This window comes from Paenibacillus sp. NPDC093718, from assembly GCF_050279985.1.
Classification (GTDB): Bacteria; Bacillota; Bacilli; order Paenibacillales; family Paenibacillaceae; genus Paenibacillus_AQ.
In genome coordinates this window covers 230,686-346,028 of sequence record NZ_JBNNUS010000007.1, presented here as the reverse complement: position 1 = coordinate 346,028, position 115,343 = coordinate 230,686, and the positions used below count along the sequence as shown (strand labels likewise).

108 protein-coding genes, 6 pseudogenes and 1 riboswitch (2 of these 115 only partly in view) are annotated in these 115,343 nt (G+C 47.4%); of the genes and pseudogenes, 93 read left to right on the top strand and 21 right to left on the bottom strand.

Annotation, left to right across the window (positions count from 1 at the left end):
* The 9 genes from ACQKPA_RS22280 to ptsP all read left to right on the top strand — a co-directional run.
* Window positions 1-1,653: the 3' portion of a BglG family transcription antiterminator gene (locus ACQKPA_RS22280; protein WP_427494798.1), read on the top strand. Its footprint begins 462 nt before the window's first position; 1,653 of the gene's 2,115 nt are visible here — the last part of the coding sequence; the start codon falls outside the window, past its left edge; its stop codon occupies window positions 1,651-1,653.
* Window positions 1,654-1,688: 35 nt separating this feature from the next.
* Complete coding sequence (locus tag ACQKPA_RS22275; protein WP_427494690.1) at window positions 1,689-2,132, top strand: PTS sugar transporter subunit IIA; 444 nt, start codon at window positions 1,689-1,691, stop codon at window positions 2,130-2,132.
* Window positions 2,129-2,392 (top strand): PTS sugar transporter subunit IIB, encoded by a 264-nt coding sequence (locus ACQKPA_RS22270; protein ID WP_427494689.1) that lies wholly within the window; start codon window positions 2,129-2,131, stop codon window positions 2,390-2,392. The genes ACQKPA_RS22275 and ACQKPA_RS22270 overlap by 4 nt, the downstream gene beginning before the upstream one ends.
* A gap of 23 nt (window positions 2,393-2,415) precedes the next feature.
* Window positions 2,416-3,711 carry a PTS ascorbate transporter subunit IIC gene (locus tag ACQKPA_RS22265; protein WP_427494688.1) on the top strand — a complete coding sequence of 432 codons (1,296 nt, stop codon included), beginning with the start codon at window positions 2,416-2,418 and terminating at the stop codon, window positions 3,709-3,711.
* 95 nt (window positions 3,712-3,806) lie between these two features.
* Entirely contained in the window at window positions 3,807-4,799 is a 993-nt protein-coding gene (locus ACQKPA_RS22260) for a phosphotriesterase family protein (protein ID WP_427494687.1), read from the top strand.
* 13 nt (window positions 4,800-4,812) lie between these two features.
* Entirely contained in the window at window positions 4,813-5,571 is a 759-nt protein-coding gene (locus tag ACQKPA_RS22255; RefSeq protein WP_427494686.1) for a creatininase family protein, read from the top strand.
* 36 nt (window positions 5,572-5,607) lie between these two features.
* Complete coding sequence (locus ACQKPA_RS22250) at window positions 5,608-6,342, top strand: SIS domain-containing protein (protein WP_427494685.1); 735 nt, start codon at window positions 5,608-5,610, stop codon at window positions 6,340-6,342.
* A 190-nt stretch (window positions 6,343-6,532) separates the two neighbouring features.
* Window positions 6,533-6,799: an HPr family phosphocarrier protein gene (locus ACQKPA_RS22245; RefSeq protein ID WP_427494684.1), complete on the top strand. Its 267-nt coding sequence runs from the start codon at window positions 6,533-6,535 to the stop codon at window positions 6,797-6,799.
* The gene (gene ptsP, locus ACQKPA_RS22240; protein ID WP_427494683.1) at window positions 6,799-8,562 is read left to right on the top strand and encodes a phosphoenolpyruvate--protein phosphotransferase; all 1,764 of its coding nucleotides are present in this window, start codon (window positions 6,799-6,801) and stop codon (window positions 8,560-8,562) included. The genes ACQKPA_RS22245 and ptsP overlap by 1 nt, the downstream gene beginning before the upstream one ends.
* Before the next feature lie 243 nt (window positions 8,563-8,805).
* Here ptsP and ACQKPA_RS22235 read toward each other — a convergent pair whose 3' ends face one another.
* Window positions 8,806-9,198: a hypothetical protein gene (locus ACQKPA_RS22235; protein ID WP_427494682.1), complete on the bottom strand. Its 393-nt coding sequence runs from the start codon at window positions 9,196-9,198 to the stop codon at window positions 8,806-8,808.
* Between the two features lie 269 nt (window positions 9,199-9,467).
* Here ACQKPA_RS22235 and ACQKPA_RS22230 point away from each other — a divergent pair, with 269 nt between their 5' ends.
* The 8 genes and pseudogenes from ACQKPA_RS22230 to ACQKPA_RS22195 all read left to right on the top strand — a co-directional run bounded on the left by ACQKPA_RS22230 (window position 9,468) and on the right by ACQKPA_RS22195 (window position 17,284).
* Window positions 9,468-10,145 carry a response regulator transcription factor gene (locus ACQKPA_RS22230; RefSeq protein ID WP_427494681.1) on the top strand — a complete coding sequence of 226 codons (678 nt, stop codon included), beginning with the start codon at window positions 9,468-9,470 and terminating at the stop codon, window positions 10,143-10,145.
* A gap of 17 nt (window positions 10,146-10,162) precedes the next feature.
* Window positions 10,163-11,470 (top strand): histidine kinase dimerization/phospho-acceptor domain-containing protein, encoded by a 1,308-nt coding sequence (locus ACQKPA_RS22225; protein WP_427494680.1) that lies wholly within the window; start codon window positions 10,163-10,165, stop codon window positions 11,468-11,470.
* 245 nt (window positions 11,471-11,715) lie between these two features.
* Window positions 11,716-12,672, top strand: coding sequence for a hypothetical protein (locus ACQKPA_RS22220; protein WP_427494679.1), 957 nt, complete (start codon window positions 11,716-11,718; stop codon window positions 12,670-12,672).
* Between the two features lie 266 nt (window positions 12,673-12,938).
* Complete coding sequence (locus ACQKPA_RS22215) at window positions 12,939-13,415, top strand: YqeG family HAD IIIA-type phosphatase (protein ID WP_427494678.1); 477 nt, start codon at window positions 12,939-12,941, stop codon at window positions 13,413-13,415.
* 51 nt (window positions 13,416-13,466) lie between these two features.
* Window positions 13,467-14,171, top strand: a complete 705-nt coding sequence (locus ACQKPA_RS22210; RefSeq protein ID WP_427494797.1) for a DUF421 domain-containing protein — start codon at window positions 13,467-13,469, stop codon at window positions 14,169-14,171.
* A 172-nt stretch (window positions 14,172-14,343) separates the two neighbouring features.
* Window positions 14,344-15,211 (top strand): annotated as a pseudogene (locus tag ACQKPA_RS22205) (carbohydrate ABC transporter permease).
* 17 nt (window positions 15,212-15,228) lie between these two features.
* Window positions 15,229-15,669: pseudogene (locus tag ACQKPA_RS22200) on the top strand (carbohydrate ABC transporter permease); the annotation flags it as partial.
* A gap of 1,138 nt (window positions 15,670-16,807) precedes the next feature.
* Window positions 16,808-17,284 carry a GNAT family N-acetyltransferase gene (locus tag ACQKPA_RS22195; RefSeq protein ID WP_427494677.1) on the top strand — a complete coding sequence of 159 codons (477 nt, stop codon included), beginning with the start codon at window positions 16,808-16,810 and terminating at the stop codon, window positions 17,282-17,284.
* A gap of 71 nt (window positions 17,285-17,355) precedes the next feature.
* Here ACQKPA_RS22195 and ACQKPA_RS22190 read toward each other — a convergent pair.
* A pseudogene (locus ACQKPA_RS22190) lies at window positions 17,356-17,678 on the bottom strand (winged helix-turn-helix transcriptional regulator).
* Window positions 17,679-17,785: 107 nt separating this feature from the next.
* Between ACQKPA_RS22190 and ACQKPA_RS22185 the strand changes: the two are divergent.
* From ACQKPA_RS22185 to ACQKPA_RS22135, 11 genes are all read left to right on the top strand, one after another.
* Complete coding sequence (locus ACQKPA_RS22185; RefSeq protein WP_427494676.1) at window positions 17,786-18,700, top strand: arginase family protein; 915 nt, start codon at window positions 17,786-17,788, stop codon at window positions 18,698-18,700.
* Between the two features lie 240 nt (window positions 18,701-18,940).
* Complete coding sequence (locus tag ACQKPA_RS22180; protein WP_427494675.1) at window positions 18,941-19,423, top strand: DUF2975 domain-containing protein; 483 nt, start codon at window positions 18,941-18,943, stop codon at window positions 19,421-19,423.
* Between the two features lie 10 nt (window positions 19,424-19,433).
* Entirely contained in the window at window positions 19,434-19,658 is a 225-nt protein-coding gene (locus ACQKPA_RS22175) for a helix-turn-helix domain-containing protein (RefSeq protein WP_071220789.1), read from the top strand.
* A gap of 880 nt (window positions 19,659-20,538) precedes the next feature.
* A complete protein-coding gene (locus ACQKPA_RS22170; protein WP_427494674.1) occupies window positions 20,539-20,832 on the top strand; it encodes a hypothetical protein in 294 nt (97 codons plus the stop codon).
* A gap of 110 nt (window positions 20,833-20,942) precedes the next feature.
* Window positions 20,943-21,503 (top strand): hypothetical protein, encoded by a 561-nt coding sequence (locus ACQKPA_RS22165; RefSeq protein WP_427494673.1) that lies wholly within the window; start codon window positions 20,943-20,945, stop codon window positions 21,501-21,503.
* A gap of 254 nt (window positions 21,504-21,757) precedes the next feature.
* Window positions 21,758-22,285, top strand: coding sequence for a sigma-70 family RNA polymerase sigma factor (locus tag ACQKPA_RS22160; RefSeq protein ID WP_427494672.1), 528 nt, complete (start codon window positions 21,758-21,760; stop codon window positions 22,283-22,285).
* Window positions 22,272-23,744: a DUF4179 domain-containing protein gene (locus ACQKPA_RS22155; RefSeq protein WP_427494671.1), complete on the top strand. Its 1,473-nt coding sequence runs from the start codon at window positions 22,272-22,274 to the stop codon at window positions 23,742-23,744. Before ACQKPA_RS22160 ends, ACQKPA_RS22155 begins: the two co-directional genes overlap by 14 nt.
* 548 nt (window positions 23,745-24,292) lie before the next feature.
* Window positions 24,293-25,015, top strand: coding sequence for a TetR/AcrR family transcriptional regulator (locus tag ACQKPA_RS22150; protein ID WP_427494670.1), 723 nt, complete (start codon window positions 24,293-24,295; stop codon window positions 25,013-25,015).
* Between the two features lie 26 nt (window positions 25,016-25,041).
* Window positions 25,042-25,788 (top strand): type I methionyl aminopeptidase, encoded by a 747-nt coding sequence (map, locus tag ACQKPA_RS22145; protein WP_427494669.1) that lies wholly within the window; start codon window positions 25,042-25,044, stop codon window positions 25,786-25,788.
* Window positions 25,789-26,112: 324 nt separating this feature from the next.
* A complete protein-coding gene (locus ACQKPA_RS22140) occupies window positions 26,113-26,217 on the top strand; it encodes a DUF6254 family protein (RefSeq protein WP_015735743.1) in 105 nt (34 codons plus the stop codon).
* Between the two features lie 152 nt (window positions 26,218-26,369).
* A complete protein-coding gene (locus ACQKPA_RS22135; RefSeq protein ID WP_427494668.1) occupies window positions 26,370-26,777 on the top strand; it encodes a helix-turn-helix domain-containing protein in 408 nt (135 codons plus the stop codon).
* Window positions 26,778-26,822: 45 nt separating this feature from the next.
* Here the strand turns inward: ACQKPA_RS22135 and ACQKPA_RS22130 are convergent, their stop codons facing one another.
* Window positions 26,823-27,461 (bottom strand): NADPH-dependent F420 reductase, encoded by a 639-nt coding sequence (locus ACQKPA_RS22130; protein WP_427494667.1) that lies wholly within the window; start codon window positions 27,459-27,461, stop codon window positions 26,823-26,825.
* Between the two features lie 135 nt (window positions 27,462-27,596).
* Between ACQKPA_RS22130 and ACQKPA_RS22125 the strand changes: the two genes are divergently transcribed.
* The 8 genes from ACQKPA_RS22125 to ACQKPA_RS22090 all read left to right on the top strand — a co-directional run bounded on the left by ACQKPA_RS22125 (window position 27,597) and on the right by ACQKPA_RS22090 (window position 33,258).
* A complete protein-coding gene (locus ACQKPA_RS22125) occupies window positions 27,597-27,941 on the top strand; it encodes a winged helix-turn-helix transcriptional regulator (RefSeq protein WP_427494666.1) in 345 nt (114 codons plus the stop codon).
* 188 nt (window positions 27,942-28,129) lie between these two features.
* Entirely contained in the window at window positions 28,130-28,321 is a 192-nt protein-coding gene (locus ACQKPA_RS22120) for a MerR family transcriptional regulator (protein WP_427494665.1), read from the top strand.
* Window positions 28,230-28,604 carry a MerR family DNA-binding protein gene (locus tag ACQKPA_RS22115; RefSeq protein ID WP_427494664.1) on the top strand — a complete coding sequence of 125 codons (375 nt, stop codon included), beginning with the start codon at window positions 28,230-28,232 and terminating at the stop codon, window positions 28,602-28,604. Before ACQKPA_RS22120 ends, ACQKPA_RS22115 begins: the two co-directional genes overlap by 92 nt.
* Complete coding sequence (locus tag ACQKPA_RS22110; protein ID WP_427494663.1) at window positions 28,588-29,034, top strand: hypothetical protein; 447 nt, start codon at window positions 28,588-28,590, stop codon at window positions 29,032-29,034. The genes ACQKPA_RS22115 and ACQKPA_RS22110 overlap by 17 nt, the downstream gene beginning before the upstream one ends.
* Before the next feature lie 444 nt (window positions 29,035-29,478).
* Window positions 29,479-30,114 carry a glycoside hydrolase family 11 protein gene (locus ACQKPA_RS22105; protein WP_427494662.1) on the top strand — a complete coding sequence of 212 codons (636 nt, stop codon included), beginning with the start codon at window positions 29,479-29,481 and terminating at the stop codon, window positions 30,112-30,114.
* A 224-nt stretch (window positions 30,115-30,338) separates the two neighbouring features.
* Window positions 30,339-31,181: a formylglycine-generating enzyme family protein gene (locus ACQKPA_RS22100; protein WP_427494661.1), complete on the top strand. Its 843-nt coding sequence runs from the start codon at window positions 30,339-30,341 to the stop codon at window positions 31,179-31,181.
* 185 nt (window positions 31,182-31,366) lie between these two features.
* Complete coding sequence (locus ACQKPA_RS22095; protein ID WP_427494660.1) at window positions 31,367-32,005, top strand: TetR/AcrR family transcriptional regulator; 639 nt, start codon at window positions 31,367-31,369, stop codon at window positions 32,003-32,005.
* Window positions 32,002-33,258, top strand: coding sequence for a glycosyltransferase (locus ACQKPA_RS22090; RefSeq protein WP_427494659.1), 1,257 nt, complete (start codon window positions 32,002-32,004; stop codon window positions 33,256-33,258). The genes ACQKPA_RS22095 and ACQKPA_RS22090 overlap by 4 nt, the downstream gene beginning before the upstream one ends.
* A gap of 81 nt (window positions 33,259-33,339) precedes the next feature.
* Here ACQKPA_RS22090 and ACQKPA_RS22085 read toward each other — a convergent pair whose 3' ends face one another.
* A complete protein-coding gene (locus tag ACQKPA_RS22085; RefSeq protein WP_427494796.1) occupies window positions 33,340-34,635 on the bottom strand; it encodes a TrkH family potassium uptake protein in 1,296 nt (431 codons plus the stop codon).
* Window positions 34,636-34,766: 131 nt separating this feature from the next.
* Window positions 34,767-35,450 (bottom strand): universal stress protein, encoded by a 684-nt coding sequence (locus ACQKPA_RS22080; protein WP_427494658.1) that lies wholly within the window; start codon window positions 35,448-35,450, stop codon window positions 34,767-34,769.
* 110 nt (window positions 35,451-35,560) lie between these two features.
* A riboswitch (cyclic di-AMP (ydaO/yuaA leader) is annotated at window positions 35,561-35,708 on the bottom strand.
* Between the two features lie 175 nt (window positions 35,709-35,883).
* Between ACQKPA_RS22080 and ACQKPA_RS22075 the strand changes: the two genes are divergently transcribed.
* Entirely contained in the window at window positions 35,884-37,248 is a 1,365-nt protein-coding gene (locus tag ACQKPA_RS22075; RefSeq protein WP_427494657.1) for a TrkH family potassium uptake protein, read from the top strand.
* Window positions 37,249-37,369: 121 nt separating this feature from the next.
* Here the strand turns inward: ACQKPA_RS22075 and ACQKPA_RS22070 are convergent, their stop codons facing one another.
* On the bottom strand, window positions 37,370-38,614 hold the full coding sequence (locus ACQKPA_RS22070; protein WP_427494656.1) for a cation:proton antiporter: 1,245 nt from the start codon (window positions 38,612-38,614) through the stop codon (window positions 37,370-37,372).
* A gap of 163 nt (window positions 38,615-38,777) precedes the next feature.
* Between ACQKPA_RS22070 and ACQKPA_RS22065 the strand changes: the two genes are divergently transcribed.
* The 10 genes and pseudogenes from ACQKPA_RS22065 (at window position 38,778) to ACQKPA_RS22020 (ending at window position 48,462) form a co-directional block, all read left to right on the top strand.
* Window positions 38,778-39,410: a TetR/AcrR family transcriptional regulator gene (locus ACQKPA_RS22065; RefSeq protein ID WP_427494654.1), complete on the top strand. Its 633-nt coding sequence runs from the start codon at window positions 38,778-38,780 to the stop codon at window positions 39,408-39,410.
* Window positions 39,407-40,261, top strand: a complete 855-nt coding sequence (locus ACQKPA_RS22060) for an ABC transporter ATP-binding protein (RefSeq protein WP_427494653.1) — start codon at window positions 39,407-39,409, stop codon at window positions 40,259-40,261. The genes ACQKPA_RS22065 and ACQKPA_RS22060 overlap by 4 nt, the downstream gene beginning before the upstream one ends.
* Window positions 40,258-40,968, top strand: a complete 711-nt coding sequence (locus ACQKPA_RS22055) for an ABC transporter permease (RefSeq protein WP_427494652.1) — start codon at window positions 40,258-40,260, stop codon at window positions 40,966-40,968. Before ACQKPA_RS22060 ends, ACQKPA_RS22055 begins: the two co-directional genes overlap by 4 nt.
* Window positions 40,968-41,693 (top strand): hypothetical protein, encoded by a 726-nt coding sequence (locus ACQKPA_RS22050; RefSeq protein ID WP_427494650.1) that lies wholly within the window; start codon window positions 40,968-40,970, stop codon window positions 41,691-41,693. The genes ACQKPA_RS22055 and ACQKPA_RS22050 overlap by 1 nt, the downstream gene beginning before the upstream one ends.
* A gap of 522 nt (window positions 41,694-42,215) precedes the next feature.
* Entirely contained in the window at window positions 42,216-43,106 is an 891-nt protein-coding gene (locus tag ACQKPA_RS22045) for a class I SAM-dependent methyltransferase (RefSeq protein ID WP_427494649.1), read from the top strand.
* Between the two features lie 210 nt (window positions 43,107-43,316).
* A complete protein-coding gene (locus ACQKPA_RS22040; RefSeq protein ID WP_427494648.1) occupies window positions 43,317-44,861 on the top strand; it encodes a right-handed parallel beta-helix repeat-containing protein in 1,545 nt (514 codons plus the stop codon).
* A gap of 356 nt (window positions 44,862-45,217) precedes the next feature.
* Window positions 45,218-45,643 (top strand): disulfide oxidoreductase, encoded by a 426-nt coding sequence (locus ACQKPA_RS22035; protein WP_427494647.1) that lies wholly within the window; start codon window positions 45,218-45,220, stop codon window positions 45,641-45,643.
* A gap of 371 nt (window positions 45,644-46,014) precedes the next feature.
* Window positions 46,015-46,878, top strand: a complete 864-nt coding sequence (locus ACQKPA_RS22030; protein ID WP_427494646.1) for an SDR family oxidoreductase — start codon at window positions 46,015-46,017, stop codon at window positions 46,876-46,878.
* A 179-nt stretch (window positions 46,879-47,057) separates the two neighbouring features.
* Window positions 47,058-47,682: pseudogene (locus ACQKPA_RS22025) on the top strand (flavin reductase family protein).
* Between the two features lie 93 nt (window positions 47,683-47,775).
* The gene (locus ACQKPA_RS22020) at window positions 47,776-48,462 is read left to right on the top strand and encodes a sulfite exporter TauE/SafE family protein (protein ID WP_427494645.1); all 687 of its coding nucleotides are present in this window, start codon (window positions 47,776-47,778) and stop codon (window positions 48,460-48,462) included.
* A gap of 6 nt (window positions 48,463-48,468) precedes the next feature.
* On the opposite strand, the gene ACQKPA_RS22015 is transcribed toward ACQKPA_RS22020, so the two are convergent.
* On the bottom strand, window positions 48,469-48,876 hold the full coding sequence (locus tag ACQKPA_RS22015; RefSeq protein ID WP_427494643.1) for a FixH family protein: 408 nt from the start codon (window positions 48,874-48,876) through the stop codon (window positions 48,469-48,471).
* A 557-nt stretch (window positions 48,877-49,433) separates the two neighbouring features.
* Between ACQKPA_RS22015 and ACQKPA_RS22010 the strand changes: the two genes are divergently transcribed.
* From ACQKPA_RS22010 to ACQKPA_RS21980, 7 genes are all read left to right on the top strand, one after another.
* Window positions 49,434-49,805, top strand: coding sequence for an iron chaperone (locus ACQKPA_RS22010; RefSeq protein WP_427494642.1), 372 nt, complete (start codon window positions 49,434-49,436; stop codon window positions 49,803-49,805).
* 260 nt (window positions 49,806-50,065) lie between these two features.
* Window positions 50,066-50,842, top strand: a complete 777-nt coding sequence (locus tag ACQKPA_RS22005; RefSeq protein WP_427494641.1) for a TerC family protein — start codon at window positions 50,066-50,068, stop codon at window positions 50,840-50,842.
* A 333-nt stretch (window positions 50,843-51,175) separates the two neighbouring features.
* Window positions 51,176-53,431, top strand: coding sequence for an ATP-binding cassette domain-containing protein (locus ACQKPA_RS22000; RefSeq protein WP_427494640.1), 2,256 nt, complete (start codon window positions 51,176-51,178; stop codon window positions 53,429-53,431).
* 141 nt (window positions 53,432-53,572) lie between these two features.
* Window positions 53,573-54,070, top strand: a complete 498-nt coding sequence (locus ACQKPA_RS21995; RefSeq protein WP_427494639.1) for a DinB family protein — start codon at window positions 53,573-53,575, stop codon at window positions 54,068-54,070.
* A gap of 231 nt (window positions 54,071-54,301) precedes the next feature.
* Window positions 54,302-54,775 (top strand): SRPBCC family protein, encoded by a 474-nt coding sequence (locus tag ACQKPA_RS21990; protein WP_427494638.1) that lies wholly within the window; start codon window positions 54,302-54,304, stop codon window positions 54,773-54,775.
* A 272-nt stretch (window positions 54,776-55,047) separates the two neighbouring features.
* On the top strand, window positions 55,048-56,298 hold the full coding sequence (locus tag ACQKPA_RS21985; RefSeq protein ID WP_427494637.1) for an MFS transporter: 1,251 nt from the start codon (window positions 55,048-55,050) through the stop codon (window positions 56,296-56,298).
* 281 nt (window positions 56,299-56,579) lie between these two features.
* Window positions 56,580-57,458, top strand: a complete 879-nt coding sequence (locus ACQKPA_RS21980; RefSeq protein ID WP_427494636.1) for an ADP-ribosylglycohydrolase family protein — start codon at window positions 56,580-56,582, stop codon at window positions 57,456-57,458.
* Here the strand turns inward: ACQKPA_RS21980 and ACQKPA_RS21975 are convergent.
* The gene (locus tag ACQKPA_RS21975) at window positions 57,453-57,842 is read right to left on the bottom strand and encodes a hypothetical protein (protein WP_427494635.1); all 390 of its coding nucleotides are present in this window, start codon (window positions 57,840-57,842) and stop codon (window positions 57,453-57,455) included. The genes ACQKPA_RS21980 and ACQKPA_RS21975 overlap by 6 nt on opposite strands.
* A 175-nt stretch (window positions 57,843-58,017) precedes the next feature.
* On the opposite strand from ACQKPA_RS21975, the gene ACQKPA_RS21970 reads away from it, so the two are divergent.
* Window positions 58,018-58,380 (top strand): DUF4181 domain-containing protein, encoded by a 363-nt coding sequence (locus ACQKPA_RS21970; protein ID WP_427494634.1) that lies wholly within the window; start codon window positions 58,018-58,020, stop codon window positions 58,378-58,380.
* A gap of 137 nt (window positions 58,381-58,517) precedes the next feature.
* Here the strand turns inward: ACQKPA_RS21970 and ACQKPA_RS21965 are convergent, their stop codons facing one another.
* The 4 genes from ACQKPA_RS21965 to ACQKPA_RS21950 are packed head-to-tail and all read right to left on the bottom strand — an operon-like array spanning window position 58,518 to window position 63,119.
* Window positions 58,518-58,913: a hypothetical protein gene (locus ACQKPA_RS21965; RefSeq protein WP_427494632.1), complete on the bottom strand. Its 396-nt coding sequence runs from the start codon at window positions 58,911-58,913 to the stop codon at window positions 58,518-58,520.
* On the bottom strand, window positions 58,886-60,304 hold the full coding sequence (locus tag ACQKPA_RS21960; RefSeq protein ID WP_427494630.1) for a sensor histidine kinase: 1,419 nt from the start codon (window positions 60,302-60,304) through the stop codon (window positions 58,886-58,888). The genes ACQKPA_RS21965 and ACQKPA_RS21960 overlap by 28 nt, the downstream gene beginning before the upstream one ends.
* Window positions 60,301-60,972, bottom strand: a complete 672-nt coding sequence (locus ACQKPA_RS21955; protein WP_194543040.1) for a response regulator transcription factor — start codon at window positions 60,970-60,972, stop codon at window positions 60,301-60,303. Before ACQKPA_RS21955 ends, ACQKPA_RS21960 begins: the two co-directional genes overlap by 4 nt.
* Before the next feature lie 23 nt (window positions 60,973-60,995).
* On the bottom strand, window positions 60,996-63,119 hold the full coding sequence (locus tag ACQKPA_RS21950) for an MMPL family transporter (protein ID WP_427494629.1): 2,124 nt from the start codon (window positions 63,117-63,119) through the stop codon (window positions 60,996-60,998).
* 397 nt (window positions 63,120-63,516) lie between these two features.
* Here ACQKPA_RS21950 and ACQKPA_RS21945 point away from each other — a divergent pair, with 397 nt between their 5' ends.
* The 17 genes from ACQKPA_RS21945 (at window position 63,517) to ACQKPA_RS21865 (ending at window position 86,300) form a co-directional block, all read left to right on the top strand.
* On the top strand, window positions 63,517-64,239 hold the full coding sequence (locus ACQKPA_RS21945) for a cache domain-containing protein (RefSeq protein ID WP_427494628.1): 723 nt from the start codon (window positions 63,517-63,519) through the stop codon (window positions 64,237-64,239).
* Between the two features lie 134 nt (window positions 64,240-64,373).
* On the top strand, window positions 64,374-65,339 hold the full coding sequence (locus tag ACQKPA_RS21940) for an ABC transporter permease (protein WP_427494627.1): 966 nt from the start codon (window positions 64,374-64,376) through the stop codon (window positions 65,337-65,339).
* 14 nt (window positions 65,340-65,353) lie between these two features.
* Window positions 65,354-66,253, top strand: coding sequence for a carbohydrate ABC transporter permease (locus ACQKPA_RS21935; RefSeq protein ID WP_071220825.1), 900 nt, complete (start codon window positions 65,354-65,356; stop codon window positions 66,251-66,253).
* Window positions 66,254-66,306: 53 nt separating this feature from the next.
* A complete protein-coding gene (locus tag ACQKPA_RS21930) occupies window positions 66,307-67,950 on the top strand; it encodes an extracellular solute-binding protein (protein ID WP_427494626.1) in 1,644 nt (547 codons plus the stop codon).
* 70 nt (window positions 67,951-68,020) lie between these two features.
* Window positions 68,021-69,100, top strand: coding sequence for a glycoside hydrolase family 88/105 protein (locus tag ACQKPA_RS21925; RefSeq protein ID WP_427494625.1), 1,080 nt, complete (start codon window positions 68,021-68,023; stop codon window positions 69,098-69,100).
* 304 nt (window positions 69,101-69,404) lie between these two features.
* On the top strand, window positions 69,405-70,403 hold the full coding sequence (locus tag ACQKPA_RS21920) for an alpha/beta hydrolase (RefSeq protein ID WP_427494624.1): 999 nt from the start codon (window positions 69,405-69,407) through the stop codon (window positions 70,401-70,403).
* 89 nt (window positions 70,404-70,492) lie between these two features.
* The gene (locus ACQKPA_RS21915; RefSeq protein WP_427494623.1) at window positions 70,493-72,277 is read left to right on the top strand and encodes a sensor histidine kinase; all 1,785 of its coding nucleotides are present in this window, start codon (window positions 70,493-70,495) and stop codon (window positions 72,275-72,277) included.
* Window positions 72,252-73,871, top strand: coding sequence for a response regulator (locus ACQKPA_RS21910; protein WP_427494622.1), 1,620 nt, complete (start codon window positions 72,252-72,254; stop codon window positions 73,869-73,871). Before ACQKPA_RS21915 ends, ACQKPA_RS21910 begins: the two co-directional genes overlap by 26 nt.
* Window positions 73,872-73,966: 95 nt before the next feature.
* A complete protein-coding gene (locus ACQKPA_RS21905; RefSeq protein ID WP_427494621.1) occupies window positions 73,967-75,481 on the top strand; it encodes an ABC transporter substrate-binding protein in 1,515 nt (504 codons plus the stop codon).
* 396 nt (window positions 75,482-75,877) lie between these two features.
* Window positions 75,878-76,747: an ABC transporter permease gene (locus tag ACQKPA_RS21900; RefSeq protein ID WP_427494795.1), complete on the top strand. Its 870-nt coding sequence runs from the start codon at window positions 75,878-75,880 to the stop codon at window positions 76,745-76,747.
* Window positions 76,748-76,759: 12 nt separating this feature from the next.
* On the top strand, window positions 76,760-77,644 hold the full coding sequence (locus tag ACQKPA_RS21895; RefSeq protein WP_427494619.1) for a carbohydrate ABC transporter permease: 885 nt from the start codon (window positions 76,760-76,762) through the stop codon (window positions 77,642-77,644).
* A 56-nt stretch (window positions 77,645-77,700) separates the two neighbouring features.
* The gene (locus tag ACQKPA_RS21890; protein ID WP_427494618.1) at window positions 77,701-80,217 is read left to right on the top strand and encodes a glycoside hydrolase family 3 N-terminal domain-containing protein; all 2,517 of its coding nucleotides are present in this window, start codon (window positions 77,701-77,703) and stop codon (window positions 80,215-80,217) included.
* Between the two features lie 27 nt (window positions 80,218-80,244).
* Window positions 80,245-82,509: a beta-glucosidase family protein gene (locus ACQKPA_RS21885; protein WP_427494617.1), complete on the top strand. Its 2,265-nt coding sequence runs from the start codon at window positions 80,245-80,247 to the stop codon at window positions 82,507-82,509.
* A 100-nt stretch (window positions 82,510-82,609) separates the two neighbouring features.
* Window positions 82,610-84,592 carry a beta-N-acetylhexosaminidase gene (locus tag ACQKPA_RS21880; RefSeq protein ID WP_427494616.1) on the top strand — a complete coding sequence of 661 codons (1,983 nt, stop codon included), beginning with the start codon at window positions 82,610-82,612 and terminating at the stop codon, window positions 84,590-84,592.
* Between the two features lie 221 nt (window positions 84,593-84,813).
* Complete coding sequence (locus ACQKPA_RS21875) at window positions 84,814-85,275, top strand: MarR family winged helix-turn-helix transcriptional regulator (protein WP_427494615.1); 462 nt, start codon at window positions 84,814-84,816, stop codon at window positions 85,273-85,275.
* Between the two features lie 24 nt (window positions 85,276-85,299).
* Window positions 85,300-85,662 (top strand): NAD(P)H-binding protein, encoded by a 363-nt coding sequence (locus ACQKPA_RS21870; RefSeq protein ID WP_427494614.1) that lies wholly within the window; start codon window positions 85,300-85,302, stop codon window positions 85,660-85,662.
* Window positions 85,659-86,300 carry an ATP-binding domain-containing protein gene (locus ACQKPA_RS21865; protein ID WP_427494613.1) on the top strand — a complete coding sequence of 214 codons (642 nt, stop codon included), beginning with the start codon at window positions 85,659-85,661 and terminating at the stop codon, window positions 86,298-86,300. Before ACQKPA_RS21870 ends, ACQKPA_RS21865 begins: the two co-directional genes overlap by 4 nt.
* Window positions 86,301-86,627: 327 nt before the next feature.
* Here the strand turns inward: ACQKPA_RS21865 and ACQKPA_RS21860 are convergent, their stop codons facing one another.
* Both ACQKPA_RS21860 and ACQKPA_RS21855 read right to left on the bottom strand, forming a co-directional pair.
* Window positions 86,628-87,551, bottom strand: a complete 924-nt coding sequence (locus ACQKPA_RS21860; protein WP_427494612.1) for a S66 peptidase family protein — start codon at window positions 87,549-87,551, stop codon at window positions 86,628-86,630.
* 173 nt (window positions 87,552-87,724) lie between these two features.
* Window positions 87,725-88,627, bottom strand: coding sequence for a LysR family transcriptional regulator (locus tag ACQKPA_RS21855; RefSeq protein WP_427494611.1), 903 nt, complete (start codon window positions 88,625-88,627; stop codon window positions 87,725-87,727).
* A gap of 193 nt (window positions 88,628-88,820) precedes the next feature.
* On the opposite strand from ACQKPA_RS21855, the gene ACQKPA_RS21850 reads away from it, so the two are divergent.
* Together ACQKPA_RS21850 and ACQKPA_RS21845 are read left to right on the top strand one after the other, a co-directional pair.
* A complete protein-coding gene (locus ACQKPA_RS21850) occupies window positions 88,821-89,291 on the top strand; it encodes a DinB family protein (RefSeq protein WP_427494610.1) in 471 nt (156 codons plus the stop codon).
* Window positions 89,292-89,337: 46 nt separating this feature from the next.
* Window positions 89,338-89,742: a nuclear transport factor 2 family protein gene (locus ACQKPA_RS21845; protein ID WP_427494609.1), complete on the top strand. Its 405-nt coding sequence runs from the start codon at window positions 89,338-89,340 to the stop codon at window positions 89,740-89,742.
* A gap of 130 nt (window positions 89,743-89,872) precedes the next feature.
* Here the strand turns inward: ACQKPA_RS21845 and ACQKPA_RS21840 are convergent.
* Window positions 89,873-91,326, bottom strand: a pseudogene (locus tag ACQKPA_RS21840) (serine hydrolase domain-containing protein); the annotation flags it as partial.
* A 267-nt stretch (window positions 91,327-91,593) separates the two neighbouring features.
* Between ACQKPA_RS21840 and ACQKPA_RS21835 the strand changes: the two are divergent.
* The 5 genes from ACQKPA_RS21835 to ACQKPA_RS21815 all read left to right on the top strand — a co-directional run bounded on the left by ACQKPA_RS21835 (window position 91,594) and on the right by ACQKPA_RS21815 (window position 95,121).
* On the top strand, window positions 91,594-92,154 hold the full coding sequence (locus ACQKPA_RS21835; RefSeq protein WP_427494608.1) for a pyridoxamine 5'-phosphate oxidase family protein: 561 nt from the start codon (window positions 91,594-91,596) through the stop codon (window positions 92,152-92,154).
* Window positions 92,155-92,217: 63 nt separating this feature from the next.
* Entirely contained in the window at window positions 92,218-93,150 is a 933-nt protein-coding gene (locus ACQKPA_RS21830; RefSeq protein WP_427494607.1) for a hypothetical protein, read from the top strand.
* 218 nt (window positions 93,151-93,368) lie between these two features.
* Window positions 93,369-93,962, top strand: coding sequence for a YdeI/OmpD-associated family protein (locus tag ACQKPA_RS21825; protein ID WP_427494606.1), 594 nt, complete (start codon window positions 93,369-93,371; stop codon window positions 93,960-93,962).
* A 221-nt stretch (window positions 93,963-94,183) separates the two neighbouring features.
* Window positions 94,184-94,684, top strand: coding sequence for a MerR family transcriptional regulator (locus ACQKPA_RS21820; protein WP_427494605.1), 501 nt, complete (start codon window positions 94,184-94,186; stop codon window positions 94,682-94,684).
* A 2-nt stretch (window positions 94,685-94,686) separates the two neighbouring features.
* A complete protein-coding gene (locus ACQKPA_RS21815; protein ID WP_427494604.1) occupies window positions 94,687-95,121 on the top strand; it encodes an SRPBCC family protein in 435 nt (144 codons plus the stop codon).
* Between the two features lie 180 nt (window positions 95,122-95,301).
* Here the strand turns inward: ACQKPA_RS21815 and ACQKPA_RS21810 are convergent, their stop codons facing one another.
* Window positions 95,302-95,475: a hypothetical protein gene (locus ACQKPA_RS21810; RefSeq protein ID WP_202618955.1), complete on the bottom strand. Its 174-nt coding sequence runs from the start codon at window positions 95,473-95,475 to the stop codon at window positions 95,302-95,304.
* A 158-nt stretch (window positions 95,476-95,633) separates the two neighbouring features.
* On the bottom strand, window positions 95,634-96,227 hold the full coding sequence (locus ACQKPA_RS21805; RefSeq protein WP_427494794.1) for a class I SAM-dependent methyltransferase: 594 nt from the start codon (window positions 96,225-96,227) through the stop codon (window positions 95,634-95,636).
* 541 nt (window positions 96,228-96,768) lie between these two features.
* Here ACQKPA_RS21805 and ACQKPA_RS21800 point away from each other — a divergent pair.
* The 4 genes from ACQKPA_RS21800 (at window position 96,769) to ACQKPA_RS21785 (ending at window position 105,459) form a co-directional block, all read left to right on the top strand.
* Window positions 96,769-102,678 carry an S-layer homology domain-containing protein gene (locus ACQKPA_RS21800; protein WP_427494603.1) on the top strand — a complete coding sequence of 1,970 codons (5,910 nt, stop codon included), beginning with the start codon at window positions 96,769-96,771 and terminating at the stop codon, window positions 102,676-102,678.
* 208 nt (window positions 102,679-102,886) lie between these two features.
* Window positions 102,887-103,543, top strand: coding sequence for a signal peptidase I (gene lepB / locus ACQKPA_RS21795; RefSeq protein WP_427494602.1), 657 nt, complete (start codon window positions 102,887-102,889; stop codon window positions 103,541-103,543).
* A gap of 397 nt (window positions 103,544-103,940) precedes the next feature.
* Window positions 103,941-104,735, top strand: a complete 795-nt coding sequence (locus ACQKPA_RS21790) for an SDR family oxidoreductase (RefSeq protein ID WP_427494601.1) — start codon at window positions 103,941-103,943, stop codon at window positions 104,733-104,735.
* A gap of 157 nt (window positions 104,736-104,892) precedes the next feature.
* Complete coding sequence (locus ACQKPA_RS21785) at window positions 104,893-105,459, top strand: dihydrofolate reductase family protein (RefSeq protein WP_427494600.1); 567 nt, start codon at window positions 104,893-104,895, stop codon at window positions 105,457-105,459.
* On the opposite strand, the gene ACQKPA_RS21780 is transcribed toward ACQKPA_RS21785, so the two are convergent.
* Window positions 105,456-105,797 (bottom strand): MmcQ/YjbR family DNA-binding protein, encoded by a 342-nt coding sequence (locus tag ACQKPA_RS21780; protein ID WP_427494599.1) that lies wholly within the window; start codon window positions 105,795-105,797, stop codon window positions 105,456-105,458. The two genes, ACQKPA_RS21785 and ACQKPA_RS21780, sit on opposite strands and share 4 nt — an antisense overlap.
* Window positions 105,798-106,111: 314 nt before the next feature.
* Here ACQKPA_RS21780 and ACQKPA_RS21775 point away from each other — a divergent pair, with 314 nt between their 5' ends.
* The 9 genes from ACQKPA_RS21775 (at window position 106,112) to ACQKPA_RS21735 (ending at window position 112,994) form a co-directional block, all read left to right on the top strand.
* Entirely contained in the window at window positions 106,112-106,801 is a 690-nt protein-coding gene (locus tag ACQKPA_RS21775) for a DUF6273 domain-containing protein (RefSeq protein ID WP_427494598.1), read from the top strand.
* Between the two features lie 116 nt (window positions 106,802-106,917).
* Window positions 106,918-108,111, top strand: coding sequence for an NAD(P)/FAD-dependent oxidoreductase (locus ACQKPA_RS21770; protein WP_427494597.1), 1,194 nt, complete (start codon window positions 106,918-106,920; stop codon window positions 108,109-108,111).
* A 44-nt stretch (window positions 108,112-108,155) separates the two neighbouring features.
* Window positions 108,156-109,007, top strand: a complete 852-nt coding sequence (sigJ, locus tag ACQKPA_RS21765; RefSeq protein WP_427494596.1) for an RNA polymerase sigma factor SigJ — start codon at window positions 108,156-108,158, stop codon at window positions 109,005-109,007.
* Window positions 109,008-109,286: 279 nt separating this feature from the next.
* Window positions 109,287-109,739 carry a MarR family winged helix-turn-helix transcriptional regulator gene (locus ACQKPA_RS21760; RefSeq protein ID WP_427494595.1) on the top strand — a complete coding sequence of 151 codons (453 nt, stop codon included), beginning with the start codon at window positions 109,287-109,289 and terminating at the stop codon, window positions 109,737-109,739.
* 24 nt (window positions 109,740-109,763) lie between these two features.
* Window positions 109,764-110,288: a GNAT family N-acetyltransferase gene (locus ACQKPA_RS21755; protein ID WP_427494594.1), complete on the top strand. Its 525-nt coding sequence runs from the start codon at window positions 109,764-109,766 to the stop codon at window positions 110,286-110,288.
* 47 nt (window positions 110,289-110,335) lie between these two features.
* Entirely contained in the window at window positions 110,336-110,491 is a 156-nt protein-coding gene (locus ACQKPA_RS21750; protein ID WP_427494593.1) for a hypothetical protein, read from the top strand.
* 80 nt (window positions 110,492-110,571) lie between these two features.
* Entirely contained in the window at window positions 110,572-110,757 is a 186-nt protein-coding gene (locus ACQKPA_RS21745) for a hypothetical protein (protein WP_427494592.1), read from the top strand.
* Between the two features lie 18 nt (window positions 110,758-110,775).
* On the top strand, window positions 110,776-111,171 hold the full coding sequence (locus ACQKPA_RS21740; protein WP_427494591.1) for a hypothetical protein: 396 nt from the start codon (window positions 110,776-110,778) through the stop codon (window positions 111,169-111,171).
* Window positions 111,172-111,545: 374 nt separating this feature from the next.
* Complete coding sequence (locus tag ACQKPA_RS21735; protein WP_427494590.1) at window positions 111,546-112,994, top strand: MFS transporter; 1,449 nt, start codon at window positions 111,546-111,548, stop codon at window positions 112,992-112,994.
* Between the two features lie 84 nt (window positions 112,995-113,078).
* Here ACQKPA_RS21735 and ACQKPA_RS21730 read toward each other — a convergent pair.
* The 3 genes and pseudogenes from ACQKPA_RS21730 to ACQKPA_RS21720 all read right to left on the bottom strand — a co-directional run.
* A pseudogene (locus ACQKPA_RS21730) lies at window positions 113,079-113,306 on the bottom strand (glycoside hydrolase family 64 protein); the annotation flags it as partial.
* Window positions 113,307-113,493: 187 nt separating this feature from the next.
* On the bottom strand, window positions 113,494-114,240 hold the full coding sequence (locus tag ACQKPA_RS21725; protein ID WP_427494589.1) for an EcsC family protein: 747 nt from the start codon (window positions 114,238-114,240) through the stop codon (window positions 113,494-113,496).
* A gap of 139 nt (window positions 114,241-114,379) precedes the next feature.
* Window positions 114,380-114,505 (bottom strand): hypothetical protein, encoded by a 126-nt coding sequence (locus tag ACQKPA_RS21720; RefSeq protein ID WP_427494588.1) that lies wholly within the window; start codon window positions 114,503-114,505, stop codon window positions 114,380-114,382.
* A 215-nt stretch (window positions 114,506-114,720) separates the two neighbouring features.
* On the opposite strand from ACQKPA_RS21720, the gene ACQKPA_RS21715 reads away from it, so the two are divergent.
* Window positions 114,721-115,343, top strand: partial view of a phosphotransferase enzyme family protein gene (locus tag ACQKPA_RS21715; protein ID WP_427494587.1) — the 5' portion only. It continues 451 nt past the right edge of the window; the window shows 623 of its 1,074 coding nt (coding positions 1-623); the start codon lies at window positions 114,721-114,723; the stop codon falls past the right edge of the window.

The window sequence follows — 115,343 nt, the reverse complement described above, 5'->3', positions numbered from 1 at the left end:
GAACGTGACAAACGGAAGGCCATGAGCCATTACTTCGGACAGATTTTCGGCCATGCCGGCTGGGAGCAGGTATTTAACCGGAATCCGGAATCGGAAAGTCCGGATCTCGCCCAAAACTTATTTCCCCCTATGAAGTCAGGTCACCTGAAGCGGGTGTATCGCCTGATCTCGGATAGCGAAATAACGCTAGGCGTAGATTTGACGGACGAGATGCTATTTCATTTGACGGCACGGTTCCTGTTGTATGTAAGGCGGATTCAGACCGGGCAGCTTATTTCGATAGATGAAGATGAACGAAACGTGCTGCGGAGGAAACCAGAGTACGAAGTCGCCGCAGCCCTTGCCGAGGGTCTTGGCCAAATGTTCGGCGTCTCCATCCCGGAAGAAGAAATTTGCTACTTTACGATGCATTTACTGGGAGCCAGGGTTAACCGGATGGAACAGATGACCGGATCCGAAGAAGTGCTTAAGCAGCTTCGGCAAGTGACCAGGCAGATGACGGATGATTTTCAGCGTTACGCCTGCGTCTTCCTGCCGAACCGGGAAACGATGGAAGAGAATCTGCTTGTTCATTTGAAGCCCGCGTATTACCGGATCGTATACGGACTCGGTCTTGAAAATCCGCTGCTCGAAAATATCCTATCCAAGTACAGGGAAGTGTTCGAGCTGACCAGCCGATCCGCGGCTCCGTTCGAACAACTGGTTGGACGTCAACTTGACGACAACGAAATCGGGTATCTCGCGATGCATTTCGGCGGCTGGCTGCGCAGAGAGAACACGAAGCCGGCCGTTCGGCGACAGGCAGCCATCGTCTGCGTCAATGGCATTTCCGCTTCGCGAATGCTGAAATCGCAGCTGGAGAACCTCTTCTCGGCAGTGGATATTACGGCGGTGCTCTCCCTGCGGAATTACGAGTCGTTTGATGAAGAACATGTTGATTTTATTTTCTCAACGGTTCCATTGCCGGATAGCAAAGTGCCCGTTCTTTTAGTGAATCCGATTCTCAGCGATAAGGATAAGGAGCACCTGCTGAACCAGGTCAACCTGGTTGCCGGCCGTAATTCTAAGACCCCGGCGTACTCGGTTCAAGCGCTGCTGGACATCGTCCATAAATACGCCGCGGTTAGGGATGAAGCAGGACTTACGGAGGAGCTGAACCATTACTTGTCCGTTGGGAAAACATGGCTGAGTGAAGCACGCAAGCCATCTCTATCGGATCTGCTCACCGGACAGATGATCCAAATGAAAAGAAAAGCGGCCGACTGGCGGAGCGCCATACGCGATGCCTCCGAGCCCCTGCTGAAGGATGGGCGCATCGATGAAGCCTATATCGATGCGATGATCTCCAAAGTCGAGGCGCTCGGCCCTTATATCGTCGTTGCTCCGGGTATCGCGATTGCGCATGGCAAGCCGCAGGATGGTGTCCGGCGTCTGGGCATCAGTCTGATGTGGCTGGAGGAACCTGTCGCCTTCTCAGAAGAAGCAAGGCATCAAGTTCAGATCATTCTGGTACTGGCGGCGATTGACGGCGAATCTCACCTCAAAGCGCTGTCGGAGCTGACCATCCTGCTCAGGGAGAAGGAGAGCCTGATCCGTCTGAAAGAGGCCAAGACGAAAGAACAGATACTGCAGCAATTACACACCGGTCTTTAGCATCGATTAGAATACCGGATTTGGGAGAGATGAGAATGAAATTTTTGGAACCGTCACTAATTGCCTTGGATGTTGAGGCCGAGACGGCCGAAGAAGCCATCCGCTTAGCGGGAGAACTGCTGGCGAAAGCGGGTACGGCGGAAGAACGTTATGCCGACGCCATGGTGAAATCTTATCGTGAAAGAGGCCCGTACTTTGTTCTTGCACCCCATATCGCACTTCCGCATGCCCGCGCGGAGGATGGGGTGAAGGAAGCGTCCGTCTCACTGATTAAATTGAAGAAACCGGTCGTATTCGGCCATGCGGCCAACGACCCGGTACAGCTTGTATTTGCGCTTGGCGGCTCCTCAAGTTCGGAGCATATCGCCATGCTGCGCAAGCTGACCACCTTGCTGAGCAGCCCGGGCAGCATTGAACAATTCATGCATGCAACTGATGTAGAGACAATCCAACAACTCATTAGGGGGAACGAACAATGAAAATTTTATGCGTATGCGGTCTTGGTCAAGGAACGAGTTTGATTCTGAGAATGAATGTGGAGAACGTGCTGAGCGGCATGGGAGTAAGTGCCGACGTGGAGCATACGGACGTGTCAACGGCATCCGGAACCGCAGCCGACTATATCATTACAAGCAACGAGCTGGCCCAAAGCCTTCAAGGGCATGCGGCCAACATTGTGATCGTCAACAACTATTTCGACAATAACGAAATCAAACAGAAGCTGGAAGAAGTGCTGTAAACCATTAGAAAGGGAGAGGGCATATGGACGTACTTTTTTGGATTGCCACCAACATTTTTGGAACGCCCGCCATTCTGCTCGGATTTATCGTTCTGGTCGGCCTTCTGCTTCAGAAGAAATCAACGAGCCAGCTTGTAAGCGGCACCTTTAAAGCGATCATCGGCTTCCTCATCATCGGTGCAGGCTCTGATGTCATCGTGAAAGCCTTGAATGTATTCGAGCCGATGTGGAAGGAAGTCTTCGGATTGGAGAGCGGATCTCTCGGTACCTTCATGGGGCAGGAGGCATTCAATTCCAAATTCGGCAGCGCCGTTACGCTTGCCATGCTCATCGGCTTTCTAATCAACGTTCTGCTGGCACGCTTCACCCGGTTTAAATTTATTTACCTGACCGGGCACATGATGTTCTGGACGTCGACCGTTTTTGCGGGCGTGATCGTTCATGCGGCCAGCGGTATCTCGATCTGGAAGCTGGTGCTGATGCTCGCTGTGGTCCTTGGTGTGTACTGGACGTTCCAGCCGGCTCTGGTTCAGCCGTTCCTGCGTAAAATCACGGGCAACGATAACATTGCGCTTGGTCACACCTCGGCCTCGGTTGCCTTGCTTGCTGCTTTGTTCGGTAAATTGTTCGGCAACAAAAACAACGATTCGGAGAAAATCAAAGTACCAAAAGGCTTCGAGTTTCTTCGCGATTCCAACGTCATCACTGCGCTTAGCATGGGGGTTTTGTTCCTGATCGGGGCCATTATTCTATCAACAAAGGGCACGCCGGCGGCTGCGGAACTGATGAAACAATCGGGTGACCAGAACTTTATTATCTACTCCATTATCCAATCGTTCACATTCGCAGGCGGAATCGCCATCGTTCTGATGGGGGTTCGGATGTTTGTCGGCGAGCTGGTTCCGGCCTTCAACGGGATCGCTACTAAACTGGTACCAGGCGCCAAACCGGCACTGGATGCGCCAGTTGTGTACCCTTACGCACCGAATGCGGTGGTTCTCGGCTTCCTGGGAGCTTTCGCCGGAGCGATTATCTGGCTGCTTGTACTTGGCAACACCGTTTCATACATTTTCGTGCCAACGATGATCGTTTTGTTCTTCCATGGTGCTACGGCGGGGGTGTTCGGGAACTCGACAGGTGGTGTCCGCGGGGCCGTTATTGGCGGCTTCATCACTTCAACCGTTGTAGCTTGGGGACAGTTTCTGATGGTTCGCTTCTTCATCGCCTCGACGGTACCGGATACGGCCATGTGGGCAGCTGATTCCGATATGTTCATCATAGGACCGATTCTGCACTTCCTGGCGAAGCTGTTCTTTTAGAGGTTATTCAAAAAGCAGCTGACTTTTTGAATTTTGAACACGCACTTTTGGAGCCGGCCAGGTTCTAATTTTATAGAGAGTGGAGGAGAAACGATATGAGCTTTATCCGTACTTTACATGGAGATATCAGCAAGGAGAAGCTGGGCTTTACGTATTCCCACGAACATATCGTATGCCGTCCGGCCTTCTGGCAGGAACGGGGAGAGGACGATTTGCTCCTGGACGATAAAGAGAAGTCCAAGCTCGACGTTCTTGACTTCAAACAACATGGCGGACGCTCCATTGTGGACGCTACAGCCATCGATTATGGACGGGATGTTCAGGCGGTACAGGAAATCGCAGTTGAAACCGGCATTCATATTGTAGGAACGGCGGGCTTCAACAAAAGCTTTCTGTGGGACGCCAAAATCAAAGAGGAGCTTAAACCGCTGACCGGCCATTATGAAACCTACGCCCAGTGGATTGAAGCAAAAAGCATCAACGAGCTGGCGGATTTCGTCATCCGGGAGGTGGAAGAAGGGCTGGAGGGCACGCCTTTCAAGGCAGGCCAGGTTAAATTCGGGACAGGCTATAACCGCATTACGCCTCTGGAGGAGAAGACGCTGCGCGCTGTAGCGCGCGCCCATCATGAGACAAAGGCGCCCATTCATTCCCATACCGAGGTTGGCACCATGGCGCTGGAGCAAATCGAGCTCCTGAAGAGCGAAGGTGTGGAGCTGTCTTTTTTGAGCCTGGGGCATATGGACCGCAATCCCGACCCGTACTATCACGAGCAGATCGCCGCAACGGGGGCTTTCATGAGCTTTGACGGTATCGGCAAAATCAAGTATGCACCGGAAAGCACCCGAATCTCGCTTATTCTGGAGCTTGTCCGCAAAGGCTTCGAAAATCAAATTCTCATCAGCGGAGATACCGCCCGGAAAACCTACTACAAGCATTACGATCAGGGTCTCGGTCTGGAGTACATTATTTCCAAATGGGTACCGCGCTTTGTGGACGAGGCGAACCGAAACGGATTTGACGGACCAAAACTGGTGGAGAAATTTTTCGTAAGCAACCCGGCCAACTGCTTTTCATTTAAAAAGTAAGGGGTGCGCCACTATGAAATTCGAACTCGAAAATTCGGTTGAGGTGAAGGATAAAATACGCCAATTCTGCGCTGCCATCCTTCCTATTGGTGCCGTTGAAGCGCATGGTCCGCATCTGCCGCTGGGCACGGATAACCTGCTCGCGACCAGACTCGCGGACAGATTAGCCGAGCGGACGGAAAGCTTCGTTCTGCCGACCCTCCCCTACGGCCAGGTTTGGAGCCTGCGCAATTTCCCGGGGAGCATCAATGTCTCAAACGAAGCGCTGATCCGGCTGCTTGCAGATATCGGCGAAAGCTTATACCAGCAAGGATTCCGCATTTTCGTCATGGTCAACGGCCATCTCGGCAATGCGGTTGCGCTGAAGGAAGCTGCGAGAGTGTTATACGAACGGGTTCCCGAACTGAAGGTATTCTATTTCTTTTATCCTGGCACGAAGGAAGTAACGGCTTTGGTACGAGAAGCTTCGGCTGCACACGCGAGTTATATGCATGCCGATGAAATCGAGACATCCTATATGCTTTATCTCGCGGGCGAATATGTGGACATGAGCAAGGCGATCGATGGTGCCCCGCAGATCCCGATCGAAGCGGATTGCACGCCAACACCGTGGGAGGAAATGACTTCCACGGCCGTACTTGGGGATGCAACGCTGGCAACGAGGGAGAAGGGGGAGAAAATAATCGAGCGCAGCTTGGAAGTGATGACCGGGATGGTTCTCCGAGCCAAAAGTGCTTGGTCAACCGATGATCAACCGGAAGAGAACAGATAGCAATGCAATTACAGGAACAACGAGGTGAAAAAGACGATGATGAATACCTATTTTGATGTGATTGGCGGGTTGTTGAACAAAGTTCGAACCGAGCAGACCAAGTCGATCCGTGAAGCAGCGGAGAAGGTAGCGACCTGTATTCAGCAGGGGGGGATTATTCACTTGTTCGGCTGCGGACATTCACATATATTGACCGAAGAAGTCTTTTACCGAGCAGGCGGACTCGTACCGATTCGTCCGATCCTGGTAGAGAAGCTGATGCTTCATGAAGGCGCGGTCCGGTCGTCAGAGCTGGAAAGACAAAACGACCTTGCGGTCGAGTTTATGGAGAAGCAGGATATTCGCGAAGGCGAGATTGTATTCGTATTGTCCACTTCGGGTCGAAATCCCGTTCCCGTAGATGTCGCTTTAATGGCGAAGGAGAAGGGGGCCTTTACTGTAGGCATTACCTCTCTGGAATATTCCAAAAGCCTGCCGTCCCGACACAGCAGCGGCAAGCATCTGGCGGATGCCGTTGATCTGGTGATCGACAATTTCTCGGTCAAGGGCGATGCCGTATTGAACCACCCGGGCCTTCAGGTACCCTTTACGCCAAGCTCGACGGTGATCGGGGCCCTCATTTTGAATTCCCTGTTCGCCGAATCTATTGAGATTATGATTGAAAAAGGCTTCAACCCCCCTGTATTTCTCAGCGGAAATATCGATGGTTCCGATGAACACAACAAAGCGCTGGTTGAGGCTTATAAAGGACGGATCGCTTTGCTAGCATGATAAGTATAAACAGAGCAAGTTAAGAAAATATACGGGGTTTGCTATAGAGCAGACTTGAACAATAAATAAAGCAGGCCGCCTGGCAAGGATCGAGCAGACGAACGGAAGGGATACGGAAGAGTGGAGCCGTAACTGCGATTTCTGCAAGAGAATTGTCTCGGCAGGCCGTTACAGGATGAGGAGGAAAGACATGTTCGCACAAACCGTAACCATACAGAATGAGCAGGGCTTTCATGTCCGTCCGGCTCAGCTATTCTCGGAAAAAGCAGGACAGTTTGGAGGAGAGGTTCATCTGAAAAGCGAAGGACGCTCCGCGGATTGCAAAAGCATGCTGGAGCTGATGACGCTCGGCATTGAACAAGGGGCTGTCGTGACCATCGAAGCTAATGGAGATGGAGAACAAGAGGTAGTCGAAGCTCTGGTACAGCTAGTCGAAAGCAAGTTTGGTGAAGCCTGATGAGAAGGCTGCAAATTCAAGGAATCGGCGTATCGGAGGGAATCCGGATCGCAAAGGCATACATCTACAAGCCTTCGCAGGGGGCCAGCAGCGACAGCAGCCCCGATGAGAAGGGTATTCCCAATACACCGGCCGCTATCGATGCCGAGCTTATCAAGCTCCGTGAAGCCAAAGCGAGCTGTGCGGAGCAATTGGAGGCGCTGACGGAGAAAGCGAAGGAAGCCGTGGGAGAAGAGCAAGCCGGTATTCTTGCCGGACAGCGGAAGCTTCTGGACGATCCTGCCTTTTATCCGAAGATGGAGGCACGGGTTCGAGAGAAGCTGGAGCCAGCGCCAAAGGCCGTTGGCGAAATTGTGAGCCAGGTCGCTTCCATGTTGGAAAGCATGAACAACGATTATATGAAGGAGCGCGCCGCGGACATCCGCGATATCGGCAGTCGTCTTCTCGCTTGTCTGTCCCCAGGGCAATCGCGCGGCTTTACGGGTATCACCGAACAGGTTATTCTGGTTGCCGACGATTTGGCGCCATCGGATACGGTGCAGCTGGACCCTGACTTGGTGATCGGTTTTATCACGCGCACCGGAGGAGCGACCTCACATACCGCTATTCTCGCACGGTCGCTCGGGATTGCCGCTATTGTCGGCGCTGGGGAGGTCGTCGACGGCATTGAGGATGGCGACACGCTCGTCCTCGACGGATCAGCCGGGCTGTGCGTCGCCCGGCCGGAAGAGACGGAAGCGGAGCAGTATCGGCTCCGCATGCTGCAGGACCTCGAGCGCAGGCAGTCGCTCGAGGCGTACGCGGCGCGTCCGGCAGTGACCGCCGACGGCGCGCGCGTGGAGCTCGCGGCGAACATCGGCAGCGCCGCGGAAGCCGAGACCGCCGTCCTGCAGGGCGCGGACGGCGTAGGGCTGTTCCGCACGGAGTTCCTGTTCATGAACGCCCCGGCCATGCCGGGCGAGGAGGAGCAGTTCCGTGCGTATCAGGAAGCGGCCCGGATGATGGAGGGCCGCCCCGTGATCATCCGCACGATGGACATCGGCGGAGATAAGGAGCTTCCGTATCTGCAGCTGCCCAAGGAAACGAACCCGTTCCTGGGCTATCGTGCGATACGGGTAGGGCTTGTCCGCCAGGAGCTGCTTCGCACGCAGCTGAGGGCGGTGCTGCGGGCCAGCGCCTTCGGTACGGTAAAGGTGATGTTCCCGATGATCTCCGGCCTGCAGGAATGGAGGCAGGCAAGAGCCATCCTGACGGAAGTGCAGGCGGAATTGAGGCAGGACGGCATCCGGTTCGACGAGAAGATGGAAGTTGGCATCATGGTTGAGATTCCCTCAACGGCCGTGTTGGCGGAACGATTCGCGAGCGAAGTCGATTTCTTCAGCATCGGTACGAACGACCTCGTGCAGTACACGGTCGCAGCGGACCGCATGAATGAACACGTTGCGCACCTGTACGATTATTTCCATCCAGCGGTGCTACAGTTAATCCGCACGGTCATTGAGGCTTCCCACACGGCCGGTAAATGGACCGGCATGTGCGGCAGTATGGCTGGCGATCCGCTGGCGGCACCGCTCTTACTCGGACTCGGGCTCGACGAATGGAGCATGGAGGCTAGCGGTCTCAGCCGGATGAAGGAAAGGCTCGCTATACTGGATCGTCAGGAATGCTGCGAGCTGGCGAGGCGCATACTTCGTCTCGATACGCCTCAAGCCGTTCGTCAAGCGCTGGAGGAATTTCATCACGTCAAACAGGCAGTGGTATAGATTACGTATTCACATGACTTGGCCAACATTGCAGGTGTTGGGGTTTCTCAGAAGGGGGATACCCGTATGAGAAATCGCTAGTTGGGTCAAATAGCTGCTGCAAATCAAGAAATGGCGGTGCAGGGGTTCCCCAGCGCCGCCATTTCTTTGGTTCTCGACAATCTATGATTTGGGCGCAGTCATATTCGCTTGATATACCGAGCGGGAATTAAACTAGTGGCAAAGCAGCTCAAATGCACGTGTTTACCCTTTACGACGCAGTATATTGGCAATTACGCCAACGATTAAGCCCCAAACCGCATTTACCGCAAAGACACTTACCATTGCCAGCGGATTCGTTAATGGACCTTGCAATGTTCCATCGATAAGGGGAGAGGCAATCCCGCTTGTAATGATAGCAAATAAGGCATAACTCAAACCCGCAAAAACAAGTATGACAACGGGATAAGCCGTTCTTTTGAATAGAACGAGCATGAGCCAGGCCAAAGAGATGAGAACCGTCATCAGAATGCTGCCGAATGCTTGGCCGATCAGGTCCATGATCCCGGTCATCTTCATGATGGGTCTGACAAGCGCTAAAGCGCCCAGACCGAGAATGAAAAGCAGGTTTTCTTTTACGATATCGATTGTTTTCATATCCAATCTGTTCCTTTCCAATGTATGTGTTAATCTGTCGCCTGATGAAGTCGATAAGACCCAGTCCGATTCATCCTCCAACTAGTAAGAATATTGCCGGTGCCCGCATTGATTTTCCCGGCTGGTGATAACATTAACAAATCCATGTTGTGAACTTATGACGATGCTTGGTGATTTACGTGAAGTTTTTTTCGGTGGATTTTCCGATCTCCTAAACAGCCATAATATGCTAGACTACCTATATATTACTTTTAGGAGTCCATCATACGATGAAGACATTTACCATTTTGTACATTGAAGACGATCAGGAAATCGGTTCCTGGTCCAAGGAGTTTTTAATCAGTCAAGGCTATGAGGTGATATGGAAGAGTTCAGGCTATGATGTGGAAGCAGCAATGGAACGTTGCGATCTAGTCATTTTGGACATTATGCTTCCCGGTCTGGACGGATTCACGGTCGGTCAGCGGCTAAAACGAATTAATTCCGCTGTACCCATCCTGATGCTTACGGCCAGAACCGCAATCGAGGATAAGCTTACCGGCTTGTCTTTTGCCGATGATTATATGACAAAGCCGTTTCATCCGGATGAGTTGGCCGCCCGGATTCAAGTCCTGCTCAGGCGCTCCGTCACTGCGGAACCGGAACAGCTTCTGATCCGGCATCTAATCATCGACCGAACAGGAAGCCGCATATGGAATTCCGAAACCGGGGAAGAGATTGTGCTTACAGGTAAGCAGTTTCATATATTCATGTATTTCCTGGACCATCTGAATCACATATTGACCCAGAAGCAGATTTATGAAGCCGTTTGGGGCGAGCCGCATCTGAACGGAGACAAGACGTTGAATGTGCATATCCGGCATCTGCGAGAGAAGATCGAGCTGGATTCCGGCTCTCCCCAAATTATCGAGACCATCCGCGGCGTAGGATACCGGGTGCGATCATGAGGATCCGCGGCTCGTTAATGAGCAAATATCTGATCCTTATTTTGACCGCCTTACTGCTATGGCCGATCATTCCAGCCCTGTTTTATTTACCTGGTTATATGTTCAGCGATCATCCAGTATATCGTCCGGAAGAGATAACCCGCATGTGGCAGCAGGAGGCAGCCAACCTGGACGGTGCAGAAAGGGATAGGATTATTTCTAGACTGGGAGAGTTGAACGAGGACTATCCGGATGCTGAAATATTTTGGGTGGACCCGTCAGGGAGGACGGATGCAGTCAGCGACCTTTCGGAAGATATACCTGAGCAATGGACTTATGAGGATATTCTCTCGATTCGAGCGCAAGACCGTAATCAAGAAACGCTTGTCTTAACCTCCCTCATCGGAAACGATCCGAAGCAAGGCTTTATGGTGATGCGGCTCCCGGATTCCCATATCCTTGATGCGGAGATGTCGCTATCGGGAAACCTGCCGCTCATCTTTCTGTTTCTAATGATCTGTGTATGCTTCTTTATGCTGTCATGGATGTTCTTCATTAAGCTTCGCAAAAGACTGATCAGGCTCCAATCCGCGATGACCGTAAATGGATTGAAAGAAATTCCGGACGAAGTCACGATTATGAAGGATGACGAGATCGGAGAACTCGAAGGCTCGTTTAATCGGATGGTGAAGGAGCTCAAAGAAAGTCAAAGACGGGAGCGGGAGGAGGAGGAACTGCGCAAGCAATTCATTTCAACGATTTCCCACGATCTTCGAACCCCGTTGACTGTCATCCGGCAGCATGTCCATACCGTTCGCAATAACCCTGCTTCCCCCCAGGGGCAGGTTTCACTTTCTGTCATCGAGCATAAGCTGGATGACATCAGTAATCTGATGGATAATCTTCTGTCATACACGCTGTTATCGGCGGGGAAGTATCCGCTGCACATGCAGCCGATTGATATCGTAGAAGAAGTCCGGAATCGAGTGGCTCAGTGGTATCCAGTCTTCGAGGCTAAGGAATTTGATGTCCTTGTCGAGCTTCCTGATGAGACGTTATTATGGGATGTGGATCCATTGTGGTTTAACCGGATCCTGGACAATGTGTTTCAGAACGTGGTACGCCATGCGGGAGCGGGTCGGTACATTGGCATTCATATGATTGATCGTGAGAAGCAGCTGATGCTGGTTATCAATGACAAGGGCCCTGGCTTATGCAACGAGTCGCCTGAAAAAGGCGCAGGGATCGGTTTATCCATTGTATCGATGATGGCCAGGGAGATGGGTATGCAATGGGAAATGAAATCGGACGCAAACGGAAGTGCGTTTTATATTTGGAAGAGCTAAGTTATTAGAATTTAATATCCGTTTTCTTTCGAAGACCAGGGAAGAAGCTGCGTACAGTCGCTCAGAATGACTTATACGCAGCTTCTTTTTTGAGTGTTGACTTACCTATCAGGATAGAGAGTTTACAGCTTCTCGTAAACGAAATTAACCCAAACTTAAACTTGAGGTCACTTTGCTTTTCGATAAGGGAGGTAGAATGGTGTGTAAAGTGAAAGCAGAGTAATTAAGGAGGTAAGTTAACCAACATGAAGATTGAGCATAAAAAAGTTTCAGCTGAGCTCCAGGCAGCGCGATGGATAAAGATGCGTAGAATATGTGGTTATGGTGCTGCCATAGCGGTGATGCCTTATTTATTGATTAAATTGGCATGGACTCTCGGTTACTTCATACCAACCGAGCAAATGGGAGACGTTAGTTGGCGTGCGATCAACGCAGCTACCGCAGTGCTTGCGGCGATCGGAATTCTACTGGCAATGGCGTTCACCAGGCCGTGGGGTGAACGCCTGCCTGCATGGCTGATTGCCATCCCCGTATGGGTTGGCACGGGTCTGCTCGTTCCCATGCTGGTCTTGGCACCGGTGCTAGGACCGGCAGCTATGAATCGGGATCAGGAAGCGGGGGCAGCCGATGTTTGGGTGTACGAACAATTCTTTGTCATGGTCTCGCTTGTTGGCATCGGCATTTGTCTGCCTCTCGCCTTCGCAGGGTATGCGAAGACACGGTGGCCGGAGGCGTTCGGTGAATCGATTGACTATAGCGAGTTGCCTGGTAATACTTGGAGACTGCAGCATACCTTGTCCAGGCTGGTTGGAGCCGGCTGTATCCTGCTAGGTACCATTAAGGTGTTCTGGGCTGCTGGAGGCACCCTCGGCATTGATCCGGCCAGATTGGACGATCGTGATGTGTGGTGGCATCTGCTGACGTTTAGTACCGGAATATGGTCCATCGCGGGGGCGTGGGGACTGCTGGTGCTAACTTCCCGACGTGGACCGCAGCGATTTTTGTACCCGTTGGCATTGGCTTGGATTTCGTCGGGCATGCTCTTCTCTTATAATCTCTTTTCCGCTATTCGTACCGATTCGCAGTTCTCGCCAGAGTACCCGCTGCTGCGAATGCTGACCACAGAGGCCGGTGTCATCTTGGGTGTAATGATGATTATGATCATTCTGTTCGTTCTGCATGATCGACGTCGGGCCTTGTAGACCAATCGTTGGAACACGTCATGTTTAGTGCGATATCGATTCGGGACAGTATGTTGTTCTGGCTACGGGCATCCTTGCCTGTCGGAAGGAAAAAACAAAACATGCTTATGAAGTCGCGGAAATCGCGGCTTTTTTGTTTAGGCGAAACTAAACATACGGACCATCCAAGTGAAATGATTGTTCAATAGTATGATTTTAGCAGAATGAAGGCAATCTATACACGATTACACGATTGGTCACTTATATCAAGGTAGAGGAGGATAGGTATGTCTATTTTTAAACCATCGAAAATTGCGCGCTCGATTTATGAGATTGACGGAGAAACGCTCCAGCAGGCAGGTATTAAAGGTATCATCCTTGACTGGACCAATACCATAACGACGAAAAATGCTGAATCCATAACAGATTCGATGAAAGATTGGCTGAATAACATGAAGTCCCGATACGGAATTAAGGTGATCATCGTCTCTAACAGCAAACCTCCGATGCGTGGCCACGGACAGATCAATGAGATTCCAGCTTTGTTCGAAGCCGGTAAACCAAAGAAAAAAGCGTTTTTAGCCGCTTTGAATCTACTCGGAACCCGCAGTAACGAGACAGCTGTTATTGGAAACGGCATCATTACCGATTTATGGGGAGGAAACCGTCTGGGGATGTACACGATTTTCATATCTACTTCATGGGTGAAACCTCGGATTTTAGGCGTAGTCAAACGACTATTCGTAAAAGTGCTCCGAGTATAAACATGCGTGCTGCAGATTGAACATAATGATGTGATTTGCGGGGTGAACGGATTGGATTTTTTCGAGAGCAAAGAATCGTTGACAAGCATGGAATGGATCTTAAGAGCTATTGTTAGCTTCGTTTTCTTGCTTCTTGCAGCGAAATTAATGGGGCAGCGTTCCATCTCTCAATTGAGGTTCCTCGATTTCATTATAGCTCTAACGCTCGGTAATATTATTGCTCACCCCCTTTCAGATGAGAAATTGGGATTAAAGGGGTCTATGATCACGACGATCGTTCTAGTCGTTTTATATATCGCAGCAACGTGGTTGAGCCTGAAGTGGCCGTTCTTCAAGCGATATCTAGACCCATCACCCGTTACCCTCGTTAAAAATGGGCTCATCCAGTTCCATAATTTATCCAAAGCCAGAATCTCTATTGATTTTTTATTTTCAGAACTAAGAAAAGAAAAAGTAGAGGACATACAAAAGGTAGCCCTTGCCATATGGGAGCCGGGCGGAACCATATCCGTGTTTATGGACACACCGTATCAACCGGTTACTCCTGCAGATATGAAATTAGAGACGAAGCCGTTTACGATCTCAAGGCCGATCATCGTAGATGGAAAAGTCGATATGTCGCTTCTTCAGGAAATGGGCAAGGATTTGGATTGGCTTCATTCAAAAATAGGACCCGCTCATACGAATATCCACGATGTAATACTCGCAACCGTTGTGAACGAAACCGTGCGAGTTTTTTCTGAACCAAAGAAGTAGGGGCGCCCCGATACGCCCCTATTCTTATGTGTCCGTTCACCACTTTAGATATTTTTAATATTTCCCATATTTTTTCTTAAGTTATCTTCCCTAAACAAAATGCATCGGGGAGAGTAACAAGGATCAGAATGGAAGGACAAACTAAATCGTGAAAGGATGGATCAAGAATATCATGAACAAATGGCTCCGTAAGGATACTTCGGCGGCCATATTCTTTCTCATGCCAAGTGTTATCGGATTTGCACTCTTTTACCTTATTCCATTTGCCATGGGCGTGTACTATTCCTTTATGAGCCAATCGGTAGACGGCCACTTTGTGGGTCTCGATAATTACGTGGAGCTGCTGGGGAGTGCTTCCTTCCGCAAGGCGGCATCTAACACGTTTTACTTCAGCGCGGTCAGTGTTCCGCTTATGGTCATGCTGTCACTCGGGTTATCGATGCTGCTCCATAAAAAATACATATTTTCAAAAATGGCTTCGGACCGCTTATGTCATGCCGCTTGTTGTGCCCGTCGCCTCCATCATCATGATCTGGCAGATGCTATTTGATTGGAACGGCTCCCTGAATGCCTGGCTGAACAGCTTTGGATATGGGCGCGTGGACTGGATGAAGACGGAATCGGCACGTTCGGTCGTGATCATGGTGTATCTATGGAAGAACATCGGTTACAACGTCATTTTATTCTTGGCGGGACTGCAGCAAATTCCGAAGGATTACTACGAAACGGCCCGGATCGAAGGCGCTGGTCGCGTGCGGCAATTTCGAAGTGTTACGCTGGTCTATCTGACTTCTTCCATGTTCTTTGTTGTGATTATGTCCATTATCAACTCATTCAAAGTGTTCCGGGAAACGTATCTGATCGCAGGAAATTATCCCCATGACAGTATTTATATGATGCAGCACTATATGAATAATATGTTCATTTTACTCGACATTCAGAAGCTGACCGCAGCGGCATCCTTGATGTTTGCCTGTATTCTGATGATCGTCCTGGTGCTGTTTGCCATCGAGCGCCGACATCGGCAGTACATGGAATAGGAGGTGGAGCGAAGTCTGTGAGAGTCGTTTATATATTGAAAAAGAGTGTATTAACATTCGTTCTAGGTGTTACTGCGTTGATCTTAATATCACCAATTGTGATTACATTCACAAATTCATTGATGACAGAACTGGAGATCCAGATCAATTACGGTCTCATCGGTCAAATGAATGAAGTGATTCCAGGTAGAGAGGGCTCTTTCGCAAACCTGAAACTGATTCCGGACAAGGTGTCTTTTGCCCAGTATGGGAAAGTGTTCATCGATAACCCGAAGTATCTGACGATGTTCTGGAACTCCGTGTTCATGGTGGTGCCGACCATAGTGGGTCAGACACTCGTAGCAGCACTGGCTGCTTATGCATTCTCCAAGCTGAGATTTCGCGGCCGGGATTCGATGTTTTTGGTATATGTCATGACGATGCTCATGCCGTTCCAAGTCACGCTGGTACCCAACTATCAAGGAAAAACGAAGGGTCCAAGTGGATTCCATTGTCAACGGATATCAATTGGACGGTTCGATGGTGTGTAAGGGAATACCTTGCCATGTTTCCTGACTTCTTTCCGCAATTTGAACCGACGCATGATCCAGATTCTATAATTTCAAAAGCCTCTCCGCTAATACAATGGCTAAGCGGACAGAATGGATAAGTGCGGAGCTATTTGTATTACCGGACATTTACCCGAAGGAGCTGGAAATGACAATTTCAAATTCAATAATGTAAGCGTCGTATAATTGATGGGCAGTGTGATGCTGTGCACGGCTGAATGTGGCGTGCTCTGATTTGTCGGTGTGCACAGCTGTATGTGGTGTGCACTGATGTGTCGGTGTGCACTACAGTATGCGGAGTGCACCTAATGTGTGCGGACATGAGATCCGCTATTTCCCAACAATTGTGCCAAATTCAAGGCTTAGCGGACACAGAATCCGTTATTCTCGGATTTCCCTTGTTTTTTGCTGTGATTTGCCGGCAATAGCGGAACCTGTGTCCGCCTAACCTTATGTTTGGCGCCTTTGCTTACCAATAGCGGAACCACGGTCCATACGGTGTTGGTTTAATAGAGCTTCTTCCTCATGCCCCCCTATGCATGACCCTTATGGGATTCCAACTATGTCTACTTTAAGGGGGCACTAAATTAGAATGTTTCTTCAGCCTTTACCTCTATATATTCCCCGTCAGCAGTATCGCTTTTCCCCGAATCTCTTGCCCTTTACCATTTCCAGAACCTTTCAGGTCATTACCATCCCCAATCCCCAAATAACATGGTTTGCGGCAGTATTGAAGTTTATGGCAATCCCAACGAGTAGCAGAAAGCAGTGGAACAGATGAATAAGCGGCAACGATCAAAATGGGATACCGTTCATCTGGATGATCCAGCAGCAGGAATGCTAAAACGCAGTTTACATGAGCAAAAATATAAAACCGGCACAATAATGTGCCGGTTTATTCATACTCACCTAAAAAAGGCATGGATACATAATAGTCTATAAAAAATTTCAATATAAGTCTATTACTTTTTTTGGATAAATTGTATGTTATATAAGCGACCGCGGCGCAAAAACGATCAACCCGTGATAATGAAGGGAGAAACCTTGCATGATTACACTTAGAAAAATCACGTTAGAAAACCGACGTGCCATATTTAATCTGGAGGTCTCAGAAGATCAAAGGCGCTTCGTAGCGTCCAATTTGTCGAGCGTGGCTTCGTGTTATGTCCTTGCAACCAATGGGGGGCAGCCATTTCCATTTGCCATCTACGCGGATGAGCAGCCGATTGGTTTTGTTATGATTACTTATAGAATCACCGGATACGATCTCCCGACAATCGCAGACGACAGCTATTGCATTCTGCGGTTGATGATTGACAAGCAATACCAGAACAGAGGCTATGGTCGGGAAGCCATGAAAAAAATCCTGGAATTCATCCGTACCTTTCCGGCAGGGCCAGCACAATTCTGCTGGATTTCTTATAAGGCTGATAACGTAGCCGCCAAAAAGCTTTATGAAAGCTACGGCTTCCGTGACAACGGCGAAATCGAAAACGACGAGCTAATAACCGTTTTACGACTCTGATTCACTGCTTCAATGGATCAACCTTTGAAAGCCGCATGTTATGCGGCTTTTTTGCAACTAGAAAATAGGGCTCAATGTTGCTGGTTCTTTACTCCCCACTCACATAATTGTTCCAAAATGGGTAACAGAGTTTCCGCTTTATCTGTAAGACTGTACTCGACTTTTGGCGGAACTTGAGGATATTCTTTGCGTGTCACCAGACCGTCCGCTTCCAGTTTGTTTTGTAAGTGATCGCTCCTATCTGTCTTTTCAGATCATTAAAGCGAACCGGTTGGTTTTCCGCCAAGAGGTACATAATCACCATTTTCCATTTACCACCAATAATCGAAATGGTATAACCAAAAGGTGTGTCTTGGACATTCTTAACTTTACCTTTAAATTCCTCCATACTCATACTGTAACACTATCCTTTCGGGTAGTACCTATCATAAATGTGCGTACTACTTTTTTATTTGTGCTCAGTCTATACTAACCTTACTTTGATGTAAAGGAGAGAAACAAATGACTAAAAAAACAATACGCCTGTTAATGCCACAATGGCAAGGAGGAAATAACCCGAACTACTCTTTTGGAGCCGAGTTGCTTGCTTGGCTAGCTCCGAACAATGATCAGCCCCTTATTCATGTACCTGTTCAAGCTTATGATGGAACTCCGCTCGAAAACGAGAACGGTATGAATGGAAGACAACAGCTGCTTGAACAGCTAAAGGCTGCTCATCATCTTATTGAGGCTCATCAGCCGGATCGGGTTATCATGTTTGGTGGCGATTGCCTAGTTGAACAAGCTCCATTTGCCTATTTAAACGAACGGTACGGTGGGGAATTAGGTTTGGTATGGATTGATGCTCACTCTGATTTGGTCAATTATGTCGGCTATGATAACGGGCACGCATTACCTCTCGGGAATCTTTTGGGAGAAGGAGATGAGGAGTTCGCAAAACATGTAAAAACCCCGCTAAAACCTGGAAATGTCTTTATTGCGGGATTAGCGGCTCCTACCGAAGAAGAAGTTGCTGTAATTTCTGAAGCGTTTCAAAGATTAGGTGTTGCACCTACAGAACCGGACACGGTAATGATTCAAAGGCTTGGTATTCGAACGGCCGGAACGAAGGAGTTAGCGAGCAGCACTGAATCTATTAAAGAATGGATCAAAGAAAGCGGCATTAAGCACCTGGCTATTCACCTTGATTTAGACGTGCTTGATCCAAAGGCTTTTCGTTCGGTATTATTCGCCAACCCGGAAGAACCCTTTAATTTATCTCCTAAGGGAACCATGCAATTGCCTCAACTACTGAGCTTGATTAAAGAATTATCAGAAGAAACCGATGTCGTTGGGTTAGGTATAACTGAGCATTTGCCGTGGGACTCCATCAACCTGAAGAAACTCCTTGGAGAAATACCCATTTTAAATAACTAAAACATGAACTTTTATAGAATAATGAACTGAATAATCATAAAAATACACCCGCGCACTGTAGGGTGTATTTTTTAGATGGCAGCAAGTGTAGTGATTCAGATTGATTTCGTTTAAATAAAGCATTTCTTTGGAGATATCAGTATAACAATATAAATATAAACATAAACATTAATTATTTATTGCAAAACGATAAATAAATTGCTAAAATCAAATTCATAATCATGAAGTGAGGTGCTTTTTATGAAACGAGGGTCCACATTATTTTTAAGGATTGCTGTCATTCTTATTGGAATTCCAGTTCTAGCTCTGTGCATATTTGTGGTACCAGAGATAGCGGAATTTATTGCAGAATTGTATCCAGATCATACTTATTTGAGATATCTTGTTTTCATTGATTTGTATGCAACCGCGATACCGTTTTACTTTGCTTTGTATCAGGCGTATAAGCTTTTAGGCTATATTGACAAGAACAAAGCTTTCTCGGAATTATCCGTACGCGTTCTAAAGAATATAAAAAATTGTGCAGTCATAATTAGCAGCTTGTTTGTGGTAGGCATGCCGCTCTTCTATCTGATAGCGGAGAAAGACGATGCCCCAGGTATTATACTCATTGGAATGGCCCTGATTTTTGCGTCCATGGTGATAGCTGTTTTTGCTGCTGTTCTTCAAAAGCTTTTAAAAGAGGCTATTGATATAAAATCTGAGAATGATTTGACGGTCTGAGGTGATAACTATGGCGATTATTATCAATATTGATGTGATGCTGGCTAAACGAAAAATGAGCGTAACCGAGCTTTCGGAGAGGGTTGGAATAACTATGGCCAATCTGTCTATATTGAAAAACGGAAAGGCCAAAGCCATTAGGCTTTCAACGTTAGAGGCCATTTGCAAAGCGCTGGAATGTCAGCCTGGAGATATTTTAGAATACAAAAGTGACGAGAACACGCAAGAATCATAAAGCAGGGATCTAAAAAGTCGCCATTTCGGCGATTTTTTTGTGTTTCATAAGCAATCTTGATAATTGTCTGAAGTGAAACAGAATCGAATCATAAACGGACCTTTAGGATTAATGTGAAGCAAGTTAGGCTCGCGCTACCTAATATGTGATAAAATGGTTGTCGAGAACCATAGAAGAGGGGCTGGAATTTTGATTCGGGGAGTTATTATCGAAGGGTTGTCAACTGCTGGAAAAACATCATTGTATTCTGCAATCAAGGGAATACAGAGTCAAGCGCACAATGTTGAAAAATCGATAATTGCAATAAGTGAACACTATTCGCAAGTTTTGCATTCATACCAAGGCGTCCTCAGATCTATGGACAAGGATGAACATATTCAGCTGTTAAATCGTCATGTTGATTATCTTGAGCTACAATACAATTGGATTGATTCACTTGGCCATACGAAACCATCAAACGGAATATTCTATCTTTTGGAGAGATTCCATTTAAATCATCGAGCCGCATTTTCAAATTCTTCAGATTGAGGTGTTAGAAAAACGCTTATTAAGACTGAATGCTCATTGTGTGATTCTAACACTGTCTCAAGATGCAGTGGAGTCAAGGTATATTGAAAGTCGTGGCGACGCTTGGAAATCATATGTGATGAACAATCACTCCACGGTAACGGAGGCATGTCAGAAGTTCTTAGAGGACCAAGATCACCTTCGCATGTGTGCGAAACAATCCCTTATTCCCACTCTAGAGATCAATACAGATGAAGCAGACTGGAATTCTTACGCAAAACAGATACTCATGGGATTATGCTAAGAGCAACGATAGTTTAGCAAACAAAGGCTGGAGAGACATCTATTGTGTGTACATGAGGAGGGTAATCGTATGATGGATGATTGCAATAAAGGAAGTAATTCGAAAAATAATGAGACTGAAAATGATCAATGGATCAGCGAAGTAGATCAAATTCTTCACAAGATGATCGACAAGTTAGATGTAGCCTATGGAATCGTTAGAGAAAATAATAACCATGAGGAGCCAACGTCTTGGAGCATTCGTATCGAAGATTCCGAAACCGTACTTACCCCAGTTATTTTAAAGGAATATATGAGCTGGAATATAATCTGGCAGGAAGCGTTGACTGTGTTTCTGTGCGAGCGATTTCCAAACTATACTTAACGAGTGCATCAACGTGTAATGATATTCACCTAACAATCTGGAGAGCGATAGGATAATTCAACGTTGCTACTTATGGAAATTAAGATCGTCCTATAATGAAGGGGGAAAAGATGATTTTACTGTTAAGAACTATAATGGTTGTACTATTCGTATCTTTAATCGGGTGTCAGCAAAATACGACCTCAACAAAGAACCTTACTGCTGAATCAGATCTAGAAGGTTTTGTAGAGCCAGAACCATCGGATTGGGTGAAATATATAACGCCAGTCAGAGAGTATATGTATTATAGAACGCAAGCCGTGGTTAACAAGGATATCAATATTTTATGGGACCATTACCCGGACCTTAAAGAGGATGTTGACCACAAACTTGGAATCAATATAGAGAAAAATGAGGTTGAATCCTTAAATCAACATGTTCATTTGTTGGATGCCAATTATAATATTGAAGATTATGATCGAATAAAAGTGAAAACGATAAGTGACCATGAAGTGGAAGTTCTCATTCATGCAAGTATAGTTTATTTAAGAGATGATTTTGATGAGTTTGGAGGAGAGCATTTAATCAAGCTCTTCTTAGAACATAAGAACAATCATTGGGCCGTCGTAAAAACTGATGAATATACTTTACCGGAATACAAAGAATGGATGAAGGAAAAGGAACAAATCTAATCTATTGCCAAGCTATCCTAAGCGAGCTGGAACGATAGCTGAATAATGCGTTGAAGGCAGCCGACCAGTCTGATCGGCTGCCTTTTAAGGTTAGAAGCTTGCAAAGACAACGGATACTTATATCTGAAAGCGACTTATAGAATACTGCCGCCTTTGTTAAGCACGGCCTTCAACAGGCCGTGCTTTTTTGTGAACCAGATCAAGTCTTCGATGATCTAATTAAAAGAGGGACTTGAGAGGAAGGGTGACTATGCGTGGATTTACCAGAAAAAGCAGAGCTAGCAAGACAAGGGGATAAGGAAGCTTTCGTGTACTTAATAAAAGCTGTTCAACAAAGCCTATTTGTTATCGCTAGATCCATCGTTAAAAACGATGAAGATTGTGCAGATGCTATGCAGGAGACCATTGCCAAAGCTTTTTCTAATGTACATACACTGAAAAAGCCTGCTTATTTTAAAACATGGATCATCCGAATTTTGATCAACGAGTGTAATCGGATTATTAAGAAAAAGAAACGAGTGTACCCCGTCCCTTATGATATGAGAAAGTCATCATATAAGGGGAATTATGAACAAATCGAGATGTTTGAGGTGATTGACAAACTGGATGATCAGCTTCAAACCATCGTAACGCTTTTTTATCTAGAAGATTTGTCGGTCAAGGAAATATCCAAAGTGCTTGAAGTTTCCGAAGGAACAGTAAAATCACGTTTATTCAGGGCCAGACAGCAATTATCCGAGCTCGTCCTAGGGGAAGGAGAAGCCAAATATGAATTATCATGATCCGGTTGACCGCGAGCTTAAACAATTATTACAGTCCAAAGCACAAGACTTGGTCATTCCTGATAATGTACAGCTTGCTGTAGAGAGCACGCTTTCCTCACTTTGTAAGCAAAATATGAAAAAGCGCAAACCTCTTAAACGGTGGAGAGGGGCAGCAGCAGTTATAGCCCTCATTTTTGTCCTAGGTACGGTTTCAATCTTTACAGTGCCGACATTTGCTGAAATGATCAGGTCTTTATTTGCTAAGGACAACTCGGATATTGGACTCCTGCGAGCGCAGGAATTGGGACTAGTGCATGATCCTCATATTAAAGTGAAGGACAAAGGCTATACGCTGGTGATTGATGAAGCTGTTGCGGATCCAACCCAAGTGACGGTGGCTCTGCAGCTTTTTGATAAAAAAGGGAAGCATGATCGCGACAAGCTGCTCCTTGTTGATCCCAACAAGATTACGATCAGAGATGATAAAGGAAACGAAGTAGGCAGCATGTACGATATGGGGCGCACGAATGATTTTTATTATATGGTTGCATTCTTTAGTGAACCTTTGCAAACAGACAAAGTTACAATAGAAGGGAATATTGGGACGCTTGGACAAAGGAAAGAACCATCAATAGAAGGAAATTGGGACTTTAGCTTTTATATAGATATGAAAGAAGCAAACAAGCAGACCAAATTAAAGGAACTGTCTGGAAGCTACACAACGCCGCACGGTATGACAATCACTTTAAAAAGGCTGACGAGAATGGTGCAAGGAGTACGTTTCGAATTGGAGACCGAGCTTGACGATGAAGCATTGGCAAGATCCCCGGGTGATTTATGGGAAAAGCAGATGCTAAGCTTTCATTTTGAAACCATTAGAGGAGAAGAGATTCATTCGATGAATCCGAGAAAATTGGGATACATGGACAGTCTGATGACATCTGATCATAGAGTGATCGCAAACGGGAAAATGCGTTGGAGTTATACGTTCAAGTATCTGCCTGAACATGAACCGTATCGTTTTGTCCTGGATGGATACTCGGTTGTAGAAGAGGACGGAAGCAGGGTTTCCTTTAAGCCTTCGGAGCTGACAGAACCTAAAACTTTTAACATATTGAATGATACTGTGGAGTTAGTTGGGACTTCGCTGGAGGAATCGCAAAGCGGTGACGGAACTTCTGAAACGGTTGTCTTGATTTACGGGGAAATGGAAAATGAAATGAGACATGAGGGATGGAAAGCATACGATTCAGCAGGTAAGCGTTATGATGTAAATATTAGGGGATCGTACTCAAACATAAATACCTTGCCTGATAATTGGAGAGAAGGCTTGATCAGTATAGGAGATCGTAACACGCAGCAGCCTAATGAATTCAGGATTCCGGGATTAGATCAGATTCCGGAGGAACTTATACTGGTAAGGGAAGTGGTGGATAAACGATATATAGACCCTGAATGGTCCGTATTAATAGAATAGTAGAAATAAACGAAAGTTCGATGGTTAAAGATCAAATACTCGGGAGTGTACGAGAGATTGCATCTCAGTTTCCTTTACACGGAGAATTATAATAGTGGCTTGTTAGTTGCTCAATACACGCGGCTGTCGAGATAATTCGACAGCCATTTTTAAATGAGTCGCCAATTATAATCTAAAGTTACTCAACCCATTCGACGAAGATTGCGCGAGCTTTGCTCCAATCTATGCCCAGACTGCCCTGCCAGCCAGCTCAAGGCATCTCCAAGTCGGAACGGTCCTTGGTGTTGTCCAGACAGAGGAGGGGCGTCCAAATAAGTACGTAAACAACTATAAAAAAAGTATCATTCGTTTTTTGGGCCGATTAAACACTATGACAACCGTTAGCGTAGCAATGTTCCAACCGGATCGCTCGTTCGAGGTTAACCCGTTGGTCAAGCACCGATTTCAAGGTTGAGCCTGAAATCCCACACTAATCACTTGTTATTCGCAAGCTGATGTTTTATATTGACATAAGAGCAGGTCAAAAATAAAAGAGGTGATTAGACTAGATGACTCCACGCACGAAGGAACAAAACGAAGAGATCCGGCTGCGACGTCTGGCGCAAATTCGGAAAGCCGCTGCCGATGTGTTTTTGGATAAAGGTCCTTTACTGGAAATCCGCGATGTGGCCGCGCAGGCGGGACTCGGCTATGGCACGGTATACCATTATTACAGCAACAAAGGCGATTTACTCCACGATCTGCTATGGGATGCATTGGAGCGGGACGGTGGATGGCTGAAGGCCCCGCTTGCATCGGCTTCGGGGGAGGTACCATCGGGCGGGCATTTCGGCTTGGCTGCTGCGCCGGACACCGGGAATTCGGCTGCCGCGGATTCCCGTATGAGAAGCCACGAAACGGCCGATGCCGCAGAGCTTGGCCCCGTCGCGGAAGCCGGCGTCCGGCTGCTGCAGCTTTGGGCGGAGGACCATGCCCTGTACCTGCTGCATAAGCTGGCCGGTGAGAGCTTTGCCTCGCTGCCTGAAGCGCGCTCAGCCCCGCTCCTGGCCGCCTTTCGCCGGGAGGTGCTCCCGCCTCTTGCCGCGCTGCTAGAAACCGGGCGCGCGGAGGACGGGGCTGCGGCTTCCGGCGGAAATGCGGCAGAGCCGCTGTATCGGCTACAGCGCGCGGAAATGCTGCTGGCCGCCTTGGTCGGCTGCGCCTCGCTTTCGCTTCGCCGCGGTAAGCTGCACGAAGAGGCCAGGGATATCGTCATGTTTTTAAAATTATAGTATGAATAAGGAGTGAATAAACATAGATGATCATCTTAAAATCATCAAGGGAAATCGAGGAGATGAAGCCGGCGGGCCAAATCGTTGCGGACTGCTACCGTGAGGTTGCCAAACTGATCGAGCCTGGGATCACCACCCGCGAAATCAATGACTTTGTTGCCAGACACATCACCAAACTCGGCGGCAAGCAGTTTACGAAAGGGTATAACGGTTTCCCCGCAGAAACCTGCACTTCGGTCAACGATGTGGTGGCTCACGGCATTCCTTCGAATCGAGCGCTTATGGACGGCGATTTGCTGAAGCTCGACATCGTCGTGGAATACGGCGGTTGGTTCGGCGATTCATGCTGGTGCTATGCGGTGGGCAATATACGGCCGGAGGCGCAAAAATTAATGAAGGTGACAAAGGAATGCTTGGATCTGGGGATCGCCCGGGCACTCCCTGGAGGCCGGCTCGGCGACATAACGTCGGCGATTCAACAGCATGCGGAATCGAACGGGTACTCCGTCGTACGCGATCTGCTGGCGCACGGGATCGGGCGGAGCCTGCACGAGGAGCCGAACTACGAGCATATCGGCGTAGCCGGCAAAGGCATTCGATTAAAGGAAGGTATGGTGTTTACGATTGAACCGATGCTCAACGAAGGTACGTTCCGTATCACGATCGACGACGATCAGTGGACGGCGAGAACGGCTGACGGCAAGCTGTCGGCGCAATATGAGCATACAATCGCAATCACGTCGGACGGACCGCTGATATTAACGGCCCAGTAAGAATAGAGGCGAACGGACGGCAGTGCGGAAATATGTCGCCAACCCGGTAAGCGAGATCACCCAAGCTCTCGCCTCAAGCGTGACTTCGGGTGGTCTGCCGGACGCTTTCTCCAACCGATTAGATTCGAGAAGGTAAGTGGGCTGTTAAGGAAATCATTGGCCACACACCTTCTTCGATCATGACCTGTATAATAGAGAAGCCATCGAGTACATAACTGTGTTTAAAACAATTGACTCTATATGAATTTCATGAATGAACCGAGCTGAGGAATGACAATATAAGTAAGTGGTATACAATTCAGTTTCCAAAGGAGGATATCTGTTATGGCTCACCAGAAGAGAAGGAAAGAAGCTGCCTGGAAGTCACGAAAGCAAGAACAGCATCCCCATGGTAAAATCAAATCGCTTAAGGAATTGTCCAGCGAATAGGATGAATAGTATACTACTTGGAAGAGAGAAAGGCTGTCGGCGTAAAATGCCGGCAGTCTTCTTTCTTGTATCATTCATTAGATATCTCGATTTACTTTCCCCTAGTTATCACTTAACATATGGATAACAAGAGATAAGGGAAGGTGTTTAAAATGAATGCTAAAGAAGCAGCGTTGTTACTTGGGGTTCATTACAAAACGATTCTTAACATGATTAATGATGGGCGTTTAGCCGCTTCGAAAAACGACTCTGGAGATTGGGTAATCAGCGAGAGCGATTTGGCTGCCCGTGAGCAGCGGATTGATGATAAGGAGTTTGTAACGATCTACACGCATATGGCCGTACAAATGATTGAAAAAGCTCATCATCGTGCTATAAACGCAGCAAAAGAAGAACTGATTCACGTGGCACGTGCAATTATAAAGGTCAAAGACAATCGAAACGAGTTGAATCAGCAAGTAAAACGTCTTCAAAATGCATTAGATGCATATAAAGCAGCGGAAGCATTCACACTCACTGTGGATTCAATCAAAAAACAAGCGGAAAGTGAGAATTACTAGTACTTGCTAAGATAAGGTCATAAGTTCAGCCAGCTGAATTAACACTTAATGTCTTAAAAAGGCAAAGGATGACCCTGGTGATTGCAGTTGAATTTCACTAATCACACATGCAAGCATGATCGATTCTTGTAGAAAGCTTTGCCGAATATCACCTAAATCAACGACCGTTGACCAACCGAGATCGTTAAGAAGGACCCTGACCTGATCTTTGGAAGGTGCATGGTTTCCGGATACGAACATGATCGGTGAACCTTCTTTATACTGAGGATGACTCATGATCTTATCGCTAACTGTATTAAGTGTCTTAACCACATGACTCTCCGGTAAAATGGACTGGATGATTTCTCCTGCTGAAGTATTCGTAAGGAGCAAACGCGGTCCATTGTCAAAATGGACGGCATTGCTTACATCAATAACCGTTTTGTCTTTTAGATACACTGGCTCGATGGTCTCAATCACTTCTTTCATACTGGCCCAAGGGAGAGCCGCAATAATAACCTCACCAAACTGAGCTGCTTCAGCAAATGATGCAATGTCTCCGGAATCGCCAACCTCACGTTTCCAAAGATCATGTTTCCCGCTATGGGGTGTTCGGCTGCTGATGAGAATTTGATGACCTGATTTCGCGAGTCCTTTCCCTAAGGACTGACCTACATTTCCCGCTCCGAGAATTCCAATACGCATGGATACATCTCATCTCCTTTCTAAGTGTGATTGTATTCTCAATTAAATATCGATAACAATTAGGCACTTTTTTGTAACCAACCTTTTGGTTAAAGAAAAATGATACACTATGGATAAAAATGGGGGGGCGAACGAATGCCTGTTCAACGAAATGAATGTCCAGTTGAGGTCGTATTTTCCATGTTAAGCGGGAGATGGAAAATTCCAATCTATAGATTTTTGTATAAAAAATCAATACCCGTTCGGTTTAGCGAATTGCTGCGACATTTACCATCCATTTCGAAAAAAATATTGACTGAGCAGCTTCGAGAGCTTGAGCGGGATGGAATTATCGATAGAAAATCGTATCCGGAGCCTCGGCCTAGAGTAGAATATACGCTGACACCGAAGGGACGAACCATGATTGAATTTCTGGATTCGATGAGTGAGTGGGGGAAAAAGCACATCCTATCTGAATGTGAGATATCAGCCCCTAAATAGTTAGCCGTGGACAGGGCAGATGATCTCGTTGACGCAGGCCCCAAAAGGGCAGCAATGGTGAGCGAAACAATCGAGGCTAGCCGGCTGGTTATTATATGCCCTCTTGCCAACGATGACTTGATTGCTCTGATAATGAAATTACAATAATGACTTGACATTGGAGCTTACTCCAATGTTATTTTGAATTTATGGAAAAACTTTATTCTATACAAGAAGTTTCGCAGCTGCTTGGGATTTCAAAGGATACGCTTCGGTACTATGACCGGATAGGAATCGTATCGCCGTCCCGTGAAAACAATCGGTACCGCAGGTATTCGAAGAACGACCTCATCGTTTTTGATGAATATCCAAATCATGCAGTATGCGGACTTCACTCTTGACGAGATCAAGGGAACGTTTGGATTCCACAGGATGGAGAATGTAGACCCAGCTTATTGCCTTGAGGTTGCTTCGTTTCTCGATGCCAAGAATGCAGAAACGCGCAAGAAAATTGCCCATCTGGAAAAGGTCAGTCAGTTGCTCGACGCAGCAGCCGAAACGCTTAGGGACTTTAATCATGAAAGCGACCAACGGCTGGCAGAAATCGTTCGCGAGCTTTACCGCTCTATTCACAAGAAGGAACCGGAAATATCTGAGGAGGGATGTCATGGGGATCAAGGTTAGGAATTTTTATTTTTTGACTGCTGGCCTTCTGGCGATACTTTTTGCCTTCACGCACGCATGGAACGGGCAATCCACTGTGCTGCCGGTGCTCCATGTGAGTGCGATAGCGATGGACACCCAAACAATATTCATGTATGTATGGCACATCATCACGGCGGAAAATTTGATCTTCGGCTTTGTGTTCATTTTCATGTCATTCCAAAGTGAACGATCAAAGATCCACTTCGCCGCCTGGACCATTGTGTCGCTTCTGATCGTCAGGTTGCTGGTCATTCTTGGTATTACGACATTACAAGACATATCGGCACTTACGGATACGTTAATCGATTCGATTGCGATCGTAATCTATGTCACCTTCATCATAGTGGGCATAAGAAGGAAGCCAAAGGCATTCGGAGGTCAGATATCACAATCCGGTCGGGTAGAGTGAAGCAACCAAACCGGGTATGAGCCGTGGATGGAAAAGACTGTGACAATTCATGAAAAGACAATCCATTCATCGGGTGGAACCAGTGAAAAGATAAAGAGTATACGTCTTCTTGAAATAGAAGGGACTGTCGGTATTTTACCGGCAGTCTTTTTTATGATCTTTCTGCCCTCGCTGTATCAAGGAACGCTGCAATGGTCGGTAAATGCCATTTCTCTTTGGCCCTACATTTCTGCTATGTAAATCCGGCATCGTCCATAGTAGGCCAATGATTTCGTCCATGTTCCGTGTTCAGCGGGAAGTCCCTAAAATTGTGAAATAATCTAGATATCATATTTAATTTGCTAAGTGATTTGAAACCGGAAAAAGAAGATATGGAAAAGCGCATGCAAGCACAGCCAAGAAAATCAACGAAAGGCACATTTCAACATTATGAGGAGGTAGATTATGTTTAAGTTTAGTAAGAAAATGATGACGGTTATTCTTGCAGCTACTATGAGTTTGGGTATATTTGCCACAACCTCAAGTGCTGCGACCGACTATTGGCAAAATTGGACCGATGGCGGCGGAACGGTTAAGGCTGTTAACGGCTCTGGCGGTAATTACAGCGTGACATGGCAAAATACCGGGAATTTCGTTGTCGGCAAAGGCTGGAATACCGGATCGCCTAACCGAACGATTAACTACAATGCCGGGGTCTGGTCTCCGTCCGGCAATGGGTATTTGACGCTCTATGGTTGGACGAGAAACGCACTCATCGAGTATTACGTCGTAGATAGCTGGGGTACTTATCGACCTACCGGAACATATAAAGGGACAGTGACAAGTGATGGGGGCACATACGACATCTATACGACCATGCGATACAACGCACCTTCCATTGACGGAACACAAACGTTTGCCCAGTACTGGAGCGTTCGGCAATCGAAAAGAGCGACGGGGGTCAACTCCTCCATCACTTTCAGCAACCACGTGAATGCATGGGCAAGTAAAGGGATGAATCTGGGGAGCAGCTGGTCTTATCAGGTGTTAGCAACAGAGGGTTATCAAAGCAGCGGAAGCTCTAACGTAACGGTATGGTAGCCAATCGCCATCAGTAAACTCAACTAACGGACACGGTGGGGATCGTCACTTAGGAAAGCGGAGTTCGGGCTATCCGATTGACCGTTCCCTTCCTTTATCCCTAAGTCCGGATACGTTGCGGGCCGTTTTTCGCGGAGACGAGCAGCCTTCGACGTAACGGGGAGGCAAGTTGCGGGCAACAACGGGCTATCATTTTTCTTATTAGCTAAAAGGAGATATCATCAATGAGAAAGCCATTAATGTTCTTTTTGATAGCAATAATGGTTGTGATCGGCGCTTGTTCGCAAGATCAGCCTGAAAAGAATGATGATTTAGTATTGGTGAAAGGAGGAACCTTTAAGAACAACCAGTCTAACTACGCTGAAAAAAACGCAGCCCTATCGAACTTTTACATCGGCAAATATGAAGTCACCCAAAAAGAGTGGATGGAAGTTATGGGCAATAATCCATCTGCATTCAAAGGCGACCAATTGCCGGTTGAAATGGTGAGCTGGTATGACGTTGTGGAGTATTGTAATCAAAGAAGTATTAGTGAAGGCTTAAAACCATATTACAACATAGACAAGGGGAAAAAGGATCCGAATAATAGGAACGATAACGATGATATCAAATGGACCGTCACGATCAATGAGGGAGCTAACGGTTACCGGTTGCCTACAGAAGCGGAATGGGAATACGCTGCGGGCGGAGGTCAGAATAGCAAGGGTTACATTTATAGCGGAAGCAACAATGCCGATGAGGTCGCATGGTATTGGAAGAACGCCGGAGACAAATACCTATCTGGGGATTGGAACTGGCCTATCATAGAGAGCAATCAGAATAAAACAAAATCGATCGGTACCCAGAAGCCCAACGAGTTAGGAATTTACGATATGTCTGGAAACGTAAGGGAATGGTGCTGGGACTGGCACGGCGAAATGGGTAGTCCAAGCGGTTCTTTCCGGATAGTGAAGGGCGGCGGTTGGATCGGCGACGTTACCAACAACGAGATATCCTTCCGAGGGAAGTTCGATCCCAATGGCTTTGGCCCTGATCAAGGTTTTCGTGTTGTTCGAGGAGAAATATGACATTTTGTTGTCATGTTTCTTTTTTTATTCCGGATTTAGTTTGTGAAGTTGGTGCTTTTCCGTGAGTTTTACCGCAAGGTGGCCGCTGATTTCCTGGCTTGATGCAAGCAAGTCACCACACTATTGACCGGGTGGTCAATGTGTATTACAATTTGGTCAAATGATTTTGACCAGGTGGTCAATCGGTGGAGGTGGAGTACAAACCAATGGAGCCAGATAAAAAACAAACTATTTTGCAAGCAGCTTTAGTAGAGTTTTATCACAAGGGCTATGAAGGAGCTTCAACCAATCAAATTACCAAAGCAGCTGGCGTATCCAAGGGAATTTTGTTTCATTATTTTTCGGATAAAAGAACGTTGTATTTAACGGTGGTGGATGAATGCTTAAAGCACTACTACCATTCACTGACTTCGTCACCTATGGATCTCTCCGAGGATCTGTTTCAGGCGATAGAGCAATTATCTCAAAAAAAGATGGATGTATTTAAAAGTGACCCCATCAGGTTTGGATTTATGGCTAAAACATTTCTGATTATGCCGGAAGAGCTGAAAGCGGATCTTCTGCTCAAACAACAGCAAATGAACGAGGATTCCATACACCTCCTGGCAAGCAGGATCGATCATAGCCGTTTTAGGGAAGGAATCGATCCCAAGCAAGCTATCGAATTCGTATTGCTCTCCCTTGAATCTCTAATTACGAAGCAAATGACCAAACGGTACGACGTGAATTCTGCAGGAGAAGTCGAGGCAAGTGCGGCTTTTGACACAAAGCCCTATTTGGATATGTTAAGGTACGGCATTTATCGTAAGGAGGGAAATGAGTGAAAATAAAGTTGCTCACCATTGGAACAAGAGGAGATGTGCAGCCGTTCATTGCCCTTGCCCGAGGTCTCCAGAACAACGGACATGATGTGGTTATATGCACAACGCAGGATTTCGAAGGCTTCATTCGCGGGCATGGCGTAGGTTTTGCGCCAATACGGGCAAATATGATGAAACTAGCCCAATCTGCAGAAGGGAAACGCATGCTGGGCAGCAATCCCTTCGAGATTATGAAGCAGATGAAAAAGCTTATATATCCTATGATGCAGCAAATGCTCAATGACCTGTGGACCGCTTCTCAAGATGCGGACGGCCTCATCTACCATCCCAAAGCATTCGCTGGATATGATATTGCACAAAAGCTGAATATTCCCGTATTCGCTGCTCATCCGATTCCGATCATTGCACCGACAGGTGCTTTCACCAATCCCATTTTACCTTTCACCTTCAGGAATCGATGGTTAAATGAAAAAAGCTACCATCTCAACCGTTTCATGCTGTTATCCTTCAAAAAATTGATGAATACATGGAGAAGCGAGACGTTGAATTTACCTCCGCGAAGTCTATTCTCCGATGATCTGTACGTAAACGGACGCGATATTCCAGTGCTTTACGGTTGCAGTCCTTCGATAATGCCATTTGACCCAAAATGGAAGGATCGAGTCTGTATGGAAGGGTTTTGGTTTCTGGAAGATACGGATTGGGACCCGCCAAGGGAGCTGGAGTCTTTTATGGCGTCAGGATCCCCGCCAATCGTTATCAGTTATAGCAGCATGCCTCTAAAGCATCCGGATCATGTGCTCGAGATGACTATGCAGGCTTTACAACAAACGGGGCAACGCGGCATCATTCTGGTTGGCTGGAGTGGAATGCAAGTATCCGGTGGGGCCGAGAACATCCTGTGTATACAGGAAGCACCGCATGCATGGCTGTTTCCGCGAGCTGCAGGCGTTATTCATCATGGTGGAGCAGGGACGACAGCGGCCGTTTTGAGAGCAGGGAAGCCGATGACCATATCCCCGTTCAATGCGGATCAGCCTTTCTGGGCCAAGCGTATGTACGAGTTAGGTGTATCGACCAAGCCGATTCCTGAAAAATCAATGTCTGTGGCCGGTTTGGCTAAGCGAATAGCGGAGCTAACAAGTCATTCAGCATTGAGAGCCAATGCAATGGCACTGTCAGACAAAATTTTAGGGGAGAGAGGTGTTGATCGAACTGTAGAATTTATCGAGAGACGGTTGCATGATCACTTTTGAGAAAATTCCTTATACAAGGGATATGTGAACCAAAAGTTAAGGTATTCATGGACAAGAAAATTCTTGATTGGGAACCCTGAGTTACCCAATCAAGATATGATCTTCCGCGTATCCAATTTTGGATGTGCGCTTTTTCTGAGCCAATGCGTAAGCGAGTGTTAAGGGACCCAGACGACCGGCAAACATCGTTATCGCTACAATGACTTTCCCCACGGGGGACAATTCACTTGTCAATCCCATCGACAATCCAGTGGTGCTAAATGCTGAGGTCGCTTCAAACAACACTTCCAAGAAATGTTCTTCGAGCATTCCTTCAGAGATGGTCAGCAACAGGGAAACTCCCAGCACGACCACCAAAGAACTCATGACAACGGCCAGGGCGCGCATGACGGTTTCTCCAGCTATTTTGCGCTTGAAGGCATGGATTTGACCACCCCCGCGAAAGGTTTGGATCGTAGCTAGTATGAGTACAACAAGCGTATTGATCTTAATACCGCCGCCTGTTCCTCCGGAAGCAGCACCGATGAACATCAGAATAATAATGAAAAACTGAGAAGCCGCCAGCATACTACCGATGTCAATCGTGTTAAACCCCGAGCTTCGAGGCGTTATGCCTTGGAAAAAAGCAGCCAGCACTTGTTCGCTTTCGCTCAATTGGCCAAAGGTTGACGGATTCCAGCTCTCCAAAAAGTATATAAATAGAAAACCGAGCAGGGACAGCGTTCCTGTCCCGACTAAGACAACCTTGGAGTGAAGCGAAAGTTTCTTCCATGAACGTTTTTGGAATACATCCACAATGACGATATAGCCTAGACCTCCAATGATGAATAACAAGACAATCGTAATATTGACGATCGGATCGCCGACAAAGGGGGAAAGGCTGTCAGACCACAGGGCGAATCCGGCATTGTTGAATGCCGAAACGGAATGGAAAAGGGCGTAATAAGCTGCCTGTCCCCACCCGAAGTCCTGTTGCCAGCGGAGCGTCAGGACAATCGTAGCTAATGCTTCAAACGCGAATGCAATGAGCACCATATACATTGACAATTTAACCAAACCTTGTGCCGAGGTCGAATGGGTGGTTTGCTGTATAATGAGTCGTTGCTTCAACCCAATTCTCTTCCCCAGAACAATGGCGACCATGACGCCAAAGGTCATAAAGCCGAGCCCGCCAATTTGGATCAACATCATAATAATGACTTGTCCAAAAGTCGAAAAAACACTACCGGTATCCAAGACAACCAGTCCGTTTACGCATATTGCGGAGGTGGCTGTAAATAAGGCATCCAGCAGACCAATTGACCTCCCGGTGGAGGAAGAGTAGGGAAGCGCGAGCAATGTGGTCCCGATTATTATTAAAGTGAAAAAGACAAGCATGACGAGTTGAGGGGGACTCATATTTTTTTTGAGCTTGTTGATAAACAACTCCATTGTGTCAGGAGCGGAATGTTGTGTATTTCGGTTGTTCGAATTCATGTATGGTTTACGCACAAGTTCCACTCCATCCTTTATTGATCGCTGTGTTTCTCATACATTTCTCTGTTTTGGAAAAAAGACGGGTCTACCACTTTTCCGTGACTTATTTTCAAGTATTGGATGTCATGATCGGTTTTTATTTTCAGCAAGCCGGTGTCGAAATCGGTATTTAGTTCTTTGAAAAATAGACCATCGGCTATTGGATCGCCCCCGGATTCCTTATTGCCAAGCAGATAATGAGAACCCTCTTTGAACACAGTGACTCGAATTCCCCGTTCATGGGTGTCAGCTATTGGATCATCCATCCTTTGAACCGCTACAATGTGCAAATCCGTTTCGCCTATCTGGTTTAGGAGTTCGTTGACAAACGAGCCACGCGTAATTTCTTGCCATCGCGTTTGACCGGATTGTCCGATAATTAGCTGGGTAATTTGATGATTCTTGGCGGTTTCCGCTATGATTTCTGAAGCCTTGCGATCTTCATTCGTTTTGACAATGAAGGTTGCCCCATATTCGTCGCATTTCATTTGCCACTCAGCCATATACCTTTCTTGTGCCTGATCTAACTCATCTTCACGCAAGGGTATAACGCTCAACACAAACAGGGGACACTGAAGAAGTCTGGCTAATTCGCCGCCTCGGCGGATGAGACGTTCTCCGTTTGGACCGTAATACACGCATACCAGTATCTTTTCATTATTAAGCAGAGAAATCATTCCTTTCTTTTCTAAGCACAACAGCTTTAACAAAAAAGGCCTGGAGGCAGAGAAAAATCTGCTTCTAGGCCTTGGCTGTACGGATCATGGACAAGTCAAAGTAGTAAGAGTGTTCTTTCCCAAGACGCTGACGAGGTTAGCTGTCGGATTCGGGATTGAGAGTTCCCGTTCCTTCTTATCCAGAAAGAATTCACCCCTAAAGCTTAGTCGCTTTGTTGGTTCCCCCGTTCCTCATAGAGGATTAAGCATTCATGCGTATGAAATTTATCGTAATAAATATTATGCTAAAACATGCTGAAAGTAAACAGTTACCGATAAGTAAACAACATCATATCCTTGGATTGCAGCAGAACCTATGCTTTACTATGGTATATACTACGCAAAGAAGTCTACCGGGTTTCATGGTCTGTCGTATCTGAAAGGGGAATATAGGATGGCTAAAGGCAAATCGGAGCCGCTAAAATCATTAAAACAGTTTAAGCTATCATCTTCACGTCTGATCCTTCTTGGTTTCGCCGCACCGATTGTAATCGGCGCGATCTTGTTAGCCTTGCCCATATCATCGTCATCAGGTGAAGGTGTAGGTTGGTTAAACGCTTTGTTCACCTCAACATCTGCAGTGTGCGTAACCGGATTGGCCGTAGTGGATACAGGAACCGACTTTTCCCTTTTTGGTCAAATCATGATCATGTGCCTGATTCAAGTCGGAGGTCTTGGTTTCATGACCTTCGGAGTTTTGATCGCCGTTGTGCTTGGAAAGAAAATCGGACTGAAAAATCGTCTGCTCCTCCAAGAATCCACTAACGCATTATCAACGCAAGGCGTAGTGAGGCTATCGCTAGGTATTTTTCTGATTGCGCTCATTATCGAGTTCGTCGGAGCAGCCTTGTTAATTGTTCGTTGGGAGGAGGAACTGGGCTTGGGGCAAGCTATTTATTATGGGGTGTTCCACTCCATCTCATCATTTAATAACGCTGGCTTCAGTCTTTGGTCAGACAGTTTGAGCCGGTATGTGGGGGACCCGCTGGTCAACATCGTCATCACCCTGCTTTTTATCATTGGCGGGCTTGGATTTACTGTTGTACTGGACTTATGGAAGCATAGAAGGTGGAATAAGCTGTCCCTTCATTCAAGAATCGTTTTGTCGACCTCAGCATTTCTTTGTTTAGCCGGGTTTATCGTTATTTTCATTATTGAGTTGTTCAACTCCCATACGTTTGGCTCTTTGAGCTGGGGAGAGCGAGTATGGGCGGCTTATTTTCAAGGTGTGGTGACTCGTACGGCCGGGTTTAATACCATCGACATAGCCGCGATGATGACGACTTCTCAATTTTTCATGATTTTCCTCATGTTTATCGGTGCTTCCTCCGGATCCACGGGAGGCGGGATCAAAACCAATACATTTGCCGTACTGTTATTCACATTGATTAGTATTATTAAGGGGAAGCAGGACGTGCAGTTGTTAAATCGACGCATCCCCCAATCGATTATCCTCCGATCCATAGCCGTCATGGTGATCTCAGTGAGCGTTGTGATTGTCGCTACATTCTTGTTAACCATAAGCGAGCATAGCTTGCAAAAGGATTTTATGGAAGTTCTGTTCGAAGTGACCTCAGCCTTCGGCACCGTTGGCCTATCGATGGGATTGACGCCTGAGCTGTCTCCTTTTGGTAAAGGAGTCATCATTTTGACCATGTACATCGGCAGACTCGGCCCCTTAACGCTGGCCTTCGCGCTGTCGCAAAGAGTAGTCAAACAAAAATACCGGTTGCCTGAAGAGAAAGTGCTTATTGGTTAAGAGTGGTCGATCCGCAATTCGGGATACGAAAAAATAAGGTTCAGCTGGAGTAGTTTAATTCGAACTCCGGGGCTGAACCTTATTCTCGTTTTATGTTCTGTTTTGCTTATACGGAGGGTTCTTACATATCTGCCCCGTCTTTTTCCTTCACGGGGCTGACTAATCCAAACTTCTTAACCAAAGGTTTGATGGTTAACCCCTGAACGAGAAGTGAGAAAAGGACAACGCTAAAGGTGAGTACGAGTATATCATCGCGTCCGTCGAAGGTTGGGGGCAAGCTTAAGGCGAGAGCGATTGACAAACTGCCTTTTAACCCTCCCCAATTCAAAACCACTTTCCATGAAGAAGGGAAGGATTTCAGGAAGTACAGGCTTACGTAGACGGCCAATGTTCTTCCGATTAGAACGATAAGAATGGCTGCTCCGATTAACGCCCACTTATCCGCGAAGTTAATATGCTTGATTTCTAGACCGATCATTAAGAAAATCAATGAATTTGCGATTAACGTGATGACGTCCCAGAACGAATTAATGTTCATCTTGGTTGTATCCGACATCCCGATGCGCGCTCCGTAACTGCCAAAAATCAAGCCGCCCACGACAACGGCAATGACGCCTGATACATGGAAATGCTCGGCAATAAAGAAACTTCCGAAGAACAGGAGCATAGAGAAAGCTATTTCCAGCGGATAATCATCATAGAAGCGAATGAGCTGTGAGAACAAATACCCTAATACACTTCCAACAGCGATTCCGCCAATACTAAACTTCAAAAAGAGCAATACACCGCTGCCTATTCCCGCCCAACCCATTTCCATGTACGTGAGCAAATAAACAGAGGAGATCTGAAATAACACAACGGCTATTCCGTCATTAAACAGCGACTCCCCTTCGATGATGGTTACAATTTTCTTCGGTACACCTAGAGATTTGAAGATGGATATGACACTGATCGGATCCGTGGCACTCATCAAAGCTGCGAAGGTAAATGCAACAATAAGAGGCAATCCCAAAAACCCATACATGGCTAGAGCAATAAGAAGGAAAGAGAGCAAGGTGCCGCCAAACGCGAGGGCAATCACCGGCTTTCCTTGTTTACGAAGATGCGAGAACGGAAGCTTTAATGTTGCATCTCCAAGAAGGATAGGCAGGAACAGGGAGATAATGATCGCCTGAAACACATTCGATTGGGTTATAAACGATTCGGCTTCATCCAACACAGGCACATGGATCAAACCAAGCAGCAGGCCTACAATAACAAGTGCAATAGAGTAAGGCTGATTCATTTTTTTGGCTATCGCGATAACACCCATCGATATCGCAAGCAAAATCAGCAATTGAACGAAAACCTCATTAAAATGATGCATACGGCACCCCTCATCAAAGGATTAAATCCCCATTTATTGTAACCTAAAGACCCCCTAACACCAAATATATTGACATGCCGGACTTTAGGGAGTATTTTTATGAATATAAAATAAAATTATTCATATAATCACAAATGATCTGATTAAGGATGTGAAATGCAGCATGCCCAAAAAGTTCTCGGATGAAGAACGTGAATGGATTCGCCAAAAACTGCTGTCGGAGGCACGCCATCATTTCGAAATGGCGGGTCTTCGCAAAACAAGCGTTGAAGATCTGACGAAGGCCGCCGGCATTGCCCAAGGCTCGTTCTACATGTTTTTCGGATCGAAAGAGGAATTATATTATGAACTGATTCTGGAGGAGGAGCAGCGAATTCGCAATGCCGTTCTGGATTTATTCCCTCCTGAAGAGGTCTGCAGTAAGGAAAGCATTAAACGGTTTCTCTTATATTCACTGGGGATGATGGATGAGAGCCCGCTGCTTCGGCAGATGATGGATCGCGGAGAGATGGAACTGTTGTTCAGGAAACTGCCGAAAGACTTGCTGGAGCGTAACTTTACGGAGGATCAAGACGCGCTTTTGCCTGTGATTACGACTTGGCAGAAGGCTGGCATTTTACCTGGTACGGCACCCGAATCCATCGTGGGCATGATCAGATCCTTGGCACTGCTTACGCTGCACCGAAAAGAGATTGGAGAGGAGCAATTTACATCTACGATCGAATTGCTAGTCGAGTTATTATCCGCCGGCATGCTTGCGGTGTCTAATACGCCGAAGGGAGATGGAGCGTTGTGATCGAAGTAAGAGAGCTTCATTACACGTATCCGAATCGGAAGGAGCCGACCCTGCATGGGCTTGATTTTGTCATCTCGCCTGGCGAAATCTTTGGCTTTCTAGGCCCGTCCGGCGCTGGTAAAAGTACGACACAAAAACTGCTGATCGGCGTTCTGAAAGGATATCAAGGAAGTATAAAAGTCATGGGCAACGAGATCAGGGACATCGGCCCCGATTATTACGAGCGAATCGGAGTAGCTTTTGAATTCCCGAACTTCTACAGCAAATTTTCGGTTCTCGACAATTTAAAGCTCTTTCGTTCCCTTTACAGGGGGGAGACGGAGGATCCAATGAAACTGCTGGAACAAGTCGATCTAACGGATGCCGCAAATATGAAGGTTTCCCAGCTATCCAAGGGCATGAAGATGAGGTTGAATTTCTGTCGGGCACTACAGCATGACCCAGAAATACTATTTCTGGATGAACCTACTTCCGGTTTAGACCCGGTCAATGCTCAGCGAATGAAGGAAATGATACTAGCCAAAAAGGCTGCCGGCAAGACGGTTCTTATAACAACGCATAATATGCAGGCTGCAGAAGAGCTTTGCGATCGGGTAGCCTTTATCGTCGACGGCGAAATCAAATTGATCGATTCACCCAGAGAGTTAAAACTTCGCAAGGGAAGAAAGGAGGTCCGAGTCGAATACCGCAGGAAGAGTGATGTAATGGAGGCCATATTTTCTCTCGATGGTCTAGGTGAGAATAGCCAATTTCTTCAGCTCATCCAGGATTACGCTCCCGAAACCATTCATACGCAAGAGGCATCGCTCGAACAAATTTTTATTGAGGTAACGGGGAGGCAGCTTGTATGAGAGGCCTAACCTTGTTTGTATTCGATATGCGTTTCCAATGGCGTCACGGTTTTTATTGGGTTTATGTATTCGTATGTACCTGTTATTGGATTTTGCTCCGATTCGTACCCGAGGCTTACCAGGAGACAACAGTGGTTGTGCTGACCTTCAGCGATCCCGCCGCCCTGGGGCTTATCATGGCAGGCGGTATGGTCCTGCTGGAGAGGGACCAAGGCGTCCACGATCCGTTGTTTGTAGCGCCGGTACATATTCGGGAATATTTGCTGGCGAAGGCTGCGTCTCTGTCGGTGTTATCCCTTGCGGCAGGCTGGGTGATTCATATGGCGACCGGCAGTATCCCGGAATATCCGCTTGCTTTTTCTGCCGGTATTGTCCTAACATCAACCTTCATGACCTTGCTGTCGATTGGGGTGGCGGCACGCCAACGGACGATTAACGGTTTTATTCTGATGGTGCAGGTCTACGCGCTGCCATTCATCCTTCCATTGTTAAGTTTTCTTCAATTGTGGCATGAAGACCTGTTTCTCGTCCTTCCGACCGAAGGAACTCTCCGGTTACTCGTGTCTCCCAGTGACGGCTTATCTATTGGCAGCGTTCTATATTCCGTATGTATCCTGTTGATATGGAACTTTGCGGCTTACATCTGGGCGCAGCGATCCTATACCCGACATGTGTTGATGCGTATAGGTGAAGGAGGGGGGCATTAATGGAGAGATATAAAGCCCTCATTATAATGGATCTACGGCATGCGTGGAAGGATCCCGTGCTGATGGCAGCTATGTTCGGTCCGCTGCTACTTCTGTTTTTATCGAGGTTTGGATTCCCAGTTGCCGTTAATTGGCTCGATGTGAACTATTCGTTTCATTTGGAGCCGTATCGCGGCTTTGCAGCATCGCTATTGATTGTTACGATCCCCATGCTGACAGGAATGCTCACTGGTCTCCTTATTCTCGATGAACGCGACGAGAATGTGATCGCATATTATGCAGTTACCCCACTAATGCGTAAAGGTTATTTGCTATATAGAGTGACGCTTCCTTTTTTGTTATGCACCGTATTATCCATTGTTTATCTGTCTTTTTCGACTTTATCGGATATTCATTGGGATAAACTGGGTGTTTTGCTGTTGCTGGCATCGGAAGCTCCAATATTCTCGTTGTTCCTTGCCGCTTTCTCAGCGAACAAGGTAGAAGGATTAGCCTTATCCAAAATAGGAGGGCTGTTCATAGCCGGACCTGTGGTGGCCAACTTCGTTCCAGGAGCTTGGCAGGTGTTAGGCGCTTGGCTCCCAACGTATTGGCCTGCAAAAGTGCCCTATCTGATCACGCAGAATGAACCTATGTTGGCAATCGTTTTCTTTTCCGTCGGATTGCTGTTACATGCCACTTACTTATATTTCATGGTATCTGTGTTTAACAATAAACAATCTTAAAAGGGGTTGCCAAAGTATAGGTTCATGTGATATCTGAGCAAAAAGCAGCCGATCTGAATGATCGGCTGCTTTTTGCTATGATCTAACAATCGGTTGTACTATTCAGCCTCCAGAGTAAACGTTACGTTTTTGATGGGTACATCAAAAGCAAGATTGTTAAATGTTCAATGTCAGCATAAGGCAGAAGCAGATTACGGCTAATAATGGTATTGCATATTGAAGTTGAATCGTTTATTATGGATATAAAACATCCATAATAAGAACATTCTTAAGAAGAAGAGCTAGGAAGAGGGGAGGAGACTCGCAGTTCTCCAGAAGTACAGAAGGCTCAGGAACGTTCGGGAAGAGTGCGAATACTAAACAAGATAGGATTCATGTTTTGTATTCCAATTATGGATAATATAGATCCATTAATGTAAAAACCAATGAATCAACCAACATTCGATGTGGTGATCATTGGAGGCGGCTCGGCGGGTTTCTCACCTGCAACCAGAAACTATAATGGAAAGAGAGATGGAAGTTATGAACGATTTATTTAATGAGGCTATTTGGGAAAAGGCATGGAAAGAACATGGCGAACGCGTTGTGAACAAGATGAAAAAGGCCGGAACCGACCCGACCCGTGCCTTTGATCATAAGGCGAAGGCTTTTAATGAGCAATCGTTTAATGAAGAGGGTAGAAAACGGACCACACGGATCATGAATTGGCTTGAAGGACAAGGAGTTCAATTCAACAACGCCTCTGTGCTGGACATTGGCGCCGCTTCGGGAGTATTCTCGGTGCCGTTTGCAGAGCGGGGGGCCCGCGTAACTGCCGTAGAATCCTCTCTGCCATTGATCGAACTGCTGAAGGAAAATATAACAAAATTCGCCGATGACCAGGTAAAGATTGTGCCCGAACCTTTTGAAGATATTGACGTGCTGGGCAGAGACTGGGGGAATGCCTTCGATCTGGTTTTTGTCTCGATGTGTCCGGTCATTCTGGATTGGAATAGCGTCGAAAAGATTCTACAATGCGCCCGGGATTATTGTTATATCAGTATGCCGGCAGGCTCCATGGAGCTCAGTTTGGTGAATGAAATCTGGCCGCTCATCACCGGTCAGCCCTTCCAATCGAAGCACTTGGAGTTCGGATATTTGCTTCATCTGCTGTATCTCAAAGGCTATTCCTATGAGTCTCTTATAACACGGGAAACGAAAACGACGGAAGTTACAAGAGAAGCGGCGTTACAAGAAATGATGAACTGGCTTCGTAGTCACGGTCAGGCTACAGATGATGAGAATCGGAAAATAGTTGCAGACTATTTGGAGACAGCGTATCCGTCCGGAAAAGTGACCATAAGGCAGAGTGGTCGTTATGGTAAAGTACTTGTTCGAATGCAGGATCATAGCATGTACACAAGAAAAATTTGAAGTTAAGTTGATGTTGATGGCGATTCAACAGGCAACAGATTCTGCTTTTAAAGGGATGGTCCAAACCGAATGAATAGAAATGAGATCTCAAAAGAATCTCATTATGCATGCATGCTTTGTAGGCGGCTTTTTAGGCTCTCTCACATTCGTAGTGACTCGAATATGGATCTCCATGTAATATAAATAGGAACAGATGGGAGATGAGGAACGATGTTGAAATTAGTAAAGGCGTTGCTGGTGGGATTGAGCATAACTGTATTTGGTTTGGATTCTGGAAATGTACAATCTTCCCCCGTATCAGCAGCCGGTACTGATTACTATGTAGCTACCGACGGGAGTGACTCCAATCCAGGTACGATGAGTGCGCCATGGAAGACGCTGCAGCATGCGGCTGATAAGGCGGATCCGGGCAGCATGATTTACGTTCGGGGCGGTGTATATAATCAAAAACTCAAGATAACACGCTCCGGTACAGCTTCGCAAGGTCCCATAACTCTCAAGAACTATGGTTCGGAGAAAGCTATCATCGATGGTACTGGACTTTCAGTCAACGGGATCGAAGGGCTTGTCGAGATAACCAGTGTGAATTACGTTACGATTCAAGGCTTGGAGGTTCGCAACTACACAACGACTTCCAGAAACGCGGTTCCTGTTGGAATTTATGTTCAAGGTTCTGGCGGCTTTATAAATCTGACGAATAACAAGATCCATGATATCAAGAGCACGGTCTCACCAACCGGCAGCGATTTGCTTGGCAGAGATGCACACGGTATCGCCGTATACGGCACCAAAGCTCCGGAATCGCTTCATGACATTACGATTCACGGGAATGAGCTGTACAATTTAACCCTGGGTTCCAGTGAAACACTGGTACTGAATGGTAATGTAGATACGTTTAAAGTAACGGACAATCTCATTCACGATAACGACAACATCGGAATCGATATTATCGGTTTCGAGGGAACTGCGCCGGAAGAAGCCTACGACCAGGCTCGAAATGGCTTGGTGAAAGGCAATCGGGTATATAATATTTCCTCCAACAACAATCCCTCTTATGGAAAAAAACTCCCGAATAACAGTAATGCAGCTGGTGGTATTTATGTTGATGGCGGCAAAGACAGCATCATTGAGCAGAACTACAGCTACAACAATGACATCGGCATTGAAATTGCCTCGGAGCACGCGGGCAAATCCACAAGTAATATTACGATCCGAAGCAACGTGGTGCACAATAACCGGTTGACGGGCATCGCCATGGGTGGATACGACGACGAGCGGGGGTCAACGGTGAATTGCACGATCGTGAACAACACCGTCTACAATAACGATCTTATAGGCGAGGGCAGCGGTCAGCTCTATGTGCAGTATGATGCGAAAAATAACGTGATTAAGAACAATATCTTTGTGGCCAGTTCGACGGGTGTGCTGATCTACAATGAATATACAAAAAATTCAGGTAACGATGTGGATTACAATCTATATTTTTCACCAGGCGGTAGCACGGATGCTTTCTGGACATGGAAGAACAAAGACTATGCTGGCTTCTCCGCATACCAAGCGGGAACCGGTATCGATGCGCATTCATTATTCAAGGATCCTGCATTCTTAAATGCTTCAGGAGGCGACTTTCATCTTCAATCTTCGTCCCCAGCGATTGATGCCGGTTTGACGGATAACGCGATCATCGGTACCCAGGACATTGACGGGCAGCCAAGGGTGCAAGGGGCCGAAGTGAACATCGGCGCAGATGAGTAAGCAATCCTTTTTGAATGAGTAGCAGAGTTGGATGTTAATAGAGACTAATAATATGCTGTTTCGGCAGCAATCGTACGTTCTTATGTTGGACAACGTTTTATATATATTTTAAGCTTCAGCTCTGGATTCATTAAAAGTCGCCATTTTTGGCGGCTTTTTTGTCTTCATGTTATTATTTTTCCCCATCGCGTTTATGAGCGTAGCTCCTTGACATTTTTTTATTAACCGGTAAGCTCTATCGAACCTATAGCCCGAAGGAGCCATTTTCATTTATAGACAATTAAGAGAAAATGAGAAAACATATGACCAAATCTCGTATGGTGGGTAGAACAAATAGAAGGGAGGAAGTTTGAAAGATGAATAAAACAGGAGTTTGGTTGTTTTTTGCATGGACTGTATCAGCTGTGGCAACTAGCGGAAGTTTGTTTCTTAGTGAAGTATGGCATTTTACGCCATGCGTCTTATGTTGGTACCAAAGGATCTTCATGTACCCATTAGTCATTGTGTTGGGAATCGCTGCATATCGGCAAAAGACGCACATCGTCCCATATATCCTACCCCTTGTCATCATTGGCGGAGGCATATCTGCATATCATAGTATCATTCAAAAACTCCCCAAAGAGTCGGATATTGCCGCATGTGGGCCGGTGTCCTGCTTGAATGACTATTTGAATTGGTTCGGTTGGTTGACCATTCCGATGCTGGCATTTACCGCGTTTGTGCTCATAGCCGTGGCTTTATTGCTGGCTCTGCGCTCGCAGAAGCAACAAACAAACCAGTGATGAAAGCTGCAACTATATTGGTATCAAACAAAAGGCCGGTCTGTTGACATATTATTCCTCGATTGCTACAATCCACATTATCTAAAGCGAATGGAGGGTTATGTGTGATTGATTCTTCCCGATAAAGAAAACCAATTCAATGACTGGTTTCTTATCTGTTTTATTCTGCCTGTTTGCAGAGTAATCGGGAATGGTCTGTCCATGTGGCTCTATCAAATTATAAGTGATCCCAGCCTTTCTTCAGCCACTCAGGAGCTGGTTTATTTCTTTAGGATTACTTATTAGGACTTACAGGCATTCATATCCGATTATTCTAAGCGCAGGCAACCTATGTCTGTGTTTTTTATTTTTTCTGAAAGGTGAGGATGGCATTGACACAACAAACTCGAATTTGGTTCATTACAGGGGCAAGCAAGGGGCTTGGATATGCCTTCACCCGTGCTGCCTTGGAGGCAGGTGATAGGGTTGCAGCAGTGGCCAGGACCATCAGCACTTTGGAATCATTAAAAAAGAAATATCCAGATTCTTTATTGCCTTTAGAGCTCGATGTAAGGAGTAGAGAATCGGTTTTTACAGTAGTGAAAGCAGCGGTCGAACATTTTGGAGGCTTGGATATCATTGTTAACAATGCAGGTGCTATGACTTTAGGGATGGTCGAAGAATTAAGTGAAGACGATGCCAGAAGCTTAATGGAAACCAACTTTTTCGGTGCTCTTTGGGTCTGTCAGGCGGTATTGCCTTATCTGCGGGAACAAGGTTCAGGGCACATTATTCAAGTCTCCAGCATCGGTGCATTGGTATCGGGTCCTATGTCCGGTATATACAGCGCGAGTAAGTTTGCATTGGAAGGATTAAGTGAGGCATTGGCTAAAGAAGCTGCTTCCTTTGGAGTCAAGCTAACCATGGTCGAACCCGGGGGATACTGGACGGACATGTACACAACGATGAGCTTGAGTCATCCGATCGAAGCTTATGGACCTCTTCGGGAAGAAATGGCTAAGCAATATTCGGAAGGGTCTGTAGACAGCGATCCCCAACTAGCAGCCGAAGCTCTCTTAAAGTTGGTAGGAAGCGAAGACCCGCCCTTGCGTCTGATCCTCGGCAGTATGGTATTCGATGTAGCGATTAACACCTACGAAGAGCGCGTAAACACTTGGAAGCAGTGGGAGGCGGTCAGCCGTGCTGCTGAAAAAGCGATTCCCGCACCGGAAGGGTACGGGGAATCCGGGGAATAAAACGATTGCTCTTATTAAATGACCTGTAACAGCCGGCCTTAGGGTCGGCTGTTTTCAATCAACAATGAATGGTAGTGATCAAATTTTTATATCTTGCGGTCTTATTCCATAACCCTATGCTCCAATAAGGAGCTTGTGATACATTACTTAAAAATCATGACGAGGAGATGGAATCTGATATGCATAAAGTAATACATCCAAAAATCCATTATTTCGGGACTTCGGTCGTATTGATAAGTACCAACAACGAAGACGGCACACCCAACTTGGCTCCGATGTCCTCTGCCTGGTGGCTCAATCAATCATGCATGCTTGGTATGAGCAGCAAGTCTCAGACTGTTCAAAATATCATTCGTGAAGGGGAGTGCGTGCTTAATCTCCCGTCGATTGACTTGATTCCCGCAGTTGATCGTCTGACCCTGCTAACAGGTCGCAACCCGGTCCCTGAGTCGAAAGCAGCAAGGGGATATCAGTTTGAGGCGAATAAATTCGGTGTAGCAGGGTTAACACAACTTCCGTCCCAGCTCGTTCAAGCGCCGCGGGTGAAAGAATGCCCCGTCCATCTGGAAGCCAGGTTTGTAAAGCTCCATCCTTTTGAAGAACCAAGCTCGCTTGTTGCCATCGAAGTGCGCATCGATAAAGTTCATGTCGAGGCTGATCTTCTTATGGATACCCATTCAAACTATGTCGATCCTTCGAAATGGAATCCGATGATTATGAATTTTTGCGAATATTTCGGTCTGAAGCGATCAATTGTCCGCATCAAAATTAGCGCCGGTATTCGGGCCTGATTCAGTAGAATAGCTATTCATAATATTCGCGCACCTTCATACAATGAATGGATGTGCGATCCTATGAAGAACGGCATATATTGTCCGGCCGGGAGGGGGCAAGAACATGGACTTGACGGGGAGCGGATTACTGTTAGTAGCACTGACAGGCTTGATGGGGGCGCCGCATTGCCTGGTGATGTGCGGAGGGATCGTTTCTTCTCTGGCCCTTCGAACCAGCAGGTCTCCGCTTGCTTCTACGTTAGCCTACAACGCTGGCAGAGTGACAACGTACACGGTGATCGGAGGCTTTATGGGGATGGTGGGCTCCTTCCTGGATGTGGCTGGCAGCTTTGTAGGCTTTCAAGGCGCGGCCAGCATCATTGGAGGGCTGCTCATTCTGCTGTGGACATTTCGTCGGTACACACTGCCCATTTATAACGCGCATCTGCCGAGACATTCTTTGTTACATCTGAAATTGGAACGGCTTAGTCAGCGGTATGAGCTGTTTGCGACTTTTCTAACCGGCCTTCTGCTGGGGTTTCTTCCATGTGGTTTGACCTATGCGATGCATATGAATGCAGCGGCATCCGGATCTGGTCTGGAAGGCCTCTTGATCATGCTGGTATTTGGGCTTTCGACTTTTCCCATTCTACTCCTAACGGCGCTGTCTGCCGGCAGTTTAACGAAAAAGTGGCGCAGAGGAATGCGTAAATTCGGCGGATTTCTGGCCTTTTTAATGGGAGTGCTTTCAATTTTAAAAGGAATTAGCGCCAACGGATGGATCCCGGGAATTCACCCATGGTTATGGTAAGCAGGACTAGCGAACTTTGAACAACGTCCTCACCGTGACATTTTGATCCTCCCAACGAAGGACCGCTTCCGCCTGCCAAAGTCCTTGCATAACAGGTACGGCCGTTGCGCTGTATACACCCGGCTTTGATTCGACTATTGCGGCGGGGAACACACCACAAAACATATCGGGCATCTTGAGGTTGAGTTTAATATCGGCATTAACAACGGGCTTCTCAGGCAGCTCGGTAATGAAAACCTGAAAGGACGTTTCTTTCATGGGTTCTGCAACAGATTGAACGGTTTGTATTTCCATGCGAAGCTGCCCATCGGTATAAATGTTTTCTGCTTTGGAACGATCATGAACCTGCCGGTAAATAATCATGGCCGCGATCACAAAGAGCAACAACAAAGCAATGCCCCATCTTGTCTTCATGATATCCCTTCTTTCGCCTGAAAACATGAGTATTCTCTCATAGGTATGTAAGAAAAGGTCAGAACATGCACATATGGATGGGGCTTTAGTTCTGATATTTGCGCCCGAAACCCTAATTCATTTTGACAAGAAATCCGCGCCGGCCCTCTACAACTTTCTAGGGATGTAGGAACTTCCCTGTGAAATGGTTGCGGAGGTTTTTTTGTGCCAAATGAACTTTGATCACATCAGACATCATTGATCGCCCTCAGATAATGTATTACATCATTAAGCTTCCCGCAGGCTACGTTTTTGATGCCAACCTTGGGGCGTTTAATGACAATGAGGATAAATGGTCCATTATAACAAAGGCGAATCGCAATATGGGCCATTTATTGACTGTAAAAGCGTAGAAACCGAGACATATCTTTATATTTTGAAAAAAACTTAGTAGGAGAAATCAAAAACTCACTTGCATAAGAAAATCCTCTTGTATTAGAATTGTGTGGGGATCGTATATGTTGAGAATATATAGTTGCTTCTCCGGTCGACATCATTTTCATATTAGGAGGAACAACATGGAAGTCTTTGCAGAATATTTAGCACATATTGATAACCCTGAACATCGTGAACGTACGGAAGAGGTTTTGGCGTGGGTAACTAAAAAATTCCCGGAATTAATGCCAAAAATAGCGTGGAATCAGCCTATGTTTACCGACCACGGCACATTTATCATTGGCTTTAGCATGGCCAAACCTCATTTGGCTGTTGCACCTGAAAGAGCAGTGATTCAGCATTTTTCTGATGAAATTGTACAGGCTGGCTATGATCACACCAAAGAGTTGGTACGTATCCGGTGGGAAAAACCGGTTGACTTCTCATTACTTGAGAAAATGATCGAGTTTAATATTATGGATAAGGCTGACTGTACAACTTTTTGGCGAAAATAGCAAAAAAAGAATGTATAGGAAAATCCCCTATGAAAAGGGGATTTTTGATGCTGGCTCCGAGAAGTCGCCAAGTTGACCGTGGGGCTGAAAATTTTGCGTGAAATGAATGAAACGAGACGTTACTTGACAACGTAATAACGAAAGGGAGTCATGGAACACTCAAAACTGGGGAAAAACCTCTACTCTTTAAAGTGGGGATTAGATGTTTTAGCCAGGAGTTAAACAATGGACATTCGCACATAAGAGAGGAGAAAGTACTGTTGGAATCAATTTGGTTGGAGTATGCATGGGCATTACTAATTCTTATTGGATTGGAAGGTTTACTATCGGCGGATAATGCCCTTGTTTTGGCAGTTATCGCGAAGCACTTACCGGAGGACCAGAAAAAGAAAGCGATCAATTACGGGATCATTATGGCTTTTGTTTTTCGCTTCGCAGCTTTATTTGCGATATCGTTTATTGCGAACGTCTGGCAAATACAGGCGATTGGAGCTGCTTATCTTCTATACCTCGGATTAAAGCACATCATCAAAGCACGTTTCGGTAAGGAAAATAAAAATATTCGCGAGGACATAAAGAAAGATGCTGCCGGTAAAGGCTTCTGGCCAACGGTAAGCAAAATTGCGATTGCGGATCTCGCCTTTGCGATTGATTCCATTCTTGCTGCAGTGGCTTTGGCACTGGGTCTCCCAGATTCACCGCTTCCAGAATTCGGTGGCATGGACGGAGGGCAATTCTTGGTTGTTGTGCTTGGCGGAATCGCCGGGCTCATTCTGATCAAATTTGCAGCCACATGGTTTGTTAAGCTTCTTGCTCAACGGCCAGCACTAGAGACCACGGCTTATGCAATCGTGGCATGGGTCGGTGTCAAGCTCGCTGTAATTACCTTAGCCCATGAAGATATCGGGGTGTTAGATCATCATTTCCCACATAGCACTGTCTGGACCATAATCTTCTATGGTGTCTTGGTAGCGATAGCCCTTCTCGGTTGGTTTGCACCTGGGAAAAGTAAACAGTCACAGACCGATCAACTCTAGTTCCATGCTTTCGATCATAGTTGACAGATGGCCTTCCCTTAAGGGAGGGCCATTTTGCATGCCGGTCTAAAATTGGACATGAGTATGCTGTAATCTACCTCGGAATATGATATTGTTTTTTATAATCATCGAATAGAATGTAGCAGCCAGGTGTTGTGTTGGAGAACAATCCTTCAACGAAAATTATGGATTGACATGACACGAAGTAGTTTCCTATAATCATTGTGTCACTAAATGGTGTCCAATTAGAATATGCTTATACATACTAGACTTCAGTCCACTTCGTTTTACTAAACAGGTTGCGTTTGAACCAAGAACGGAAGGATGTTAGCCATGAGCGAATCGAATCAGGAATATATCGTAATCTCGGCTGCGAGGGAAAACAATCTCAAGAACGTATCCTTGCGCATTCCCAAGCGGAAGATCACGATATTCACCGGGGTATCCGGATCCGGCAAGTCATCGATCGTGTTCGATACGATTGCCGCAGAATCCACGCGTTTGCTGAATGAGAACTTCAGCATGTTCGTGCGTAACTTTCTTCCTCGCTATCCGCAGCCAGATGCGGATGCGATCGAGAATCTGAGCATGGCTGTAATCGTTGATCAGAAGCGGCTAGGCGGCGGTTCCCATTCCACGATGGGTACAATTACCGATATTTCTCCCATTCTCCGTCTTCTCTTCTCCCGAGTGGGACAGCCCTATGTCGGACAAGCGAACATGTTCTCGTTTAACGATCCGCAAGGCATGTGTCCTGAATGTAACGGGATTGGTCGCAAATTAGGCGTTGATATGAGCAAGGCACTGGATATGTCAAAGTCGCTCAACGAAGGGGCTATTCTGCTGCCGGACTATTCGGTGAACGGCTGGGAGTGGAACATGATCGTTCAGACCGGGGACTTTGATCTCGATAAGAAGCTGAACGACTATTCGGATGATGAACTGGATCAGCTGCTGTACGCCAAGGCAAGGAAAGTAAAGATGGACTTTGCCGGCAAGGCAACGAATATTACTGTAGAAGGCGTCATCGAGAAGTTCACAAATAAATACATCAAGCAGGATGTGAAGACGAAGTCCGAGCGCACACAAAAAGCTGTTGCGCCATACATTTCCGAGGGCCCCTGTTCCAGCTGCCGCGGTGCCAGACTAAGTCAGGCAGCCCTTAGCTGCAGGATCAATGGACTCAACATTGCGGAAATGTCTTCCATGGAGGTTGGTCAGCTGATTCGTGTTGTCCGGGAGATTGACAACGCGATCGCAGCACCGATGGTCAAGTCACTAACGGAGCGGCTGCAGCATCTGGTGGATATCGGGCTCGACTACCTGACGCTGGATCGTGAAACGGATACTTTGTCCGGCGGCGAGTCGCAGCGCGTCAAGATGGTGAAGCACCTGAGCGGCAGTCTGGTAGATGTCACCTACATCTTCGATGAGCCCAGCGTTGGCCTACACCCCCGTGATGTACACCGGTTAAATGAATTGCTTCAGAAGCTGCGCGACAAGGGCAATACCGTGATTGTTGTCGAGCATGATCCTGATGTAATCAAGGTGGCGGATCATATCGTTGACGTAGGACCTCACGCCGGCAGCCGCGGCGGCACGATCGTATATGAAGGAAGCTTCGAAGGCTTATTGGAGGCTGGTACGCTGACAGGCACTCATATGAAGCGGCCGCTGCAGCTGAAACGCGATTGCAGGCAACCCTCCGGCAAGCTATCTATCCAGGATGCCACACTTCACAACCTTCAGAACGTGAGTTTAGATATTCCAACCGGCGTACTGACCGTTGTAACAGGAGTCGCCGGCTCGGGCAAGAGTACGCTGATTAACGAAATATTCCTCAGCCATCATCCGGATGCGATCGTCATCGATCAATCGGCGGTAGGCGTGTCAACACGCTCGAATCCCGCAACCTATACGGGCATAATGGACGATGTACGCAAAGCGTTTGCTTCTGCAAACAAGGTCAGTCAAGGCTTGTTCAGCTTCAACTCCAAAGGGGCTTGCGATAACTGCCAAGGGCTGGGTGTAGTGTATACGGATCTTGCATTCCTCGAGAACGTGAAGCTGCCATGCGAAGTATGCGGAGGCAGACGGTTCAAGGAAGAGGTGCTCGAGTACAAATTAAACGGCAAATCCATTGCAGAAGTGCTGGAGATGACGGTGGAGCAGGCACTGGAATTTTTTGAACTAAAAGAGGTTGTGCGCAAGCTGCAAGCAATGAGTGATGTAGGGCTGAACTATATTACACTCGGCCAGCCGCTCAGCACGCTCTCAGGCGGGGAATGCCAGCGGATCAAGCTGGCAAGCGAACTGCATAAGAAAGGGAGCATTTACGTGATGGATGAGCCGACGACGGGCCTGCATATGTCAGATATCGGTGACCTTCTTGGGATCATGAACCGCCTCGTGGATGCAGGCAATACGGTGATCGTCATCGAGCATAACCTCGACGTGATCAGTCAAGCGGATTGGATTATCGATATGGGACCGGACGGTGGGAGCCGGGGTGGCCAAGTGGTATTCGAGGGCACACCTTCGAAGATCATCCATGCGGAGCAGTCGATCACGGGAAGATATTTGATGTAATGTACATCCACACGGGGAGTGTTAAGCCAGCGAACGGTTACCTGCATGTCGCCCCGTTATCGGTTGTCGAACGCCAGAGAGAAGCCTGTTCACTCGACCGGTTTTATAGTAAGCTAACCATAAAAGGAGGAGTGGGAAATTATGGTGAAACAGCTGATCGTCGGTGACGCCAGCCATGAGCTGGCAACTACGCGCCGCATCCTGGAGCGATTGCCCGAGGAGCATATGACGTGGAAGCCTCACGTCAAATCCATGACGTTGGGCGGACTTTCCACGCACCTGATCAACATCCTAAACTGGCAAATCGCAATTTTTCTGTACCCGGAATTCGATCTTTCGACCGTACCGCTTCGGCGGGAAGCCTTAGAAAGACGCGATGATGTGTTGGAGGAATTCGACGCAAACGTGGTCAAGCTTGAAAAGCTGTTAGACGAATGCGATGAGAGAACGCTCGCCGAGGAATGGACCTTGCGGAACGGCGACCATATTATCCTGCGCCAACCGCGGGCGATCGCGTTTCGCACCTTCGGATTAAGCCACATGGTCCACCACCGTGCGCAGCTCGGCGTTTATTTGCGGCTGCTTGATATTCCGGTGCCGGGCATCTACGGTCCCTCGGCCGACGAGGAAGGCAAGTGAACGAAAAGCGCTGAAAAGTCTCAGGGCATTGTCAAAAGACAAGGACATAACACAAACGAAGTCGCGAAAATCGCGGCTTTTTTTGTCAGCCGATATTAAAGCCATGATGAAGGTAATCGGGCGTTTTCGAATGGAGTGATTGGATTTTTCAAAAGAGCAATCTGTAAGAAATCCATGGATGAAACATTTGCTATGATCGAATACAGGAGTTGTCAACAAGGAGGGATGATGATGAACCAAAATAACGCAGTAAACAAAATGGAAACGCAAGTAGGTGAATGCGAGATTGTGATCACCCGCATATTTGATGCTCCGCGCGAGATCGTGTTCGAGGCTTGGACGAAAGAGGAGCACTTGTCGAAGTGGTGGGGGCCTCAAGGTTTTACGATGACTATTGAGAAGTTTGAGATGAAACCGGGCGGTACATGGGAGTTTATTATGCACGGTCCCGATGGCGTTGATTTTCCCAACACCAACGTCTTTGTTGAGGTCGTTAAACCCGAGCGCATTGTTATCAAACATGCCGTGTTTCCGCATTTTCTGGCGTCAGTAAGCTTTGAGGAACGGGACGGTAAGACACAATTGACGTATCAAACCGTTTTTGAGGAAACTGTCGCCGTATTCGATAAGGTGAAAACCTATGCCGTCCCAGGTGCCGAACAGACCATGGACCGTCTTGAGGAGCATCTGGCAAGCATGTCTTGACGCTAACGGCAAACGCTGGTTCGGATCAGAAAGTATAAAGCCTCCGAATAGAAGGAACCCGATTTAATGAGTATGCAAAAGCTGCTATTGGCGGCTTTTTTGGTTGAATGAAATGGTACTTAACGGCGTAAGTAGATTCGAATTTTGAATATGTAATTTCAGTCTTAAGGAGGAGGTCAATGATGATGAGGTCCGTATAATAAGGAATGGAAAGGAGAGACATACCACTACTCAAGATGGCATTTTTATAGACAAATTGGAGGTTGAAAAGATTGAATAGGCACGACACAAGCACCAATGCACCAAGCCTTCTTCGCAATCGGTTCCTGCAGACGATTTTATTATCAAGCGTGCTCCTGCAGATCGGAATCTGGGTGCGTAATTTCGCTATCCTCCTGTATGTAGCGGATAGAACAAATAATGATCCATATGCTATTTCGCTGATCAGCGTAGCAGAATTTGCACCGATTTTTGTTTTTTCGTTCATCGGAGGTACATTTGCGGACCGCTGGAAGCCAAAGCGAACGATGATCTGGTGCGATTTATTATCCGCGGTATCGGTATTCGTAGTGCTTCTGACCATTCATTACGGTTCATGGCAATCCGTTTACCTTGTCGCATTCATCTCGGCAATTCTTTCGCAGTTCTCACAACCTTCCAGTATGCGATTGTTTAAGTATCACGTGTCTGAAGAACAACTGCAGCAAGGGATGGCTCTATTCCAATCGCTGATGGCCATCTTCATGGTCCTTGGCCCTATGCTTGGAACATTCGTTTACAGCACGTTTGGTCTTGAAACATCGATCGCTGTAATGGGCATAGTTTTTCTGTTATCCGCGCTCGTCCTGATTCGCCTGCCGGAGGATAATATGAAATCTCAAACAGCCGCCGTAAAAGGGCAGTTCCGTAAAGATTTCGTTGAAGGCTTCCGCTATGTTTGGCAAAGCCAAGTGCTGCGTATGCTCGGACTCGCGTTTATTCTCGCAGGACTCGCTGTTGGCGTAGCCCAAGCGCTCAACCTGTTTATTGTAACGGAGCGGCTGGGCAGGAGCGAGGAGTTCCTGCAATATCTGCTAATGGTGAATGGCGCAGCCATGCTCATCGGCGGCGGGATCGTGGCCGTCTTCGCGAAGCGGGTTCCACCGCAGGTTCTTCTTGCCATAGGCATGCTGGCAGGCGCGGTCTGTACAACCATTGTGGGGTATTCGACGAGTGTTCCGGTCACGCTGACCGTTCAATTTCTAAATGGGCTTGTCTTCCCTTGCATTCATATCGGGATCAGCACCATGATCCTGAAATGGTCTCATGCTTCCATTGTCGGTCGGGTGAACGGGGTTCTGAATCCGATGTTTGTTGGCATGATGGTCATTTCCATGTCTTTTGCTGGCGCGTTAAAGGACGCCTTTTCGCTGAGTACGATCTATAGCGGAGCAGGATTACTATTTCTTCTTGGCTCACTCGTCATGGTGCCGATCATGAACCAAAAAGCGCCGGAACATGTACTTACTGCACAAGAGACATAATCTCGCACTATCCATAAGGTTATGTGAAGAAGAGCCGGCTATGAAAAAATAGTCGGTTCTTCTTCATTTCCAGGGGGTAACTCCCAGCACAATACCGCACAATACCTTTACGAATCGGGATGGTTAGAGCATATGCACAGCCGAAGTCGCGATGCGATAATCACGGCTTTTTTTAATCTAACGATGCCTCATTTCTTTATATTCAGAAGATTGCAGGTGTCCGTTTTGTTATAATCAACTTAATTGATTTCTAATTTAATGAACAGATACGAGGTGATTGTATGGACAATAAATTATATGACCGCATCAAAGGCGGCCTGTATGGAGTGGCTGTAGGCGACGCGCTTGGCGGAACGACGGAGTTTATGAGCGTGCAGGAGATTAAGGAGAAGCACGGCTATTTGACGGAGATCATCGGCGGCGGGGTGTGGCAGCTGGAACCGGGCGAAGTGACCGACGATACCATGATGACGCTGTGCGTGGCGAGAGGGATACTCGAAAATCCTGGTGAGCCAATGGAAGCGATCGGGCGTTTCTTCATGGACTGGTACCAATCACGGCCTAAAGACATCGGTAATATCATCCGTCATGTTTTTCAAAAGTATGATGGAGACTGGTTCGAAGCGGCCTTTGTGGCGCACATGGATATGGGGCAAAGCGGCGGGAATGGTTCCCTCATGCGATGCCTGCCTGCAGCCCTTGCCTACAAGGACCCGGCGGACATTGACCGAGTGACCATCATGCAGTCACGGATGACGCATTATGATCCAAGGTGTGCCGAAGTCTGCGTCATGTACAACCGAATGGCGCAACGTCTTCTGCAGGGTGAAAGTTTAAGAGCAGCCATCATGGCCGAGGTGGTGGGAAGCGAATACGAAAGCATCATTGAAGCACAGCCGGATTGCCCGGCAAGCGGTTATGTGGTTCACACTTTCCGGTGGGTACTGCATATTTTGCTCCATACGTCGGATTTTGCAGGTGTCGTACAGAAGGCGGCAAATCTAGGGGAAGATTCTGATACGATCGGCGCCATCGCGGGTGGGTTGGCAGGCATCTACCATGGGTATGAAGGAATTCCTGTCCGATACGCAGAGGCGATCCTCATCAAAGAGAGACTCGACGGGATCATCTCGCAATTGTATGCATTGAAAACTTTATGATAAAGAGATCATGAAACATAATATAAACGCAATGCTCGATAATGGTGTCATTACATATCTTTCTTTTGTGCTTCTGGATATTAGATTAGCTATCGTATTTAATCCCAGAAATACAGTAATTACCCAAACCAGAATATTCGTAGGTAGAACATGAAAGATATTTATGACGTTAGTATGCTGCAAAAAAACAACTCCCATAATGAGAAGAATAATAGCGTTTATAGCACTTACAACACGTAATTTATTAGGCAAAACTTTATAATACCCACCCATTGCAAATTCTCCTAAAGGCAAACCAAGCACAAGCAACACCTGAAAAACGGCGATAGAAATAAACATAAAAGTGACGATAATGGATAATATGTAGAGCATACTCTCTTCCATACATTTCTCCTCTTTAATTGGTAGTTTATTTTTAAGAATATTATATTCCTCTTACTATCCTGCAATGCCAAAAGTTATACTTGTGTCCAGGTGCTTCGGTAAAACCCGTTGCAACCGCATTTACGAGGATACCAGCTGTTGTACGGCCACTATTTTGGAAAGGGGTGACTTTAGAATGCTCTTACTCAGTCTCATTTTATATTCGATCGTATTCGTCTCCGGGTACTTATGGATCAAAAAAAAGCTGAAGGTGTCCAACGATTCGGATCAGCTGCTCTATAAGCATATCAATCGATTTCATCTGATTGGGGAGTTGATCATCATAGCCGTGTCCCTAATCGCCCTTTACTTCATGAGGTTTGTTTGGGAGTGGAGATCGTCGGCTTATCAGGACGTTATACTTGTGGTAGCTGTTCTACACGCTTTCCGTTCCGTTGTTGAAAGACGCTATAAGAAGGATTCCAAACAGCACCTCCTCAGTGCTTATGCAAGTGTGTGCGGCCTACTCCTTTTCCTTGGCATCGAGCTGTTTGCGTAACAACACAAGAAGAACTATTCCTTTAGATATCTATATTCAATCCTTGATGATTCATAAATTTGACGCAGCATCCAATAATGAAGAACAACCAATCCTTCGCTTTGAGAGGGATTGGCTGTTTCCAATTTAGGAGAAGCTTATTTTTGTTCTTTTTCCGTGAAAAATGTAATGAGGGCAAATAACAAAAAGGCAAGCAGCAGGAGCGAACCGCCCACAATAAACAAGACCAATACCAAACTGTCGTCCAGCTGAAAAGGATTCAAATTGTACATCCACATTCCGAACGTTAAGCCGAAGGACCCCAGGATCGCCAGCCAGCCGTGGACAGCAACCAGTCTCTTATATCTTACTTTGTATGCCTTGTAGAAGATTCCCCAAGCAAATACCGACAACCAGCCGACCAGTAAAATGTGGGCGTGGATCGGACGAAGGGAGTAATCCATCTCGCCAGACATTTTGGAACCAAGATAGGTTCCAAGAATGCCGAACAGCGCTGCATATCGAATTAACCGTAAACTCCATTTTTGTTCCATGATTCATCATGTCCTTCCATTAGAAAAATAACAGTGAAGGTCGTACCCTTCCCAAGCTCGCTCTCGAGCGTTATGGTTCCATTTAATAGTGTGACGATTTCTTTAACAATGGACAGTCCAAGCCCTGTCCCGTCTTTCTTGCGGGTTGCATCCACCCGGTAAAAGCGCTCGAACACTTGCTTGGCTGATTCCTCCGACAGACCGACCCCGGTGTCCTCGAATGTGAGGATGATCTTGTTTCCGGCGGTGGTGCAGGAGATGAAGATATGGCCGTTCGGCTGGTTATACTTAATGGCGTTCGTTATCAAGTTATCCCACACGATCGCCAGCAGCTCGCGATCGGAGAACAACACGGCTTCATCTAATTTGTACGAGATGGTCAGGTTCCGGTCCTGCAGACTCCATTGATGTTTTTTGATGGATTCCTTGATTTGCAGATCCAGTCGGAGAGGGCTCTTTTTCACCGGGTAACCGGATTGATCCAGGGACGTAATCAGCAGAAGCTGCTTGGTCAGATTCGATAATCTTCTGGCTTCATCGCTCACGATTCCCGCATACTGCAGACGCGCCTTCTCATCCAAATTTGGAAGAAGGAGCAGGTCTCCATACCCTTGAATATTCATTAATGGAGATTGAAAATCATGAGACACGTTGCTGATGAAGGACTTCCGGGCGACGTCATTATGCTGCAGCTGCTGCTGCATTCGCAGGAAGTTCTCAGCCAACTGGCCCAGCTCATCCTTACGATGGATATCCAGCGAATACGTAAAATCTTCGTTGGTGATCGCTTTCGTCGCTTCGGACAGCTCAGAGATGGGGTGAATTAGCCGTTTGGTCATTTTGATTACACCCAATAGGCTCACGATGGCGACAGCTACGATAAATCCCGCCAGCATCATATGGATATCGGAAAATAGGATTTTGCTAGCCGGTTTGACGAATAGAGCATAAGTCTGATTTCCGATTTGAAGGGGGAGCCCGACAGTGTTTCTAATATCATTGGAGAAATGCCCCATCATCCAGAGCTGATCCCATATGCCGTCTTTCCCCATATACGGTGTGCCGCTTAACACCTGGTCCATGGTGTGGTCAGGCAGCCGGCTATGCTCAAAAGGCTCACCGAATAAATACGCCTCTCCGGAACGGTTAGCCAAATAAATCTGGTATCCTAGTTGTCCGACGGACTCAAGGAAGGGGTGCACGGTATGGCTCGATACATGCATTTCCTCGAGAACGTGGACGATTTGCTCGGCAACCTCCATGTTTTGCTGCGTGATTTCTTCTTTGGTAAATATCACGTAGACGACGTTTGCCAGAATAAATCCGATGAGGATGCTGATCCCTAGAATGAGCAGTGTTGTGGATATAAACTCCCGGTATAATGTTTTCATTCGGCCGCCTCTAATTTATAACCAATGCCCCTGATGGTCTGGATCTCGATCGAAGCGTTGTAACGTTTGAGACGGTCGCGAATCCGGTTCATATGCGTATTCAATGTCATCTCGTTGCCTTGATAATCCTCGCCCCATGCCTGCTCGATAAGAACGGACCGGGGAGTGACTTTGTTGGCCCGTACTGCCAGCATGGTCAGCAGCTCAAACTCTTTTAGAGGAAAGAGAATGGTTTCATCCTTGATGATCACTTCAAAATCATTCCGGTTGATCTTCACATTGCCGACCTTCAAGACACTTTCCATTGCGCGGCCATAGCGGCGAAGAACAACGGCAACCCGAAACAGCAGCTCCTTTGGCTCAAAAGGCTTCACAAGATAATCCTCGGAGCCTGATTTGAACCCCTGTTCCTTGTCGGATAATTGTCCCTTGGCGGTCAGCAGGATGACAGGAATGTCGAGCTCTTTCGTTAGTATTCTAGTCAGGGAGAAGCCATCCATCCCGGGCATCATGACATCCACGATGGCCAGGTTTACCTCCGACTCTTCCAGAAGCTCCAGCGCGTGCTTCCCGTTATGCGCTTGTAAAACCGTATAGCCTTCCCGCGTCAAATGGATGGTCACAAGCTGCAGGATATCATAATCATCGTCTACGACTAAAATTTTCACGGAAGACTCCTCCATACCTTACATTATGCCTGGGATGAGAGCTTTCTCGGATCCTTATCTTTTTCGAAAAATAGAATTAAGGAAGGAAGCAGAATGCCTCTTACCAGGAATGTATCTAATAAAATACCAATCGAAACCATAAAACCGAACACGAAGAGATCGGCAATCGGCATGGTGGTCAGTGCAGCAAAGGTTGCCGCCAAGATCACGCCTGCCGAGGAAATGACGCCACCCGTATTGCGGATGGCCACTTCAAGAGCTTCCTTGATCTTTAATGTTTTTCTCTCTTCGAGGAAACGGGATATAAGAATAATATTATAATCGATGCCCAGCGCCACCAAGAATATAAACGCATAGACAGGAACTCGTGTACTGATGGATTCGTACCCGAATAGCATATCGACCAGGAAGATGCCCAGGCCAAGGGCGGACACGTAAGATATGAGGATGGTGGCCATCATATACATCGACATTTTTAACGAACGGGTCAAGGCAACAAGCAGCACGAGAATCAGAACCGTTTCCAGAATGATGACTTTGATAATGTCACCGTTGTTTACGGTCCGTTCATCGACTAGTTTGGCTGTCACGCCGCCGTAGTAAACATCGCCCCGAAGAGATAACTTGTTAAGAAGGGCGTCAGTCTGGCCCTGAAGCTCTTCAATAAAATCGATAGCTTCGGTGGAATAAGGATTCACCTTCAAGGCGACGCTGAGCTTTGCCGCCTTGGAATCTTCCGTGATGCCGGCCAAGCGGACGGAGTCGATTTCTTCGTAATTCTCCAGCTTTTTCAAGAATTGATCGATCTGCTCGTTGGATAGCGCGTTCTCGGATTCCAGAAGAACCGTCGAGGGTGCTAGTTCGCCTTTGTTATATTTAGATTCCACGATCTCATAACCTACACGCGAAGGCAAGTTTTCGGGGAATTTCTTGACGGTGTCGAATTCATATTTCAGGTTGAATACGTTCAAGGCGGTCATGATCATGAAGACAGCCACGATTCCACCGGTCAGCAGCGGCTTGTTCACCACGAATTTGGCTACAGGTCCCCAGAAACCGTGTTTGATTTCATTGTTCTGACCGAAGTGAGGAACCTTAGGCCAGAACGCTTTCCTTCCAAACAGGGTGAACAGGGCAGGGACAAGGGTGACGGAAGCGAGCATAATAATAAACATGGCCAAACCGAATACCGGCGCAAAATTTTGATAATCACGGAAATCCGTGAAGAACAGAATGAGCATCGCGGTGAGCACGGTGCCGCCTGCAAAAAACACAGGTTCCCCGGTAGCGCGCATGGCGAACTGCATCGCAGTATATTTGCTTTCGTATTTATTCAATTCCTCGCGGTATCGAGAGAACACAAACAGTGAGTAATCGATCACGGCGGCAAACAGCAAGATGCTCATGATAGAGGTGGTCGAGTTGTTAATTTCGAGTCCGGCTGAGCCCATCAAGGCTACGGATTGGTTGACGACCTGATATACGATAGCCGTAGCAAGCAGAGGAATGAAGGCAAGCAGCGGTGAACGGTAAATAACGATCAATAATACAAGAATAATGACAATGGTGGCAAGTAGCAGAACAAAATCCGCCTGCTCGAAGAGCTTGATCGTATCGCCGGCTATCCCGGCTGGACCTGTAATATAGAAGTCCGTACTCAAACCCCTGGCAATTTCGTTGCCAAGTCTGGAGGCTTCGTCATTGATTTCCGAATATTCGCTGTTGCCAAGACCGGCTTCCAGGCTCATGGGAACGATGACGGTAGAGTTATCCTCCGAAGTGAAACCCTTCAGGGCTTGAGGCGGCAGGGTGCCGATATCGACTATGGATTTGATTCCCTGAATCTTGGCGGATACGACTCCATTCAAAATTTGCTTTACTTCATCCAGATTTACGTTTCCTGATGCATTATGAAAAACCAGGATTCCTGGCGTTCCCTGATCATTCGGAAATGTCTTCTCCAATTTGTTCTCGGCTATGATGGACTGCGCTTCATCGGGAAGTGACTGGAAGTTGGTCGCTTTGTAATCGCCAAGCGTGGGACCCGCGCTTAAACCGACCATAACGATCAGCCAGACCAGAATTGTAATCCACATCCCTTTTTTGGTTGAGACCCAATCAGTGATGGGACTTAATAGCTTCCTCAAAGGTTTTTCCCCCTCTTTAATTTGTCGCACTTACTCTAGCACAGCTAAATAAATTTAATATAAACTCGAAAGTCCAAGCCATTCGAGCGGCAGCAAAACACCCAAGTTTAATAACATGGAATGAGTAGGATAATTGAAAAATATTAGGCATGCCATTATTGATCATCATGGTAAGATATGATCCTTTTTACAAAGAGAATCAGATATTGATAAAGAATATCAATTGTGGCGATTTACGAGTTGAACAAGATTGACTTAACATATAATGGGAAACTCAGATAATACGAAACTCAGATCTAAACCACCATAAATATAAAAATGAAGACAAATGTAAGCGCCTTAGTTATCTTATTACATAAGTGCTTTTCTATAGAAAATAAGGGTATGGAGGGGTCCAATGAAGCGAATTCCAATGATGATGCAATTGGCATTAATCCTATTTTGCATCATGGCCATTCCGATGGCAATTTTAACCTGGTATAGCAGCTCTCAGATTCTACAGAATTCAGAGCATGCCTTTGCGGAAACTTCGCTTGCAGAATTAAATGCCAATCGCGAGCTTAATGAGAATGCTTTAAACAATTTGTCCCAGAATACAGTACGCCTAGGAGGCACCGACGTCTTCGATCGAATCCGTCCTTATAAGTCTCTTGCAGAGCTAAAGACGAATTACATGAATGTAAGCAAAGCGATGGCGGTGCTCAAGGAATTGTTGAATCTGAATCAGAGCGTCGATGGGGTGTATTCATCTTTCTTTTACCTGGACGACGCGAATTACGTGATTTCTACGGACAGAGGCATAACGAGCTTGGACAGATACGAGTCCATTGACTGGCTGAACGAGGCGCTTATGGAGCAAAAAGGGATACGCGGCGTATGGTATCCGCGCAAGCTCGATTCGGGCGTTAATGTCTTATCGTTCGCTTTGCCTTTAAATCGGCTTTCAACCGCTACTCGCGGAACGATCGTTGTCAATTTGAAGGAGAGTCAAATCCAGCAGTACCTGCAATCAACGAAATCGGGTAAGCAAGGTTATTTGCTAATGAAGTCAAGGTATTTGATTCAAGTAGACAAAAATGATTCTTGGGTTCTCAGGAATATTGGGTCGGCTGCATTTTGAATCAATAATGGCGGGAGCGAATCAATATTCGGCTTTTACCTTCGGACGAACGGGGCGATATGATAAATCCAACCTCGGGGCCACCGAGCCGGGGAAATGAACCGGGAGAGATCACGCATGGAGGAGGTGAGATTTTGAAAGTCCAAGATACAGCACCAGGAAATGAAACCGCTTTAATCCCCCTCGCAGGCAAGAAGCAGGGAACTCTCTACTATCTTCGTCGGGATTGGCAGCTCTATTTTCTGCTTCTCATTCCTTTAGCGTTTGTCTTGGTCTTTAAGTACGCGCCGATGAGCGGTCTTGTGCTTGCGTTCAAGGATTACAAGATTGCCCACGGATTCTGGAGCAGCGAATGGGTCGGTCTGGAAGTGTTTAAAGACATATTCGCAAAGCCCGATTTCGCTCGCGCCATCCGCAACACGCTTTTGCTGAATGTGTCGGACCTTATATTTAGCTTTACAATGCCGATTATACTCTCTTTGCTGCTAAACGAAGTCAAGAACGCTTTCTTCAAACGCGTGAATCAGACTCTGCTTTATTTACCGCACTTTCTGTCTTGGGTCATTATCGGCGCAATCGCTTATCAATTGTTGGGTGAAGGAACCGGTATGATCAATAATCTGATCGCGAATCTGGGGGGAACACGGATCCCGTTCCTTCAAGAGAACGTCAATTGGCTAATCAGCTACATCTTTATTGGCGTATGGCAAAGTATGGGTTGGGGGACCATCATCTACCTGGCTGCAATTAGCGGCATTAACCCCGAGCTGTATGAAGCGGCGGTCGTCGATGGTGCAGGCCGGTGGCGGAAAATGTGGAACATTACTCTGCCCTCGATCCGAGTGACGATCGTGACATTGCTGATTTTGAACCTTGGCCATGTGATGGCGGGTTCCTTTGAGCGTGTCTTTGCCTTAGCGAACAAAGCAACCACGGAGTTCACCACGACCATTCCCGTTCTGGTATATCGCTGGGGAATTGAAGGCGGCAACTTCAGCCGAGCAACCGCTCTCGGGCTTTTCCAAGCTGTCGTGGGGCTTGTCCTTATCTTAATTGCTGATCGGGTTGCCAAGAAACTGGGTGAAGATGGAGTCATTTAGAAAGGAGGGAAGCGATGAAAACATTCACTAGGAGCTATGCTGTGCGCCGCACCAGGAAACTAGACATATGGGATATTCTAATACGGCTCATACTTATTGCTGCCTCACTTGCCTGCTTGCTGCCATTCGTTCATGTCGTTGCAAAATCTTTAAGTGAAGACGCCTACGTCATTGCTAACAAGGTGTTTCTCTGGCCGGCGGGGTTCACTCTGGATGCGTACGGCAAAGTTTTTGCCGATCAGAGTATTCTGAGGTCTCTTTACATATCCGTAATCATTACGGTGCTCTTCACACTGATCGGCATGATCGTCACCATTTGTGCAGCCTACCCGCTATCCCGTAAGCAGCTTAAAGGCCGTTCGTTTTTTAACTTCATCTTTATGTTTACGATGTTCTTCGGAGGCGGCATTATTCCCGAATATATGCTGATCAACAGCCTGGGGATGCTTGATACGATGTGGTCGCTTATATTACCGCTGTCCTTTAGCGCATTTAACCTGCTGATCTTAAGGACTTCGATCTCCAGCAATATTCCGGCGAGCTTGGAAGAATCGGCACGGATGGATGGAGCGGGACATTTCAGGATCCTGTTCAGCATCGTACTTCCGCTCTCCAAGCCGATTCTAGCGACATTGTCCCTTTTTTACGCAGTCGGACGATGGAACGCTTATCAGGACGCCCTATTCTATATTAAGCATAATGTCGATCTGCGGCCGCTGCAGTTGAAACTATATTACCTGGTGGTTCAGGCCAGCGAGAGCTTTCAGCTGGAGATGACGCAAGTCTCGCTCAGCAATCCTGAAGTGCTCAAGGCAGCATGTGTCGTTTTTGCAACTTTACCGATCATTTGTGTCTATCCGTTCATCCAGAAGTATTTTGTCCAGGGAGTCATGCTTGGGGCTATCAAGGAATAGCATTTCCAGATTCTTTTGCATCGATATTATGAGATTGATAAGGGGGAAATACGATGAGCAAACCGAAAATCATGTCTATGTTCATGGTTTTAATATTAATTGCCGGTCTTATAGCGGGGTGTACGGGGAACAGCACCAATGGCGAGAAGAAGCCTTCTCCATCGGATGAGGGTAACACTCCAAGCCAAAACGCGGAAGGCAGCTATCCCGATTACTCGCAAGGCTTCCCGGAAAGAGTTACACTCGAAATTCCAGTGTATGAGCGTGCGTTCGAAGGCTGGAACGTAACCGACAACTACTATACACGCTGGATTCAGAAGGAATTCGGGGACAAATACAATATCGAGGTCAAGTTTACGCCGATTGCCCGTACCAACGAAGTTACGACTTATCAGCAGCTGCTCGCAGCCGGCAAGGCACCGGATATCATTTTCCACTACGACATGCCGCAAGCGCTTGCATACTATGGAGAAGGTGTCATGCAAGAGCTGGACTGGCAAGAGATTGAGCACTATGCCCCAACTTATTGGAGCAATTTGAGCGAGACGATTCTGCAATACGGCGTCGTTGACGAAAAAAACACCTTCTTCTTCGCTGCACGTCCTGATTTCAGCAACTTTGTCAATATCATTCGCAAAGATTGGGTTGAAAAAGTAGGAATGAAAATCGAGGACTTGACTTCGCTCGAGAAGTACAATGAAATGCTCATGAAATGGAAGGAAGAAGGAATCGGCGTTGCCGGGGCCGGTTTGACACGGAACGTGTTCAACTATAGTTACGGATTCCGTGAGTGGCCGGTTGATCCGAAGACGCACGCCCTTTATTCCGATCTATCCGTTTCGGATTTTACGACACCGGTAACCGAAGCCTGGCTGCGTAACCTAAGCTATCAATACCATAACGGACTTATCGATAAGGAGTTCTATCTGCGCGACGATGATAACAAGCTCAAGGCCGAGTTTGTTGCGGGAAATACGGGCACCTACGGTTTGTACCTGACCAATAACACCGATGCGTTTGAAGCAACGCTGAAGAATAATCCGGAAGCTGAATTTGCCGTGCTTCCCCCTGGCTCCGGCGTACCGGAGGGCAATATGCCCCAAGGACGCGCTGACTGGCCGTTCGGCTTGATCATGGGAATTAACCATGAATCGACGGAAGAGGAGCGTACTGCTGTATGGATGTATCTCGAGTGGATGAGCCAAGCGGAGAACCTGATGTTCCTGCAGAACGGGGTGGAAGGAGAGAACTATACGCTCGATTCCGATGGCTTGCCGGTGAAAAAACCGGATTTCAAGGGTGAATCCGTACTCTCTCAGAACAACAACAAGGACTATTGGGCACTTGTAACGGAAGCGCCATCCTTCGCAACGCCAGAGCTAACGCTTAAAGCTAACAAAAATAACTGGACGCCTGCGGGTTATGAGCAAATTGTCGAAGACATGATTCAATATCGAAACGAGACCAAACCATACCAGACGCCGGATCCGCTGTTCACCGTAGTCCTCGAGAAGGTTACCGAGTATAAGGCGGATTTGAACAACCTCTTCCAAGAGCTGTATCTCGACATTATCCTTGCGCCAGCAGACCAGTTCGATGCGAAATACGAAGCGGCCAAGCAGAAATTCCTCGACGCCGGCTATCAAGAGATTTTGGACGAGAAGCAAAAAGCGATTGATGCAGGCCAATTCCGGTAATCACGATAACCTAAACCAAAATTCCGAGCTCCTGCCGTAAGCGGGGGCTCTAGATGATATGGAGGGCAATATGAATCTGAAACTAGATATCACTTCAGAAGATTTAAAGCAAACCGCCAAGCGTGTTGCAGATTATACGTTCGGGATGGATTTGACGTGGGACTGGCCGGGCGGTGTCGCATTCTATGGGATTAGCCGACTGTTCGAGGTGACTGGCGAGCATGCTTACCTGGAACGGATGATCGATTGGGTTGAGGAGTACTTAGAGGCGGGCATTCCGGAAGGATGGACCGTGAACACCTGTGCGATGGGGCATATGCTGCTGACCCTGTATGCACAGACGAAGGATCAAAAATATCTGGATCTCATTTTAAGCAAGATTGATTATTTGGAACATCACGCTTTGCGTTTCGGTGACCGGGTCCTTCAGCATACGGTGTCGGCTAACAATGACTTTCCGGAGCAGTGCTGGGCGGATACCCTGTTCATGGCGGCATTTTTGGAGCTTCGGGTCGGCGTGCTCCTCGGGAAGAAGGCGCTCATCGACGACGCGCTCCATCAATTCGAACGGCATATTCATTACTTGCAAGATGAGGATTCCGGGCTGTGGTACCATGGCTATAACCATGTCAAAAAGGACCATATGTCCGGCATTCATTGGGCGCGCGCCAACGCCTGGGCAGCCTATACGATGTCCCGAGCGGCAAGAGGGCTGCCGGAAGGCTATCTTTATCCTCCCATGATGCACATATGGAGCTCCTTACGCGACCAGTTGGCGGCCATAAAACGGATGCAGCATGAGGACGGTCTGTGGGGCACCGTGCTCGATTACCCGGAAGCTTACGGCGAAGTATCGGCTACAGCGGGTATTGCAGCAGCGATGGTGATGCAGGGCAATCCGCTGCACGCGAAATATGTGAGAAAAGCCTTGGCCGGCGTTCTCGCCAATATAGCGGATAACGGACGGGTTCTTAACGTGTCCGGAGGAACGGCGGTCATGAACGACATCGAAGGATATCTCGGCATTGACCGGAAATGGGCACAAGGCTGGGGACAAGGATTGGCGCTAGCGTTCCTGTCGTCGGTCGTTGAAGTTGTCGAAGCCCAAGGAGATCGCGAGCTTAGCAGACGAAGCGATCAAGTCGATTAGACCTCAGGCTACTTGCCCATCATAGAAACGGACATCGGCAATCCGTCTGGAGCATGCTGGAGGACATGAACATAGATGATTTAGAAGTCGCTAAGTTAGCGGCTTTTTTTTACTATAGCGATGTAAGTTTTGTCCTTAGCTGAGGATGCTCCACATCTCGGATTCGGACCATTACTCTATAGAACACTCGGAATGCTGGCACAGGTCGTCATATGACAACGAAGAAGTCGGAATAACGGTAGATCACAGGGATGCAAAGGAGGTAGAATGTCGTCACCAAAGAAGCATTAAGGAGAGAAGCATATTGATTTTGAGGATTATAAAATGGATGCTGTCCGTCATTGTTCTTGTTATCATAGGGGGACTTCTGCTAGTAAATTTAACGCCTGTTCCAGTTATCCATTGGCTGCGCAGCCAGCCGGAAGCAGCGCCTGCAGCACCTTCGAATTGGGCGGAGCTTGAGCAGGTGGTAGAGGTTCATAAAGACCTCACGTATCCTTCGATATTCAAATCCAACGAAATGGACCTGTACCTCCCCAAAGACCGCGCCGGCAAACTGCCTACGATCCTATGGGTTCACGGCGGCGCTTTTGTATCAGGAGATAAATCGGGCACCGCCTATTGGTGTACGATGATGGCCAGCAAAGGCTATGCGGTGGTCAGCATGAATTACGAGGTGGCTCCCGAGGCGCGATATCCGGCACCAGTCCTTCAAATGACAGAGGTCTATCAGCATCTGAAGGAGCTTAAAGTTTTCCCGTCCTTGGACTTGGACCGTCTAATTGTCGGCGGAGACTCAGCCGGCGCCCAAATTGCATCCCAATTCATCGCAATTCAGACGAATGCCGACTTGGCGCAGCGGACAGGGATTGAACAAGCGGTTCCGGAGGAATCCATACAAGCGGCGCTGCTGTATTGCGGTCCGTATAACGTCAAACAGCTGGCGAGCGTTACCGGCAGATTAGAGAAATTCTTCCTGAATCAGCTGGGGTGGGCCTATATTGGAACACGGAACTGGAAGGATGGGACCGAAGCAGAAGAGGCTTCAACAATAAACCATGTGACAAGTGATTTTCCGCCAACCTTTATAACGGACGGCAACACGGGTTCTTTTGAAAAACACGGCAAGGAATTGGAGGCGCGGCTCAAAGAGGCAAACGTGCCCGTGAAGTCATTGTTTTACCCGCTGTCCCATGGTGTCGTGCAGCACGAATATCAATTTCAGCTTAACACTAAAGAGGCCATGGAGTGCTTGGAGATGACATTAACCTTTTTGGAAGCTCATTTGCAAGAGCGGGGATAAACAAACAGTGATAAAGACTGGTGCTTCAACTTTTATCGGGAGAAGTAGTAAAATGGGGATAGCTCAATACCAGGGAGAGGAGTCTCATCATGTACAGCCATATCAAGGCAATTCCTTGGAATTCGATTCGCGTCAAGCTGGTGCTTGGCCTTTTGGGCGTGGCAATCCCTTTAATCGCCTTACTGATCTATATGAGCTATTACAGTGTGAACGTCATTCATAATCAGGTGGCGGTCTCCAATAAAAATATGATCTCCATCCAAATGAGACAGATCGATAACCAGCTCTCGGAGATCGAACGGCATTTGGTGAATCTGTCCAGATCGGAAGTCAGTGTGCTGACGATGAAAGACGCGGTGCCCGACAATACGTATATGATGGCCAAAAGCGATGTTTCCCGGAAGCTGTCCTCCGATCTTTCGGTTTATCCTTACATTGACGGACTTTTCGTATATTCTTTGCCGCGGCATGATTTTGTTGAAGCCTACAAAGGGTCGATGACCTATAACGGATTATTGAAAATGCGAGATTACCTGCAGGAAAGCAGCACGAGCCAGAACCGCTTCTACGGAATGGAGGCGAACTGGCAGCTGCAAGAGATTGAAGGGTCCTATTACGCGATCAAGGTGCTCAGGGATGACAATATCAGCGTCGGGTCCTGGGTATCCCTCAAAACCTTGATGTCGCCGATGTCGGTTCTGAACACGGGTGAAACCGGAGCTATGCTGTTCGTTGACGACCAGGGGAAGCCGCTCTATAACACGAAGCCCCTGCAGGATGAAACGTTGGATTTTACCCATGGTTTCAATAGCTATTACATGTCAGGCAAAGACAAAGACTATCTCATCGTGGGGGAGACTTCGAAGAAAGCGGACATCAGCATGGTCGCCGTCATTCCGGACAAGCTGACTCTCGAAAATCTGCCATATCTCAAAAAGACGGCTGCCTTCCTCTCTGCATTCGCTATTTTGCTGCTGCCGGTCAGCTTGTGGTTCCTCCGGAAAGTGCTGCTTCGGCCGCTGCAGAAGATCGTTCAATTAATGCGAAGAATCGGAGAAGGTAATTTCAATTTGCGAATCGAGAAAGTACCGTCCGCTCCCGAGGAGTTTCAGCTGGTGTATCGTACGTTAGATCAGATGGTGTCGCAAATTGAAAAGCTGAAGATTGACGTCTATGAAGAGCAATTGAGCAAGCAGCGGGCGGAGCTGAAGCAGCTGCAGCTCCAGATCAACCCGCATTTTTTCATGAATTCCCTGAATATTTTGTACCATTTGGCACAGGTGAAGCGATATGAATTGATCCAGGAGATGACGATTTGTCTGGTACAATACTTCAGATATATGTTCCAGAGCAATAACCAGGCTTTGGTTCTATTAAAGGATGAGCTGCAGCATACGAGAAATTATTTGCGGATTCAGCAGCTGCGGCTTCCCAATCAATTCGAAAGCGAGATTCATGTTCCGGATTATCTTCTGGAAACCCCGGTTCCTCCGCTGATGCTTCAGACGATTGTAGAAAATACGATCAAGCATGCCGTAAGGGCAGATGTACGGACGCTCCTGGTCATCGAAGCGCTCCTAGACGATCTGGCGGAAGAGCCGATCGTTTGCTTGACCGTCCGTGATACCGGAGAAGGCTTCTCGGATGAGGTACTGGAGGCGATGCGCTGCGGCGAACAAGGTGTAAACGCCGGGCGAGCGAATGTTGGCTTGTGGAATGTACGGGAACGTCTGCGTCTGCAGTATGGGAATGGGGCTGCGATGGATTGCTATAACGACGATCCACACGGGGCGGTCGTCGAACTCTTCATTCCGTTAAGCCCAAGACAGGATGGAAAGGAGGACGCCTATGCGTCATGTACTGATCGTGGATGATGAGGTCATTGCCGTAGAGGGACTGAAATATGGTGTGGAGTGGGGCCGGCTAGGTGTTTCCGCTATATTTACCGCGCATAGCGCCAGCCAGGCGATGGAGATCATCCGTCGAGAGCGCGTGGATCTTCTGTTATGCGATATTGAAATGCCGCATGGGTCCGGCTTGGATCTATTGGAATGGGTACGGGGATATCATCCGGATATCGTTGCGATTTTCCTTACCTGTCATGCCGACTTTCACTATGCCAAGCAGGCCATTCAACTTGGCAGCTTCGATTATTTACTGAAACCTGTCCCTTTTGCCGATCTTGAATCCGTTGTACGGAAAGCGATCGAGAAGCTCGAACAGGAGCGCGAGCAATCGGAGTTCAGTCAATATGGGAAGTTTTGGATGCAGCATCAGCCCCTGTTGGTTGAACGATTCTGGCTGGATATCCTGAATCAAACAATCCCAAGCCGCTCCGCTGCAATCAAGGAGCAGGCAGAGAATCGCAATATTCCGTATTCGGAGGATATGATCTTTACCCCGATACTGATTCAAGTTCGGAGATGGTATAAGGAAGTCACGCTGCGGGATGAGAAAATCATTGAATACGCGATACGTAAATCCGCCGAGGAGCTCATCCAAGAGAGGACCGAGCATGGCATGCTGGTGCCGGTGGAGAAAGGGCGCTGGCTCGCCTTGATCAACAAGGATCCGGCATCGGTGGATGACGAGGCATACAAGGATATGTGCGAGAGATACATCGATGCTTGCAGGAAATATTTCTATGCGGGCGTCGCCTGTTATATCGGGGAGCCGGGTCACGGACATGAAGTCCCTTCGATGTATATTCAATTGGATCGGATGAATGAAATGAATGTGGCTTATGATCAACACGTCTTTTTGTTGAAGGATGAGAAGCCGTCGGCTGCTCTCCAGCAAATGCTTCCGGATATGAGCATGTGGGCGATACTGTTAAAGGAGGGCGCGAGCGGACAGGTACTGAAGGAGGCGGAGGTTTACATCAGATCTCAGATCGAAGGTAACTCGCTCACCTCGGATTTACTGAATCAATTCATTCAGGATTTTCAGCAAATGCTCTATTATGTGCTTCATCTGAAAGGGATCCAGGCGCATCAGCCTCTCAGGGACAGCCGTTCCTTGGAGTTATATGCCAGATCGGTGCGATCGGCAACGGATGCGCTGGACTGGATTCGTCATATCGTTCAAAGGGCGATGGATTTTGCGTCTTCAGTGGAGCATTCGCCAAGTGTAGTAGAGCAAGTGAAAGCTTATATCCGCGAGCATCTGTCCGAGGATTTGTCGCGGGAGGATATCGCGAGTCATGTGTTTTTGAATCCGGATTATTTGACCCGAATCTTCAAAAAAGGGACAGGTATGTCGATCTCGGACTACTTGCTCCAGCAGCGATTGAGCATGGCGGCCGGGCTGCTCGCAAATACCGAGCTGTCTGTCAGTTCGATTGCAACGCGAATCGGCTACGCCAACTTCTCACACTTTTCCCGCATGTTCAAAAAATATATGAATATGAGTCCGGTCGAGTACCGGCAAGAGCATGCCGGCATCACCAGCTCCGGGGAAAGTCGGTAAAGTGACAGTGAAAAGTCGTTATAAGAGCAGTGCACAATCACGTCCCCTCTTACAATATAGCTAGAAACACATCAATCACAAAGGCGGGGGAACAGATGAAAAAATCATTCGCACGACTATCCACGATGCTCTTGAGCGCCGTCATACTATTGTCGGCCTGCGGAGGAGGGAAAGCAGCCGACCAAGACAATGAGCCGGCAGGTGAACAAAAAGCCCTCACGGAGCTGACGGTCGTGCTTCCGGTGGCAGGCTCCATTCCGAAAGATATACAGCAAGTGGAGGACGCCATCAACAAGATCGCGGCCGAGAAAATACAGGCCAAGGTCAAATTTGAGCATATTTCTGTCGGAGACTGGGAGCAGCAGACGAATCTGATGTTTGCAAGCGGCGAGAAAATGGATCTGCTGTACTTATCCGGTTATAACTTCAGCAACATCGTTGCGAAAGGTCAGCTGAAGCCTCTGGATCAATTGCTTGAGCAGCATGGTCAGGGGATCGCCGATGCCTTGGGAAAAGATTATTTGCAAGCTACGCGCATCGGCGGAGAGATATACGGAACGCCGACGGTGCGGGATTTGGCGGCCAGCTATGGGCTGACCATGAGCAAAGAGTTGGTGGATAAATACAAGATCGATGTTGCCTCGATCAAGACGCTCGATGACGTGGAAGCCGTGCTGCGGAAGGTAAAGGAAGGAGAGGGTCCTACCATGACACCGCTGGTTACCGGTGCTGCGGGGCAATCCTTCCGAGAAAATTATGTCAACTATGATAGTCTGAACGACACGATCGGTGTTCTTCCGAGCTATGACAATGGGCTTAAGATTGTCAATTATTACGAAACGAAGGAATATGCCGACTTTGTCAACAAGATTCGCGGTTGGTATCAGGATGGGCTGATTCCACAGGATATGGCCACAACGCAGGCAACGCGGTTTGACATGATCAAAGCTGGCAAAGCCTTTGCCTATATGGCTATGCAAAAACCCGGCTTTGCGGAGAGCGAGAAGAAGCTGTCCGGGCTCGAGTTGGTCACTGCAGAGCTCGTACCTCCTGTAGCTACGACGAGCACGGTAACGGGCGCGATGTGGGGCATTCCGGTCAATTCCGAAACCCCTGAGAAAGCGATGGAATTTTTGAATCTGATGTACACCGACAAGGATATTGTGAACCTGTATGACTGGGGGATCGAAGGCACCCATTATGTAAAGGTGGACGGCTTCGACAATGTGATCGATTATCCGGAGGGTGTTGATTACAACTCGGTAGGTTATAAAATGCCGCTTGGCTGGCTGTTCGGGAATCAGTTCCTGTCTTATGTCATGAATGGCGACGATCCGGAAATTTGGTCCAAGATGGATGAATTCAACAAGAGCTCCAAGCGCTCGAAAGCCATGGGCTTCCTGTTTGACGCTTCTCCGGTGAAGACCGAGTATGCAGCCGTAAGCAACGTCATTACGCAATATAAAATGCCGCTGGAGACAGGAAGTGTAGACCCGGAACAGATTTTGCCGGAGTTCATCTCCAAATTGAAATCGGCCGGAATCGATAAGATTATTGCGGAGAAACAGAAGCAATTGGATGAATGGGCTAAAACCAACGGCGTGAAGTAAAACATCATGTGAACGGTCACGGGATACTCCGTGGCCGTTTCCATTGTGAAAAAAGAAGAGAAATCATAAAGCTCATCGAAAAACGTGAAGCATGAGCAGCAGGTCGCACAGGGTTGATCCTTGGCGGGCTGCTTTTTTTTATGTGCGGAAGGAGCGTTTCCGACAGATTGTGAACCTTCATTACAAACTGACCTGGCACTCTGTTCGGCTTAACAGCCGCTGAAGTCGGGAAAGCACAAATGTGAAGTCGTCAAAGCGGTAGTGGCCCGTGTGCTTGCTCTTTAAAATGAAGATATAGATTCGGCTATAAAGCCGCAAAAGGGGGGAAGTGCGGTGACAAGTACAACACGCCGCAAGGGACGGAGATCCCTTCGGAAGTACGTTCCGCTATACATCATGATGTTGCCGGGGCTTATCTACCTGCTCATCAACAATTATTTGCCGCTGTTCGGTCTAAGCATCGCTTTTAAGGACGTGAACTACAGCAAAGGGATATGGGACAGTGACTGGATCGGCTTCAAAAACTTTGAGTATCTGTTCAAAACGGATGATGCATTTATCATTACGCGTAACACGATTCTTTACAATGCTGCGTTTATCGTTCTAGGCTTGATCGTTTCGGTTGGTGTCGCCATATTGCTGAACGAGATCCGCAACAAAGTGGCATCACGTTTTTATCAAAGCGTCATTATCCTGCCGTTTCTTATCTCCATCATTATCGTCAGCTACCTGGTTTACGCCATGTTCAGCGTGAATACGGGAATGGTGAACAAGACGCTGCTCCCGGTACTTGGGCTGGATCCTATCTCATGGTATACGGAGCCGAAATATTGGCCCTTCATTCTGACGGTCGTGCATATTTGGAAGGCGGCGGGGTATTCCTGCATCGTTTATTTGGCAGCCATCATCGGCATCGATCCCGAGTACTACGAGGCTGCAAAGCTGGACGGAGCCTCCAAATGGATGCAGATCCGCAAGATTACGCTTCCGATGATTACGCCGGTGATCACCATTTTGACACTGCTCGGTATAGGGCGCATCTTCTATTCCGATTTCGGATTGTTCTACCAGGTGCCGATGGATTCCGGCGCTCTATTCTCGACAACCAATGTTATAGACACTTACGTATTCCGCGGGTTGATGCAGCTCGGTGATATCGGCATGTCCTCGGCGGCAGGATTCTATCAGTCGCTGGTCGGATTCGTTCTCGTGCTGGTCTCCAACTATGTCGTCCGGAAAATTGATAAAAACAATGCTTTGTTCTAAGGAGCGATCCATATGAAAAACGAATCCCGCGGTCTGCAATGGGCAGCGCACATCATCATGATTGTTTTTTCCCTGGCGTGTATTCTTCCGTTCATCCTGCTGTTTATCTCATCGATCACCGACGATCACACGATTGCCGTGGAGGGCTATTCCTTCTTCCCCTCCAAGTTCAGCCTGGGCGCATATGAATATCTATGGAGAGAATCGGCGCAGATCTTCCATGCATACGGGATCACGATCCTGATCACGGTGATCGGCACGAGCGCAAGCCTTGTCATGACTTCACTGCTGGCCTATCCGCTATCCCGTAAGGATCTTCCCGGCGGTGTCGTGCTGTCGTTCATCGTGTTCTTCACGCTGCTGTTTAACGGGGGATTGGTTCCGACCTATCTGGTCTATACACAGCTGTTCGATTTGAAAAACACGCTGCTTGCCCTGCTGATCCCCTGGCTGCTCATGAATGGCTTCAATGTGCTGCTGATGCGGACGTTCTTCGCCACCACGATCCCTGCGGCAGTCCTAGAATCGGCAAGCATGGACGGAGCCGGTGAGTTCAGGATGTATTACAAAATCATTCTTCCGCTGTCGCTTCCGATCATGGCAACGGTCGGGATGTTTCAGGGGCTGGCATACTGGAACGATTGGAATAACGGGTTGGTGTTCGTAACGGAACCGGAGCTGTTCAGCCTGCAGAATCTTTTGAACCGGATTATGAGCGACATCCAGTATTTAACCCGTAACAGCAGCATGAATTCAGGGAATGCGCTGGAGCAGCTGCCGAGTGAGACTTTCCGGATGGCGGTGGCCGTCATAGGCGTGCTGCCGATCCTCGTCGCCTATCCGTTCTTCCAGAAATACTTTGTTAAAGGTATGACCATTGGTGCGGTAAAGGGCTAAACCAGAACGTATAGAACGTATAAAACAAGATGACCAAGGACAGGAGTGAAGCAGATATGATAGGCATTTGGCATTCAATTATTGATCAGCCGAGAATGAAAATACAGTTTAAAATCAGCCAAAAAGCAGGCTACACCCTCGATGCCGTCATGGAGCCCCTTCCGGTTCCGCTATCCTTCCCCGACGTTACGGTGCAGGGCAACCAACTACGGGGATTGGGCAAAGTGTTTTGGAAGCCGGATGAGGATCTTTCCCTACAGCTGTCGTTCGTCGGGGATTCGTTCACGGGCGAGCTTCGCATCCCTTCGTTCGGGAGCTTTCCCCTTCACGGTAAAAGAGGGCGGGGGCCCTATCTTGCACAATCCTTGCTGGAGGAAGCAGCGGCGTACCGAAAAAGCGGGATTCGGGAGCGGACGGACGAAGAAATCGCAGTGGCCGTTGAAGCTTTGCTTGCGGACATGTCGCTGGAGGAGAAGGTTGGTCAAATGTGTCAATGCCAGGCCTCCAATTTCTCCTTCGGGAATGCGGTGGAATCCGACCCGCCGGAGAAGCTGATTGCCGAGGGAAGAGCAGGATCGGTACTGGGAGCCTTCGACATTACAAGAGTATTTGAATTGCAGAGAATAGCCGTCGAGCAATCGCCGCACGGTATTCCGCTGCTGTTTCACGCGGACGTCATCCACGGCTCGCAGACCATTTTCCCAATCCCGCTGGCATGGTCCTGCAGCTGGGACATGGAAGCGATCCAAGAAGCGTGCGCGATTGCCGCTAAGGAGGCCGGTGCTTCCGGAACGATATTCAATCATGGCCCGATGATCGACATTACCCGTGACGCCCGCTGGGGCAGGGTATCGGAAGGGGCGGGCGAGGATCCGTATTTGGGGGCGTTAATTGCCAAAGCTCAAGTTGCGGGGTACCAAGGAGAGTCTCTGCATAGCGAAGAGACGCTGGTCGCCTGCCTGAAGCATTTCATTGCCTACGGGGCAGCGGAAGCCGGCAGAGATTATAACAGTGTGGACATCTCGGAGGGCACGCTTCGAAACGTATACCTTCCGCCGTTTAAGGCTGCTCTGGAAGCGGGAGCCGGCTCGGTGATGAACGCCTTTAATATTTATCAGGGAGTCCCGGTCGCGGCTAATACGTTCGTACTGAAAGAGCTGCTTCGGGAAGAGCTGGGATTTGACGGAATCCTGATTTCCGATTACGGCTCGGTCGACGAAATTCGGGTTCATGGACACGCGAAGGACACGAAGGAGGCTGCGCACAAAGCCGTTCACGCCACGATGGATATAGAAATGGTGACTCGCGCTTTCGATCATCTGCCTGCACTTGTCAGTGAAGGTAAGGTAACTGAGCAGCAGCTCGATGATGCCGTTCGCCGCATTTTATACGTGAAGTACAAAACCGGTTTAATGGACGATCCATATCGATACATTCGCCCTGAGAAAGAAATCGAATATCACTTTAACGAAGCGCATCTGCAGGCAAGTCTGGAGTTGGCCCGCAAATCGATGGTTCTGCTCAAAAATGAAGGCGTGCTCCCGCTTGCCAAGGAAGCCGGCAAGATCGCGCTGATTGGTCCATTTGCCGATAGTAAGGACCTGCTCGGACCGTGGCAGTTCTCCCGCTATGGCCATGAAACCGTGACCCTGTATGAAGGAATGCTGGAGAAAGACATCCCTGCGGAGCGAATCTTGTACGCTCAAGGATGCGGCGTGAATGAAGCGATTGACGGTGGAATCGAGGCGGCGGTCATGCAGGTCCGTGAGGCGGATATCGTTATTCTGGCGCTCGGCGAGAGCAGCGAGATGTCGGGTGAAGCGGCTTCCCGTATGGATATCGTCATGCCCGAGGCGCAGCAGCGGCTGGCGGAAGCCGTCATCGAGGAAGGCAAACCGACGGTTCTTGTTCTCACGAACGGACGTCCGCTGGTCCTGGACTGGTATGACCGGCATGTCGATGCCATTCTGGAAACCTGGTTCCTAGGCTCACAGGCAGGTCACGCCATCTCAGACGTGTTGACAGGAGATTACAATCCGTCAGGGAAGCTGACGATGAGCTTTCCTGCCCGCATCGGGCAGGTGCCGGTATACTACAACAGCTTTAACACCGGTAGACCGGTAACTGATACGAATGGAAAGGATAAATTCATATCCAAATACTTGGATGGCCCGAATGACCCGTTATATCCTTTCGGACATGGGCTGAGTTATACGAGTTTTGAGTACTCGGGGATCGTTCTGGACCGCTGTGAGATGACGACGGACGATACGATTACGGTATCGCTGAAGGTGACGAATACAGGCGTTGTTTCCGGCGAGGAAATTGTCCAGATGTACATTCAAGACTGCTGCGGTAGTATTGTGAGGCCGGTTAAGGAGCTGAAGGGCTTTCAGAAAGTATGGTTGGCACCCGGAGAGAGCAGGAAGATTGCGTTTAAGATTACTGGCGAGGAATTGACGTTCTGGTCGCCGGCATCCGGCTACACGGCTGAGCCAGGTACATTCAAGGTTTATATCGGATCCAGCAGCCGTGAGGCATCCGATGGCATGGAGTTTGAATTGCTTGATTGATTGAGTCAATAAAGAGGAGGAACGACAATGAGTGAGCATCGGGATTTGAAAGCATTGATTTCGCAGATGACCTTGGAGGAGAAGGCGAGTCTTTGCTCGGGCCTGGATAACTGGCATACGAAAGGGGTGGAGAGACTGGGGATTCCATCCGTCATGGTGACGGACGGACCGCACGGGCTGCGTAAGCAGCGGGCATCGTCCGACCATCTGGGCTTGTTCGACAGCGTGCCTGCAACATGCTTTCCGTCGGCAGCAGGCGTAGCGAGCTCATGGAATCGTGAATTGATCTACCGGATGGGCGAAGCGCTGGGTAGAGAATGCCAAGCGGAAAATGTAGCCGTATTGCTGGGGCCGGGAGCCAATATCAAGCGTTCCCCATTATGCGGGCGCAACTTTGAGTATTTCTCGGAAGATCCTTATTTATCGACCGAAATGGCGACCTATCATATCCAAGGGGTACAGAGTCAGGGGGTAGGGACCTCGCTCAAGCATTTCGCGGCCAACAACCAGGAGCATCGGCGAATGACGTCGGACTCGGTGGTCGACGAGCGGACGCTGCGTGAAATTTACTTGGCCAGCTTTGAAGGCGCCGTCAAGCAAGCACAACCGTGGACGGTTATGTGTGCCTACAATAAAGTGAACGGGGAATTTGCTTCCGAGAACGAAACCCTGTTAACCGATATTTTGAAAAACGAATGGGGCCATGAAGGCTTTGTGATTTCAGACTGGGGAGCAGTCAATGAGCGTGCGAAGGCGCTTGCGGCAGGCATGGAGCTGGAGATGCCGACGAGCCACGGCGAGGGGGATGCGAAAATTGTGGAGGCCGTCCGAAGCGGTCAGCTGCCCGAGGCGAAGCTGGACGCCGCGATCGAGCGTCTACTTACCGTCATATTCAGAGCCGTTGATCAGCGGAAGCCGGACGCGGCCTTCGATCAGACGGAGCATCACCGTTTGGCGCGCGAGGTGGCTCACGAGAGTATGGTGCTGCTTAAAAATGAAGGCGGGATGCTCCCGCTTGCTCGAAGCGGCCGTATCGCCGTGATCGGTGCATTAGCTAAAGAGCCGCGCTATCAGGGCAGCGGCAGCTCCAAGATTCGTCCAACCCGGCTGGACGATATATTGGAGGAAATGGAGGCCTCAGCCGGCGATGCGAAGATCCATTACGCGCCCGGCTATAATCTGAACGAAGAGGGCAGCGACCAGCTGCTGCTTCAGGAAGCATTGGCCCTCGCATCCGAGTCTTCCGTTGCCATTGTGTTTGCCGGGCTGCCGAACCGCTATGAATCGGAAGGCTTCGACCGGAAGCATCTGCGGATTCCGCCGAATCAGATAACTCTGATCGAAGCGATAGCAAAGGTGCAGCCGAATATGGCTGTCGTACTCAGCAACGGCGCACCGGTGGAGATGCCTTGGCTTGGAGAAGCCAAGGCCGTGCTGGAAGCGTATCTGGGCGGTCAGGCGCTTGGCGGAGCAATCGCCGACATTCTGTTCGGTGACGCGAATCCGTCCGGGAAGCTGGCCGAGACGTTCCCGGTTAAGCTGAGCGACAATCCCTCGTACTTGTTTTTTCCCGGGGAAGGCGACCGTGTCGAATACCGCGAAGGTTTGTTTGTCGGGTACCGCTATTATGACTCGAAAAAACTGGCTCCCCTGTTTCCGTTCGGGCATGGGCTGAGCTATACCACATTTGAGTACTCTAATCTTACGGTGGATAAGAAGCGGCTAAAGGATACGGAGAAGCTCATTGTTTCCGTAAACGTAAAGAATACAGGGGCTCGACCAGGTAAGGAGATCGTGCAGCTCTATGTTCATGATATGGAGAGGAGCGTCATTCGGCCGGATCAGGAGCTGAAGGGTTTTGACAAGGTGGAATTAGCATCGGGGGAAGACAAGACCATTACGTTCGAGCTGGATCACAGAAGCTTCGCCTACTATGACGTTGAGCTGAAGGACTGGGTCGTGGAGAGCGGCGAATTTGAAATTCGAATCGGCAAGTCCTCCCGGGACATCGCGCTTACGGAGATCGTTGAGGTGCAGTCCACAACCGTGCGGGAGATCGTTTTCCATCGCAACTCCACCGTTTCGGATTTGAAAATGACCGTCAAAGGCGCGGCTTTTGTAGAGGATTTTATCGGCAAGCTCCCGTTTGCATCAGCGATTGAAGACAGCTCCCATGCGGAAATGTTCAGGGCATTTCTGGACGCCATGCCATTGCGCGGCTTGCTGTCGTTCAGCGGGGGCAAAACGACAGAGAAGCAGCTGAGTGACCTTATTGACTTTTTGAATAGCTGACTTGAATGACTTGCTAAAAACAGCTGATTCAAACAATACCACAACCATAATATGAAAATATTATTCACGTGTCGGATCAGGGAGAGGAAGTGTCTATTCAATGAAACAGGAGCAACCCATGCCGCTGTATCCACGGCCGCGACTTGTGAAATGGCTGGATGGAGAGAAGATCTGGTCGGTGAGCGTTACGTACGACATTCAGGAAAAAGCTGTCTCAGCGGTGGAGCAGATGAGACTGAAATCTCGATTGGAGCAGGCGTTGACTGGCTCTTTTCAGGATGGTAATTCAACAGATTCGTCCATTCCGATATCAGTCTCTTTACAGGAGGGGCTGCACCCGGAAGGCTATGTCTTACAATGGGATGAAGCAGGACTGCGAATTGAATATAGTCAACCGGCCGGGTTGCATTATGCGGTGGTCTCAATAGAGCAGCTTTTGTTGCGCCAAGGATTCTCATGGAAATGCTTTCGGATTGAAGATGAACCCGACTTTCCGGTACGTGGCTTAATGCTGGATATTGGACGCAGCAAAATTCCGAGGCTAACGGAGTTGTTCCAGCTGATCGACCAGATGGGGATGTTGAAGCTGAATCATCTGCAGCTGTACATGGAAGGATATTGCTTCGATTATAAACAGCATATGGAGGCGTTCCCGGATAGCACCCCGATGATAGCTGAAGAGTTCCGCAGGTTGGATGCTTACGCCGCAAGCCGTTTTATCGATCTGGTGCCGAATCAGAATTGTCTGGGCCACATGGGAGATTGGCTCAGTAAACCGGGATACCGTGACCTTGCGGAGCATCCGGACGGAATGCTGATTGATGGTCCGTATCCATTGACATTCCCTCCCACCACTTTGAACCCAGTCGACCCGCGTTCTCTGGAGTTGATTAAGGGGATGTTCGATGAATTACTGCCTGCGTTCACATCCGATTGGGTTAACATCAATATGGATGAGCCGTTTGGTCTTGGAGCCGGCAAAAGCAAGAAGCGCTGCGATGCGATCGGATTGGGTCCGCTGTATATGGAGTATGCAGAAGGCGTGACGGATATCGTTCGAAGCCACGGAAAGAAAGCGATGATGTGGGGAGATGTATTGACCCGCCATCCGGAAATAGCCGAACGGATCCCGGACGATGTGACGATCCTCGATTGGAATTATGACAGCAGCATTTCTTTTGCCGAGCACTGCAGCATGCTGCAGAAGAACGGAATATCCTATTACGTCTGTCCTGGAACGAGTTCCTGGTCCTCTCTGTCCGGTCGAACCGACAATATGCTGAACAATATCGCCGACGCAGCAATTCAAGGCCGGAAATTCGGGGCCGGAGGGTTAATCGTGACCGATTGGGGCGATAACGGGCATTGGCAGGTTCCGGCGATCAGCTATCCGGGGTATGCCTACGCAGCCGGGTTAAGCTGGTATACGGAAGGTAACCTGCAACGAGAAGATGAGTTGAAGAGGTATCTGTCGGAGTACGTATTTAAAGACGCCAGCGGTGAGATCGGGCATTTCCTGATGGAATTGGGACGATACTACCATTTGGAGAACAGCTCGCTTGATAACGGCACCTATCTGAGTGCTTTGCTAACCCGCGGATTAAAGAGCCGGGAGCAGTTGGAGAAAGAACTTAGCTTGTTTTTGCGGATATTTGCAGAGCTTAACGGAACGACAGTCGACTCGTTTCAGCTGGATTTTCAATATCATGACATGCTGGCGTGGCTGGAGAAGCGTAAAGAACAGCTGGAAAGACTTGATCTTCAAGTTCGCGATGCCGACGTCATTACAGACGAGCTGCGGAATACCCTGCGGTTAATTGAACAGGCGGTTGGGATTCACCGATATATGTGCCGGATCGATATGTCTGATGCACAAGATGAGGTCAACTGCATCATTGATCTGGAATCTCAGCTCAAGCTGGTTATTGAAGAATTTAATAGATTATGGCGGATCCGCAATAAGGAAGGCGGTCTTATAACCAGCACCCGAGCGATGTATACACTGCTCGACCAATACGAAGGGATTCGGCAAACTCAAGAACAGGTTTTAGAGCAGCAGCCTGCAACACATCAAACCCCATAAATTGAGAGAGAGGTAGTCCGGAGTCATGTTTGGTGAGTTGCAGGAAGAAATTTCATTTCTACGAGGAAATCCCATAGCATTCCAAGTCGCGAAAATCGCGGCTTTTTTTTATAAAGGTAAACAAACAGGAATTCTGTTGTATGCCGTAAATTAACTTGCCACAACAAACTAAATTCAATGATAATGTATACAGTTGGTTAATTATACTATTGGGGTTGAATATGATGAAAAGGATTGAATTCCAGAACGAATCGTACGGAAAAGAAATAACCGCAATCAATCGACATTTGCATATGCTGCTTACTCCGCGTCTTGCCCCGCTTCGCTTGGGATTTGGGCAGCACATGTTTTTGCTAATGCTCTCAATGAAAGAGGAGGTGAATCAGAAAACACTAAGCGAGCAATTGATGGTCGACAAGACAACGACGGCAAAAGCGATCCGCAAGCTTGAATCTGAGGGTTATATTCGCAAAGAAATTGACCCCATCGATCTACGGAACCAAAAGATATATCTAACCGATTCCGGAAGGGCTGTCGTTCCGAAGATTGAGGAAGCGCTAGCAGAATTAATGGAGATTGGAACAGAAGGGATCTCCGCAGAAGAGTACCTGGAATTAATGAGGTTGTTAAAAATCATATTAAACAATTTGAATAAACATGTACAAGCTTCAACTCGTCAGTGATTCTAATGAGTAGGGGAGATGAATATGAGAGTAACCGTCATAGGTTCAACGAGTGCGACAGGACTGGAGGTTCTAAAGTACGGTAAGACACGTGGGCACAAGCTTATTGCGTTTACAAGACGTCCGCAGTTGTTAAGTATGGATCAGGGCTTTGACAAGATCGTAACTGGAGATGGGCTTCGTAAACCTGACGTTCTTCAAGCGATTGACGGGAGTGATGCAGTAATTGCGATTATAGGCGGCAAAACCGATATAGCCGGCGTTACGAAAACAATTATCAGATCGATGCAGGAAAGCAAAATCCGGCGCTTCATCTTTGTCAGCTCTTATTTTATTCGCCCTTTCAATATGAGTATCTCAAGAAACTATTTCCGCGTGCCCGCATGACGGTACTCGGTGATTTCGGGCAGGCGATCTTTACGCAGTCTACCAAGCTGCATGAGTCCGATTCGCAACTGGTTCGACTTTATGGTGAAGCTGAAACTTGCTTGATCCGCCTTGTGCGCAGCTATCGTTCAACACGGGAGATTGTGGAATTTACGAAAACGCTGCTCTCTGATAAGTCGGAAATCGTCCCCTTTGACAGGAGCGGACCGAAGCCGCTTCTTGTGAAGTTAGAAGACGAAGAAATGCGCGATGCACGAATACGGAAAGACATCGCGGCACTTAAAGCCGAGGGCTTTGACTCTATTGCCGTCATTACGAAGACGGCGGCTGAAAGCCGCGCAGCCTTTGAATCTTTAAGGGAGCAAGGAAGCGAAGCATTGCAGCTCATTACGAAGGAGACGGTCACCTTTGAAAAAGGAGTAATGGTTTTTCCCGTATATCTCGCCAAGGGTGTTGAGTTTGATGCCGTTCTGATTTATGAGGCATCACCTCAAGCTTACAGCCGGGATAATGATCGCAAACTTCTGTATACAGCATGTACGCGGGCCATGCACCGACTTCATGTATACACAACGGACGATTGGTCACCGTTCGTGCAGGCATTGTCTGCTGATTTATATGAGAGAGCAGCATATTGACGGATCGGTGATGACGCCCTCCGCCATAAGCTGCTGCTCATGATTCAGCAATCTTCGAGAACAGATCAATTTGTTCCTCGAGCTGATTTTTATCCATGCACAGCTCGAAGATCAGAAAGCAGGGATCATGTCAGCTCCTATACAAACAAAGGGTTGACTCGCTCGTATGAAAACATGTAAACAGCCTTAGCCGTTAGTCGGCCAAGGCTTTTTTGCGCTTAATAGTCTGAACCGTGCGTCATTCATTACAAGGGTGGGGACTTTCCTTGCGGGCTCAGAATTGTGGGGCTTGTCGATAGACATGACCTCTTATCGTCTTAGCCGAAGTTAAACGCTGACTGTAGGTTCTACCGTAGTTATTCTATTATTGACGGAATCGAGTTGTACTGTTGCGCCAATTGGCAAAGCGGCTTTATACATCCCATGTCCTGTAGCAAGATTTGTTATAAGCGGCTTACCGAGAGGTACAACAAATTCGTTGATTAAATCTTCATAGGATGTGCCATAAGCCGCCTGGCAGCCTGAGCATTCTCCCATAATAATGCCGATGCAGTCATTAAATTTTCCGGCAAGCTTCAAATCGTTCAAGTATCTGTAGACGGTATTGGTGGGTTCATGCGTCTCTTCAAGAACGAGAATTTTACCCCGTGTATCGATTTCGAATGGCGTGCCCAGCGTATCGACAAACGATGTGAGATTACCGCCCACAAGCTGCCCCGTAACGTTGCCCGGAATACGGCTTATCAGCGGCATCCCCGGCGGATTCAAGATTGACCGGGTTAATGAATACACGGATGTCGCGGAAAAAAACTGATCGAAATTATAAGCGGGTGTTTCGGGTTTGAAGTCAATAAGCATCAGACTATGGAATGTTATTAAATCTACATATTGATGCAGTACATTTAATAATACCGTGATGTCGCTGTAACCCGTGACGATTTTTGGATTATTTCGTATCTCATTATAATCAAGGTACGGAAGAATTCCGGCCACGCCTGTACCGCCTCTGGTAGGCAGTATCATTTTTACCTGCTCATCTCGAAACATCATCATTAAATCGGAGGCTCGCTGCTCGTCTGTGCCGGCAAGAAACCCGTTTTGCGCATATACATATTGACCCAATACAACATTAAGCTCCATTGCTCTCAAATATTCGATTCGTGCATTAATGATGTCTGCAGCGAGTGGGCTGCCCAAGGTAACGATTCCAACGGTATCGCCCCTCTGCAAGATTGGCGGAGGTATCGGCATATCCTTTTCTTCCCTTCCTGAGAATAGAAGAAGCCTTCGTGATCATGTCTTTAGAATATATTGGCTGGATTTGCAATGCAGTACTAAAAAAGAATTTTACATGTATGTATTCTTAGTTGAGATAGCGGAAGGGGGAAGGCTTTGAGTCGGCTTGTTACTGGTGGTACTACCTTCTACGAAGACTTCGATTGATGGATAGCTGAATCGATGTAGGCTCTCAAAGTCTTGATAAACGTGCGCATGGCGTATCCGACATACCGGTCGCTGCGGTAGATCAGACAAATGTCCTGAGAAGGCGTAGGGTTCCTGAGGTGCACGACCTTGATGTCCGGATTGTGAAGATTCTCCAATAGAAGTCGCGGCAGAACACAAGCGCCGACTCCGCTCTGTACCATCTGAAGGAGGGAAGATAACGTTGTCGTCACCAAATGCGACTGTAGTGTAAACCCGTTGTCCATGCAAAAGCGGTCAATCAGCTTGCGGCATTGGTGGTCTCCTGGGAACATGACCATCTTTAAGCCTTGCAGCCTGTTTAAGGGGATGAAGTTCTCCGTGGCAAGGGGATCATTCATACTTACAGCCAATGAGAACTCCTCATGAAACAGGGGAATTGTCGTGAGGCGTTCATCGATAACAGGTCCAATGGTTACGCCGACATCGATGCTTCGGTCCAGAACTTGTTCGGTTACTTTCGTGGTTTCCAAAAGGGACAGTGAGATGGTGGGGTAGGTCTGATGGAAGTTTAATAGCATGGCATTGAACATGAGATCCGCGTCACCGGGCAAGACCCCGATGGAAAGGGATCCGCCTTGCATTTGCTTCAGATCTGCAATGGCGTCGCCGGCTTGCTGCAGATGCCTGAACACGGCAGCACCGTGTTCACGAAGAATGGCTCCAGCGTCTGTAAGGACAATTGTTTTTCCCACACGATCGAACAACAGAACCCCGAGTTCTTCTTCCAATCTTCTTATCTGCTGGCTAATGTTGGGTGCGCTGACTCCCATTTTTTCGGCTGCTCTCGTGAAATGAAGCTCTTCACAAATGGCCATGAAATATTGCAGTTGTTTTAACTCCATCGCTCACACCTGCTTTCTATTGCATCGTGTATCATGCTCAATCCTTATTGTTGCTCCGACTTCTTCTTCTGTCAACGAATAATCGTTAACTGATACTTAACGTTCCAGTAACGCCCACTGCATTGATGGTTAGTTGCGTAAGACATAAAATGGGAACATATCAAGCGGTTCTCATAATAAAGGAGGAATTAGCATGTCTGAAATGATTATCAATACGGCAACAACCGCACGTCAGGTGCTGCAGCAGCAGGTGCAGGGGATCCCGGAGGAGCAGTTCGATATCCAACCGGCTGGTTTCAATAATACTATCCGTTGGAATGTCGGCCATATGATTTATTGGATGGATAAGTATTCTCCCTTGATCTTCGACTCTCCGCCTATCGTACCGGACACTTATGAAACGCTGTTTAACTCTGGAACAAAGCCCTTGGATTGGACGTTTGCTCCTCCTTCGAAGGGAGCGATGGTCGAGATGTTAACGGCACAGCTTTCCCGTATCACTGAGTTGACGCCTGAAATGCTGGGCGAGAAGCTTTCGGCTCCGTTTGACTTGGGACCGTTCCATTTCAATACCTCTGGTGAGTTGTTAAACTTTATCCTGATTCACGAAGCTTTTCACCTTGGAACGATTTCGAGCCAGCTAAAGGTTCTTTCGTCGAGTTAACCAATGATAGGCAAGACCAATAAACCATAATGAGGAGGATTCTTTTATGGAGAAATCTCTAGACTCAGTGCAATCCCGCACAAGTGAAGGGTTTGATGCCTTTAGACATGCGTTGGAAACAGGGGATACAGCTGATTTTCTTAATAAGGTTACGGAAGATTTTCATTTCTTTGTTCCGCTCCCGCTAGAGGGGTGGAATCACGAACAGCAAGGCAAAGAGCGGTTCGAGGAATTGATCAGGTTCGAGCGCTCCGTATTTCAGATGCAGCTGACTCCGCTCATCGTGCTTGAGAATGAGGACAACGGGATGGTGGTATTTCGCTCGGAAGGCTTGTTGAATGGGCGGCCTTTTCGTAATGAGCTTGCAATCGTCTTCGAGTTTGAGGCAGGGCGGATCCGTTCCTTCCGCGAATATGTAGGTATGCCGTTAAAAAACTACGAGAACCCATAATAAATATAAAAGCTACCGTGTGTATTGGAAGCCAAACTCCATTCGGATCAGGCTTCCAACACACGTTCCAGGCGTACATGCTCGATTAAACACTTTCGGCCATGGTCAGAATGCTGTATGAGCTGCAAGTCTACTTATCTTTCAGATTAATTCTAAATACATCTCCCGTATTACCACCAAAAACCATCATCCCGCCTTCAGGCAGTACTATCGAGTAATTGTTGCTTGCTTTTGAAAAGCTCATAACATTTCCCTCTCTGTCATAAACGGCAAAACCTCCACTTGACGGAGCCTCAACCGTCATGACCCGATTGGCTGATTCTTCATCAATCTTATACCATACAGCCTGACCAGTGAATGGTATGCTGCAGATCGAGGATTTCCCTGCATAAATGGGTTGAATCGCATCTTCACTAATATAGGATTGTCCATTAATCTTTAAATACTCCGTATGGTTCGATTGATAGAAATTCAAATCAAATGCATCTCTTCCGTACATCATTGGAATTTCGACAACATTTACAGCTTGATTCTCATCCATAATTTTAGTGCCGTTTGCATATCCATGATCCATATCAACGGATATATACTTATTTAAGACCTTTGGTGCTAGATAAAATCCAGAAGTAATCTTTTCATCCAATGCATAATAATTTTTTCCGTTTCTATGTTCCCATACCTTTTTCGTTGTCTGATTTACAGGATTGGGATCCAGCTTTTGATATTCATAGATTACCGCAACGCTTTGACCTAATCCCGGAAGATTCGTATATGCGTTAACCTTTAAATAGGTTATTCCATCTTTTGCCGATCAAAGCTTATGGCTACATTTCCATCCTTGTTTTTAAATTGTCCATTTCCCGTGTATACATATTTTTGTGGGGGTATCTCTCCGTCCTGCAGAGCAGGCAAATCAATCTCTCCGTTCTTAATTTCAAGATTTATTGTTCTGCCCACGGAACCATATAATCCAGTATAAGAGAGATATTCCGATGGCATATTCACTTTCAAGGAAGGCTTAAATGTTTTTTCGGGCAGGATGTCATTAATAATGCCTTTATCCTTTAAATATTCTAATAAAACGTTAGATGCAAAAGCGCTATTGGAAACTGAACTCCCTCCCGATGAAAGCACAGTCATAGAAATATCATGTTCGGGTAGGGTAGTTAAAGCTGCGTGATACATAAAGGTATCCCCACCCTTGGATAATGCCGTGATTCCGTAATCACTAAAAGGCGCTAAACGAACGGCATCCCAGCCAAGACCATAATTAACGGTGTTAGACTCTTCAGAAACCCAGATTCCATTTCGATACTCATGATTTTGCATGGCCTTTGCTGATTCCTCAGATAAAATATCCGTTCGATTCCCGATTAATACTTCAGCGAACTTACTTACTTCTTCGGCCGTGGAGTAGATGCCCCCTGTCCCAATGATATTGGCATTCTCAACGGGTAAAGCCTGATCGATCCCAGGAAAATAAGTTTTAGCCAGCCGTTCTCTATCAAATGAATCGAGTGGTGTTTTCGTAGATTCTAAATTCAGCGGGTTGCTTATGTATTGTTCAATGAATTCGGTATAGCTTTATATAAATATCGATGAAAAATGATCGAAGCATAGCCGTCCCGCACCTTCCGCGAGGAGTTAGTTGTCTTATTCATAACCGAAGTGTATCTATGCATGTTAAGAATATATTATATTTATGGGCCATCTTCGAATACAATGTACGTATAGCCAAGCACGAGATCAAGCTTGAAGCAAGCGATACGTCCTCAATGCCTTAGAACGCGACTTGGGGCCGGTGTTCACGCGTGAATCAAACCAAATACAAGTTTATCGGAGGGGATTCGAATGGGAAAACAGTTTCCGGCCATGCTCCCCGAGCATATGGCCTTCATCCGAAAGCAGCAGCTGTTCTTTGTCGCAACGGCGCCCATGTCGCGGGATGGGCACGTCAATCTGTCGCCGAAAGGATATGACACGTTTCGGATATTGTCCGATCGTAAGGTTGCGTATTTGGATTTGACCGGGAGCGGCAATGAGACCAGCTCCCATCTCGAAGAGAACGGTCGTATCACGATGATGTTCTGTGCATTCCAGGGGTCGCCGAACATCCTGCGCCTATACGGAACCGGAACGGTGATTCTCCCGGAGGACAGCGAGTGGGAGCTGCTGTACGGAATGTTCGAACCGCTTCCTGGAGTCCGGCAGATTATTTTGGCCGATATACACAAAGTCCAGACGTCCTGCGGTTATGCGGTACCATTCATGTCGTACGAGAAGGAGAGGGAGACGCTCCAGCGGTGGGCGGAGCAAAAAGGCGAAGAAGGCTTGCACAGTTACTGGCAGGAAAAGAACTTGAGCAGCCTCGATGGATTGCCGACGTCTCTTGGGAAACGTATAAGGACATAGCGGTTGGTATCTCGCGGCTGGACGATGGGACAAGAGTGACTTTAAGGAGGTTGAAGATGGAACATGGAACATTCCCAAATCGTACATACAATCCTTGCAAAATTAGGAAATGAACGTTTGATTACGGAACTGACAACAAAATTGTCGCAATCTGAAATGACTACGCTTCTTCTCGAGCTTTCAAAAGAAATGACGGCTCAAAGTTCTCCCGTCGATTTGTTAAACAAATATGCCACGAATCGTTTTGTGAAGCCTTCCGAGCTCAGTCCAATTAAGCTGAAGAAAATAGAGCTTGATATGCTCGAATTGGCCGAACATCGTGGATTTAACTCCTTGGAACTTTCTCCAGCTAGCCCGTTGGGAAGCTGTTCGGTGGTCGCGAAGGTAGATCAAAACAAGGTGATATCAGCAACAAGAGGCGTTGAATTGATGTCGGACAGCACCAATATGCTTGCGATCTATCTGGCGAACGGCATAAAGAATAAATCAATAAACAACAGCATCAGCGATGTGCATGTTTGCGCAGCCAGCAGAGTCACTCGAGGGCAATGGTATAAAAATGCCAACGTCCTTCCTCATTTCGGTTTATTTACCTTGGTTAGTTCAGGAAAAGATACCGGTTCATATCGCTTCGAAAAAGATACACTGACCCGGCACATCGCATTCTATCTCAATTATTATGGTGAGAGACTAGGTCAAGAGACAAAGGTATTTCTTCATATGCGCAAGGGCTATACCGATTCAGAAGGTTTCCTGGACAGAATGGTCGATCATTTGAATGTAGAGTTTCCCTCCTGCTTATTTATTGAAGACAGGGTAGAGAGCAGCAACCAGTATTACAAAGGCCTGAACTTCGAAGTGAATGTGAATGGAGTGAATATAGTAGATGGCGGTTTCGTGGATTGGTCCCAGCAATTGCTCGGGAACAAGAAGGAACGATTGTTGATTAGCGGGACGGGCATCGATTTACAGTTGATCACCGGAATGATTCAATGAACGAGTCGGTTTCAATCATAACCGATTTCGATTCAATTATCGATTGAACTGCTGTTAACTGAACTGAATCTGCAATCGCAATAAAACATCATCTACGCATACGAGGTCGCGGAATTCGTTTACACGACACCAAACAGTGTCCTATACTTAATTGCAAACGCTCTGGAGCTCGAGAATGGATTGAAATTGCTGCATAAAAAACTTGAGGGGGTACCTCGATGGTAAATGGTGAAAGGAATTCAAAGATTGATCCCTACTTTAATAAACTTAAGAAGTGGAAGGAAGAATTTAAGCTGCTGAGAGAAATTGCTCTTGACTGCGGGTTGACCGAGGATTTTAAGTGGATGCATCCGTGTTACACGCTTGACGATAAAAACATCGTTTTGATTCATGGCTTTAAGGATTACTGTGCGCTTCTGTTTCACAAAGGAGCGTTGTTACAAGATCCCCATGGGATCCTAATCCAACAAACGGCGAATGTTCAGGCAGCCCGTCAGATTCGGTTCACCAATGTTCAGGAGATCGATGAAATGCAACTTATCTTGAAAACATATATTGATGAAGCCATCGAAGTTGAGAAAGCCGGTTTGCAAGTGAACTATAAAAAGAATACGGAATACACCATACCGGAAGAATTAGAAAGTAAATTCGTGGACATGCCCGATTTAAAAGCGGCTTTTGAAGGATTGACCCCGGGACGACAAAGAGCATATATTCTACATTTTTCTACACCCAAGCAATCCAAAACCCGAGAGTCCAGAGTTGAAAAATATATCGCGCATATCCTCAGTGGCAAGGGATTAAATGATTAGTATAGGTTATCTTTGTGGAAGGAACAGAACATACATAGATTAAACTCCGCGTTGAAAGCGGAGTTTTTTGTTTGCAATTAACCATTATTGGGGGTGCTTCAAAGGGGAAATTTAGATCGTCGTTTTTTTACAAAAAAAAAATTTATGGTTGCACCTAACGTAACATCATCTTTTATACTAAAACTACCGGTACGTAGTTAGCGCTAACTAAAGGAGCTCTTATGAAACGAAATTGGAAGGTAGGGGAGCTTGCCAAACAAACGGGGCTCACCGTAAGAACTTTGCGATTTTACGATCAAATCGGTTTGTTCTCGCCATCGGGAAAGACGGAGTCAGGTCATAGGCTGTACGATGAATCTGATCTGTCACGCTTGCAGCAGATTATATCGCTTAAAGAATTAGGCTTATCTTTGGAGGATATAAAGCTCATTCTGAAGGACGAGCAGATCAGCCCACTAGAGATCGTCAAGCTGCAAATAGCCCGAATCAAGGAACAAATCAAGGTTCAGCAGCAGCTCCTTGAACAGCTTCATCATGTATCCAAGTCAATGCAGGGGATGGCGCCATTAGCGGTTGAAGACTTCACTGACCTCATGCAAGCGATTAAAAAGAGCCATGAGAAGTTAGTCATCGAGCGGAGAACGAGCTGGGAGCACCATCTGGATGTATTGGGTGATTTTATTGCCGAGGAAGAGAAAAATTCGAAATCTAGGGAGGATTAATCATGAACGAACGATTTGTTAAACATGCCACCTTCGTCGTAGAGCGGACTTATGCGACTACGCCTGCTAAGGTCTATCAAGCATGGGCCGACCCGGCTGCCAAAGCAAGGTGGTTCTCAAAACCCGATATTTTCGAGTTTCATGTCGGAGGACGCGAGTATAGCAGCGGTGGCCCGCCAGAGGGGCCCGTCTTTACGTTTGACGCATGCTACCAAGAGATTGTGCCGGAAGAACGCATTGTCTACAGCTATACCCTGGATTCGGATGACAAACGCATCTCCGTTTCACTCACTACGGTCGAGCTTATCCCGACCGAGGACGGCACAAAGCTGGTCTTCACCGAGCAGGGAGCATTTTTTGATGGGTATGATACGCCTGAAGTGCGTGAGCATGGGACGAATGAGATGCTTAATGCACTTGGAAAGACACTTGAATAGAGGCGACCTCTGACGATAATCGGCAGTGAGAACGAAATGATATTTTCAAGAGAAAACCCCACTGATCAAACGAAGTATCAGCGGGGTTTTTGAACGTTGAGGATAGAAATTCAACACCTTCTCGCATAACAAAGCCAACAAACTGAATAATAGTCGCGAGAGAGGAGAATTAGGTATCTATTACTCTTTCCGGCTTATAAACTCATTTGGAACATCTTCACCTTCCGGGTTATTATTTTTTATTTGGCTAAGACGTCCATTGCGATACTCTCCTCCATGAACTTTGTTCTGACGCTGACCATTATTGTCCGTACGATCATGCTGATTATGATTATAGTTCTTGTTATTTGCCATTTCAGACTCCACCTTCTTTCTAAGCTGTACAGCATAGAATGTGTATTAAGATCAGATTTATGCAGAAAAATAAGGTGATCGATAAAAGGGTGATACTTTACAGAAAATCAACCACTCAACCCACGAGAAAGTCACATAGATTGGCGGCTGCGAGGACTCTAATTTAGTTGCCTGATTGGTTCCGCCGTGAAGTAAATCTCGTTATATACCAAACACTTTGTAAATTTCTTTATAACCTCACATTCGAATTGCCCTTTTTCAAATAAATCTAGGTAGCTAATTTCGCTGCGGATATATTTTCCATCATCGTACCAGTTCATAAATCGATTGTTAAACCTTCGATTCATGCAAAAATACGGCTCCATGACGATAACCTTTCCACCTGGTTTCAAAATGCGTTCAAATTCCATCAAGTATGAACGAATCTGCTCATCTGATATATGATGAAGAACAGCAACGACAAAAATATAGTCAATGGAGTTGTTTTCTATAGGGATCTGGCGTTCATCAAATATTTCAAATGTATGGTTGGGGTACAGTCTTTTGGCCAGACGAACCCGATCCATATTGGGTTCAACACCAAGATACCGATCTGAATGACAAATAGAGCAATTGGCTCCAGTACCCGACCCAAAATCAAGGATGAACTTATTCTCCAATTGGAAATGATTTTGAATATGGTCATGGATATATTTTTTGGTAATCCATTGGGGACGGACAAACCAGTGATACAGACGCGGAGATAGAGGCATTTCTAACAAGTCACCACCTTTTTTATATAACACAAAGGTTAATTTGACTCATCGCTTCATTCCTTATTCGTAGAAAAATTAACCGATTCCCCTATTGATAAAAACACGCAAACCATTTGTTATAAATAAAGCAGCCGGATTTATGACCGACTGCTTTATCGTTTACTTTTCAAGAAAATTATCGAATAGACCTGAGCATACGCCTCCATGCATTTCCATTGTACCGGCGTCTATATGCCATTCCCATCAATGTAGCACCCACCCCAACAGCCAATAAAGATATAACGGTTTTCTGATTATTGATTTTGAAAGGGATCATCCGCTGCATATTATTTCACTCCTTTTTCTGAAATATTTGTTCGAGCTCCGAACCGTCGTATTATGGGTATATTATGAACTCTTCATTCAGAAAAAGGATGGGTATAATGATTAGCTGATCAAATCATTTTACTGTCGTTTACGAAACACTTGATTTCGTTTGATATCAGCTTGACCTTTATGCTTTAGGATTTTAGAGGATAAAAGCATAGAGGAGGAGCATATGAAGCGAAAATGGATCGCCGGATTGCTATCCGGCATACTGATCGGCAGCAGCTTTTTTGAGCTTGCGCTTGCAAGCAGCCCGGCCTATGCTGCGCCTTCGGGAGCGATGCCCGTGTTTATCTCGGAAATATATCCCGATGACCGGTCGAATCAGCAAACGATCGAGGGCGCGGGCGGGGCCGATCTGTTCGAATATGTTGAGCTTTATAATCATTCGGGAGCGCCCATCTCGTTTAATGACGAGTTCAACATTCGTTACGACTACAATACGGGCGTGAAGACGTTGACGGTGACGGACACGGTCTACGGCAAACCGGATGGGGTGGTCATCCCGGCGGACAGCCCGGCTGTGCTCTGGGTGGAGCGCACAAGCTCGTCCATAACCGGGGCGGCGGCGGCCCTGACGGAATCCGATTTCCGCCAGTATCACTCGGTTCCCGGCCATGTGCCGGTATTCAAGCTTCGGGGACAGGACGGCCTCAACAACACGGACCGAGGCTTATACATAACCCGAAAAGGCGATGACGCCGCCGTGATCAGCGGCTTCTACTATACCGCCGAGGATGTCGGTGACGGCAAGAGCGTGCATCTTCAGCCGCCTTCCGGCGATTCAGGAATGATTCCTTACGCCCGGGAAGCGGCGCCTTCTGCCGGAATCATCGATCCGGGCCAGCTATCGCCGCCTGACAATCGCATGCCTGATATCAGTCATACGCCGGTCGCATCGGCCGATCGGACGCAGCCGCTGACCGTAAGCGCAAGCGTCTATGACGCAGATGGAGATGCGCTAATGGTAAAGCTGTATTACAAAACGACCGTCAGCAGCCCCTACAGCATGATCGACATGGTTGGACGCGGCGGTGATCAATTTGATGCGGTTATTCCGGCCGATCAGTTGATCGGGGATAAGCTGCAGTATTATATCGAGGCAGCGGATGGAATTCAGCAGTCGAGATCCGTCGATTATGAAACGGCTTTAACCGGAGGAGCTGCCGGCGGGATCGTTCCGCGCATCCTGATTACTGAACTTCTGCCGAATCCGGCCGGGGATTACCGGTGGGGAAGCGGCAACCAGTACGAATACGTTGAAATCTACAATAATTCGGATCAGGTATTGGACCTTAAGGATTACACGCTCTGGTATCTGTACCCGAGTCAGACGGCACCTAAGAGTTGGAAGATCCCGGATCATACCGCAATCGAGCCTTACAGCTCAGCTGTCATCTGGTTCGCGAAGGAAGCCGTGGCCAACGGCAAAGGATATATAACGACGGCCGACTTCAACCTGCACTTTAACAGCACGCTGAACGATAACGACATTATTTTCTACGATAATTCGAAAGCTTCGGATTTCAATCTTCCGAATTCCCTGCATCGCGGGGTTGCCTTGTCCGCGCCGGGACAGGCCAATTCGTACATCGTACAGGCCTGGTATGATCCCAGCACGCCGGACAGCCCGGACAGGCTGGTTAACGACGTTCGTAATGCGGTCGTTCGATATGCCTATCCGGATGCAGGAACGACCATGAGAAGATTGGATAACCGGATGTACGCCAATCCTGGCAGCATTGATCCGGGTCAGGTGCCGCCTGTAACAGGCATCGACATGATAGCCCCGACGCTCCAGCATGAGCAAACCGCCTATAACTTGGGCAAGGATCAGGCTTATGCAGTTACCGTCACTAGCGACGAGCCACTTGCTTCCGCAGAGGTGTTGATTGGAGCAGCCTCCGAGGAGCCGACGACATTTACGGACAAGCATGCGCTAACGCTTGCGTCCCAGGATAAAGGACGTTATGTCTACCAGGGCTCGATCACGCTGAATGAAACCGGCGTCTATCGTTATATCATCGATGCGGTCGACGATAGCGGCAACCGTACGCGGGTCCCCTATAACTCCAGAGGCGGGCTTCTGACCGTTAACGAAGAAAACACGGGGACGGAGCTGCCGGACCCGGGGTTATCCTTAGCAAAAGGTAGCATGCTGAGCGGGAAGGCATCCTTCTACGCTTACGGCTCCCGCGCCGAGGACGATATCGAAGTCCGCTTCGACGGCAATCTGCTGCAACTTCGCAAGGCGCTGCCGGGCAAGGTGCAGCTGGGCATGCAGACCCGGGGGATCGATCAGATCTACCAAGCGTCGGCAAGCGCACTCAATGCAAGCGGAGAGACGGAATTTTTCGGACGCATCCTGCCCAAATATATTGACGGCGCCTGGACGATGTTCGATATGTCTCCTGATCTGTTCGTGACCGGAACGAGCGTTTCCGTCCATACCGGGAATGAGAATGCTCCTTATCAACTCAAAGATCATGACAAGGTATTCGGCAAGAACAACCATGACGATTTCGAAGTGATGAATCTCCATCTCGTGCTCCCGGACGGTTCGGTAGTCAAACCGGATAAGCTGTTGAACTACCTGGGCAACCTCGGGCAGTCGACCGTGGATTACCGGGAGGATACGTACTACGGTTTCGGCGATGCGGATTACGGCAGCAATCCGAACAAGCCGATGATCAGCGATTTCCATTTTCCGATTCCGCAGGACAGGTTCACGGCAAGATATGCTGAGCTCGACACCGCTTCGGTAAAGGACGGGGTATATCCTCTGAGCATGTCGATGAACGGACAAGTCTTTCAGTCCATCGACGTGACTGTGGACAACACCGCTCCCGAGATTGAAGGAATATCGTATGGGGAAGGGCAGTTGTTGACCGACGCCATGCAGCTCAAAGGGGCGTTCACGCTGGATGTGGTCGCATCGGACCATTTAAGCGGCGTAACCGACATTACGGCGGAGCTTGATGGCGAGCCGATCACGCTTCCTTATGGGACGTCTTCCACGCTGCTTGAGCCGGGAGAGCATATTCTGAAGGTGACCGTACTCGACGGGGCCGGAAATTCGGCGGAGATCTCTCGCACCTTCATGATTGAAGAGGAGAAGCCTCTTCTCCCGGGCGAAGTTTCCCCAGCCGATTTCGCGGAGAACGTAGGGTTGAATCCGAGCCTGAGAGGGCGGCTCAGCGATCCGAGCGGGGACTTGATGGACGTGCGCTTCCTGGAAGGGGATAAATACGATTTTGCCCGTGAAGACGGGATCGAAGGCCATATCAATGTTGCAGACCGGGAGCCGCCGCTTGTGCTGACGCCGGACGGCGAGAAGGGGATCGGCAAGGAAGAGGCCGACAAAATTGCTTACCCGGACGGTGAATACTTAACCACGGATACCGATTCCGGATTCCCTTATCATCGATTCGAAATCCAGCTGGACGAAGCATGGACGGAACAGGACAAGGTAGAGCTGCACTGGCAAGGGCGTACGCTTCCTGGACGCATCGTGACGCTGTATGCATGGGATTATGAGACGGGCAAGTGGACCGCGCTGAAGTCGGCCACAGGCGACGAAGCCGAATCCGACATTGCCCTGACAGCGGAAGTGGATCCTAAGCGTTTCGTGCGAAACGGCAAAATCCAGGCCATGGTGCAGGATGAAGTTAAGAGCGCGAACGCGCCGTTCAACATTTTATGGTTTACGGACACGCAGTATTACGCGGAATCGTACCCGGACATTTTCGATAAACTAGGCGATTGGATCGCAGAAGAATATAAAAAGGGCTTGTTCAGTTATGTGATCCATACCGGCGACATTGTGAACGTGGCCGACGACGAGAAGCAGTGGGTGGTAGCCGACCGCAACTTGAAGAAGCTGGATGAAGCGGGCGTACCGTATGGTGTACTCGCGGGCAATCACGACGTCATCATTGACGGTGTGGATTACTCCTATTACGGTAAGTATGTCGGGGCCGACCGGTATAAGAACAATCCTTGGTATGGCGGGGAAATGGATAACAACCGCAACCATTACGACCTCGTGTCGTTTGGAGGCCATGACTTTATTTTCCTGTATATCGGCTTTGGACTAGAGGACACGCCAGAGACGATCGCTTGGGCCAACGAGGCGCTGAAGAAGCATGCGGACCGCATTGCGATCGTCGGCATGCACGCTTATCTGGAGAGCAACGGCACCTTGTCCAATATGGCGCAGAGCGTTTATGACCAGGTCATCGCGCCCAACAAAAACGTGCAGCTGGTGCTAAGCGGACATTATCATGCTGCTAACCGGGTCGTGAAGACGGTGACGCATCCGGACGGATCGACAAGGCAGGTCATCGAAATGCTGGCGGACTATCAGGGAGGACCGAACGGAGGTAACGGGTATCTGCGCCTGCTGAAATTCGATCCAAGCTCCGGTACGCTGGACGTGGATACGTATTCGCCTTACTTAGACGATTATAATTTCTTTGACGACGCCATCGAGGATTTTACCGAGCCCTTTGCGTTCAGGGACATTCAAAAACGGGTGGCAACCGATTATTTTGCGGTTAACGTGTACAAAGATGCACTGATTGGCGAGCAACAAGACGTGAAGTCCGGAGAAATCGCCTCTACCGTATGGAATGGACGAGAAGCCGGTGAGACGTATTACTGGTATATGGATATTACCGATGAATTCGGCGCCAAGCAGCTTAGCCCAATCTATCGCTTTATGACCTCGAAGAAAACGTCTCCTCCGGGCGGCGGGAATGACGGAGGCGGAAACAATGGGGGCGGCGGCAACAACGGCAACAATGGAAATAACGGAAACAACAACGGCAATAACAATGGAGGCGGCAGTAATCAACCGGGTCAAAGCAAGCCAGGAACGCCGCCGACCACTGGACCTTCCAGACCGGGAACGATTACGGCGAAAGTCGCCATCAATGGTCAGAGGGCTCAGGCAGCGATCAGCGAAGCAGAGCTCAGCCGTGCATTCGACAGCGTCGCAGCAAACGCGCGCGGAATCAAGACCGTGACGATTCAACTGGACGAAAGCGCCCGGTCGTTCAACGGCGAAATCGTCATCCAGGTTCCGTCAGCTTACTTGAACCGCAATCACGCGCGGGAACGGATCGAGATTGCTACTCCGCAGGCAACTGTGAAGCTTCCTTCCGATATGCTGAACCGTCTGCCGGAAGCAGGGCAGTTCACGGGCCTCGTGATACGGGCGGGTAAGCGAAGCGGGCTTTCCGCGGAACAACTTACCGGGATCGGGAACAGACCGGTCGTCGAATTGCTGCTGCAAATCGATGGCAAGACGGTGGAATGGCCGGGAAGCGGCACCCCTGTAACGGTATCGCTCCATTATGAAGCCAAAGCTGACGAACGAGCGGATCAGCTGGTCGCGTGGGAAGTCGATACAATGGGCTCCGTATCTGTTGTGCTGAACGGATATTACAATGCCGATCTTCGTACCTTGACCTTCGAGACAAGCAAGTTTGACACGTATGCGATCGCATACAAGCATATATCATATCGGGATGTGGAACCGGGCAGCTGGTATGCAGACGCCGTACATTTCCTCTCTGCCCGAGACATTATTAAGGGGGCAGGGGGAGGACGGTATCTCCCGCAGAAGGAGATCAGCCGGGCCGATTTCCTGGTCATGGCGATGAACGCCTTCGGCATCAAACCGGAGAATACGGATGATGACGATAATTTTGCCGATGCGGGCAGCCTGTACTATACGCCGTATTTGTCCGCAGCGAAGAAGCTGGGACTGGTCCATGGAACGGGAGATAACCGGTTTAGACCGGAGGACTCGATCACGCGTCAGGATATGGTCGTCATGCTCCAAGCGATGATGGAATCGGCCGGTGGCGAGTTGCCGGGCGGAGGAGAGAAGATCGAACGCTATACTGATGCGAAAGACGTATCCGGTTATGCGAAGGAAGCGATGGACTTTATGCTGGATGCCGAATTGATTCAAGGCACAGGTGGAGGCAAGCTGTCACCGAAGTCCATTACCAACCGGGGGATGGCAGCAGAGCTGATGTATAATTACCTGGTCAAAAGCCGGGAAGCTTCTTAAGAATTAGAATAAAGACGAGCAGTATCATGAACATGTGACGGAGTTAGAGCGGGAGAAATCTCCCGCTCTTTTTGTTGCCATTCGGTTGCGGCTGTGATTTCAGGCTGTTGTTTAACTAACAGTCAGATTAGTTCAATCAAGGCACTATACTTTGGGCACATCAACCATAAGATTTGGTATAAAGTATAATGAGTCGAGGGGGGACGAAATGATGAAAGTGGTCAAAGTCGCTTTTGTATTTGTACTGTTGTTTGCTGGTTGTAGTCCAAGTGACTCAAGTGAAACTATCTCCGATTCCATAACCACGCCAGCGATTCATACAGTAACCAATAATGAGTTGAATTCCCGGCACATCATCTATAATCACAACTATGACAATATGGATCGTGGAAATCATGATTTAGAAGGAGAGGTTGTGATTGATTTGCAGTATTATAATGAACATGCGATTAGCCGAGGTGATATCGTATACTTCATCAATCCTGAAACTAAAAAAAATCTTGGTGAATACAGTATTTCTAGAGTAATCGGGCTACCTGGCGAGAAAGTAAAGATTGAAGAAGGACAAATCTTTATTAACGGAAAGTTGCTTGATACTTTTTACGGAAGAGCACATCGACTGGGCGATGATCTCGAAAGTTTGAAAAAAGCTTTAGAGCGCGTTGACTTAGAAGATCAAATCCGAAAAAACATTGAAAATAATGTAGATTATTTTCAGCAATGGAGTATGAAGGAAATCGAGATCCCCGAAAACAGCATTTATCTTATAGGTGACGATTGGGTTCGCAGTAATGATAGCCGATTGTTCGGTCCATTACCCAGAACTAACATTGAGGGGAAACTGGTGGGTGTACTTGGTAGTTGAGGAATGTAGCCTTGCGCGCTTATAATCCGATATCTCGATGTAATTTGAGCGGCAAACGAGGTTGAGTTCCCTTTAAGATATCTTGCTTGACATGATCTGGTTTTATTTTGTAATCTGTTTTTGGAGATGAAGGAAAGGGGACTCGTATTCAAATGTGGACTTCCTTGTAATGGTTTGATTGTAGGTGATCGCGTGATTCGACCTTGGCTAATTGCCATAGGTTTGGTGAATCATGCCATCCTCAACCATTTCAAGGGATGCGAGAGACCGTTTATTTCACCCGCTGCGCGAATACTTGATGTATCCGCTTTTTTTTGGTTAAGGTAGCGGAAGCAATTCATCTCCATTGATGAACGATTCTCTTGTCTTCTCTTAACAGTAGGAGGTATTTCTAATCATGAAGAGACTGCAAGGGAAAATTGCCATCGTCACTGGCGTAAGCCGTCCTGGGGGAATCGGAGCCGCGATATGCCGGACATTGGCTCGCGAAGGTGCCGATCTATTCTACACTCATCTATATGATTATGATAAAACAATATATCCGAATGACGCAGACAAGAGTTGGCCAAATTTATTTGCCGACGAACTTCGCCAGTTGGGCGTTCAAGCCGCACATATGAATTTGGACTTAGCCGATTCCGGTTCGGCTGTCAAACTGCTGCAAGAAGTCCGAACTACGATCGGGCTTCCGACAATCCTTGTCAATAATGCTACGTATAGCGTCGATGCCGATTTTCGTCAATTAAATGAGGCTCTTATCGATGCCCATTGTGCTGTCAACATCAGGGGGACTTTCATGCTATGTGCCGAATTCGCTCGTATGCTTGAGTCAGAGCAACGTGCACATACCGACGGGTTACTCGGCGGAAGAATCATTAATCTTACCTCCGGCCAAGGAAAAGGCCCAATGCCCGGTAATCTCATCTATGCCGCAACGAAAGGAGCCATCTCCGTTTTCACCGAATCATTGGCTGCAGAGCTGGCTCCGCTTCATATCACTGTGAACGCTATCGATCCCGGTCCTACCGATTCGGGCTGGATGTTCGAAGAGGTGAAAACAGCCCTGCTTCCGAGATTTCCGATGGGGAGGATCGGTCTTCCTGAAGATGCGGCCCGTCTGATCGCTTTTCTAGCAAGTGAAGATTCACAATGGATTACCGGACAAATTATTCATTCCAGAGGCGGATTCTAAACACTGAAAAAATAAGAAGGCAGCCGGTCATTGTGATCGGCTGCCTTTGTTAACTAATGGACACATAATGGATAAAATACCCTTTCTGTTAATATGACGTAAGATGACATATTAATGATCTACAATGAATGATAAATCCCGAAAGGAGTAACAAATCGTGAAACGTAAAATCATTTTAGATTTAGCCGTTACGTTGGATGGTTTTATTGAAGGGAAGAATGGGGAAGTAGATTGGTGCATCATGGACTCTGAGATGGGGTTTATGGATTTCTTAAATCAAATCGATACGATTATGTATGGAAGAAAAAGTTATGATTTATGGGGGCGATTCACGCCGGATACGGATTCGTCGGATGCTGAGCAAGAATTATGGTCAAACGTTCACAGTAAAGAAAAATATGTGTTCTCCAGGACGCAAAAAGGGAGCGATCATAAAGTAACCTACATCAATAGTCATATTCTTGAAGAAGTACATGCATTAAAGAATAAGCCGGGTAAAGACATCTGGTTATATGGGGGAGCAAGTCTTATTACAACCTTTCTCCAGTTAGGGCTGGTTGATGAATTCAGATTATCGGTTCACCCTGTCATTTTAGGAGAAGGAAAACCATTGTTTATGCATATCAAGCAAAGGTTGAATTTAAAGCTGGTGAAAACAAGACCGTTCTCCTCTGGGGTTGTGCAGCTCGTCTATCATTTGGATGGGAACGAAGTGAACCATTAACCTCGAGGAGAGGCCTTAGTTAAAACATAGCTCTGTTTGATCATTTCATGGATTTCTTCATCTGGTAGAGTGCCGTCAAGAATAATAGAATTCCAATGGTCTTTATTAAGATGAAAGGCCGGAACCACTGCAGTGTATGCCTGCCGTAAGAACTCCAGCATGCCGGGTTCGCATTTTACATTGATCCAAATATGATGTTCTTTTTCAAAAATCCAAGCAAAAACTTTATGGTTATCTTGATGTCGAATCACGGTCCAATTTTTATCACGAAATGGTTGATCCTCATACGAATGGCCCAAACTCAAGCAGTAATCAATGGCTTCCTGTCTATTTCTCATCCATAACTCCCCCAACATATATCGTACAAAATGCCGTGGGTTTAACGGCATTTTTGTGTGCTCTTCTAATCAACATCAGTGTAGAGTTACTCATAACATAACAAATATGATTGTCGGAGGACAAGTCGTAACTGAAGTGAAAATTGATGGGCATCAGACAAATTCAAAGCACACAAGCCTTAGAAATAAACATTAAAGTACATTGCTAAGCTTTTATAAATTGAATTGGGAAGGAACAAGGGTGTGCCGACTTTAACTTAGCACTTGCATCTATGTTGTACAATCCAACTAGATACGTAAAGGAGGAGATCTTTATGGGAATGGAACATCTTGCTTCCACGCCGTACCGAAGCGCAAAGCCCGGCGACATCATTACATTCGGCACTTATCCTCAGTCTGCTGACGGTGCAGACAGATCACCGATTCTGTGGAGGGTGCTGCAAAATTCAGGAAGAGAGCTGTTCATGTTGAGTGAGTACATTTTGGACTGCAGGCGGTATCACGGCGAAAGCGTGGATACGAAGTGGCATGATAGCGTGGATATTACGTGGCATGACTGTGATTTGCGCAAGTGGCTAAACGATAGATTCTATAACACCGCATTTAATGCGAAAGAAAAGGAATTCATAAAGACGACACACTGTTCAGACAATGGAGAAGGCAGTCCGGATACGGAGGATAAAGTTTTTTTGCTTAGCGTTACAGAGATCAAGGAGTTATCTGATATTCACGGAAAGGAGTTACGGCGCGTCGTTGGAACGGATTTTGCCAAATCGAAAAAAAACGATGGATGCAGCTTATATGTATACGATAAAACAAACAAAGATAACTATATCATCAGAAACGGCGAAGAAGTCGGCTGCTCCTGGTGGTGGCTACGAACACAAGGAAACAAGCCTTCGCGTGCGTTTTTTGTCGGTCCAAGCTGCAGTATTCGCAGCTATGCGAATGTCAGTCTCTCCCGTGATGGCGTGCGCCCCGCTTTAAAACTTATACTGAAATAGAAAGGGAGCACCCCAGATTGGTCGGGTTCTAACCCGGATCTTAAAGAACCGCGACGAAAATGTCACAAATCAGCGCCTTATATTGTTATATGTGCAAAATGCAAAGGAGCTGAGGAATGATGAACGACTTGACATGCATCATTATTGGAGGCGGCCATGCAGGGCTTTCAGCGCTTAAAGCGATAAAAGAAACAACCCGGGACATGACGAATGGACGGCGGATTCGATTTGTTCTGTTTGACAAGCAGCCCGGTCATGTGCGCAAAATACTGTTGTTCCGTCCGGCCGTGGGCGAGGAAGAGATTATGATTCCTTGGACGCATTATAGTTTTTCAGAAGGAGTCGAATTCGTCCAAGGAACGGTTACGTCAGTGGATAGCAGGGAGAAGCAGATTCAATATAAGGATGCGCAAGGAGTTGAGGCCTGGATTCGTTATGATCTTTTAGTTGTAGCTGCCGGCAGCGTCGTTCGACGCCCTGATCCTGATCGTGGAGGCATTTCTTTAACCGATCAGCAAACCGCTGCAGTCATCCGGGAGAGCTGGCGCGCCAATCTACGTCAAGCTGTTCAAGAGACAGATGTTAAGGAACGTAAGCGACTGATGACCGTCGCAGTTGCGGGAGCGGGTATCAGTGGCATTGAGACATCGGCTGAACTGGCGCTAGAGATGCAGAAGGAAGCATCTTCACTTGGACTTCATTCGTCCGAAGTCTCTGTCTATTTACTGAATGCGCAGGAGCGGTTATTCCCAAAAGCACCCGAGAAAGTTGGACATAAGCTGGAATTGACGCTCAACAAATGCGGTGTGACCGTGCTTCACAATCGTAAGGCGATAAGAGAGGAAGCAGGCATGGTGACGGTCAGCAATGGTGATCGACTGCCGGTTGGTCTGTGTATATGGACGATAGGCCTGATTCCGAATCCGGACCTTCGAAGTATGGGCTTGCCGCTTACTCCGGACGGTCAAGTGCTGGTGGATGGATCCTATCGCGTGCAAGGGGCAACGGGTGTATACAGCATCGGCGACTGTACGAGAATCGTCGATCCGAGAAACGACATAGCAGATCAAATGACGTGCAAAGAAGGCGGCCTACAGGGAGAACGACTGGGGAAAATCGTTATGGCCGATTTGGAGGGACGCCCCGCTCCGGTTCACAAGAAGGTTCCCTTAGATTTTTTCTGCATTGGACTTGGGAAAAACCGCGGATTGGTGTGGGGACGCAAACGGGGGGTTAACATGATTATAACCGGAAAACTTGCGTGGAAATTTAGGAATATTGCATGGAAAGCAGGCAGTAAACTTTTATAGAAAGAAGAGACCTAGCTTGCAGATAAGAGAAGGTGAGAATCCGAATGGAAGAACTGTACGATCAATATAAAGCGCTCTTGTTCACGCTGGCCTATCAATTAACCGGCTCTGCGGCAGACGCGGAAGATGCGGTGCAGGACGTGTTTGTTAAGGCGCACGACGTACATCCCGAACGCTTGGAGGAGCCGAAGGCATATTTGTGCAGAATGGTAACCAATCACTGCCTTAATCAGCAAAAATCAGCACGGAAGAGACGCGAAATATACGTTGGCCCTTGGCTCCCTGAACCGATTCGGACGCCTGAGGCGGATACCATCGAAACAACCGTTGTCCGCTTCGATCTGCTATCTTACGCCATGCTCGTACTGCTCGAGCGGCTGTCCCCGACAGAGCGGGCGGTTTTCGTTTTGCGTGAAGCTCTTGGCTTCGAATATGCCGAAATTGCCGATCTGATCGGCAAGCGAGAGGCGAATTGCCGCAAGGTGATGAGCCGGGCAAGAAGCAAGATGGGGGTTTCCGAGAAGGAGCCCGTAAAGAACGACGCAGATGAAAAGGAATGGATAAACCGTTTCCTCTTGTCCCTCGAGCAAGGGAATATCGATCATTTGTTGTCTCTGCTTACCGAAGACGTCATGTTCGTTGCCGACGGAGGCGGCAAAGCCCTGGCGTACAAACGACCCATACAAACTCGCGATTACGTGGCCCGAGTCTTGCTCGACGGGTTCCAAAGCATACAGGGGAAACTTCACCTCGAGCCCGCACCTCTTAACGGTGAGACCGGCTTCGTCATCCGATCGGGTGACGAAATTTTGGCGGCGATATGCATACAACTCCGGCACGGAAAGCTTGCCAGAATGTATGCCGTACGGAACCCGGATAAGCTTGCTCGGGTTTAGGTAGCCGAGTGCAGCTCCAATCTAATGACCATTTCGATGAATCAGGACAATTCATTGAAGTGGTCATTTGTTCATGTATCGCAACCTAAGAATGCCGTATCTTTTGCAGTCCCGAGGTTAAGGGACATCATAATTCGAGTAAATCAATCAATACTAGCTGGCCACTTTAAGTTCTCGATCTCTTAATCATCAAATATTGTTGCAATTACAACATTATTTGATTATACTAATCTTTGTTTTTATTGCATTTACAACATAAACGAAAACGAGGGAGTCAATATGAAAGGAATTCTTCGTGAAATTGGAATGATCGCAAGGGCATTAGATTCGATAAGCAATATAGAATTTAAAGAATATGACCTGACGAAAGGACAGTATCTGTACCTTGTACGAGTATGTGAAAACCCAGGAATCATACAAGAGAAGTTAGCTGAAATGATAAAAGTAAATCGAACAACTGCAGCACGTGCTATCAAAAAGCTTGAACTTCATGGCTTTATTGAAAAGAAAGAAGATCAACATAATAGAAAAATCAAAAAACTCTTTCCAACGGAGAAAGGGAAACATGTTTATCCTTTTATAAAAAGAGAACATGATTACTCCAATACGGTTGCATTAGAGGGGTTTTCCGAAAGTGAAGTAGAAGTCATGTTTAATCTGCTGCAAAGAGTCAGAAAAAACGTTGAAAAAGACTGGGAGTTTGTAAAAAAGGGCAACAAGAGATTGTATTGAATTACTAAATGGAGGAGAAACCAATTGACTCTAAAAATAAGAAAATGCACGTTAGAGGACCTAGGCTTACTTCAAGACATCAGTGTTGAGACGTTTAATGAAACATTTAAAGATCAAAATTCCCCTGAAAATATGAAAGCCTATTTAGAAAGAGCATTTAACTTAAACCAATTAGAAAAAGAGATATGCAATAGCTCTTCGGAGTTCTATTTTATTTATTCTAATGGGGAAATCGCCGGGTATTTAAAGGTAAACACCCATGATGCTCAAACTGAATGGATGGGCAATGATTCGCTTGAAATCGAGAGGATATATATTAAGGGCATATATCAAAAACATGGACTTGGCAAGTTTCTGCTGAATAAAGCCATGGAAATCGCGATGGAACGTAATAAAAAGAGCGTTTGGCTAGGCGTATGGGAACGAAATGAAAATGCTATTGCTTTTTATAAGAAAAAGGGGTTTGTTCAAACAGGAACCCATTCTTTCTATATGGGGGATGAAGAACAGAAGGACTTTATCATGACCAAAACATTCATAGAGCACTGAAATAGCGTTCAGCTATTAACGTGGTTAGATAATGAGGAGGTTGTACGATGGGTACTGAAATTGACAAAATTCATCATGTCGGGCATGTTGTCCAAGATATGGAGACGGCATTGGAGCTGTATCGTAAGCTAGGCTTCGTATGCACGCCGCCGGCGTATCCGACGATGCCCATCTTATACCACTTTCGGCTCCTCCAGCCGTAAGATCTAGAATCATAGCTTCGATCAAACGGACGGTTGCGACGATCTCCGGATGTCTTGCCCGCTTTGAGGGAACACATATTTTGGTCTTCTCCACTTTTGATGCAATCACTTCTGCGGCTCGTCTGGAACAGGGAAAAGTCGGACATGGAGGTGTCAATACCGTACAACGTCCCGTGGAGACGATGACCGGTACACAAATGGTTCCTGTACGTTTATTGGAAGTCGATGACGACCAAGTGTCCGAAGGACGGTTGGCATTTGCCTAAAATCCACCTTCGAATGTATTGAAGACAAAGATTCATACGGATCATCCGAATGGCGCAATCGAGTTAGTCGAAATGATTTTGTGTGTCGAGGATCCTGAGCTTATAGCATGTGTGGAGCGGTATCAACTTTATTTGGGAGTCGAGCCGCAAACAGAAGGGAGGGAATTAGTATTAGATCTCGGTGGTGGACGCATTACGATCATTTCCAAGTCCCATTTAACCGATTTGCTTCCTGGAGAAGCGCTCCCTTCTTTACCTGGATTTGTTGGATATGTGGTAAAAGTGTGCGATCTTCCTGTCACGCGGCTGTATCTTGAATCGAAAGGCTTTTCTGTGCTCGAGACGGCAAGAGGTGATGTTTTTGTACCGGGCGCCTCACTTCATGGAACCACGCTCATTTTTAGACAAGGTTGAGAATTTCGAATTCCATTCGACGTCGCTATTGCTCCTCTTCAATTTGTAAGCGTAGAACTTCATGTTCTGCGCTTTTTATTATTTCTGTATCTTTTCGTGTGAAAAATATAGATAATATAGGCTGTTTTGTTCCATTTAAGTATGTACATTTGCAGCAGAAGGAAGGGGAGGACTCTGTTGTGGGCTGTCTAAAACTTAATTATTGAATAAAAAATTTATTGACAATATAGGATAGGGGGGTATACTATAATTACAAAACTCACCGGTAAAAAATGGTTTGAAATTAACCCACTCTCTAAGGCGGCCGTCGTGAGCGTTAATTTATTGGATCAATTGAAACTGGTGATATGTAGCTAAAGGAGGTTGAATTTATAATGTCAAAACAAGGGCAGGTTCTTTCACAAGCAGATCCAAAACGATGGATGGCACTAGCATTGTTATGTCTTGCGAATTTTATGGTGATTATGGATACATCGATCATCGGAGTTGCATTGCCAGCAATCAAAGAAGCGCTTGGATATACTCAGGAAAGTTTACAGTGGGTCTTTAATGCTTATGTGATTTTCTTTGGTGGTCTGCTGCTACTCGGCGGCCGACTATCAGACCTCTTTGGACAACGGCGCATGTTCATGTGGGGCTTTATGATTCTCACAGTTGCATCCTTACTCGCTGGTTTTGCTTGGAACGAAGAGTCACTAAACATCGGTCGTGCACTGCAAGGATTCGGTTCCGCGTTAATAGCACCTTCAGCTCTAACCATCGTGATGATGTTATTCAGCGGTAATCCTAAAGAATTGGGTAAAGCACTGGGGTTCTGGGGTGCTTCGGCAGCTGCTGGAGGATCAGCAGGGGTATTTCTGGGTGGTGTTATAACGGAGTGGTTAAGTTGGCAATGGACCTTTCTAATTAATGTACCTGTCGGTATTGTCGCCTTACTTTTATCTCCTGGTCTTTTAGCAAAAGGTATACGTAGAAAAGGAAGCATTGATGTCGCAGGATCGATCTCGGTTACAGCATCATTGGTTCTAATCGTTTACGGTATCGTAACGGCAGAACATAACGGATGGGGAGCACCGATCACACTGTGGACTCTTATCGCTGGGGTAGTACTGTTTATCCTTTTCCTCATCATTCAGCTAATCAAAAAGGAACCGCTTGTACCCCTTCGAATCTTTAAGGCGCCTAATCTGGCCGCTGGTAATATCGCGCTTATCATGTTATCTGGTGGTTGGATACCGTTATGGTACTTCCTGAATCTATATATGCAGCAAGTACTAAAGTTTTCAGCATTCGCCGGAGGGGTTGGACTGCTTCCGATGACTATTTTGATTGCCATCTTCATGATCGTAATTACGGGCAAATTGATCGGTAAATTCGGTATAAAAGCAAACATTGTGATTGGATTGACTGCGCTTGGAGGCTCAATGCTCATGTTCTCGACTAACACGCCTGTGGATGGCAGTTTCCTTATCAATGTACTTCCAGCTTCACTATTAGGCGCTCTCGGAATGTCTTTAGCCTATATTCCTTCTATGATGGCCGCTATGTCGGGAGCTAAGCCCGAAGAAGCTGGGCTGGCTTCTGGACTTGCTAATACAAGCTATCAGATAGGATCAGCTATTAGCCTTGCTATCATGGTAGCGATTGCTGCATCAACTACTGCTTCCATATCGGATTCTAATCCTGTGGCAGCACTTAATCATGGTTTTCAGCAAGCTTTCCTTTGGTCTGGAATCGTTGCTTTTGCGGGTGCGATATTAGCCTTGATGTTTATCCGTTCGCCTAAACAGACAGATTCATCAAACGTTCCGAAAGCTATGTAATCGTTGTTCAACAAAACTAAAGAGATGGGTAACCAGAGTAATGACTACTATTATTCAACTGAAGCGTAAAGAGAGAATTTTGCTATCTAGATAGCTCCACTGATTGTTGACGGGATTGATGCCGAGAACGCCCCAGTATATTTGCTGGTCGGTATAAGCACCATTGGTCCCGTTCATGATCTTCACCGAGACGGCGCCGTTTGTCGGCGCAGGAATAGAGGATGGATGAATTTCATTAATGGAGCCGGAAGAAGAGGGAGGTAGGGTGGAACCGGCGGTGTAAGTAAAGACACCAGTGTCGTATGCAGGGGTTCAAGACATTCCCTTTTGCATCATCATAGTTCCTCCTCTAGAATCGGGAAAAAATCAGATTTGCAATTGGGTTCTTAATTCGGATGTGGGTTCAAAGCAAACCTAAAGGCAGCTAATCTACGGATTAGCTGCCTTTGTTTTTGTTCAAGCAACGTTCTTGGATGTGCATATGGCGATATAGAGAGGATTAACCCAAATCCACGAAATCATCGTGCAATCTGCGGAGGCGATAAGCGTTCATGGCGGATTCGCGCAGCTCCTCGAGAATGGTGTAATTGGCCCACGCGCCTGCGACAGCGCCGATCCCAGGAACCATCTGCAGCATCTTCCGAAAGTCCATGGCGTCGCGATACTCGATCTGAAATGTCTCCCAGTCCATATTCTGGGCGTAATCTGCGTCAGAGAGCCATTGTTCCTTTTCCTTATGCCAATGTTTGATGGAATGGAGCAACCTCGCACGGTTTTCCTGCCCTGAAAAGGTCATTTGAAATACCTTGAGAATGAACACCCGCTCGGAGAAGTGTTTGGTGTCATAACTGTAAACATGGGCCAGCTCGAACAAAAATTTCATTTTGATCGCAATTAAAGCTGGAAAGTCCACCATGCTAAACATAATGCCGCCAGCTCCCGTTCCAGCGCCTTCGGCAACCGCAATTTTCTGGTACTGGGCAAACAACTCTTTCGCTTCTTTATCAGCAATCTCCAGATCCAGAGTATGCTGAACCGGACGGCTAGGCGTATATTCCGCTCCGAACAGCGATGTGCGCACGATCGATCGTATGGTGGTCGTAATGATGCTGTGCACCTTCGGGGGAATCAAATGATTGATTCGATTACCGATGGTTTTCGATGTCTTTTCCAACCATCCCGGCGGTTTGAACATTTTTTGTTCCCAGTCGGCAATTTCCCTTCGTACTTGATGTTCGTAATTCATGATCAATCGCTCCTCAAAAATACTTAGCTATATTGTAACGAATATCTCCTTGAATCGAAACAGACCGCGGAAGGCAGGGGTCCTCGACTAAAGTCCAGTTTCACATTGATTTCATGATGAGGAACGGCGACTTCACCCATCACAGCGCGTCCATGCAGCTGCTCCCGGCTGCTGGTGGAGTAAGATTCGTCTGGATTCGTGACTTCTTGCCGGATGAGGCGACACAGCGCATCGAGCCCCTAGTCGAAGAAGGCTGCCAAGCCATTAAGCGATTCCTCCAATCTCTATGACTTTGTTGGCAGGCTCGCGCTGCATGGCAAGGATATGAAACTAACTTGGGAAGGATTAATTATAACTGTAATCTACCTCCAAATATTTATTACAGATGATATAATTCGAAAAGATCGCATGTAAATAAATTGAATAATCGAGATATATTTTCCAAATTAAAATACATGAAATAGCTAAAGGAGAGATGCTATGAATTATAATGAGGTTGTTAAAATCAGCGATGCATGTTTACTTCCATTAGTATCCGAATTGTACGGGTTGGAGGGTTATGAAATCCAGCTGATTCCAGCGCATGATGGAGGGCGAAATGTCGTTTATACCTGTGAGAAAGAAGGCGCTGGTGCAAAAATAATAAGGATCGCATTCTTACCTGACAGAAGCCAGGAAGATTTTCTGGGTGAAGTAGAATATGTTCGGTATCTATTCGAGCATGGAGGCAGTGTCTCCAATGTAATCAGCTCCCGGAATGGGAAACTGCTTGAGGAGATCACCCACCATAATCATATCTTTTTTATCTGCCTGTTTGAGAAAGCTAAGGGAAAAATGCTTGTAGAAAATCATTATCGGTACCGGGAAGGTGCTCCCATTACCGAATATTATTATAATTGCGGTAAAGTCCTGGGGAAACTGCACCAAATATCAAAAGGGTATACACCTGTCCATCGACGGCATCATTTTTTTGACAAATTCAATGCCGAATATATCGATAAACTAGTACCCGACTCGTTATCTCTGCTCAAGGAGAAGCTCACAGAGCTTCTTACAACTTTGAAAGGATTGGACAGAAACCAGGAAACTTTTGGTATGATTCA

Excerpts from the sequence above, each read along its gene's own strand:
- ACQKPA_RS22275 (WP_427494690.1), top strand. The coding sequence starts at position 1,689 with ATGAAATTTTTGGAACCGTCACTAATTGCCTTGGATGTTGAGGCCGAG.
- ACQKPA_RS22270 (WP_427494689.1), top strand. The coding sequence starts at position 2,129 with ATGAAAATTTTATGCGTATGCGGTCTTGGTCAAGGAACGAGTTTGATT.
- ACQKPA_RS22265 (WP_427494688.1), top strand. The coding sequence starts at position 2,416 with ATGGACGTACTTTTTTGGATTGCCACCAACATTTTTGGAACGCCCGCC.
- ACQKPA_RS22260 (WP_427494687.1), top strand. The coding sequence starts at position 3,807 with ATGAGCTTTATCCGTACTTTACATGGAGATATCAGCAAGGAGAAGCTG.
- ACQKPA_RS22255 (WP_427494686.1), top strand. The coding sequence starts at position 4,813 with ATGAAATTCGAACTCGAAAATTCGGTTGAGGTGAAGGATAAAATACGC.
- ACQKPA_RS22250 (WP_427494685.1), top strand. The coding sequence starts at position 5,608 with ATGATGAATACCTATTTTGATGTGATTGGCGGGTTGTTGAACAAAGTT.
- ACQKPA_RS22245 (WP_427494684.1), top strand. The coding sequence starts at position 6,533 with ATGTTCGCACAAACCGTAACCATACAGAATGAGCAGGGCTTTCATGTC.
- ptsP (WP_427494683.1), top strand. The coding sequence starts at position 6,799 with ATGAGAAGGCTGCAAATTCAAGGAATCGGCGTATCGGAGGGAATCCGG.
- ACQKPA_RS22235 (WP_427494682.1), bottom strand. The coding sequence starts at position 9,198 with ATGAAAACAATCGATATCGTAAAAGAAAACCTGCTTTTCATTCTCGGT.
- ACQKPA_RS22230 (WP_427494681.1), top strand. The coding sequence starts at position 9,468 with ATGAAGACATTTACCATTTTGTACATTGAAGACGATCAGGAAATCGGT.
- ACQKPA_RS22225 (WP_427494680.1), top strand. The coding sequence starts at position 10,163 with ATGAGCAAATATCTGATCCTTATTTTGACCGCCTTACTGCTATGGCCG.
- ACQKPA_RS22220 (WP_427494679.1), top strand. The coding sequence starts at position 11,716 with ATGAAGATTGAGCATAAAAAAGTTTCAGCTGAGCTCCAGGCAGCGCGA.
- ACQKPA_RS22215 (WP_427494678.1), top strand. The coding sequence starts at position 12,939 with ATGTCTATTTTTAAACCATCGAAAATTGCGCGCTCGATTTATGAGATT.
- ACQKPA_RS22195 (WP_427494677.1), top strand. The coding sequence starts at position 16,808 with ATGATTACACTTAGAAAAATCACGTTAGAAAACCGACGTGCCATATTT.
- ACQKPA_RS22185 (WP_427494676.1), top strand. The coding sequence starts at position 17,786 with ATGACTAAAAAAACAATACGCCTGTTAATGCCACAATGGCAAGGAGGA.
- ACQKPA_RS22180 (WP_427494675.1), top strand. The coding sequence starts at position 18,941 with ATGAAACGAGGGTCCACATTATTTTTAAGGATTGCTGTCATTCTTATT.
- ACQKPA_RS22175 (WP_071220789.1), top strand. The coding sequence starts at position 19,434 with ATGGCGATTATTATCAATATTGATGTGATGCTGGCTAAACGAAAAATG.
- ACQKPA_RS22170 (WP_427494674.1), top strand. The coding sequence starts at position 20,539 with ATGATGGATGATTGCAATAAAGGAAGTAATTCGAAAAATAATGAGACT.
- ACQKPA_RS22165 (WP_427494673.1), top strand. The coding sequence starts at position 20,943 with ATGATTTTACTGTTAAGAACTATAATGGTTGTACTATTCGTATCTTTA.
- ACQKPA_RS22155 (WP_427494671.1), top strand. The coding sequence starts at position 22,272 with ATGAATTATCATGATCCGGTTGACCGCGAGCTTAAACAATTATTACAG.
- ACQKPA_RS22150 (WP_427494670.1), top strand. The coding sequence starts at position 24,293 with ATGACTCCACGCACGAAGGAACAAAACGAAGAGATCCGGCTGCGACGT.
- map (WP_427494669.1), top strand. The coding sequence starts at position 25,042 with ATGATCATCTTAAAATCATCAAGGGAAATCGAGGAGATGAAGCCGGCG.
- ACQKPA_RS22140 (WP_015735743.1), top strand. The coding sequence starts at position 26,113 with ATGGCTCACCAGAAGAGAAGGAAAGAAGCTGCCTGGAAGTCACGAAAG.
- ACQKPA_RS22135 (WP_427494668.1), top strand. The coding sequence starts at position 26,370 with ATGAATGCTAAAGAAGCAGCGTTGTTACTTGGGGTTCATTACAAAACG.
- ACQKPA_RS22130 (WP_427494667.1), bottom strand. The coding sequence starts at position 27,461 with ATGCGTATTGGAATTCTCGGAGCGGGAAATGTAGGTCAGTCCTTAGGG.
- ACQKPA_RS22125 (WP_427494666.1), top strand. The coding sequence starts at position 27,597 with ATGCCTGTTCAACGAAATGAATGTCCAGTTGAGGTCGTATTTTCCATG.
- ACQKPA_RS22120 (WP_427494665.1), top strand. The coding sequence starts at position 28,130 with ATGGAAAAACTTTATTCTATACAAGAAGTTTCGCAGCTGCTTGGGATT.
- ACQKPA_RS22110 (WP_427494663.1), top strand. The coding sequence starts at position 28,588 with ATGGGGATCAAGGTTAGGAATTTTTATTTTTTGACTGCTGGCCTTCTG.
- ACQKPA_RS22105 (WP_427494662.1), top strand. The coding sequence starts at position 29,479 with ATGTTTAAGTTTAGTAAGAAAATGATGACGGTTATTCTTGCAGCTACT.
- ACQKPA_RS22100 (WP_427494661.1), top strand. The coding sequence starts at position 30,339 with ATGAGAAAGCCATTAATGTTCTTTTTGATAGCAATAATGGTTGTGATC.
- ACQKPA_RS22085 (WP_427494796.1), bottom strand. The coding sequence starts at position 34,635 with ATGCTTGTCTTTTTCACTTTAATAATAATCGGGACCACATTGCTCGCG.
- ACQKPA_RS22080 (WP_427494658.1), bottom strand. The coding sequence starts at position 35,450 with ATGATTTCTCTGCTTAATAATGAAAAGATACTGGTATGCGTGTATTAC.
- ACQKPA_RS22075 (WP_427494657.1), top strand. The coding sequence starts at position 35,884 with ATGGCTAAAGGCAAATCGGAGCCGCTAAAATCATTAAAACAGTTTAAG.
- ACQKPA_RS22070 (WP_427494656.1), bottom strand. The coding sequence starts at position 38,614 with ATGCATCATTTTAATGAGGTTTTCGTTCAATTGCTGATTTTGCTTGCG.
- ACQKPA_RS22065 (WP_427494654.1), top strand. The coding sequence starts at position 38,778 with ATGCCCAAAAAGTTCTCGGATGAAGAACGTGAATGGATTCGCCAAAAA.
- ACQKPA_RS22055 (WP_427494652.1), top strand. The coding sequence starts at position 40,258 with ATGAGAGGCCTAACCTTGTTTGTATTCGATATGCGTTTCCAATGGCGT.
- ACQKPA_RS22050 (WP_427494650.1), top strand. The coding sequence starts at position 40,968 with ATGGAGAGATATAAAGCCCTCATTATAATGGATCTACGGCATGCGTGG.
- ACQKPA_RS22045 (WP_427494649.1), top strand. The coding sequence starts at position 42,216 with ATGAACGATTTATTTAATGAGGCTATTTGGGAAAAGGCATGGAAAGAA.
- ACQKPA_RS22040 (WP_427494648.1), top strand. The coding sequence starts at position 43,317 with ATGTTGAAATTAGTAAAGGCGTTGCTGGTGGGATTGAGCATAACTGTA.
- ACQKPA_RS22035 (WP_427494647.1), top strand. The coding sequence starts at position 45,218 with ATGAATAAAACAGGAGTTTGGTTGTTTTTTGCATGGACTGTATCAGCT.
- ACQKPA_RS22020 (WP_427494645.1), top strand. The coding sequence starts at position 47,776 with ATGGACTTGACGGGGAGCGGATTACTGTTAGTAGCACTGACAGGCTTG.
- ACQKPA_RS22015 (WP_427494643.1), bottom strand. The coding sequence starts at position 48,876 with ATGAAGACAAGATGGGGCATTGCTTTGTTGTTGCTCTTTGTGATCGCG.
- ACQKPA_RS22010 (WP_427494642.1), top strand. The coding sequence starts at position 49,434 with ATGGAAGTCTTTGCAGAATATTTAGCACATATTGATAACCCTGAACAT.
- ACQKPA_RS22000 (WP_427494640.1), top strand. The coding sequence starts at position 51,176 with ATGAGCGAATCGAATCAGGAATATATCGTAATCTCGGCTGCGAGGGAA.
- ACQKPA_RS21995 (WP_427494639.1), top strand. The coding sequence starts at position 53,573 with ATGGTGAAACAGCTGATCGTCGGTGACGCCAGCCATGAGCTGGCAACT.
- ACQKPA_RS21990 (WP_427494638.1), top strand. The coding sequence starts at position 54,302 with ATGAACCAAAATAACGCAGTAAACAAAATGGAAACGCAAGTAGGTGAA.
- ACQKPA_RS21980 (WP_427494636.1), top strand. The coding sequence starts at position 56,580 with ATGGACAATAAATTATATGACCGCATCAAAGGCGGCCTGTATGGAGTG.
- ACQKPA_RS21975 (WP_427494635.1), bottom strand. The coding sequence starts at position 57,842 with ATGGAAGAGAGTATGCTCTACATATTATCCATTATCGTCACTTTTATG.
- ACQKPA_RS21970 (WP_427494634.1), top strand. The coding sequence starts at position 58,018 with ATGCTCTTACTCAGTCTCATTTTATATTCGATCGTATTCGTCTCCGGG.
- ACQKPA_RS21965 (WP_427494632.1), bottom strand. The coding sequence starts at position 58,913 with ATGGAACAAAAATGGAGTTTACGGTTAATTCGATATGCAGCGCTGTTC.
- ACQKPA_RS21960 (WP_427494630.1), bottom strand. The coding sequence starts at position 60,304 with ATGAAAACATTATACCGGGAGTTTATATCCACAACACTGCTCATTCTA.
- ACQKPA_RS21945 (WP_427494628.1), top strand. The coding sequence starts at position 63,517 with ATGAAGCGAATTCCAATGATGATGCAATTGGCATTAATCCTATTTTGC.
- ACQKPA_RS21935 (WP_071220825.1), top strand. The coding sequence starts at position 65,354 with ATGAAAACATTCACTAGGAGCTATGCTGTGCGCCGCACCAGGAAACTA.
- ACQKPA_RS21930 (WP_427494626.1), top strand. The coding sequence starts at position 66,307 with ATGAGCAAACCGAAAATCATGTCTATGTTCATGGTTTTAATATTAATT.
- ACQKPA_RS21925 (WP_427494625.1), top strand. The coding sequence starts at position 68,021 with ATGAATCTGAAACTAGATATCACTTCAGAAGATTTAAAGCAAACCGCC.
- ACQKPA_RS21915 (WP_427494623.1), top strand. The coding sequence starts at position 70,493 with ATGTACAGCCATATCAAGGCAATTCCTTGGAATTCGATTCGCGTCAAG.
- ACQKPA_RS21910 (WP_427494622.1), top strand. The coding sequence starts at position 72,252 with ATGCGTCATGTACTGATCGTGGATGATGAGGTCATTGCCGTAGAGGGA.
- ACQKPA_RS21905 (WP_427494621.1), top strand. The coding sequence starts at position 73,967 with ATGAAAAAATCATTCGCACGACTATCCACGATGCTCTTGAGCGCCGTC.
- ACQKPA_RS21900 (WP_427494795.1), top strand. The coding sequence starts at position 75,878 with ATGATGTTGCCGGGGCTTATCTACCTGCTCATCAACAATTATTTGCCG.
- ACQKPA_RS21895 (WP_427494619.1), top strand. The coding sequence starts at position 76,760 with ATGAAAAACGAATCCCGCGGTCTGCAATGGGCAGCGCACATCATCATG.
- ACQKPA_RS21890 (WP_427494618.1), top strand. The coding sequence starts at position 77,701 with ATGATAGGCATTTGGCATTCAATTATTGATCAGCCGAGAATGAAAATA.
- ACQKPA_RS21885 (WP_427494617.1), top strand. The coding sequence starts at position 80,245 with ATGAGTGAGCATCGGGATTTGAAAGCATTGATTTCGCAGATGACCTTG.
- ACQKPA_RS21880 (WP_427494616.1), top strand. The coding sequence starts at position 82,610 with ATGAAACAGGAGCAACCCATGCCGCTGTATCCACGGCCGCGACTTGTG.
- ACQKPA_RS21875 (WP_427494615.1), top strand. The coding sequence starts at position 84,814 with ATGATGAAAAGGATTGAATTCCAGAACGAATCGTACGGAAAAGAAATA.
- ACQKPA_RS21870 (WP_427494614.1), top strand. The coding sequence starts at position 85,300 with ATGAGAGTAACCGTCATAGGTTCAACGAGTGCGACAGGACTGGAGGTT.
- ACQKPA_RS21865 (WP_427494613.1), top strand. The coding sequence starts at position 85,659 with ATGACGGTACTCGGTGATTTCGGGCAGGCGATCTTTACGCAGTCTACC.
- ACQKPA_RS21860 (WP_427494612.1), bottom strand. The coding sequence starts at position 87,551 with ATGCCGATACCTCCGCCAATCTTGCAGAGGGGCGATACCGTTGGAATC.
- ACQKPA_RS21855 (WP_427494611.1), bottom strand. The coding sequence starts at position 88,627 with ATGGAGTTAAAACAACTGCAATATTTCATGGCCATTTGTGAAGAGCTT.
- ACQKPA_RS21850 (WP_427494610.1), top strand. The coding sequence starts at position 88,821 with ATGTCTGAAATGATTATCAATACGGCAACAACCGCACGTCAGGTGCTG.
- ACQKPA_RS21845 (WP_427494609.1), top strand. The coding sequence starts at position 89,338 with ATGGAGAAATCTCTAGACTCAGTGCAATCCCGCACAAGTGAAGGGTTT.
- ACQKPA_RS21835 (WP_427494608.1), top strand. The coding sequence starts at position 91,594 with ATGGGAAAACAGTTTCCGGCCATGCTCCCCGAGCATATGGCCTTCATC.
- ACQKPA_RS21830 (WP_427494607.1), top strand. The coding sequence starts at position 92,218 with ATGGAACATTCCCAAATCGTACATACAATCCTTGCAAAATTAGGAAAT.
- ACQKPA_RS21825 (WP_427494606.1), top strand. The coding sequence starts at position 93,369 with ATGGTAAATGGTGAAAGGAATTCAAAGATTGATCCCTACTTTAATAAA.
- ACQKPA_RS21820 (WP_427494605.1), top strand. The coding sequence starts at position 94,184 with ATGAAACGAAATTGGAAGGTAGGGGAGCTTGCCAAACAAACGGGGCTC.
- ACQKPA_RS21815 (WP_427494604.1), top strand. The coding sequence starts at position 94,687 with ATGAACGAACGATTTGTTAAACATGCCACCTTCGTCGTAGAGCGGACT.
- ACQKPA_RS21810 (WP_202618955.1), bottom strand. The coding sequence starts at position 95,475 with ATGGCAAATAACAAGAACTATAATCATAATCAGCATGATCGTACGGAC.
- ACQKPA_RS21805 (WP_427494794.1), bottom strand. The coding sequence starts at position 96,227 with ATGCCTCTATCTCCGCGTCTGTATCACTGGTTTGTCCGTCCCCAATGG.
- ACQKPA_RS21800 (WP_427494603.1), top strand. The coding sequence starts at position 96,769 with ATGAAGCGAAAATGGATCGCCGGATTGCTATCCGGCATACTGATCGGC.
- lepB (WP_427494602.1), top strand. The coding sequence starts at position 102,887 with ATGATGAAAGTGGTCAAAGTCGCTTTTGTATTTGTACTGTTGTTTGCT.
- ACQKPA_RS21790 (WP_427494601.1), top strand. The coding sequence starts at position 103,941 with ATGAAGAGACTGCAAGGGAAAATTGCCATCGTCACTGGCGTAAGCCGT.
- ACQKPA_RS21780 (WP_427494599.1), bottom strand. The coding sequence starts at position 105,797 with ATGAGAAATAGACAGGAAGCCATTGATTACTGCTTGAGTTTGGGCCAT.
- ACQKPA_RS21775 (WP_427494598.1), top strand. The coding sequence starts at position 106,112 with ATGGGAATGGAACATCTTGCTTCCACGCCGTACCGAAGCGCAAAGCCC.
- ACQKPA_RS21770 (WP_427494597.1), top strand. The coding sequence starts at position 106,918 with ATGATGAACGACTTGACATGCATCATTATTGGAGGCGGCCATGCAGGG.
- sigJ (WP_427494596.1), top strand. The coding sequence starts at position 108,156 with ATGGAAGAACTGTACGATCAATATAAAGCGCTCTTGTTCACGCTGGCC.
- ACQKPA_RS21760 (WP_427494595.1), top strand. The coding sequence starts at position 109,287 with ATGAAAGGAATTCTTCGTGAAATTGGAATGATCGCAAGGGCATTAGAT.
- ACQKPA_RS21750 (WP_427494593.1), top strand. The coding sequence starts at position 110,336 with ATGGGTACTGAAATTGACAAAATTCATCATGTCGGGCATGTTGTCCAA.
- ACQKPA_RS21735 (WP_427494590.1), top strand. The coding sequence starts at position 111,546 with ATGTCAAAACAAGGGCAGGTTCTTTCACAAGCAGATCCAAAACGATGG.
- ACQKPA_RS21725 (WP_427494589.1), bottom strand. The coding sequence starts at position 114,240 with ATGAATTACGAACATCAAGTACGAAGGGAAATTGCCGACTGGGAACAA.
- ACQKPA_RS21720 (WP_427494588.1), bottom strand. The coding sequence starts at position 114,505 with ATGGCTTGGCAGCCTTCTTCGACTAGGGGCTCGATGCGCTGTGTCGCC.